Source organism: Profundibacterium mesophilum KAUST100406-0324 (assembly GCF_009835145.1).
Classification (GTDB): Bacteria; Pseudomonadota; Alphaproteobacteria; order Rhodobacterales; family Rhodobacteraceae; genus Profundibacterium; species Profundibacterium mesophilum.
In genome coordinates this window covers 1-110,136 of sequence record NZ_APKE01000020.1, presented here as the reverse complement: position 1 = coordinate 110,136, position 110,136 = coordinate 1, and the positions used below count along the sequence as shown (strand labels likewise).

The 110,136-nt window shown below is 67.9% G+C and carries 105 protein-coding genes and 2 tRNA genes; 50 read left to right on the top strand and 57 right to left on the bottom strand.

Annotated features, from left to right (window positions below; translation table 11 throughout):
* The first annotated feature begins 86 nt into the window (after nt 1–86).
* A complete protein-coding gene (locus tag PMES_RS08735; RefSeq protein ID WP_159965326.1) occupies nt 87–926 on the top strand; it encodes an endonuclease/exonuclease/phosphatase family protein in 840 nt (279 codons plus the stop codon).
* Here the strand turns inward: PMES_RS08735 and PMES_RS08730 are convergent.
* A complete protein-coding gene (locus tag PMES_RS08730; RefSeq protein WP_159965325.1) occupies nt 896–1,435 on the bottom strand; it encodes a peroxiredoxin-like family protein in 540 nt (179 codons plus the stop codon). The genes PMES_RS08735 and PMES_RS08730 overlap by 31 nt on opposite strands.
* Nucleotides 1,436–1,603: 168 nt before the next feature.
* Between PMES_RS08730 and leuB the strand changes: the two genes are divergently transcribed.
* Nucleotides 1,604–2,707 (top strand): 3-isopropylmalate dehydrogenase, encoded by a 1,104-nt coding sequence (gene leuB / locus PMES_RS08725; RefSeq protein ID WP_159965324.1) that lies wholly within the window; start codon nt 1,604–1,606, stop codon nt 2,705–2,707.
* 295 nt (nt 2,708–3,002) lie between these two features.
* The gene (locus PMES_RS08720) at nt 3,003–3,473 is read left to right on the top strand and encodes a hypothetical protein (RefSeq protein ID WP_159965323.1); all 471 of its coding nucleotides are present in this window, start codon (nt 3,003–3,005) and stop codon (nt 3,471–3,473) included.
* A gap of 184 nt (nt 3,474–3,657) precedes the next feature.
* Here PMES_RS08720 and PMES_RS08715 read toward each other — a convergent pair whose 3' ends face one another.
* Complete coding sequence (locus PMES_RS08715) at nt 3,658–4,152, bottom strand: DUF421 domain-containing protein (RefSeq protein ID WP_159965322.1); 495 nt, start codon at nt 4,150–4,152, stop codon at nt 3,658–3,660.
* Nucleotides 4,153–4,292: 140 nt separating this feature from the next.
* On the opposite strand from PMES_RS08715, the gene PMES_RS08710 reads away from it, so the two are divergent.
* Entirely contained in the window at nt 4,293–5,297 is a 1,005-nt protein-coding gene (locus PMES_RS08710; RefSeq protein WP_159965321.1) for a DMT family transporter, read from the top strand.
* Nucleotides 5,298–5,312: 15 nt separating this feature from the next.
* Nucleotides 5,313–5,389: transfer RNA gene (locus PMES_RS08705), tRNA-Pro, on the top strand.
* A gap of 129 nt (nt 5,390–5,518) precedes the next feature.
* Here PMES_RS08705 and PMES_RS08700 read toward each other — a convergent pair.
* Nucleotides 5,519–6,139, bottom strand: a complete 621-nt coding sequence (locus tag PMES_RS08700) for a class I SAM-dependent methyltransferase (protein ID WP_159965320.1) — start codon at nt 6,137–6,139, stop codon at nt 5,519–5,521.
* Nucleotides 6,140–6,287: 148 nt separating this feature from the next.
* Nucleotides 6,288–7,415, bottom strand: coding sequence for a THUMP domain-containing class I SAM-dependent RNA methyltransferase (locus PMES_RS08695; RefSeq protein ID WP_159965319.1), 1,128 nt, complete (start codon nt 7,413–7,415; stop codon nt 6,288–6,290).
* A gap of 133 nt (nt 7,416–7,548) precedes the next feature.
* Between PMES_RS08695 and PMES_RS08690 the strand changes: the two genes are divergently transcribed.
* From PMES_RS08690 to PMES_RS08675, 4 genes are all read left to right on the top strand, one after another.
* Nucleotides 7,549–8,850, top strand: a complete 1,302-nt coding sequence (locus PMES_RS08690) for an NAD(P)H-dependent oxidoreductase (RefSeq protein WP_159965318.1) — start codon at nt 7,549–7,551, stop codon at nt 8,848–8,850.
* Between the two features lie 103 nt (nt 8,851–8,953).
* Nucleotides 8,954–9,991 carry a TRAP transporter substrate-binding protein gene (locus PMES_RS08685; RefSeq protein ID WP_159965317.1) on the top strand — a complete coding sequence of 346 codons (1,038 nt, stop codon included), beginning with the start codon at nt 8,954–8,956 and terminating at the stop codon, nt 9,989–9,991.
* Complete coding sequence (locus PMES_RS08680; RefSeq protein WP_159965316.1) at nt 9,992–10,501, top strand: TRAP transporter small permease; 510 nt, start codon at nt 9,992–9,994, stop codon at nt 10,499–10,501.
* An 18-nt stretch (nt 10,502–10,519) separates the two neighbouring features.
* Nucleotides 10,520–11,878, top strand: a complete 1,359-nt coding sequence (locus PMES_RS08675) for a TRAP transporter large permease (protein ID WP_159965315.1) — start codon at nt 10,520–10,522, stop codon at nt 11,876–11,878.
* On the opposite strand, the gene PMES_RS08670 is transcribed toward PMES_RS08675, so the two are convergent.
* Nucleotides 11,875–12,762, bottom strand: a complete 888-nt coding sequence (locus PMES_RS08670; protein WP_159965314.1) for a hypothetical protein — start codon at nt 12,760–12,762, stop codon at nt 11,875–11,877. The genes PMES_RS08675 and PMES_RS08670 overlap by 4 nt on opposite strands.
* Nucleotides 12,763–12,902: 140 nt before the next feature.
* On the opposite strand from PMES_RS08670, the gene PMES_RS08665 reads away from it, so the two are divergent.
* The 10 genes from PMES_RS08665 to PMES_RS08625 all read left to right on the top strand — a co-directional run bounded on the left by PMES_RS08665 (nt 12,903) and on the right by PMES_RS08625 (nt 21,049).
* On the top strand, nt 12,903–13,829 hold the full coding sequence (locus PMES_RS08665; RefSeq protein WP_159965313.1) for an ABC transporter ATP-binding protein: 927 nt from the start codon (nt 12,903–12,905) through the stop codon (nt 13,827–13,829).
* On the top strand, nt 13,829–14,590 hold the full coding sequence (locus tag PMES_RS08660) for an ABC transporter permease (protein ID WP_159965312.1): 762 nt from the start codon (nt 13,829–13,831) through the stop codon (nt 14,588–14,590). Before PMES_RS08665 ends, PMES_RS08660 begins: the two co-directional genes overlap by 1 nt.
* A gap of 60 nt (nt 14,591–14,650) precedes the next feature.
* The gene (locus PMES_RS08655) at nt 14,651–15,448 is read left to right on the top strand and encodes a S49 family peptidase (protein WP_159965311.1); all 798 of its coding nucleotides are present in this window, start codon (nt 14,651–14,653) and stop codon (nt 15,446–15,448) included.
* Between the two features lie 4 nt (nt 15,449–15,452).
* On the top strand, nt 15,453–15,617 hold the full coding sequence (locus PMES_RS16580; RefSeq protein WP_201288978.1) for a hypothetical protein: 165 nt from the start codon (nt 15,453–15,455) through the stop codon (nt 15,615–15,617).
* A gap of 1 nt (nt 15,618) precedes the next feature.
* Entirely contained in the window at nt 15,619–16,560 is a 942-nt protein-coding gene (locus tag PMES_RS08650; protein WP_159965310.1) for a calcium/sodium antiporter, read from the top strand.
* Nucleotides 16,561–16,624: 64 nt separating this feature from the next.
* Complete coding sequence (locus tag PMES_RS08645; protein ID WP_159965309.1) at nt 16,625–17,407, top strand: SDR family oxidoreductase; 783 nt, start codon at nt 16,625–16,627, stop codon at nt 17,405–17,407.
* 363 nt (nt 17,408–17,770) lie between these two features.
* Nucleotides 17,771–19,636 (top strand): excinuclease ABC subunit UvrC, encoded by a 1,866-nt coding sequence (gene uvrC / locus PMES_RS08640; protein WP_159965308.1) that lies wholly within the window; start codon nt 17,771–17,773, stop codon nt 19,634–19,636.
* 47 nt (nt 19,637–19,683) lie between these two features.
* Entirely contained in the window at nt 19,684–20,352 is a 669-nt protein-coding gene (gene pgsA / locus PMES_RS08635) for a CDP-diacylglycerol--glycerol-3-phosphate 3-phosphatidyltransferase (RefSeq protein ID WP_159965307.1), read from the top strand.
* Nucleotides 20,349–20,597, top strand: a complete 249-nt coding sequence (gene moaD / locus PMES_RS08630) for a molybdopterin converting factor subunit 1 (RefSeq protein WP_159965306.1) — start codon at nt 20,349–20,351, stop codon at nt 20,595–20,597. Before pgsA ends, moaD begins: the two co-directional genes overlap by 4 nt.
* A 2-nt stretch (nt 20,598–20,599) precedes the next feature.
* Nucleotides 20,600–21,049: a molybdenum cofactor biosynthesis protein MoaE gene (locus PMES_RS08625; protein ID WP_159965305.1), complete on the top strand. Its 450-nt coding sequence runs from the start codon at nt 20,600–20,602 to the stop codon at nt 21,047–21,049.
* Between the two features lie 100 nt (nt 21,050–21,149).
* Here PMES_RS08625 and PMES_RS08620 read toward each other — a convergent pair whose 3' ends face one another.
* The 3 genes from PMES_RS08620 to ubiA all read right to left on the bottom strand — a co-directional run bounded on the left by PMES_RS08620 (nt 21,150) and on the right by ubiA (nt 24,428).
* Complete coding sequence (locus PMES_RS08620; RefSeq protein ID WP_159965304.1) at nt 21,150–21,479, bottom strand: hypothetical protein; 330 nt, start codon at nt 21,477–21,479, stop codon at nt 21,150–21,152.
* Complete coding sequence (locus PMES_RS08615) at nt 21,476–23,404, bottom strand: OmpA family protein (protein ID WP_159965303.1); 1,929 nt, start codon at nt 23,402–23,404, stop codon at nt 21,476–21,478. The genes PMES_RS08620 and PMES_RS08615 overlap by 4 nt, the downstream gene beginning before the upstream one ends.
* A 61-nt stretch (nt 23,405–23,465) precedes the next feature.
* A complete protein-coding gene (ubiA, locus tag PMES_RS08610; protein WP_159965302.1) occupies nt 23,466–24,428 on the bottom strand; it encodes a 4-hydroxybenzoate octaprenyltransferase in 963 nt (320 codons plus the stop codon).
* A 10-nt stretch (nt 24,429–24,438) separates the two neighbouring features.
* On the opposite strand from ubiA, the gene PMES_RS08605 reads away from it, so the two are divergent.
* From PMES_RS08605 to PMES_RS08595, 3 genes are all read left to right on the top strand, one after another.
* Entirely contained in the window at nt 24,439–25,161 is a 723-nt protein-coding gene (locus tag PMES_RS08605) for a 16S rRNA (uracil(1498)-N(3))-methyltransferase (RefSeq protein WP_159965301.1), read from the top strand.
* Nucleotides 25,158–25,703, top strand: coding sequence for a hypothetical protein (locus tag PMES_RS08600; RefSeq protein ID WP_159965300.1), 546 nt, complete (start codon nt 25,158–25,160; stop codon nt 25,701–25,703). Before PMES_RS08605 ends, PMES_RS08600 begins: the two co-directional genes overlap by 4 nt.
* Nucleotides 25,704–25,774: 71 nt before the next feature.
* The gene (locus PMES_RS08595; protein ID WP_159965299.1) at nt 25,775–27,145 is read left to right on the top strand and encodes a glutamate--cysteine ligase; all 1,371 of its coding nucleotides are present in this window, start codon (nt 25,775–25,777) and stop codon (nt 27,143–27,145) included.
* On the opposite strand, the gene PMES_RS08590 is transcribed toward PMES_RS08595, so the two are convergent.
* The 5 genes from PMES_RS08590 to PMES_RS08570 all read right to left on the bottom strand — a co-directional run bounded on the left by PMES_RS08590 (nt 27,139) and on the right by PMES_RS08570 (nt 30,871).
* Entirely contained in the window at nt 27,139–27,399 is a 261-nt protein-coding gene (locus tag PMES_RS08590) for a hypothetical protein (protein ID WP_159965298.1), read from the bottom strand. The two genes, PMES_RS08595 and PMES_RS08590, sit on opposite strands and share 7 nt — an antisense overlap.
* Nucleotides 27,399–27,980 carry a glycerol-3-phosphate 1-O-acyltransferase PlsY gene (plsY, locus tag PMES_RS08585; protein WP_159965297.1) on the bottom strand — a complete coding sequence of 194 codons (582 nt, stop codon included), beginning with the start codon at nt 27,978–27,980 and terminating at the stop codon, nt 27,399–27,401. The genes PMES_RS08590 and plsY overlap by 1 nt, the downstream gene beginning before the upstream one ends.
* An 88-nt stretch (nt 27,981–28,068) precedes the next feature.
* Nucleotides 28,069–29,364 (bottom strand): dihydroorotase, encoded by a 1,296-nt coding sequence (gene pyrC, locus PMES_RS08580; RefSeq protein ID WP_159965296.1) that lies wholly within the window; start codon nt 29,362–29,364, stop codon nt 28,069–28,071.
* Nucleotides 29,361–29,918 (bottom strand): hypothetical protein, encoded by a 558-nt coding sequence (locus PMES_RS08575; protein WP_159965295.1) that lies wholly within the window; start codon nt 29,916–29,918, stop codon nt 29,361–29,363. The genes pyrC and PMES_RS08575 overlap by 4 nt, the downstream gene beginning before the upstream one ends.
* Before the next feature lie 2 nt (nt 29,919–29,920).
* Nucleotides 29,921–30,871 carry an aspartate carbamoyltransferase catalytic subunit gene (locus PMES_RS08570; RefSeq protein WP_159965294.1) on the bottom strand — a complete coding sequence of 317 codons (951 nt, stop codon included), beginning with the start codon at nt 30,869–30,871 and terminating at the stop codon, nt 29,921–29,923.
* Between the two features lie 97 nt (nt 30,872–30,968).
* Between PMES_RS08570 and PMES_RS08565 the strand changes: the two genes are divergently transcribed.
* From PMES_RS08565 to PMES_RS08550, 4 genes are all read left to right on the top strand, one after another.
* On the top strand, nt 30,969–31,808 hold the full coding sequence (locus PMES_RS08565; RefSeq protein ID WP_159965293.1) for a uracil-DNA glycosylase: 840 nt from the start codon (nt 30,969–30,971) through the stop codon (nt 31,806–31,808).
* Nucleotides 31,805–32,338: a molybdenum cofactor biosynthesis protein B gene (gene moaB / locus PMES_RS08560; RefSeq protein WP_159965292.1), complete on the top strand. Its 534-nt coding sequence runs from the start codon at nt 31,805–31,807 to the stop codon at nt 32,336–32,338. The genes PMES_RS08565 and moaB overlap by 4 nt, the downstream gene beginning before the upstream one ends.
* Nucleotides 32,339–32,467: 129 nt before the next feature.
* Entirely contained in the window at nt 32,468–34,036 is a 1,569-nt protein-coding gene (locus PMES_RS08555; RefSeq protein ID WP_159965291.1) for an efflux RND transporter periplasmic adaptor subunit, read from the top strand.
* Nucleotides 34,033–37,395: an efflux RND transporter permease subunit gene (locus tag PMES_RS08550; protein WP_159965290.1), complete on the top strand. Its 3,363-nt coding sequence runs from the start codon at nt 34,033–34,035 to the stop codon at nt 37,393–37,395. The genes PMES_RS08555 and PMES_RS08550 overlap by 4 nt, the downstream gene beginning before the upstream one ends.
* Nucleotides 37,396–37,399: 4 nt before the next feature.
* Here PMES_RS08550 and PMES_RS08545 read toward each other — a convergent pair whose 3' ends face one another.
* The gene (locus PMES_RS08545) at nt 37,400–38,269 is read right to left on the bottom strand and encodes a protein-disulfide reductase DsbD domain-containing protein (RefSeq protein ID WP_159965289.1); all 870 of its coding nucleotides are present in this window, start codon (nt 38,267–38,269) and stop codon (nt 37,400–37,402) included.
* A gap of 105 nt (nt 38,270–38,374) precedes the next feature.
* On the opposite strand from PMES_RS08545, the gene PMES_RS08540 reads away from it, so the two are divergent.
* A complete protein-coding gene (locus PMES_RS08540) occupies nt 38,375–38,950 on the top strand; it encodes a YqgE/AlgH family protein (RefSeq protein ID WP_159965288.1) in 576 nt (191 codons plus the stop codon).
* Nucleotides 38,951–38,959: 9 nt separating this feature from the next.
* Here PMES_RS08540 and PMES_RS08535 read toward each other — a convergent pair whose 3' ends face one another.
* A complete protein-coding gene (locus PMES_RS08535; RefSeq protein WP_438943233.1) occupies nt 38,960–39,937 on the bottom strand; it encodes an L-threonylcarbamoyladenylate synthase in 978 nt (325 codons plus the stop codon).
* Between the two features lie 129 nt (nt 39,938–40,066).
* Here PMES_RS08535 and PMES_RS08530 point away from each other — a divergent pair, with 129 nt between their 5' ends.
* Both PMES_RS08530 and PMES_RS08525 read left to right on the top strand, forming a co-directional pair.
* The gene (locus tag PMES_RS08530) at nt 40,067–41,770 is read left to right on the top strand and encodes an acyl-CoA dehydrogenase family protein (protein ID WP_159965286.1); all 1,704 of its coding nucleotides are present in this window, start codon (nt 40,067–40,069) and stop codon (nt 41,768–41,770) included.
* Between the two features lie 29 nt (nt 41,771–41,799).
* The gene (locus PMES_RS08525) at nt 41,800–42,846 is read left to right on the top strand and encodes an MBL fold metallo-hydrolase (RefSeq protein WP_159965332.1); all 1,047 of its coding nucleotides are present in this window, start codon (nt 41,800–41,802) and stop codon (nt 42,844–42,846) included.
* Nucleotides 42,847–42,981: 135 nt separating this feature from the next.
* Here PMES_RS08525 and PMES_RS08520 read toward each other — a convergent pair whose 3' ends face one another.
* Nucleotides 42,982–44,175, bottom strand: a complete 1,194-nt coding sequence (locus PMES_RS08520) for an amidohydrolase (protein ID WP_159965285.1) — start codon at nt 44,173–44,175, stop codon at nt 42,982–42,984.
* A gap of 58 nt (nt 44,176–44,233) precedes the next feature.
* A complete protein-coding gene (locus PMES_RS08515; protein WP_201288977.1) occupies nt 44,234–45,184 on the bottom strand; it encodes a DMT family transporter in 951 nt (316 codons plus the stop codon).
* A 390-nt stretch (nt 45,185–45,574) separates the two neighbouring features.
* Here PMES_RS08515 and PMES_RS08510 point away from each other — a divergent pair, with 390 nt between their 5' ends.
* Both PMES_RS08510 and PMES_RS08505 read left to right on the top strand, forming a co-directional pair.
* Nucleotides 45,575–46,615, top strand: a complete 1,041-nt coding sequence (locus PMES_RS08510; protein ID WP_236549750.1) for a zinc-binding alcohol dehydrogenase family protein — start codon at nt 45,575–45,577, stop codon at nt 46,613–46,615.
* Between the two features lie 149 nt (nt 46,616–46,764).
* Nucleotides 46,765–47,580: an SDR family NAD(P)-dependent oxidoreductase gene (locus PMES_RS08505; protein WP_159965284.1), complete on the top strand. Its 816-nt coding sequence runs from the start codon at nt 46,765–46,767 to the stop codon at nt 47,578–47,580.
* A 257-nt stretch (nt 47,581–47,837) separates the two neighbouring features.
* Here PMES_RS08505 and PMES_RS08500 read toward each other — a convergent pair whose 3' ends face one another.
* A complete protein-coding gene (locus PMES_RS08500; protein WP_159965283.1) occupies nt 47,838–48,785 on the bottom strand; it encodes an SDR family oxidoreductase in 948 nt (315 codons plus the stop codon).
* 54 nt (nt 48,786–48,839) lie between these two features.
* Nucleotides 48,840–49,865: an aldo/keto reductase gene (locus PMES_RS08495; protein WP_159965282.1), complete on the bottom strand. Its 1,026-nt coding sequence runs from the start codon at nt 49,863–49,865 to the stop codon at nt 48,840–48,842.
* Nucleotides 49,866–49,985: 120 nt separating this feature from the next.
* On the opposite strand from PMES_RS08495, the gene PMES_RS08490 reads away from it, so the two are divergent.
* A complete protein-coding gene (locus tag PMES_RS08490; RefSeq protein ID WP_159965281.1) occupies nt 49,986–50,582 on the top strand; it encodes a TetR/AcrR family transcriptional regulator in 597 nt (198 codons plus the stop codon).
* An 86-nt stretch (nt 50,583–50,668) separates the two neighbouring features.
* On the opposite strand, the gene PMES_RS08485 is transcribed toward PMES_RS08490, so the two are convergent.
* Nucleotides 50,669–51,739: an alcohol dehydrogenase family protein gene (locus PMES_RS08485; RefSeq protein WP_159965280.1), complete on the bottom strand. Its 1,071-nt coding sequence runs from the start codon at nt 51,737–51,739 to the stop codon at nt 50,669–50,671.
* Between the two features lie 81 nt (nt 51,740–51,820).
* Here PMES_RS08485 and PMES_RS08480 point away from each other — a divergent pair, with 81 nt between their 5' ends.
* Nucleotides 51,821–52,336, top strand: a complete 516-nt coding sequence (locus PMES_RS08480; RefSeq protein ID WP_236549749.1) for a TetR/AcrR family transcriptional regulator — start codon at nt 51,821–51,823, stop codon at nt 52,334–52,336.
* Between the two features lie 330 nt (nt 52,337–52,666).
* Here the strand turns inward: PMES_RS08480 and PMES_RS08475 are convergent, their stop codons facing one another.
* From PMES_RS08475 to mutM, 10 genes are all read right to left on the bottom strand, one after another.
* The gene (locus PMES_RS08475; protein ID WP_159965278.1) at nt 52,667–53,830 is read right to left on the bottom strand and encodes a YHYH protein; all 1,164 of its coding nucleotides are present in this window, start codon (nt 53,828–53,830) and stop codon (nt 52,667–52,669) included.
* A 428-nt stretch (nt 53,831–54,258) separates the two neighbouring features.
* Nucleotides 54,259–56,676: a DNA topoisomerase (ATP-hydrolyzing) subunit B gene (gyrB, locus tag PMES_RS08470; protein ID WP_159965277.1), complete on the bottom strand. Its 2,418-nt coding sequence runs from the start codon at nt 56,674–56,676 to the stop codon at nt 54,259–54,261.
* Between the two features lie 120 nt (nt 56,677–56,796).
* Nucleotides 56,797–57,618, bottom strand: a complete 822-nt coding sequence (locus PMES_RS08465) for a pentapeptide repeat-containing protein (protein ID WP_201288976.1) — start codon at nt 57,616–57,618, stop codon at nt 56,797–56,799.
* A gap of 70 nt (nt 57,619–57,688) precedes the next feature.
* Nucleotides 57,689–58,309, bottom strand: a complete 621-nt coding sequence (locus PMES_RS08460; RefSeq protein WP_159965276.1) for a LysE family translocator — start codon at nt 58,307–58,309, stop codon at nt 57,689–57,691.
* 13 nt (nt 58,310–58,322) lie between these two features.
* Nucleotides 58,323–59,411: a DNA replication/repair protein RecF gene (recF, locus tag PMES_RS08455; protein ID WP_159965275.1), complete on the bottom strand. Its 1,089-nt coding sequence runs from the start codon at nt 59,409–59,411 to the stop codon at nt 58,323–58,325.
* Nucleotides 59,412–59,495: 84 nt separating this feature from the next.
* Nucleotides 59,496–60,614: a DNA polymerase III subunit beta gene (gene dnaN / locus PMES_RS08450; protein ID WP_159965274.1), complete on the bottom strand. Its 1,119-nt coding sequence runs from the start codon at nt 60,612–60,614 to the stop codon at nt 59,496–59,498.
* Between the two features lie 127 nt (nt 60,615–60,741).
* On the bottom strand, nt 60,742–62,160 hold the full coding sequence (dnaA, locus tag PMES_RS08445) for a chromosomal replication initiator protein DnaA (RefSeq protein WP_236549748.1): 1,419 nt from the start codon (nt 62,158–62,160) through the stop codon (nt 60,742–60,744).
* A gap of 648 nt (nt 62,161–62,808) precedes the next feature.
* Nucleotides 62,809–63,072, bottom strand: a complete 264-nt coding sequence (gene rpsT / locus PMES_RS08440) for a 30S ribosomal protein S20 (RefSeq protein ID WP_159965272.1) — start codon at nt 63,070–63,072, stop codon at nt 62,809–62,811.
* A gap of 213 nt (nt 63,073–63,285) precedes the next feature.
* Nucleotides 63,286–64,062, bottom strand: coding sequence for an enoyl-CoA hydratase (locus tag PMES_RS08435; RefSeq protein ID WP_159965271.1), 777 nt, complete (start codon nt 64,060–64,062; stop codon nt 63,286–63,288).
* A gap of 64 nt (nt 64,063–64,126) precedes the next feature.
* A complete protein-coding gene (gene mutM / locus PMES_RS08430; RefSeq protein WP_159965270.1) occupies nt 64,127–65,017 on the bottom strand; it encodes a bifunctional DNA-formamidopyrimidine glycosylase/DNA-(apurinic or apyrimidinic site) lyase in 891 nt (296 codons plus the stop codon).
* A 112-nt stretch (nt 65,018–65,129) separates the two neighbouring features.
* On the opposite strand from mutM, the gene ubiE reads away from it, so the two are divergent.
* The 3 genes from ubiE to PMES_RS08415 are packed head-to-tail and all read left to right on the top strand — an operon-like array spanning nt 65,130 to nt 67,960.
* Nucleotides 65,130–65,882 carry a bifunctional demethylmenaquinone methyltransferase/2-methoxy-6-polyprenyl-1,4-benzoquinol methylase UbiE gene (gene ubiE / locus PMES_RS08425; RefSeq protein ID WP_159965269.1) on the top strand — a complete coding sequence of 251 codons (753 nt, stop codon included), beginning with the start codon at nt 65,130–65,132 and terminating at the stop codon, nt 65,880–65,882.
* Nucleotides 65,883–67,415 carry a 2-polyprenylphenol 6-hydroxylase gene (gene ubiB / locus PMES_RS08420; protein WP_159965268.1) on the top strand — a complete coding sequence of 511 codons (1,533 nt, stop codon included), beginning with the start codon at nt 65,883–65,885 and terminating at the stop codon, nt 67,413–67,415. It abuts the gene before it with no gap.
* Nucleotides 67,412–67,960 (top strand): isopentenyl-diphosphate Delta-isomerase, encoded by a 549-nt coding sequence (locus PMES_RS08415; RefSeq protein WP_159965267.1) that lies wholly within the window; start codon nt 67,412–67,414, stop codon nt 67,958–67,960. Before ubiB ends, PMES_RS08415 begins: the two co-directional genes overlap by 4 nt.
* On the opposite strand, the gene PMES_RS08410 is transcribed toward PMES_RS08415, so the two are convergent.
* The 4 genes from PMES_RS08410 to PMES_RS08395 all read right to left on the bottom strand — a co-directional run bounded on the left by PMES_RS08410 (nt 67,933) and on the right by PMES_RS08395 (nt 72,252).
* The gene (locus PMES_RS08410; protein WP_159965266.1) at nt 67,933–68,853 is read right to left on the bottom strand and encodes a phosphotransferase enzyme family protein; all 921 of its coding nucleotides are present in this window, start codon (nt 68,851–68,853) and stop codon (nt 67,933–67,935) included. The genes PMES_RS08415 and PMES_RS08410 overlap by 28 nt on opposite strands.
* Nucleotides 68,850–70,172 (bottom strand): aspartate aminotransferase family protein, encoded by a 1,323-nt coding sequence (locus PMES_RS08405; RefSeq protein ID WP_236549747.1) that lies wholly within the window; start codon nt 70,170–70,172, stop codon nt 68,850–68,852. The genes PMES_RS08410 and PMES_RS08405 overlap by 4 nt, the downstream gene beginning before the upstream one ends.
* Before the next feature lie 7 nt (nt 70,173–70,179).
* Nucleotides 70,180–70,470, bottom strand: coding sequence for an HU family DNA-binding protein (locus tag PMES_RS08400; RefSeq protein ID WP_159965265.1), 291 nt, complete (start codon nt 70,468–70,470; stop codon nt 70,180–70,182).
* A gap of 300 nt (nt 70,471–70,770) precedes the next feature.
* On the bottom strand, nt 70,771–72,252 hold the full coding sequence (locus tag PMES_RS08395) for an AMP nucleosidase (protein WP_159965264.1): 1,482 nt from the start codon (nt 72,250–72,252) through the stop codon (nt 70,771–70,773).
* A 190-nt stretch (nt 72,253–72,442) separates the two neighbouring features.
* Between PMES_RS08395 and PMES_RS08390 the strand changes: the two genes are divergently transcribed.
* The 4 genes from PMES_RS08390 to PMES_RS08375 all read left to right on the top strand — a co-directional run bounded on the left by PMES_RS08390 (nt 72,443) and on the right by PMES_RS08375 (nt 75,648).
* Nucleotides 72,443–73,465, top strand: a complete 1,023-nt coding sequence (locus PMES_RS08390; RefSeq protein WP_159965263.1) for a DNA topoisomerase IB — start codon at nt 72,443–72,445, stop codon at nt 73,463–73,465.
* 79 nt (nt 73,466–73,544) lie between these two features.
* Entirely contained in the window at nt 73,545–74,327 is a 783-nt protein-coding gene (locus PMES_RS08385) for a class II aldolase/adducin family protein (protein ID WP_159965262.1), read from the top strand.
* On the top strand, nt 74,324–74,746 hold the full coding sequence (locus tag PMES_RS08380) for a DUF1810 domain-containing protein (protein ID WP_159965261.1): 423 nt from the start codon (nt 74,324–74,326) through the stop codon (nt 74,744–74,746). Before PMES_RS08385 ends, PMES_RS08380 begins: the two co-directional genes overlap by 4 nt.
* Nucleotides 74,743–75,648: an SDR family oxidoreductase gene (locus PMES_RS08375; RefSeq protein ID WP_159965260.1), complete on the top strand. Its 906-nt coding sequence runs from the start codon at nt 74,743–74,745 to the stop codon at nt 75,646–75,648. The genes PMES_RS08380 and PMES_RS08375 overlap by 4 nt, the downstream gene beginning before the upstream one ends.
* Here the strand turns inward: PMES_RS08375 and PMES_RS08370 are convergent.
* The 7 genes from PMES_RS08370 to PMES_RS08340 form a co-directional block, all read right to left on the bottom strand.
* Nucleotides 75,645–76,301 (bottom strand): androgen-induced gene 1 family protein, encoded by a 657-nt coding sequence (locus PMES_RS08370; protein ID WP_159965259.1) that lies wholly within the window; start codon nt 76,299–76,301, stop codon nt 75,645–75,647. The genes PMES_RS08375 and PMES_RS08370 overlap by 4 nt on opposite strands.
* Before the next feature lie 108 nt (nt 76,302–76,409).
* A complete protein-coding gene (gene dxs / locus PMES_RS08365; protein ID WP_159965258.1) occupies nt 76,410–78,335 on the bottom strand; it encodes a 1-deoxy-D-xylulose-5-phosphate synthase in 1,926 nt (641 codons plus the stop codon).
* Between the two features lie 63 nt (nt 78,336–78,398).
* A complete protein-coding gene (locus PMES_RS08360) occupies nt 78,399–79,268 on the bottom strand; it encodes a polyprenyl synthetase family protein (RefSeq protein WP_159965257.1) in 870 nt (289 codons plus the stop codon).
* Entirely contained in the window at nt 79,265–79,507 is a 243-nt protein-coding gene (locus tag PMES_RS08355) for an exodeoxyribonuclease VII small subunit (RefSeq protein WP_159965256.1), read from the bottom strand. The genes PMES_RS08360 and PMES_RS08355 overlap by 4 nt, the downstream gene beginning before the upstream one ends.
* Complete coding sequence (locus PMES_RS08350) at nt 79,504–80,424, bottom strand: histone deacetylase family protein (protein ID WP_159965255.1); 921 nt, start codon at nt 80,422–80,424, stop codon at nt 79,504–79,506. The genes PMES_RS08355 and PMES_RS08350 overlap by 4 nt, the downstream gene beginning before the upstream one ends.
* A gap of 109 nt (nt 80,425–80,533) precedes the next feature.
* Complete coding sequence (locus PMES_RS08345; protein ID WP_159965254.1) at nt 80,534–81,250, bottom strand: response regulator; 717 nt, start codon at nt 81,248–81,250, stop codon at nt 80,534–80,536.
* Complete coding sequence (locus tag PMES_RS08340) at nt 81,247–81,753, bottom strand: MarR family winged helix-turn-helix transcriptional regulator (RefSeq protein ID WP_159965253.1); 507 nt, start codon at nt 81,751–81,753, stop codon at nt 81,247–81,249. The genes PMES_RS08345 and PMES_RS08340 overlap by 4 nt, the downstream gene beginning before the upstream one ends.
* A 168-nt stretch (nt 81,754–81,921) precedes the next feature.
* Here PMES_RS08340 and PMES_RS08335 point away from each other — a divergent pair, with 168 nt between their 5' ends.
* Complete coding sequence (locus tag PMES_RS08335; protein ID WP_159965252.1) at nt 81,922–82,791, top strand: branched-chain amino acid aminotransferase; 870 nt, start codon at nt 81,922–81,924, stop codon at nt 82,789–82,791.
* 4 nt (nt 82,792–82,795) lie between these two features.
* Here the strand turns inward: PMES_RS08335 and PMES_RS08330 are convergent, their stop codons facing one another.
* Nucleotides 82,796–83,017, bottom strand: a complete 222-nt coding sequence (locus PMES_RS08330; protein WP_159965251.1) for a hypothetical protein — start codon at nt 83,015–83,017, stop codon at nt 82,796–82,798.
* A gap of 26 nt (nt 83,018–83,043) precedes the next feature.
* On the opposite strand from PMES_RS08330, the gene PMES_RS08325 reads away from it, so the two are divergent.
* Together PMES_RS08325 and PMES_RS08320 are read left to right on the top strand one after the other, a co-directional pair.
* Nucleotides 83,044–84,375 (top strand): AMP-binding protein, encoded by a 1,332-nt coding sequence (locus PMES_RS08325; RefSeq protein ID WP_159965250.1) that lies wholly within the window; start codon nt 83,044–83,046, stop codon nt 84,373–84,375.
* Nucleotides 84,372–85,508, top strand: coding sequence for an acetyl-CoA C-acyltransferase (locus PMES_RS08320; protein WP_159965249.1), 1,137 nt, complete (start codon nt 84,372–84,374; stop codon nt 85,506–85,508). The genes PMES_RS08325 and PMES_RS08320 overlap by 4 nt, the downstream gene beginning before the upstream one ends.
* On the opposite strand, the gene PMES_RS08315 is transcribed toward PMES_RS08320, so the two are convergent.
* The 9 genes from PMES_RS08315 to mtgA form a co-directional block, all read right to left on the bottom strand.
* Nucleotides 85,486–86,154, bottom strand: a complete 669-nt coding sequence (locus PMES_RS08315) for a nitroreductase (RefSeq protein ID WP_159965248.1) — start codon at nt 86,152–86,154, stop codon at nt 85,486–85,488. The genes PMES_RS08320 and PMES_RS08315 overlap by 23 nt on opposite strands.
* The gene (locus tag PMES_RS08310) at nt 86,151–86,699 is read right to left on the bottom strand and encodes a biotin transporter BioY (protein WP_159965247.1); all 549 of its coding nucleotides are present in this window, start codon (nt 86,697–86,699) and stop codon (nt 86,151–86,153) included. The genes PMES_RS08315 and PMES_RS08310 overlap by 4 nt, the downstream gene beginning before the upstream one ends.
* 3 nt (nt 86,700–86,702) lie before the next feature.
* Nucleotides 86,703–87,323, bottom strand: coding sequence for an energy-coupling factor transporter transmembrane component T family protein (locus tag PMES_RS08305; protein WP_159965246.1), 621 nt, complete (start codon nt 87,321–87,323; stop codon nt 86,703–86,705).
* Complete coding sequence (locus tag PMES_RS08300; protein WP_159965245.1) at nt 87,311–88,027, bottom strand: energy-coupling factor ABC transporter ATP-binding protein; 717 nt, start codon at nt 88,025–88,027, stop codon at nt 87,311–87,313. The genes PMES_RS08305 and PMES_RS08300 overlap by 13 nt, the downstream gene beginning before the upstream one ends.
* A 106-nt stretch (nt 88,028–88,133) precedes the next feature.
* Nucleotides 88,134–89,057: a DMT family transporter gene (locus PMES_RS08295; RefSeq protein WP_159965244.1), complete on the bottom strand. Its 924-nt coding sequence runs from the start codon at nt 89,055–89,057 to the stop codon at nt 88,134–88,136.
* The gene (locus tag PMES_RS08290; protein WP_236549746.1) at nt 89,054–90,085 is read right to left on the bottom strand and encodes an App1 family protein phosphatidate phosphatase; all 1,032 of its coding nucleotides are present in this window, start codon (nt 90,083–90,085) and stop codon (nt 89,054–89,056) included. The genes PMES_RS08295 and PMES_RS08290 overlap by 4 nt, the downstream gene beginning before the upstream one ends.
* A 40-nt stretch (nt 90,086–90,125) precedes the next feature.
* A complete protein-coding gene (gene queG, locus PMES_RS08285) occupies nt 90,126–91,190 on the bottom strand; it encodes a tRNA epoxyqueuosine(34) reductase QueG (RefSeq protein ID WP_159965243.1) in 1,065 nt (354 codons plus the stop codon).
* Nucleotides 91,191–91,307: 117 nt separating this feature from the next.
* The gene (gene fzlA / locus PMES_RS08280; RefSeq protein WP_159965242.1) at nt 91,308–91,973 is read right to left on the bottom strand and encodes an FtsZ-binding protein FzlA; all 666 of its coding nucleotides are present in this window, start codon (nt 91,971–91,973) and stop codon (nt 91,308–91,310) included.
* Nucleotides 91,974–92,030: 57 nt separating this feature from the next.
* Nucleotides 92,031–92,759 carry a monofunctional biosynthetic peptidoglycan transglycosylase gene (gene mtgA / locus PMES_RS08275; protein ID WP_159965241.1) on the bottom strand — a complete coding sequence of 243 codons (729 nt, stop codon included), beginning with the start codon at nt 92,757–92,759 and terminating at the stop codon, nt 92,031–92,033.
* Between the two features lie 192 nt (nt 92,760–92,951).
* Between mtgA and PMES_RS08270 the strand changes: the two genes are divergently transcribed.
* Complete coding sequence (locus tag PMES_RS08270; RefSeq protein ID WP_159965240.1) at nt 92,952–93,275, top strand: hypothetical protein; 324 nt, start codon at nt 92,952–92,954, stop codon at nt 93,273–93,275.
* Nucleotides 93,276–93,470: 195 nt separating this feature from the next.
* Here PMES_RS08270 and gltB read toward each other — a convergent pair whose 3' ends face one another.
* Together gltB and PMES_RS08260 are read right to left on the bottom strand one after the other, a co-directional pair.
* Nucleotides 93,471–98,009: a glutamate synthase large subunit gene (gene gltB, locus PMES_RS08265; protein WP_159965239.1), complete on the bottom strand. Its 4,539-nt coding sequence runs from the start codon at nt 98,007–98,009 to the stop codon at nt 93,471–93,473.
* Between the two features lie 122 nt (nt 98,010–98,131).
* Nucleotides 98,132–99,568 carry an NAD(P)-dependent oxidoreductase gene (locus PMES_RS08260; RefSeq protein WP_159965238.1) on the bottom strand — a complete coding sequence of 479 codons (1,437 nt, stop codon included), beginning with the start codon at nt 99,566–99,568 and terminating at the stop codon, nt 98,132–98,134.
* Nucleotides 99,569–99,783: 215 nt separating this feature from the next.
* Here PMES_RS08260 and PMES_RS08255 point away from each other — a divergent pair, with 215 nt between their 5' ends.
* On the top strand, nt 99,784–100,587 hold the full coding sequence (locus PMES_RS08255; RefSeq protein ID WP_159965237.1) for an undecaprenyl-diphosphate phosphatase: 804 nt from the start codon (nt 99,784–99,786) through the stop codon (nt 100,585–100,587).
* Nucleotides 100,588–100,632: 45 nt separating this feature from the next.
* Here PMES_RS08255 and PMES_RS08250 read toward each other — a convergent pair whose 3' ends face one another.
* Nucleotides 100,633–101,616 (bottom strand): complex I NDUFA9 subunit family protein, encoded by a 984-nt coding sequence (locus tag PMES_RS08250; protein ID WP_159965236.1) that lies wholly within the window; start codon nt 101,614–101,616, stop codon nt 100,633–100,635.
* Nucleotides 101,617–101,831: 215 nt separating this feature from the next.
* Here PMES_RS08250 and PMES_RS08245 point away from each other — a divergent pair.
* A tRNA-Leu gene (locus PMES_RS08245) sits at nt 101,832–101,917 on the top strand.
* Nucleotides 101,918–102,127: 210 nt separating this feature from the next.
* Complete coding sequence (locus PMES_RS08240; protein ID WP_159965235.1) at nt 102,128–102,301, top strand: hypothetical protein; 174 nt, start codon at nt 102,128–102,130, stop codon at nt 102,299–102,301.
* 248 nt (nt 102,302–102,549) lie between these two features.
* Here the strand turns inward: PMES_RS08240 and PMES_RS08235 are convergent, their stop codons facing one another.
* On the bottom strand, nt 102,550–103,788 hold the full coding sequence (locus PMES_RS08235; protein ID WP_159965234.1) for a DNA cytosine methyltransferase: 1,239 nt from the start codon (nt 103,786–103,788) through the stop codon (nt 102,550–102,552).
* Nucleotides 103,789–103,908: 120 nt separating this feature from the next.
* Between PMES_RS08235 and PMES_RS08230 the strand changes: the two genes are divergently transcribed.
* Both PMES_RS08230 and PMES_RS08225 read left to right on the top strand, forming a co-directional pair.
* Entirely contained in the window at nt 103,909–104,940 is a 1,032-nt protein-coding gene (locus PMES_RS08230) for a Cfr10I/Bse634I family restriction endonuclease (RefSeq protein WP_159965233.1), read from the top strand.
* Nucleotides 104,937–105,407 carry a very short patch repair endonuclease gene (locus PMES_RS08225; RefSeq protein WP_268892415.1) on the top strand — a complete coding sequence of 157 codons (471 nt, stop codon included), beginning with the start codon at nt 104,937–104,939 and terminating at the stop codon, nt 105,405–105,407. The genes PMES_RS08230 and PMES_RS08225 overlap by 4 nt, the downstream gene beginning before the upstream one ends.
* Before the next feature lie 624 nt (nt 105,408–106,031).
* On the opposite strand, the gene PMES_RS08220 is transcribed toward PMES_RS08225, so the two are convergent.
* Nucleotides 106,032–107,714, bottom strand: a complete 1,683-nt coding sequence (locus tag PMES_RS08220; RefSeq protein WP_159965231.1) for a primase-helicase family protein — start codon at nt 107,712–107,714, stop codon at nt 106,032–106,034.
* A gap of 500 nt (nt 107,715–108,214) precedes the next feature.
* Here PMES_RS08220 and PMES_RS08215 point away from each other — a divergent pair, with 500 nt between their 5' ends.
* Complete coding sequence (locus PMES_RS08215) at nt 108,215–108,358, top strand: hypothetical protein (RefSeq protein ID WP_159965230.1); 144 nt, start codon at nt 108,215–108,217, stop codon at nt 108,356–108,358.
* Here PMES_RS08215 and PMES_RS08210 read toward each other — a convergent pair whose 3' ends face one another.
* Nucleotides 108,359–109,564 (bottom strand): DUF3644 domain-containing protein, encoded by a 1,206-nt coding sequence (locus PMES_RS08210; protein WP_159965229.1) that lies wholly within the window; start codon nt 109,562–109,564, stop codon nt 108,359–108,361. It lies immediately after the preceding gene.
* Nucleotides 109,565–110,136: the final 572 nt, after the last annotated feature.

Here is a 110,136-nt window from a genome sequence, read left to right as displayed (position 1 = left end):
CGCAAAGCCGCCTCGACGACCTGCTGCCGTGGAACTTCAAGCCGTCAAGCTGAACCGCTGGTGCTGTTCAGCTAACGCTTACCGGCATGTCCACCGGGCTCGACCTCGATGGCGACGGCCGGCTGGGCACGCCGCGCGATGCGCAGGGCTATGGCCCCTTCGCCGGCGCGGGCGGGATGGCCGTGCTTTCGCGCCATGCGCTCGCCCCCGAAGGCGACTTTGTCGATCACGGAGGATTGCTCTGGGCGGATCTGCCCGGCGCGCTCCTGCCGACGAGCCCGGCGCCCCCTTTCACCAAGCCCATGCGCGCCGTGCAGAGATTGTCGAGCCAAGGGCATTGGCAACTGCCCGCGCTTTTGCCGGGTGGACGCCGGCTGACCCTGCTGACCTGGCACGCGACGCCGCCGGTCTTCGACGGGCCGGCGGATCGCAACGGCCGTCGCAACCATGACGAGGCGGCCTTCTGGTCCCGCCTTCTCGACGGCGCGCTGGGGCATCCACCGCCCGCGCCGCCCTATGTCCTCTTGGGTGATGCCAATATCGACCCGCATGACGGCGCGGGGCGCAAGGGGGCGATCCGCGCGCTGCTGGCCGATCCGCGCCTCGTCGATACGCGTCCGCGCGCGGTGCCGGGACGCTGCCTTCCGCCGGAGGGGCCGGCAAATGCGCCGCATCTCGGCGATCCCTGCCTCGATACGGCCGATTGGGCGGATGGAGAGGAAGGGCCGGGCAATCTCAGGACCGATTATGTGCTGCTGTCGGCGGACCTGCGTCACCTCGCATCCGGGCTCGCCTGGCCACCCGCCGATGCGCCGGCGGGGCGGGAAGGCCCGCCCCGTCACGCGATCGTCTGGGCCGACATCGCCCTGGGGGGCGATGCGGCCAGACGCGCCGGTCAGGCGGCGGCGTCGAGCGCGCCGCGATAGGTGCCGCGCGGCGGATAGCCCTTGTCCTGGGCGAACGCGATCGCCGACAGCACGTCATCGAGCGAGGGCCGCGCGAAGGGCGCCGTCTGCACCCAGCCGAACTGGAGCTTCTGGTCGTTGCTCACGTAAAAGAGCCCCGGCTCGTTGAAGAGCGCCGGCTCCTCGCTGCCTTCACGTGCGGAGGACAGGAAAAGACCCCAATCATCGCGCGCGGCGGCAAGGTCCAGCGAATGGGCAATGGTCACCTCGCTGACGCCGGCCTTCTCGGCCATCTGGCGTGCCTTGTCCTCGGGATCGGCGCTGATCGCCACGAGACGGACGCCGCGCTCGGCGAACTTGGCAGCGTGGCTTTCCATCTCGCCGAGCTGCTTGGCGCAGATCGGGCAATGCAGCCCCCTGTAGAACACCAGGAGCGTACCCTTCTCACCGCCATCCTTCGACAGATCGAACGTTTCCCCCGAAAGGGTCGGCAGACGAAGCTCGGGAGTTTTTTCTGCGGGAAAGATCATGTTGCATCCTTTCTTTCGGCCCACCCCGCGCCGCGGGATAGGACGGTGATTGCGTGTCAGGCGGGCAAACGCGGGCCGCTCGCGCGATGTTCCGTCTTCTTGACCGGGCGTGAGGCGCGCGATACCCATCGCCAAGCCGCACCCCCCTTGATCCGAACGGAGATTTCCATGGCCAACCCTTCCCTGCTCATCCTGCCCGGCGACGGCATCGGACCCGAGGTCATGTCCGAGGTGCGCAAGGTCATCGACTGGTTCGCGCAAAACCGCGGGCGGGCCTTCGATGTCAGCGAGGATCTGGTGGGCGGCGCGGCCTATGACAAGCATGGCACGCCGCTGACCGACGAGACGATGGCCGCGGCGCAAGCCGCCGACGCGGTGCTCCTTGGTGCCGTCGGGGGCCCGAAATACGACGATCTCGACTTTTCGGTAAAGCCCGAGCGCGGCCTTCTGCGCCTGCGCAAGGAGATGGACCTCTTTGCCAACCTGCGCCCTGCGCAATGTTTCGATGCGCTGTCCGACTTCTCCTCGCTCAAGCCCGAGATCGTGGCCGGGCTCGATATCATGATCGTGCGCGAGCTGACATCCGGCATCTATTTCGGTGAGCCGCGCGGCATCGTGCAGGAGGGCAACGAGCGCGTCGGGATCAACACCCAGCGCTACACCGAGAGCGAGATCGCCCGCGTGGCGCGCGCCGCCTTCGAGCTGGCCCGCCGCCGTGGCAACCGTGTCTGCTCCATGGAGAAGGCCAACGTGATGGAATCGGGCGTGCTGTGGCGCCAGGTCGTCACCGAGGTGCACCAGGCCGATTACGCCGATGTCGAGCTGAGCCACATGTATGCCGACGCAGGCGCGATGCAGCTGGTGCGCGCGCCCAAGCAGTTCGACGTGATCGTGACCGACAACCTCTTTGGCGACCTTCTGTCGGACGCGGCCGCGATGCTCACCGGCTCGCTCGGCATGCTGCCTTCCGCCAGCCTCGGGGCGGTGATGGAGAACGGCCGCCCCAAGGCGCTCTACGAGCCGGTGCACGGCTCGGCCCCCGACATTGCCGGCCAGGGCAAGGCCAACCCGATTGCCTGCATCCTCAGCTTCGCCATGGCCCTGCGCTACAGCTTCGATGCCGGCGAGGATGCCGCGCTTCTGGAGAAGGCCGTCGAGACGGTCCTGGCCGACGGCGTGCGCACCGGCGATCTGATGCAAGGCGGCGACGGCACGCCCGTCAGCACCGCGCAGATGGGCGACGCGATCGTCGCCGCCCTCTCGCGCGGCTGACACTTCCGGCCACTTCCGGCCCCTTCCGGGGGGCGCGCGCATGATCTGCGGCGCCCCCCCGTTCGGCCCTGTCTCGGCCCTGCGACATGTCCGGCCCATGCGGTGCAGCATCGGCCGTCCCGGGGCGCCTGCCCCGCGCCCAAGCCTCCCCATCTCCAAGCCGCGCGCCCCCAGGCCGCCCGCCGGCGGAATTCCGCACCCCTCCGAAAGTCGGGGAAACCATTCGGCTGCTTGCTCGTTTTGCTTGCAATCAGGCGCAGAAGCCGCGCCAGAACATTGATCAGGAGCCAGTAACATGAAACGCATTCTCATTGCGGCAATCGCGGCCAGCTCGATGGCCACCAGCGCATTCGCCTATACCGACGCGAGCGAAACCATGGTCAATGCCGTGGCAGAAATCCTCGACTCGCTCGAGATCGACAGCGTGAATGTCGAAGATCTCTCCGATACGCAGATCGCTTCGATCTACATCGCGGGCACCAGCAGCTCGGACCAGTCCGAAAAGGAAAAGGAAGTGCGCAGCTTCCTGACCGACAAGCAACTCGAGCAGGAAGCCGATGCCGGCCCGACGCTCGAAACCGGTGTCGATATTGATGGCGGCTCGGCCACCATGATGGAAATGGTGCAGAACCTGCTCGACGAGAATGACATCGATGCCGATGTGAGCACGCTCACCGACGCCCAGATCGCCGGCATCTACATCGCCGGCACCAGCAGCGGCGAAGAAGGCCGTCAGAAGGACCGCATCGAAGCGATCCTCAAGTAATCCCGATACCCCGGTGGTGCCAGAGGCATCGCCGGGGGGCGTGACGAGTGCCGCCGGCGGACGAGTGCCGACCGTGACGATGATCCCGGCATGACCAGTTCCCGAAGGCCGCCCCGAGGGGCGGCCTTCGAACGTTTCATCCCGCTTGCTCCCCTCCTGTGGAAAACACGCGGCGGCCGCGCTCCTAGCGGCGCACGTCGCTCAGCAGGGCGTCATCCATGGGATCGTCGGGGGATCCGTAGAGCACGCTGACATTGCCCGTCGTCTCGAAGACCACGGCGCGCACCAGCGACATGTCGAGCGCGTTCGCCTCGCGCAGCTTCGAGAGCAGATCGGCCCGCGTGATCTGCGCCTTCGCCATGTTGTGAAGGAGCATCTCGCCATTCTCCATCAACAGCAGCGGCGTGTTGTCGACCGCCTGTTCCACCGGCGCGGCCATGGACCGCAGCCGCGATGTCAGGCTTTGCACGATCCAGATCGCGACCAGCCCCGCCAGAGCGGCGTAGAACTTGGTGCCCGTATTGGTGATCGCCGCGGCGAAGACCGAACCGGAGGCGACCGTCAGGATGAAATCGAACCCCGACATCTTGGAAAAGCTGCGCAGGCCGTTGAGCCGTGCCAGCACGATCACCAGCACCAAGGCCGCGAGAGCGCGCGGGACGGTTTCGAGAAGCTCCATGGGTTTTCTCCTTTACCGGGGGGGACAGCTCTTGTTCGCGACGCCGCTCATGTCATAGAGCCGAGGGCGACGCTACGTCGTGGAACATCCCCCCGGAAGAAAATTACCGGGTTTTTTCGGAATTGCCGAGAGGGGTCAGCATGTCACCCAATGCCAAAGCCAACCTGCGCGGCGCGCTGCTCGCGCTTTGCGCCTTCGCGATCTTCGCGCTGCACGATGTCGCCGTGAAGGTGCTGGGGGCACGCTATGCCCCGTTCCAGATCATTTTCTTCAGCGTGCTGATGGGCTTCCCGCTCGCGACGATCATGCTGATGCGCGATGCGACCGCCGGCCACCTGCGGCCCGTCCATCCCTGGTGGACCGCCCTGCGCACCCTTGCCGCGGTGACCACCGGGTTTTGTGCCTTCTACGCCTTCTCGGTGCTTCCCATGGCGCAAACCTACGCGATCATCTTCGCCGCGCCGCTCCTGATTACCGTGCTCTCGATCCCGGTGCTGGGGGAGCGGGTCGGGGCCCATCGCTGGGTCGCGGTGCTGGTGGGGCTGGCGGGGGTCTTCACTGTGCTGCGACCCGGCACGGAGAGCCTGCAGCTCGGGCATCTCGCCGCGCTCGGGGCGGCGATCGGAAGCGCCACCACCTCGGTCGTGGTGCGCAAGATCGGCAAGGACGAGCGCAGCGCCGTTCTCATGCTCTATCCGATGGTCGCCAATTTCCTCGTGATGGCCGCCATCCTGCCCTTCGTCTACGTGCCGATGCCGTTGGTCGACCTGGGCCTTGCCGGCGTCATCGCCTCTTTCGGATTCGCCGCGTCCCTGCTGATCATCCTCGCCTACCGGCACAGCGACGCGGCCATCGTCGCGCCGATGCAATACTCGCAGATCATCTGGGCGGCCGTGTTCGGCGCCGCCTTCTTCGACGAGCGTCCCGACACCATGACCTGGATCGGGGCCGGCATCATCATCACCAGCGGCCTTTACATCGTCGCGCGCGAAAGCCTGTCCGGCCGGTCGGACAACACCCCGGTCCTCTCCACGCGCTCGCGCCCCGAAACCGGCACCATCCCCCGCATCAGCGCGCTGCTGCGGCTGCGCACCGAGCGTTCCGCCCACAGACAGGCCCTTGCCAAGCGCCCGGAGAATGGATAGGGCACGTCACACGGTCGGGCTGTAGCGCAGCCTGGTAGCGCACCTGCTTCGGGAGCAGGGGGTCGGAGGTTCGAATCCTCTCAGCCCGACCAGTAAGACATCCCCGACCAGTTAGACGACCTTGACCGGTGACACGACATGGAGGGCCCCGTGCGGGCCCTTTTGCGTTCGGTATTGCCGCATGCCGCTTCCACTATATGTCCCCGTGCGCCCATCGTGGATCAGGACGGGCCGGCGAGCGCCACGCCCTCATGCATGTAGACCATCGGCCTGGGCCCCCTGGCATATCCCGCGTCATGCGAGGCCAGTGCGAAGCCCGCCGCATCGAAGAGGCCGGGCACGGGCCGGTCGAGATGGCAATTCCCAGCGCAGCGCCTCCAGATGGGTGTCAGACGCTTCTGCCAGAGCCGCACCTTGTGCTCCGCCGAAAGGCCATGCTCGGCGAATCGCACCGTCCCGCCGGGGCGCAGGACGCGGCGCAGCTCGGCGAGCACGGCATCCGGAGCGCCGACGCTGCACAATGTCCAGGTGACCGTCACGCAGTCGATGCTGCCGCTCTCGACCGGCAGCGCCTCCGCATGACCCTGCATCAGGGTGACGCCGCAGGACGCCGCATCGGCACGCGGCCGCGCGCGCTCCAGCAGCTCGGCCGAAGGGTCGATCGCCAGCACCGATCGCGCCCCTGGACCGTAGAACGGGAAGTTATGTCCCGCCCCTGCCCCGATCTCGAGGATGCGCCCGGCCGCCGGCGCGATGCAGCGCTGCCGGTACGGGGTCAGGATCTCCTGCCCCATGACCAGGTCCGTCAGGCAAGGCAGGATCGCGCGGTCGTAGAAGCTCATCGGTTCATCCTCTCGAAGCTGCGTTTCGCCGCCGGTCCGCCCGGCGGCCTCCCGGTCCGGACCCGCGCCCGGCGGCGCAAGCGGGCGCCGGGGCGGGATCGCGCGGTTCCGGGACGTGCCCGCATCGCAGACGCGCGAGCGGCCTGACCTAGCGCAGGGGACCGGTCCGGTGCAAACGCACCTTCAAGCCCCCGAAGGAGACAGGCGCCTCGAGCGGGGCGAAGGGAAGGCCCGTGGCCTTGGCCAGACCCGGCTCGCTCGTCACGAGACCCACGCGCCAGCCGGCGAAACGTTCGGCAAGAACCGCGCCGAGCTTGCCGTAAAGGGCATAGAGCAGCTTCTTGTTGCCGATGCGCGCGCCATAAGGCGGATTGACCATGACAAGCCCCGGGGGGCCGTCCGGACGCTCGAGGGCGCTGATCGGGCCCTGGGCGATCGCGACCATGCCGCCGACCCCGGCCCGCTCGGCATTCGAAAGGCTGGCCCGCACCGCCCCCGCATCGCGGTCGAAGCCGAGGAAGCGGGGCGGTCCCGCCGGCGCGGCGGCCGATCGGGATAGGAGCCCGGCGCGCAGCGCGGCGTAGCGTTCGGCATCGAAGCTGGCGAGGCGCTCGAAGGCGAAGCTGCGCGAGCGGCCGGGCACGAGGCCCGCCGCGATCTCGGCGGCCTCGATCACGAAAGTGCCCGAGCCGCACATCGGGTCGATCACCGGCTCGGTGCCGTCGAAGCCGCAGCGGCGCAGGAAGAGCGCGGCCAGGGTCTCGCGCATCGGGGCCTTGCCGACCGCCTCCTTGTGACCGCGCTTGTGGAGGGGCTCACCGGAGGCATCGACGCTGATCGTCACCTTGTTGTCCTCGATGCGCACCTTCAGCACGAGCGCGGCCTGCGGGCTGACGGTGGCGCCGAAACTCTCGCGCAGGGCGGTTTCGATCCGCTCCGCCGCGGCGCCGGCATGGTAGATCTTCGAGCCGTGGCAACTCACCTCCACCCGCACGGGCAGGCCGGCGGGCAGAACCTCGCCCCAGGGGAACTTGCGCGCCCGCCTGTCGAGCTGCGCGAGATGGAAGGCCATGAAGCTTCCGATGCGCACCAGCACCCGGCCGGCGCCGCGCAAGGCGAGATTGGCCCGCCAGACCTGTGTCCAGTCCCCGGTGACGATGACACCGCCGGGCACGGCCCGGGGATCGGCAAAGCCCAGGACGGCGGCTTCCTGCGCGAGTTGCGGCTCGAGCCCTGGCGGGGCGGCGAGGAATATTTCGAGCGGCGGCGTGTTCATCGCGCCTGCATAAGGCCATTGGCGCGCCGCATCGACCGCTTTCTGCGCCGCGAGGTGACGCAGCGTCTGGATCTTCGCGGCGCGATGGGCTCATCTGGGCGCCGATGACGTGGCCGGCACAAAGGATAACGCCATGAACCTTGCAAGACTCTGCGCCGAGCGCGCCGCCGCGGGGCGCCCGATCCGGGCCGGCCTGATCGGCGCGGGCAAGTTCGGCTCGATGTTCCTGTCGCAGGTGCCCGGCATCGAGGGGCTGGAGGTTCAGGCGATCGCCGATCTGAGTCCGGACCGGGCGCGGCAAGCCTGTGCCCAGGTAGGCTGGGACGAGGCGCGGATCGCGGCCACCCGCTTCACCGACAGCGGCGTCGAGCTGGCCGGCATGGACGGGATCGAGGTGGTGATCGAGGCCACCGGAAACCCGCGGGCGGGCATCGCCCATGCCGGCGCCGCCATCGCGGCGGGGCGCCATGTCGTCATGGTCAATGTCGAGGCCGACGTGCTTGCCGGGGCCGCATTGGCCGAGCGGGCGCGCAGCGCCGGCGTCGTCTATTCCATGGCTTACGGCGATCAGCCTGCCCTGGTCAGCGAAATGGTCGACTGGGGCCGCGCGGCGGGGTTCCGGATCGCGGCCGCCGGCAAGGGAACGAAATATCTGCCCGCCTATCACACCGTCACCCCCGACGCGGTCTGGAGCCATTACGGGCTGACACCGGAGGAGGCCGAGGCGGCCGGGATGAACCCGCAGATGTTCAACTCCTTCCTCGACGGCACCAAGAGCGCCATCGAGGGGGCCGCGATCGCCAACGCAACCGGCCTTTCAGTGCCTCAGGAGGGCCTTGCCTTCCCGCCATGCGGTGTCGACGACCTGGCCCATGTGCTGCGTCCGCGCGATGTCGGGGGCCAGCTCGAAGGCCCCGGCATGGTGGAGGTGGTCTCCAGCCTCGAGCGCGATGGCCGGCCCGTCTTCCGTGATCTGCGCTGGGGCGTCTACGTGGTGCTGGAGGCGCCCAATGACTACGCGGCCGCCTGTTTCGGCCAGTATGGCCTGCCGACTGACGAGACGGGGCGCTATGCCGCGATGTACAAGCCCTTCCACATGATCGGGCTGGAGCTGTCGATCTCGGTCCTGTCGGCGGCCCTGCGCGGCGAGCCCACGGGCAGCACCCGCAGCTTCTCGGGCACCGTCGCCTCTGTCGCCAAGCGCGATCTGCGGGCCGGCGAGATGCTCGACGGCGAGGGCGGTTACACGGTCTATGGCCGTCTCGCGCCCGCCGCGGCCGGAGCCGCACGCGATGTCCTGCCGATCGGCCTGGCCCACAAGGTGAAGCTGCTGCGCGATGTCGCGGCTGGCCGGGAGGTCACCTTCGCCGATGTCGAGATCGCCGAGGACGAGGCCGTCCAGCTCTACCGCACCTCGCTTGCGACGGCGCGCTGACCGAACGCGCCGGCAGAACCGCCTTGCCAAACCGGCGGCGGGGCTGTCATCACTTGCCCCGACCGCCCCGGATCGGGGCCTTCGCATCCAGATGGGACTCCAGATGATCGCCAAGACCTTCCTGGCCGCTGCTGCGGCGACACTTGCCCTCGCCGCATCCGGGGCCATGGCGCAGGAATACACCTTCAAGCTGCATCACTTCCTGAGCGCCAATTCACCCACCCATACCGACACGGTGGCCCCCTGGGCCCGCGCCGTCGAGGAGGCCTCCGGCGGCCGGGTGAAGATCGAGATCTTCCCCTCGATGACGCTCGGCGGCCGCCCGCCCGAACTGGTCCAGCAGGCCCGCGACGGGGTGGTGGACATCATCTGGACCGTCAATGGCTACACACCGGGGCAGTTTCCGCGCACCGAGGTGATCGAGCTGCCGAGCGTCTTCGTCAACGACGTCACCGCCGCCAACCTCGCCCTGTCCGAAATGTTCGAGAGCGACCTGGCGGAGGAGTACAAGGGACTGGAGGTCATGTTCCTGCATGTCCATGCGGGCCAGGCGATCCAGATGCGCGACACCGAGGTGCGCCGCCCCGGCGATCTCGCCGGCAAGAAGCTCCGCATCCCCACCCGCACGGGCGCCTGGGTGATCGAGGCGCTCGGCGCCTCCCCGGTTGCCATGCCGGTGCCCGAGCTTCCGCCCGCGCTTCAGAAGGGCGTCGTCGACGGCGCGCTGATCCCGTGGGAAATCATCGCCCCCCTGCGGCTCGAGCAGCAGACCGATTACGATATCGAGGGCGCCGACAAGGAGCGCCTCGGCACGACCGCCTTCCAGATGTCGATGAACGCCGCGCGCTGGGCCGAGCTGCCCGATGACATCAAACAGGCCTTCCGCGACGCCTCGGGCCCCGAATGGCTGACCGAGATGGGCCGCGTCTGGCGGGAAAACGACGACAAGGGCATCGAGATGGCGGTCGCGGCGGGCAACACCCATATCACCCTGACCGAAGAAGAGACGCAGGCCTTCCGCGACGCGGTTGCCCCGGTTGTCGATCGCTGGATCGAGGAGGTCTCGGGCGCCGGGATCGACGGCGCGGCGCTGGTCGAGAAGGCCCGCGCCCTCGTGAAAGAGCACGCGAGCGCGCAGTAGATGTCCGCGTCCGCCAGCCGCACGGGCCTGCCCCTGGCCGTCGAACGGGCGGCCACCCTCTGGGCGATGGCGGGCGGCGCGCTGCTTCTGCTCGTCGTCGCCATCAATGTCGCCTCGGTCATCGGCGGGCTTTTCGGCAAACCCTTCGCGGGGGATTTCGAATTGACCGAGGTCGGCACGGCGGTGGCGGTATTCGCCTTCCTCCCCTTCGTGCAGATCACGGATGCCAATGTTTCGGCGGACATCTTCACGCAGCGCGCCCCGGTGCGGCTGGTCGCGGCCTTCGGCCTGCTGGCCGCGCTGGTGGCCATGGCCTTCGCGCTGCTGCTGGGCTGGCGGATGTATCTCGGCATGCTCGATCAGAAGAGCTATGACTATACCACCGCCATCGTGCAGTTCCCGCACTGGATCGCCTTCCTGCCGATCCTTGCCTCGATCGCGCTTCTCGCGCTCTGCGCGGCCGTCACCGCTGCCGAGCGGCTGGCCCGCATCGCCGCACCGGGCCATTAGGACGCAGCGGAGCCTTTCATGATCGACGATCCCATTCTCTTCGGCTCGGCCGCGCTGGGCCTGCTGGTGCTGCTCATCGCGATCCGCATGCCGATCGCCTACGCGATGATCCTGGTGGGCGGCATCGGGGTGATGCTGGTCAATGGCAGCGCGCTGGTGCTCAACCAGCTGAAGACCCTCGCCTACGGGCAGTTCTCGATCTACGACCTGAGCGTCGTGCCGATGTTCGTGCTGATGGGCGCGCTCGCCTCGCATGCGGGAATGAGCACCGCGCTTTTCCGCGCCGCGAATGCCTGGCTGGGGCGCCTTCCGGGCGGCACCGCGATGGCGGCGATCGCGGGATGCGCCGGCTTCGGCGCGGTTTGCGGCTCGTCGCTGGCCACCGCATCGACCATGGGCAAGGTGGCGCTGCCCGAGCTGCAGCGCGCGGGCTATGACGGGGCCCTGGCAACCGGCACGCTCGCCGCGGGCGGGGTCCTCGGCATCCTGATCCCGCCCTCGGTCGTGCTGATCCTCTACGCGATCATCGTCGAGGCGAATGTCGTGACCATGTTCGCGGCGGCGATGCTTCCGGGGCTGCTGGCGGTTCTGCTTTTTCTGGGCGTGGTCGCGCTCTATGCCACGCTGCGCCCCGCCGCGGCCCCGCGTGGCGGCGCCTTGCCCGCCGGCGAGCTGCGCGAAGCCAGCCTCGGGGTGCTGCCGGTGCTCGCCATCTTCGGGATCGTCCTCGGGGGCATTTATGGCGGGCTCTACAACCCCACACCGGCGGCCGCTGTCGGGGTCGCGCTGGTCTGGCTCTACGGCGCGCTGCGCCGCCGGATCGGATGGGCCGAGTTGGGCGCGGCACTGCGCGAGACGGCCGGCACGGCGGGGATGATCTACCTCATCCTGCTGGGCGCCGAGCTGATGAAGATCTTCATGAGCCGGATCGGCCTGCCGCAGGCGACGGCCGACTGGATCCTTGCCTCCGGCATGGCGCCGATGACGGTGATGCTGCTCCTGCTGGCCGCGCTGATCGTGCTGGGCTGCCTGATGGACAGCCTGTCGATGATCCTGCTGGTGATCCCGTTCTTCTGGCCCGTTCTGACCGAGCTGAACGGCGGGCTCTATACCGGCCCCGAGGGCGCTTTCGGGATGAGCACCGAGGAGCTGAAAATCTGGTTCGGCATCCTCGCGCTGATCGTGGTCGAGCTTGGCCTCATCACCCCGCCGGTGGGGATGAACGTCTTCGTCATCTCCTCGCTGGCGCCGGGCGTGCCGATGGGGCGGACCTTCAGGGGCGTGCTGCCCTTCTTCGGCGCCGAGCTGCTGCGCGTGGCGATCCTCCTTGCGCTGCCGGGACTGACGCTGTGGCTGCCACGGCTGCTGGCGGGCTAGCGCGTTTCCTCGGAGACGGGCATCACCCCGTCGATCACCCGCCGCCAATAGGCGCTGATCCGCGGATAGCGCCAGATCGTCTTGTGATGCTTGAAGACCACCCGCTCGCCATCGGTCTTGTCCACGAGATGCTCGGGCTTGAGCGGCTCGCCATGATAGGTCAGCGCAACCTGCCGCGCCCGCCGCGCCTTCACATGCGGCAGGCGGTTGCGCATCTCGGCCAGACCGAAGCTCGGCGCCATGTATTCCTGGGTGAACTTGATGGCCATGTCGCGCGGAAAGACCCGCGTGATGTCACGGGCCATGGCCGAGACGAGAAGCTCGTTGCCGCCCTTGAAGAGCTTGGCCTCGCGCGCGCTGACGCCGGGCTCCCCTGCGGCCCATGCGGGGTATTTCTCGAGGAAGAGATCGGCGATCTGGTAGGTGTCCTCGGGGTAGAAGGCCATGACCGCGGTATTGCCAAGGTAATACCGCTCGGGCGCGATCCGGTCCACGAGCCCCTTCGCGCGCCAGTAGGGCACGGCATGGCGCTGCAGGAAATAGACCGCCCGCCGCCGCTCCAGGCACTCGGCGAGCCGCGCGACATCTCCCAGGATGGAGGTATCGAGATCGATGTAGATGGTCGGCACGCCCTCCTCGAGCTGACCGCGCATGAACATCGACATCTTCGGAAGCGAGCCGTTGCGCCCGGTCAGCGCCTTCAGCGGTATGCCGAACTCGGGAAAGGGACGCACCTCCACCCCCGGCGCGATGCCCGTCCCGTCATCGGTGTAGCAGATGAAGCGCGTTGCGGCCTGCGTGCGCACCCGGGTCTCGGCGGCGATCCCGTTGACGTAGTTCGCGGAATACTTGCTGCCCCATTTCACCATAACGATCTGGATCATGTTCCACTCCCCGGCCCTGCCTTTGCGAACAAGCCCTCTGCATAGGCGCAGGGCTGCAGGCTGGCAAGCGAGGGCCTTCGCCCTTTCGTCCGATCCGTGGCCGCTGTAGCTTGGCCCCGCGATCCAGCCGCGAGGGAATGATGCCCGCAATCGTCGAAATCCGCGACCTGCAGAAGACCTATGACAGCGGCTTCACCGCCCTGAAATCGATCGATCTGGATATTCGCGAGGGCGAGATCCTCGCCCTGCTCGGCCCCAACGGCGCCGGCAAGACAACCTTGATCTCCGCCATTTGCGGCATCGTCAGGCAGACCGCCGGCCATGTCACCGTCGGGGGTCACGACACGATCGCGCAATATCGCGGCGCCCGCCGCCTGATCGGCCTCGTGCCGCAGGAAATCAATCTCGAGCCCTTCGAGAAGGTGATGAACACGGTGCGCTTCTCGCGCGGGCTCTTCGGGCGCCCAAGGGACGATGCGCATATCGAGAAAGTCCTGCGCCAGCTGTCGCTGTGGGACAAGCGAGATGCCAAGGTGATCGAGCTTTCGGGGGGGATGAAGCGGCGCGTGCTCATCGCCAAGGCGCTCAGCCACGAGCCGCGGGTGCTCTTTCTCGACGAGCCGACGGCTGGCGTCGACGTGGAGCTGCGCCGCGACATGTGGGAGACGGTGCGCAAGCTCCAGGCCGACGGGGTCACCATCATCCTGACCACCCATTACATCGAGGAGGCGGAAGCGATCGCCGACCGCATCGGGATCATCGCGCAAGGCGAGATCCTCCTCGTGGAGAAGAAGGCCGAACTGATGCGCCGTCTCGGCGCCAAGCAGATGGTGATCGAGCTGCAGCATCCCACCGAGCGGATCCCCGAGCAGCTCGCGGGCTACGATCTCACGCTCGGCAAGGATGGCGGCAGCCTCGTCTATACCTATGACACGCAAGGAGAGCGCACCGGGATCACTAAGCTGCTCTCCGACATCTCGGCGGCGGGACTGCAACTGCGCGACGTGCAGACGCGGCAAAGCTCGCTCGAGGACATCTTCACCGACATCGTTCGGAAGGACAGCTGATGAATCTCGAAGCGGTCCGCGCCATCTACGTCTTCGAGATGGCCCGCACCTTCCGCACCCTGCTCCAGAGCATCGTCTCGCCGGTGCTCTCCACCTCGCTCTATTTCGTGGTTTTCGGCGCCGCTATCGGCAGCCGCATCGACGAGGTGGAAGGCATCTCCTACGGCGCCTTCATCGTGCCGGGGCTGATCATGCTCAGCGTGCTCGTTCAGTCGGTCAGCAATGCCAGCTTCGGGATCTACTTCCCCAAGTTCATCGGCACGATCTACGAGCTGCTCTCGGCGCCGGCTTCCTTCCTCGAGATCACCGCCGGCTACGTGCTGGCGGCGGCCACCAAATCGCTGATGATCGGCCTGATCATCCTCGGCACCGCCTTCTTCTTCGTCGACCTGCAGATCGCGCACCCGGTCTGGATGATCACCTTCCTGGTGCTGACCTGCCTGAGTTTCAGCCTGTTCGGCTTCATCATCGGCATCTGGGCGCAGAACTTCGAGCAGCTGCAGCTCGTGCCGCTGCTCGTCGTCACGCCGCTCGTCTTCCTGGGGGGCTCGTTTTACTCGATCACCATGCTGCCCCCGGTCTGGCAGACGGTGACCCTGTTCAATCCGGTCGTCTATCTGGTCTCGGGTTTCCGCTGGTCCTTCTTCGGCATGTCGGATGTCGCGCTCGGGTGGAGCCTCGCGGCGATCGTGCTCTTCACCGCGCTGTGCATCGGGGTGATCTGGTGGATCTTCCGCACCGGCTACCGCATCAGGGGTTGAACGGCCGATGCGGTGCCGCGCGCCTTGTTGCCCGCCCCGGCAGGCTCTACATGGGAGAGAATGAAACGCTTCATCCCCTTCCTCAAATCCGGTCCGCTGGTCTCGGTGATCCGCCTTCAGGGCATGATCGCATCGAGCGGTCCGAACCGCCTGAACGACGCCACGCTCGCGCCGGTGATCGAGAAGGCCTTTCGGCGCGGCAAGCCCAGCGGCGTCGCCCTCGTGCTGAACTCGCCGGGAGGCAGCCCCGCGCAGAGTGCCCTGATCGCCGCGCGCATCCGGCGCCTTGGCGAGGAGAAGGGCGTACCGGTGCTCGCATTCGTCGAGGATGTCGCCGCATCCGGGGGCTACTGGCTGGCCACGGCGGCGGACGAGATCTACGCGGACGAGACCTCGATCGTCGGCTCCATCGGGGTGATCTCGGCGGGATTCGGCTTTGACGAGCTGATCCGCCGTCACGGAATCGAGCGCCGCGTCTACACCGCCGGCAATTCCAAGAGCACGCTCGATCCCTTCGCGCCGGAAAAGACCGAGGACGTGGCTCGCCTTCGCCGTTTGCAAGAGCAGATCCACGGCGCCTTCATCGACCAGGTGAAGCGGCGCCGGGGCGGAAAACTGACTTCCGAGATTGATCTTTTCAACGGCGAGTTCTGGATCGGGCAGACCGCGGTCGAGCTGGGCCTGATCGACGGGATCGGCCATATGGTCCCGGTGCTCAAGAAGCGTTTCGGGCCCGATCTGCGGCTGGCAAACTACCAGCAGCGACGCCCCTTCCTCAGCCGGTTCGGCGCGGGCTTGGCGGACAGCGCGCTCTCTACCATCGAAACGCGCATCGCCGCCGCCAGGTACGGGCTTTGATACGATGATCAAGGTGGTCACACTCTTTCTCATCGGCATGGTCATCATGGCCATGTTCGGCAAGCTCCGCTTTCCCGGCCAGCAGAAGCTGCGCAGCATGAAATGCCCCGGTTGCGGGCGCTACGCGATCGGCAAGGGCCCTTGCGCTTGCGGTGCCGGAAAGGGTTGACATGGAATTCCTGGTGGCCGCGCTCGGCCTAATCATTCTGGTCTTCGCCGGAGACGCCCTTGTACGGGGCGCGGTGAACATCGCGCTCAGGCTCGGGATCCCGGCACTGGTCGTCAGCCTCACCGTGGTCGCCTTCGGGACCTCGGCGCCGGAGATGCTCGTCTCGATCCGCGCCACCCTCGACGGCGCGCCCGGCCTCGCGCTCGGCAATGTGGTGGGCTCGAACATCGCGAACATCCTGCTCGTGCTGGGGGTGCCCGCGCTGATCTCGGGGCTCGACATGTCGGGCAGCGACACGCGGCGCAGCTACGCGGTGATGCTCGGGGTGACCGCCATCTTCATCGCCGTCTCCGCCTTCGGCCCGATCGGCCTGCCGCACGCGCTGCTTCTGCTGGCTGTCTTGGCGCTCGTTCTGGGGGACCAGTTCCGCGACGCCCTCGCCCATCGGCGCGCCGGCGAGGCAGCCCCCGAGGAGGTCGAGGAGGCCGACCCGGAGATGCCGTGGTGGAAGATCGGGGCTTTCACGCTCGGGGGGTTGATCGGCCTGCCGCTCGGCGCCAACCTGCTGGTCACCTCGGCGACCGAGATCGCCAGCCGTTACGGGGTCAGCGATTCGGTTATCGGGCTGACCCTCGTGGCGGTCGGTACCTCCCTGCCGGAGCTGGCGACGACGGTGATGGCCGCGATCCGCCGGCAGGCCGATGTCGCCTTGGGGAATGTCATCGGCTCCAACGTCTTCAACCTCCTCGCGATCCTCGGTGTCACCGGCCTGATCGCGCCGATCCCGGTCGATCCGCAGTTCCTGCGCTTCGATCTGTGGGTGATGGCGGCTGCCTCGCTGCTCATCTTCCCCTTCGTCATCTGGCAGTGGTCGATGACGAAGCGCTGGGGCATCCTCTTCACCGCCCTCTTCGCCTCCTACATCTACGCAACCATCATGTGACCGGCGGGCGGGCCGCCGCGCGGGACACCGGACCCTCCCCGGGTCACAGAAAGGATCCCTGACCATGCACAAGCGCGCACTCGTCACCGGCGCCGGATCGCGGCTCGGCCGCGCAATGGCTCTCCATCTCGCCGGGCGCGGCTTCGATGTGGCGGTGCATTACAACAGTTCCGAAGCACCCGCGCGTGCAGTCTGCAAGGAGATCGCGCATGCCGGGCGCCGCGCCGTGCCGTTGCGGGCCGACCTGCTCGACGCGGATGACGTGGAGACGCTGGTGCCCCGCGCGGCCGAGGCGCTTGGCGGGCCGCTCGGCGTCCTGGTGAACAACGCCTCGATCTTCGAGCATGACACGGTCCAGACCGCGACCGCGCGAAGCTGGGACCGTCATATGGATTCGAACCTGCGCGCGCCCTTCATGCTCACCCAGGCCTTCGCGGCGCAGGTGCCCGAAGCCGCGCACGATGCGGCCGGTGAGCCCGTCGCATCGGGGCTGGTGGTCAACATGGTCGACCAGAGAGTGCGCAAGCCGACCCCCGAATTCATGACCTACACCCTCGCCAAGATGGGACTCTGGGCCTTCACGCGCACCGCGGCGCAGGGGCTCGCCCCGCGTATCAGGGTCAACGCGATCGGGCCCGGCCCCACCTTGCGCGGCGCGCGCCAGTCGCAGGCGCATTTCGATGCGCAGCGCGCCGCCACAGTGCTTGGGCGCGGCGCCGATCCGCAGGACATCACCGCGGCGCTCGGCTACCTGCTCGATGCGCGCGCGGTCACCGGACAGTTGCTCTGCATCGATGGCGGGCAGCATCTGTGTTGGCAGACGCCGGACGTGCTCGGGGTCGAATGAGACGGCACGGCGCAGCCGCCTGGCGTCCTGCCGCGCGGGCGTGCGCAGCCTCGCGGCAGGGCAGGCCTCCGGCGCGCCTGGCTCGCGCGCGCGGCGCGCAGTTGTGCACGCCGCGCGCGAAACACATCCGCGATGGGATTTATCCAGCAAGAACAACGGCGCATCCTGGGCATGAATCAAAATCACGCATGGTTTCAATGGCTTGCAATAGTGCCTATTATTTGGGCGAATCCGCGAAACCCCAAGGGAACAAGGGAAAAATTCGCCTACACAAAAGCGCCCCCCAGACTTATCCCCAGAAAGCGGGGGTTTCTTTTCCCTTGAACAAGACCTGTGGATGCTCGGTGCGGAGCAGAATCGACCATGGCTGAACAGTCTGACAAGAACCTGACCGGATTCGCCCGGATCCAGGAATACGTGAAGACGCTCGACAACTCCCCGGGCGTCTACAGGATGCTCGATGCGCAAGGCGCCGTGCTCTATGTCGGCAAGGCCCGCAGCCTGCGCAAACGGGTGTCGAACTATGCCAATCCGAACGGGCATAGCGGGCGGATCTCGCGGATGATCCGCGAGACCTGTTCGATGATGTTCCTGACGACGCGGACCGAGACCGAGGCACTGCTGCTCGAGCAGAACCTGATCAAGCAGCTCAAGCCGCGCTACAACGTCCTGCTGCGCGACGACAAGAGCTTTCCCAACATCCTCGTGACCAAGGATCACGGCTATCCGCAGATCCGCAAGCATCGCGGCGCCAAGAAGGAAAAGGGCAGCTATTACGGACCTTTCGCCAGCGCGGGCTCGGTCAACCGGACGCTCAACCAGCTGCAGAAGGTCTTCTTGCTGCGCAACTGCTCGGATTCGATGTTCGAGACCCGCACCCGGCCTTGCCTTCTCTACCAGATCAAGCGCTGCAGCGGGCCTTGCGTCGGAAGGATAAGCCAGGAGGAATATTGCGGGCTGGTGGCGGATGCCGAACGCTTCCTGCAGGGCAAGTCCACGAATGTGCAGGCCGATCTCGGCCGGCAGATGGAGGAGGCGAGCGCCAACATGGAATTCGAGCGCGCGGCCGCGCTGCGCGACCGGATCAAGGCACTCACGCAGGTGCAGGCCGGGCAGCACATCAATCCGCAAGGGGTGGCCGAGGCGGATGTGATCGCGTTGCACATGGAGGGGGGACAGGCCTGCGTGCAGGTCTTCTTCATCAGGGCCAACCAGAACTGGGGCAACCGCGATTTCTATCCGCGCACCGGCAGCGGGGCGGATGCGGCTGAGGTGCTGCGCGGTTTCATCGGACAGTTCTACGAGACGCATGAGCCGCCGAGGATGCTGCTTCTGTCAGACGAGATCGAGGAGGCCGAACTGATGGCCGAGGCGCTCGGCGAGAAGGCGAACCGCAAGGTCGGCATCCTCGTCCCGCAGCGCGGCGAGAAGAAGGATCTCGTGGCCGGGGCGCTGCGCAACGCGCGCGAGAGCCTGGCGCGCAAGATGGCCGAGACGGCGACGCAGGCGAAACTGCTCGAAGGGCTCGCCGAGGCCTTCGATCTCGATGCCCCCCCGAAACGCATCGAGATCTACGACAACAGTCACATCCAGGGCACCAACGCGGTCGGTGCCATGGTGGTGGCCGGCCCCGAGGGCATGCTCAAGAACCAGTATCGCAAGTTCAACATCCGCGGCGACAGCCTGACGCCGGGCGACGATTTCGGCATGATGAAGGAGGTGCTCACGCGCCGCTTCAAGCGCCTGCTGAAGGAGGATCCGGACCGCAGCGAGGGGCACTGGCCCGACCTGCTTCTGATCGACGGTGGCGCCGGCCAGGTCAGCGCCGTCGCCTCGATCATGCGCGAGATGGGGGTCGAGGACATCGCCATGGTCGGCGTGGCCAAGGGCGTGGACCGCGATGCGGGCAAGGAGGAGTTCCACCGCGCCGGGCAGCGTCCCTTCGCGCTGCGCCACAACGACCCTGTCCTCTATTTCGTCCAGAGGATGCGCGACGAGGCGCACCGCTTCGCCATCGGGGCGCACCGCGCCAAGCGTGCCAAGCAGGTCGGCGCCACCCCGCTCGACGAGGTTCCCGGCGTCGGCGCGACCCGCAAGCGCGCCCTGCTGACCCATTTCGGCAGCGCCAAGGCGGTCAGCCGTGCGGGCCTCGAAGATCTCAAGGCGGTCGAGGGCATCTCCGACAGTCTTGCCGAGACGATCTATGGCCATTTTCACGAAAGGGGCTGAGCGCGTCTGATCTGGAATATCGCCGCGATCCGCGCTAGATGCGTTTCATGAGCTGGACCTTGCCCAATATCCTGACCGTGCTGCGGCTGCTTGCTGCTCCCGGTGTCGCCATCATGTTCCTCTATTTCGCCCGGCCCTGGGCGGACTGGTTCGCGCTTGTGCTCTTTGTCGGGGCCGCGATCACCGACTGGTTCGATGGCTACCTGGCGCGTGCCTGGAAGCAGGAGAGCCGCTTCGGCGCGATGCTCGACCCGATCGCCGACAAGGCGATGGTGGTGATCGCGCTGCTCGTCGTGACCGGTTTCTCCGGCATGAACCCGTGGATCTTGCTGCCGGCGACCGTCATCCTCTTCCGCGAGGTGTTCGTCTCCGGCCTGCGCGAGTTCCTCGGGACCACGGCCGGCCTGCTCAAGGTCACGAAACTGGCCAAGTGGAAGACCACGGCGCAGATGGTCGCCCTCGCGGTGCTCTTCGCCACCGGCATCTTCACCCATAACCTCGTGGACCGGACCACCGGGATGGACGAGCTGATGGTCGAGCAGATCATGGCCGGCGAGATAGAGGATGTCGTGGGGCTGCGCTGGAACATGCTGGCGGCGACCGTGACCTGGTGGGCGGGCGTCGTGCTCCTGTGGATCGCGGCGGTGCTGACACTGATCACGGGATACGACTACTTCCGCAAATCCCTGCCCTACCTGAAGGAGGAGGACGCATGATCGACATCGTCTACTTCGCCTGGCTGCGCGAGCGGATCGGCCTGCCGCGCGAGCGGATCGAGACGGATGCGACCACCGTGGGCGCCCTGGTCGAGGAGCTGCGCGGGCGCGAGGAGCGCTACGCGCTGGCCTTCTCCGATCTGTCGGCCATCCGGGTCGCGCTCGATCAGGAGCTTTCGGATTTCGACGCCCCGATCGCCACGGTGCGCGAGATCGCCTTCTTCCCCCCGATGACGGGCGGCTGACCATGACCGAGGTCAGGGTCCAGGAAGCGCCCTTTGACGCGGGCGCCGAGCTCAACCGCTTCAGCGCGGGGCGCTCCGATCTTGGCGCCGTGGTCAGCTTCACCGGCCTCGTTCGCGGCGGGCCCGATGGCGCGTTGATCCGCATGGAGATCGAGCATTACCCCGCGATGACCGGCCCGGCGATCGAGGCGATCGTCTCGGAGGCCATGCAGCGCTGGTCGCTGGGAGACGCGCTCGTCATCCACCGCTTCGGCCCGCTCGAGCCGGGCACCCAGATCATGATGGTCGCGACCGCCGCGCGCCACCGCGCCGATGCCTTCGCCGCCGCCGAATTCCTGATGGATTACCTCAAGTCCCGCGCGCCCTTCTGGAAGAAGGAGATCACGCGCGAGGGTGCGGCCTGGGTCGAGGCGCGCGCGGAGGACGAGGACGCCCTGTCGCGCTGGCGCTGATCCGCCACCCCCACGGGCCGGATACGCGGCGGGGGGGCCGGGCCGGGGCAAGGCACCGCGCGGCATCACCGGGGCCGGACCGGCCACCGCGCAGGAGCGTTCAGCGCCCGCCGTTCATCCGCTCGACATAGGCGCGCATTTCCTCGGCCTCGTGGCGCGCATCGCGCAGGCCTTCCATCGCCGCACGCAACTCCGCCTCCGTCTGGCTGAGCTGGTTGGACATCTCCGCCTCCCGGCGCTTGAGCGTGGCGAGGGCGCGGTCGCGCTCCTCTTCGGCCTCGTGCATGGATTGCGCCATCGCGTCGAGCTCGCCCAGATCGGATTGCGTCACCCGGCTCAGCCGGTGCACCAGCCAGCTTGCGAACCAGCCCAGGATGAAAGCGACGAAGAGGACCAGCGCGGTGGCGATGATGAATTCACTGCGGTTCATTGATTGTCTTCCGTTTCCTGCCCATCGTTCGCGGCCTCCTCGTCGGTACCGTCGCCCGCGCCCTCGTCATCCGCGGCCTGCGCCTCGGCGGCCGCGCGCTCCTCATCGGACAGGATCCGCTTGAATTCAATACGCCGGTTCGCCTCGCGCCCCTCCGCGGTGCCGTTATCGGCGACCGGCTGGGCCTCGCCATAGCCCTTCGCGCTCAGGTTCCCGATCAGGACGCGCCGTGCCGCGAGGGCCGCGAGCACCGCTTCCGCGCGGCTACGGCTCAGCTCGAGGTTCATCGTCTCCCGGCCCTGGCTGTCGGTATGCCCGCCGATCTCCATCGGCACGCTGTCGCAGCTCTTCATCAGCTCGGCGATCTGCTCGAGCGTACCGCGCGCCTCGGCGTCGATCGTGTCCGAGCCGGGGGCGAAGGTGATCTGCCGCGCATCGAGGACCGCGTTGATGCTCGCCGCACATTCTTCGGGGCTGGGAAGGGAGGCGACCGGATCGAGGGCCTCGTCGTAGCTGACTGCGATGGTGTAGTTGCCGTTCTCGCCCAGCTGCGCCGTGAGAATGCGGGCGATCTCGGCCCGCGCATCCTTCTGGCCGGTCACGCCGCCGATCTCGATCACGTCGGGACGCACGACGACCCGCCCCTCGCCGAGAAGCGACATCGCGTCGAGCGCGGCGAGCAGGCGCGGCGACCAGCCGGTCGGAAGTCCCGCATCCCCGCGCGTGGCGTCGGTCACCGCCTCGATGCCGAACAGCGACTTGGCAAAGCTGCGCACCACCCCGCGCGATCGGTCGTCGCCGACGCGCCCGCGCAGGACGACCGTGCCATCGGCGGCGCGCACCGCCTCGAACTGCGGCACCCCGGCATCGCGCGGCTCGGCATTCTCGACCTCCGGCAGAACCGCGTCGAGCGAGAATTCCTCGGGCAGCGCCCCGTCGAGACGCCCCGCAGCCCGCTCGAACGTCTCGGCATCGCTTCCTTCGGCGGCGATGAGGGAGATGTCGACATCGGACATGGTCACGGTCCCGGCGCCGATGGCGGCAAGCGCCTCGATCGACTGGACGGCCGCCGCGGGCCATTCCGGGCTGGGCGCGCCGATCCCGATGCGGCAATCCTCCGCCCCCGCCTCGCCCATGCCCGCCGCCGTGGCGGCCGCGACGATCCGGCGGCGTCCCTCGGCGCTGTCTGCCGAGCAGGCATCGAAGCGCGCGCCCGCCTCGTCGATCACGAAGCGCAGCGTGAAGGGGGTGATCACCGGCCGGGGCGCGCCGATCCGCAGCACGGTCTCGAACCCGTCGGGCGCCATCCGGCGCAGCTCGGCCTCGATCCGGCGCTGGTCCTCGGCGCTTTCGGCCATCGAGAGCACGCCGATCCGCTCATCCGTCACAGACACCTTCACGCGCGGCAGACGGCTCGTGGCGGCGACCCCGAACTCGACCGCCTTGCGCCAGCCCTTGGGCTCCGGGAAATCGGCGATCTCGAGCAGGTCGGTGATCTGCGGCGTGCCCTCGATCCGGCCGAGCGCTGCCAGAAGACCGGCCCTGTCGGTGCGTGCGGGGGCAAGGCCGATCAGGGATATCCCCTCGTCGCCGCGCAGGATCTCGATGGAGAAATCCGGCGGGACGACAGGCTCGGCCTCGCTGACCTGCATCGAATCGATCACCCGCGCGGGATCGACGATCGTCCCGGCGAGCGACAGCGCGCGGAAGCGCGTGGCCTCGTCCGCCGCCGTGCCGAGGAGTGCCAGCTGCAGCCCGTCCGCCGTCACCTCCACCCAGTCCTGCCCGTCTTCCTGCAAGGCGAGGCGCACATCCTCGGCCGATTGCGCCTCGATCTGGGTGACGGCGAGCCTCGCGGCGAGGACCGAAAGCCCGCCCGCCGCGGCGAATGCGAGGAGAGCTGCGATAAGGGGGGTGGGTTTCATCGGGTATTCCGTGTGCTGGGCATCGCCACCAGCGGATACGCCGCCCGGCCGGGACGCACAATCACGGCAGTTGCGCCATGGCGAGAAACAGCGCGGCCAGAAGGCCCGCGTCCCGGTTCGAGCGGAAAAGGCGCAGGCAGAGCCCCTCATTCTCGATATCGAGCCGCCCGAGCTGCCATGCCATGTGCCAGCCCATCGCCCAGGGCGCGGCGAGGGCGAGGGCCATGGCCAGCGCGTTTCCGGCCGGGATCAGCGCCAGGATGATCGCAAGGCTCATCAGCAGCACGGTCGCCACCATGAAGCTGCGCAGCCAGGCCGGCGAGCGGGTCCCGAAGAGCCGTGCGGTGGATTTCACCCCGATCAGGGCATCATCCTCGGCATCCTGATGGGCATAGATCGTATCGTAGAAAAGCGTCCACGCGATCCCCGCGAGATAGAGGATGACGGCAGGCCAGCCCAGCGCGCCGTCATGCGCCGTCCACGCCAGGAGCGCGCCCCAGTTGAAGGCCAGCCCGAGAAAGACCTGCGGCCACCAGGTGAAGCGCTTGGCGAAGGGGTAGACCGCGACCGGCAGCAGCGCCAGGACCCCCAGCGCGATGGCCGCGCCGTTGAAGGTCAGCAGGATACCGAGCGCCAGGAGCGCCTGCAGCACCATCCAGACCGACGCGCGGCGCGCCGTGACCTGCCCCGAGGGGATGGGGCGCGAGCGTGTCCGCGCCACCTGCCCGTCGATATGGCGGTCGGTGATGTCGTTCCACGTGCAACCCGCGCCGCGCATCAGGAAGGCACCCAGCGCGCATCCCACCGCGATCCACGCGTCGTAAAGCCCGAAGCGCCCGCTCGCCGCCGAGGCCAGGAGCAGCCCCCACCAGCAAGGCAGAAGCAGCAGCCAGGTGCCCACGGGGCGGTCGGCGCGGCTGAGCCGCAGGTAGGGCCGCAGGGCCGCAGGGGCGAGCCGGTCGACCCAGTTGCCCTTGACGGCATCGGCGACCTGCCCTTCTGTCGGGCTGGCATCAACAGGCATCAGGCATCCCATGGTAGCGAAGGTCCGGCTCTTTGTAGAACATCCCCTGGCACAGGGGCAAACCGTTCCTCTGGAGCGCGACCAGGCGCATTACCTCTTCGGCGTGATGCGCCTTGGCACAGGCGACGAGATCGCCCTCTTCAACGGCCGCGACGGCGAGTGGCAGGCGGTGGTGGAGGCCGCGTCGAAGCGCGGGGGCGTGCTCAGGGCCACCGCGCAGAGTGCGCCCCTGCACATGCCGCCCGACCTGTGGCTGCTTTTCGCGCCCATCAAGAAGGCGCGCACCGACTTCATCGTCGAGAAGGCCGCCGAGCTGGGCGCCGCGCGCATCTGTCCCATCGGCACCGACTTCACCAATTCCGAGCGCATCCGCCAGGACCGGCTGCAGGCCCATGCCACGGAAGCCGCCGAGCAATGCGGCGGAACCTACGTGCCCGAGGTCGCGCCCCTCGCCAAGCTGGACAAGGTCCTGGCGGAATGGCCCTCAGGGCGCCACCTGCTTTTTTGCGACGAGACCGCACGGGGCGCGGCGAGCGATTTCACGGCCTTGCCGCGCGGTCCCTGGGCGATCGTCATCGGGCCGGAGGGAGGCTTCTCCCCGGCGGAGCGCGACCGGCTGCGCGCCCATCCCGCCGCCCATGCCGTCAGCCTCGGCCCGCGTATCCTGCGCGCCGACACGGCCGCGGTCGCGGCGCTCACCTTGTGGCAGGCCGCGCTGGGGGACTGGTCATGAGCTTCTTGCGCCCCGAAGCCCGCGCGGCGCTGTGGCGCTGGCGCGAGGCGCTGTGCGGCGGCGCCGTCACCGCGCTGGGGATCTACTGGATGGTGGGACCGGGGCGGCTTCTCTTCTGGGTCGGCGGCACGGCGACGGTGATCGGCGCGGCGCTGATCGGTGCCGGCATCCAGCGGGGGCGTTTCCGCCCGGCGGGGGGCGGGCCGGGGGTGGTGCGCGTGGTCGAAGGCGAGCTGGCCTATTTCGGACCCTTCGACGGCGGCACGCTGATCATCGAGGACCTGACCTATGTCGATCGGCAGGGCGATCTTTGGATCCTGCGCGCGGCGGGGGGCGGCACGCTCGAGATCCCGGTGGATGCCGAGGGCGCCGAGGCCCTCTTCGACGTCTTCAACCGCCTGCCGGGCTTCTCGATGGCGCGGCTTCTGGCGGAGCGGGAAGCGCCGCAGGGGGCACCGGCGGCGATCGGCGGGCCGAATGCGCATCCCGGCACGGAGCCTGTGCGCCCGATCTGGCAAAGGCGGGCCCCTCGTCTACATTGACTTCCCGGGCGCCGCGCTTCACCACTCGGGGCCAAACCCTGCGCCAGCCGCGACAATACCGGAGAGCCTACATGTCCATTCCCCAGTCCGGCGGCGGGCCGATCGACCATCACGACCAGTTGGCGCAATACCTCGCCGATGGCTGCAAGCCCAAGGCCGATTGGCGCATCGGGACCGAGCACGAGAAGTTCGGCTATCACAAGGACACGCTGGCTCCCCTGCCCTATCGCGGCGAGCGCTCGGTCGAGGCGATGCTGACCGGGCTGCGCGACCGCTTCGGCTGGACCCCGGTGACCGAGGCCGGCAACCTGATCGGCCTCGAGAAGAACGGCGCCAATGTCAGCCTCGAGCCGGGCGGCCAGCTGGAGCTGTCGGGCGCCCCGCTCGAGACCATCCATGGCACCTGCGACGAGGTCAACGACCACCTGCGCGAGGTCAAGACGGTCGCCGACGAGATCGGGGTCGGCTTCATCGGCCTGGGCGCCGCGCCGCATTGGACCCATGAGCAGATGGAGATGATGCCCAAGGGGCGCTACCGCCTGATGACCGACTACATGGACCGGGTCGGCACCCATGGCACGCAGATGATGTACCGGACCTGCACCGTGCAGGTGAACCTCGATTTCGGCTCCGAGGCGGACATGGTGCAAAAGCTTCGCGTGGCGCTCGCGTTGCAGCCCGTCGCCACCGCGCTCTTCGCCAATTCGCCCTTCTTCGAGGGGCGCCCGAACGGGCACAAGAGCTGGCGCAGCCGGATCTGGCGCGACCTGGACGGCGCGCGCACGGGCATGCTCCCCTTCGTCTTCGAGGAGGGCATGGGCTTCGAGCGCTGGGTGGATTACGCGCTCGATGTGCCGATGTATTTCGTCTACCGCGACGGCGTCTATATCGATGCGCTGGGGCAGTCCTTCCGCGATTTCCTCAAGGGCGAGCTTCCGGCCCTTCCCGGCGAGAAGCCGACGCTGAGCGATTGGGCGGACCACCTGACGACCGCTTTTCCCGAGGCGCGGATCAAGAAGTTCATCGAGATGCGCGGCGCCGATGGCGGGCCGTGGCGCCGGCTTTGCGCGCTGCCGGCGCTCTGGGTCGGGCTGATGTACGATCAGGGCGCGCTCGACGCGGCATGGGATCTGGCACGCGGCTGGAGCGCCGAGACGCGCGAGGCGCTGCGCGTGGCCGCCTCCGTCGACGGGCTGCAGGCGAAGGTGGATGGCATCTCGATGCACGCGCTGGCCGGCGAGGTCGTCGCCATCGCTGAGGCCGGGCTGAAGGCGCGGGCGCGTCCCGGCTCTGGCGGGCTGGTGCCCGACGAGACGCATTTCCTCAATGCGCTGAAGGAATCGGTGGAGACGGGACGCACCCCGGCCGACGAACTGCTCGAGCGCTACGAGGGGCCTTGGAACGGCGATGTCACGCGCGTCTTCGGCGAATACAGCTACTGATCCCGCACGAGGCCGAGGACGAAATCGCACACCTTGCGCTCCGGCATCTCGCAGGGGCGCAGGAGCGCGCGCCCGCCGCGCAACCTGTAGAGGTTGAGGCTGATGTAATCGGTGCCGTCCACGGCGCGGGCGACGAGCTTCTGGCTCGCGCCGCCGGCATGAAGGCTCTTGCTCAGGATGTAGCGGCGGCCCTCGAACCTGCCGTCTGACGCCCCTTCCGGCAGGGCGTCGAAGGCGGTCAGGAACGCCTCCATCAGCCCTTGGCGCCGATCTTCGGCTCCTCGCCCCGAATGAGGCGCCTGATATTGGTGTGATGGCGCAGGAAGATCAGGACCGCCATTCCCGCCAGCACCCCCGCAAGAGCCCCCTGCCCGCCCAGCAGGGCGTAGAGGGGCGCGAGAGCCGCCGCCACCAGTGCCGCGAGCGAGGAAATCCGCATCAATCCCGCGATGACCGCCCAGGTCACGCAGACGGCAAGCCCCACGGGCCAGGACAGCGCGAGGGCGGTGCCGAGGAAGGTCGCCACCCCCTTGCCGCCGCGAAACAGCAGGTAGACGGGGAAGCAATGGCCGAGGAAGGCGCCCAGGCCCGCGATCATCGCCGCGCCCTCGCCGATCAGCAGCCGCGCCAGAAGCACCGCGAAGGCGCCCTTGCCCACGTCGAGAACCAGCGTCAGCAGCGCCGCGAGGCGGTTGCCTGTGCGCAGCACGTTGGTCGCGCCGATATTGCCGGAGCCGATCTTGCGCAGATCGCCCAAGCCGAAAAGGCGCGCGACGACGATGCCGAAGGGCACCGCCCCGAGGAGATAGGCCAAAACGAAGATCAGTCCGGTCATGGCGGCGCGATCCTTTCAGGTGGCGATGCCCCGGCCGGAGAGCCGGGCGGGGGCACCGGGGAAAGAGAAGGGTTGCGGGCGGGCGGGGTCAAGCGGCCGGGCTGCCGGGATCGGCCGCGAAGACCTGCCGGCCCGCGACCCATGTTCCCAGCACCCGCCCCTCCATCCGTTGTCCGTCGAAGGGGGTGTTCTTGGATTTCGAGTTCAGTGCGAAGCGATCGAGGACGAAGGGCGCGTCGGGGTCGAAGAGCACCAGGTCGGCCGGCGCGCCCGCCGTGAGGCGCCCGCTATCGAGCCCGAGCCGGCGCGCCGGGTTCAGCGACATCGCCCGCCACAGGCCCGGCAGATCGATCATCCCGGCGTGATAGAGCCGCATCGCCGCCGGCAGGAGGGTCTCGAGCGCCACGGCGCCGCTCGCGGCCTGCTCGAAGGGCAGGCGCTTGCTCTCCTCGTCCTGCGGCGTGTGCATCGAGCTGATGATGTCGATGAGGCCGCTGGCCACGGCCTCGACCATGGCGATGCGGTCGGTCTCGGCGCGCAGCGGCGGCTTGACCTTGAAGAAGGTCCTGTAGTCGCCGATGTCGAGCTCGTTCAGGGTCAGGTGATGGATCGACACGCCGGCCGTCACGTCGAGCCCGTTATCCTTGGCCCTGCGCAGCGCGGGAAGGCTGCGGGCGCTGGTGACCTGGTCGGCGTGATAGCGCGCGCCGGTCATCTCGACCAGCACGAGATCGCGGTCGAGCCCCATGCGCTCGGCCATCGGCGAGACCGCCGGGAGCCCGCGCAGGGAGGCGAACTTGCCGGAGGTGACCGCCGCGCCCTCACTCAGTCCCGGCTCCTGTGGATGGCAGATGACGAGCGCCCCGAGGCTGCGGGCGTAGCTCATGCAGCGCGACAGCACCTTGGTCGAGACGATGGCCCGGTCGCAATCTGTGAAGGCGACGGCGCCTGCATCGAGCAGGAAGCCGATCTCGACCATCTCCGCGCCCGCGCGCCCCTTGGTGAGCGCGGCCATCGGAAGCACCCTGACGGCACTGTCGAGATTGGCGCGGCGATTGACGAATTCTAGCACCTCCGGCGTGTCGATCGCGGGCTCGGTATCGGGCCGGGTGACGATCGTGGTCACGCCCCCCGCCGCGGCCGCGCGGCCGGCGGAGCGGAAGGATTCCTTGTGCCGCTCGCCCGGCTCGGAAACCTTGACGCCGATATCGACGATGCCGGGCGCCAGGCAGTGCCCGCCGCAATCGATCCAATCGCCCTGCCCGCGCGGCGGGAGCCGATCCAGGATCACGCCATCCTCGACCGCGAGTGCACCCAAGCTGTCGGTCCCCGCCTCGGGATCGATCAGCCTGGCATTCTCGAACACCTGGAGGGTCTGGCTCATCCCGCCGTGCCGATGAGCAGCCAGAGCCCCAAAAGCAGGATTGCCGTCACGGCGACCCACATCCAGGTCCGCCCGCCGCGCCGCCGGGGCGGCACCGCCTCGCCCTGCGGCACGCCTTCCGCGGTGCCTCGCGCGCCCGCCACCGGCGCCTGCGCGGCCGGCGGCACGGTGCCCGATTCGCGGTAGCTTGCCACCGGCAGGAGGGGCTCGCGCGGCGCAAGCTCCCTCTCGCGGCCACTGAAGGCGCTCGATGGCACCACCAGCACCGTGCCCGTCAGCCCGGACAGCCGCGCGCTGTCCGCGGCAACCTCCTCGGCATCCGCGCCGAGCCCGTCGATGAGGTAGTTGGACAGGCCCACCCCGGACAAATCGGCCGGGTCGATCAGTTCGAGCCGGCTCTTGTCGATGCCGCTGATTCCGAGGAGAGCGGGCAGTCCCGGCGCGCCGTTGCCGCGCCCATCGACGAGACTGCGCGCCTGTGCGATCGGCATGTCGAGCGAGAAGACACGGATGACGCCATGCTCTCCCTGTGCCACGTGCGTTTCCATATCCATCGTCAGGACCTCGCTGTTTGCATCGGTTTGCCAAGGTTGCGTGCCAGAAGGTCCATGACGGCCATGCGGACCGCAACGCCCATCTCGACCTGCTCCTGGATCACGCTGCGATTGATGTCATCGGCCAATGTGCCATCGATTTCCACGCCCCGGTTCATCGGTCCCGGATGCATCACGATCGCATCGCTCCGGGCATAACCGAGCTTCTCGGCATCAAGGCCGAACCGATGATAATATTCACGTTCCGAGGGGATGAAACCGCCATCCATCCGCTCCTTCTGAAGACGCAGCATCATCACCACGTCAGCGCCCTCGAGCCCGGCGCGCATGTCGTCGAAAACCTCCACCCCCCAGTCGGCGACGCCGGCGGGCATCAGGGTGGGCGGACCGATCAGGCGGATGCGACTTTCCATCTTGCCCAGCAGCAGGATGTTGGAACGGGCGACGCGGCTATGGGCGATATCGCCGCAGATCGCGACCGTCAGCCGGTGCAGCCGGCCCTTCGAGCGGCGAATCGTCAGCGCGTCCAGAAGCGCCTGCGTGGGATGCTCATGGCGCCCGTCGCCGGCATTGAGCACCGCGCAATTCACCTTCTCGGCCAGCAGGTTGACCGCTCCCGAATGGGGATGGCGCACCACCAGCAGGTCGGGATGCATCGCATTAAGCGTCATCGCCGTGTCGATCAGCGTCTCGCCCTTCTTGATCGAGCTGGCCTGCATCGACATGTTCATCACGTCCGCCCCGAGGCGAAGGCCCGCCAGCTCGAAGCTGGCCTGGGTCCGGGTCGAGTTCTCGAAGAACATGTTGACCTGCGTGCGGCCGGCCAGCGCGTCGCCATGCTTGTCGCTGGCACGGTTTAGCGTGACGTAGCGGTCGGCCAGATCGAGGATGGTCGTGATGTCAGACGGCGCGAGCGGCTCGATGCCGAGCAGATGCCTGTGCCGATAAGTCATCCGGTATCCTCTTTTTCCAACAGCCTTATAGAAAAGCTCCCGGCGAGCGGCAAGCCGCCCATTGTGAAGCCCCCCCGGCGCGCATAATCTTGCCGCCATGGATCCCGATCTCGATCATCATGCCGCGCGTGCCCTTCTCGAATGGCAGATCGAGCTGGGCGCCAGCGAGGCGATCTGCGAGCAGCCAATCGACCGCTACGCACTCGATCCCGCGCCGCCGCGCGCCGATCGCGCCCCCGCCGATCACGCCCCCGCCGAGCAGACCGGCCCCGCGCAAGCCGGGCGGACCGGTCCCGCGCAAGCCGAGACGCGCGATCCGAAGGCCGAGGCCTGCGCGGCCGCCGAGGACGCGGCGCGCCTTGCCGATGATCTCGACGGGCTGCGCGCGGCCATGGCGGCCTTCGAGGGCTGCGAGCTGAAACGCGGGGCGCGCAATCTCGTCTTCGCCGACGGCCGGCCCGGCGCGCGGGTGATGATCGTGGGCGAGGCGCCGGGGCGCGAGGAGGATCAGGCCGGGCGTCCCTTCGTGGGCAAGGCCGGGCAGCTCCTCGACCGCATGTTCGCGCAGATCGGCCTCTCGCGCGGAGCGCAGCAGGCGCATGATGCGCTCTATATCACCAACGTGCTGCCATGGCGCCCGCCGCAAAACCGCGACCCCAACGCCGACGAGATCGCGATGATGCTGCCCTTCCTGCGCCGCCACGTGGCCCTCGCCGATCCGGAGGTGCTCATCCTGATGGGCAATGTGAGTTGCCAGGCGCTCCTGGGCCGCAAGGGCATCTTGCGCTTGCGCGGCGGCTGGACGCAGGCGCTGGAGCGTCCGGCCTTGCCCATGACGCATCCGGCCTATCTGCTGCGCATGCCCGCGGCCAAGCGCGAAGCCTGGAGCGACCTGCTGGCCCTGCGCGCCCATCTCGAAGGAACACCCGAACCATGAGCGACACCCGCGACTTCCTGCCCGCCCGCATCGCGGTGCTGACCGTCTCGGACAGCCGCGCGCTTGCCGATGACCGCTCCGGCGCGGTGCTGGTCGACCGGCTCACCGGGGCGGGGCACCAGCTCGCGGATCGCCGCATCCTGCGCGACGAGCGCGAAGAGATTGCCGCACAGCTGCGCGCCTGGATCGCCGATCCCGAGATCGACGTGGTCCTGAGCACCGGCGGCACCGGCCTCACGGGCAGGGACGTGACGGTCGAGGCGCATCGCGACGTCTACGAGAAGGAGATCGACGCCTTCGGCACCGTCTTCACCATCGTGTCGATGAAGAAGATCGGAACCAGCGCCGTGCAGAGCCGCGCCTGCGCCGGGGTTGCGGGCGGCACCTATCTCTTCGCGCTGCCCGGCAGTCCGGGCGCCTGCAAGGACGCGTGGGACGAGATCCTCGCCCTGCAACTCGACTACCGGCACAAGCCCTGCAACTTCATCGAGATCATGCCGCGCCTCGACGAGCATCTGCGGCGCAAGTAGACTGGTGGCGCATGCGCCCGGGCGCGCGGTCTTGCGCGATCGAGACGGTGGGCACGGCGTCACATCACGCTCTTGTGGCTCGGCCGGGCGCGCCATGCCCCTAGCTTGTAGCGCGGCGAAAGGCGGATCATGCGGTTTCTCGGACGCTCCCTGACAGGGCTCATCCTGCTCAGCGCGACACTCGGGCTCCTGGCGCTTGCCGGCGGCACGATCCTCGGCGCCATGGGGGACCGATCCGGCGGTGGCGGCGGCGCGGGCCGTGCCGCGCGCGAGCAGATCTTCACCGCGCGGGTGGTGACGGCCCTGCCAGAGCGGATCACGCCGAGGATCGTCACCTATGGCGAGGTGCGCAGCCGTCGCCGGCTCGAGCTGCGCGCGGCCGCTCCCGGCGCCGTCTCGCAGATCGGGCCCGGCGTGGTGGAGGGCGGCAGCGTCGCGCAGGGTGAGCTGCTCTTCCGCATCGACCCCGCGGCGGCGCAGACCGCGCTTGACCTGGCGCAGGCCGACCTGTCCGATGCGCAGGCCGAGCTGCGCGAGGCGCGGGGCGCCGTGGAGCTGGCGCGCGGCGAGCTGGCTTCCGCCGAGGCGCAGGAAGCCCTGCGCAGCCGGGCCTCGGCGCGCCAGGAAGACCTGCGCGGGCGCGGCGTGGGCACCGAGGCCGCGGTCGAGGCGGCCGATCTTGCCGCCGCCGCCGCCCGCCAGGCGGTCCTTGCAAGGCGCCAGGCGCTCGCCCAGGCAGAGGCGCGGATCGACCAGGCCAGCGGCCTCGTCGCCCGCCGGACCATCACCGTGCGCGAGACCGAGCGCAGCCTTGCCGAAACCGAGATCCGGGCCGCCTTCGACGGTGTTCTGACGGAGGTCGATCCGGTGGTGGGCCGCCTCGTGAGCGCCAACGAGCGCCTTGCCGAACTCATCGATCCCGAGGCGCTCGAGATCGCCTTCACCGTCTCCACCTTGCAATATACCCGCCTTCTGGGGCCGGGCGGCACCCTGCCCTCGGCCCCGGTGACCGCGCGGATCGAACTTGGCGACGGCGAGCTGACGGCCCGTGGACGCATCGACCGCGAGAGCGCGGCGGTCGGCGCCGGACAGACGGGACGCCGGCTCTTCGCGCGCCTCGGGGCGGCGCCGGGCTTCCGGCCGGGCGATTTCGTCACGGTCATCATCGAGGAGCCCGCCCTCGCGGGCGCGATGCGCCTGCCTGCCGCCGCTCTCGACAGCAACGGCGCGGTGCTGGTGCTGGGCGCCGGCGACCGCCTCGAGGCGCAGGATGTGACGGTCCTGCGCCGCGAGGGCGAGCAGGTCATCATCGACGCCGAACCGATCACCGGCCGTGAGATCGTCGGCACCCGCACTCCGATGCTCGGCGCCGGGATCGCCATCCGCCCGCAACGCGCGGGAGGTGATGCGGAACAGGGCGAGGCCGGCGCCGCCGGTGATGCGCGGCCGGGGGCGCAAGCCCGCGACGCGGAGGAGGACAGGCCCGAGGGCGCGCGCGGCACACCAAGGGAGAAGAACGCTCCGGTGGCCCCTGCCCCCTCCGGGGGCGCCGCCGTGGCACCGCCTCGGATGCCGGGGAAAGATACGGCTCGGCTGGGTCCGTCTCCGCTCCTTTTCGCGCCTTCGTTCACGACCACGGCCACGCGCATTGGCTCCGCGCCCGGTGGCGCGCGATTCGCGGCGAGAATGGGCGGATGAGGGCGCGCGCCGCGCCGCCGCGGCTCCTGAGCTATTTCACCAGGCACCGCACGGCGGCCAATCTGCTGCTGCTCGTCCTGCTGGCGCTTGGGGCGGCGGCCTTGCCGCGGATGCGCGCGCAATTCTTCCCCGATGTCGTGCTCGACAGCCTGTCTGTCACGGTCGCCTGGCCCGGGGCGGGCGCCGAGGATGTCGATCTGGCGCTCGTGGGCGCGCTCGAGCCCGCGCTGCTGGCGGTGCGGGGCGTCACGGATGTCTCGTCACGCGCCAGCGAGGGGAGCGCCTCGATCTCCCTCGAATTCGAGCCCGGGCGGGACATGTCCGCCGCCACGGAGGACGTGCAGGCCGCCGTCGACGCGGTGCGCGACCTGCCCGATGCGGCGCAGGAGCCGGTGGTGCGCCGCAGCGCCTGGAGCGACAGGGTCACCGATACCGTCATCCACGGCCCGATCGCCCCGCAACAGCTCGCGCGTCTCGCCGACGCGTTCACCGCGCGGCTCTTCGCCGCCGGGGTCACGCAGGTGACGATCGAGGGCATCGCGGCGGCCGAGATACGGGTGGAGGTCCCCTCCATCTCGCTCATCCGGCACGGGCTCAGCCTGTCGCAGATCGCCGCCGCCATCGCCGAGGAGGCCGAGGCCGATCCCGCGGGCGACATCGCCGGCGCCGCGCGGGTGCGCACCGGGGTCGCCAAGCGCAGCGCCGAGCAGATCGCCGGCATCGCGCTGCGCTCCGGGATGGATGGCACGCGGCTCGAACTGGGGGACGTGGCGCGGATCACCCAACCGGGCATCGACCGCGACCGTGCCTCCTTCGTGGGTCCGGATCCCGCCCTCACGCTGCGTGTCGAGCGCAGTGCCGAAGGGGACGCGATAGAGCTTCAGCGAAGGGTCGAGGCGGTCGCCGCGCAGATGCGCCCCACCCTGCCCGAAGGGGTGGAGATCACCCTCGTGCGCACCCGCGCGGAGGCGATCACCGGGCGGCTCGACACGCTGATGGAGAATGGCCTGATGGGGCTCGGACTGGTGGTGGGCCTGCTGTTCTTCTTTCTCAACGCACGCACCGCCTTCTGGGTGGCGGCCGGCATCCCCGTCGCGATGACGGCTGCGATCGCGCTGATGTATGCCGCCGGGCTGACCTTCAACATGATCTCCCTCTTCGCGCTGATCATCACGCTGGGGATCGTGGTCGATGACGCGATCGTGGTCGGTGAGCATGCCGATTTCAGGGCGAGGCAGCTTGGCGAGGATGCCAAGACGGCCGCCGAGAATGCCGCCGGCCGGATGTTCGCGCCGGTCTTCTCGGCCACGCTGACCACGGTGATCGCCTTCTTCGGCCTGGTGGCGGTCGGGGGGCGCTTCGGCGATCTCATCTCGGACATTCCCTTCACCGTGATCGTGGTGCTGATCGCCTCGCTCGCCGAATGCTTCCTGATCCTGCCGAACCACATGGCCCACGCGCTCTCGCATGTCGGGCGCGGCCATTGGTACGACTGGCCCTCGCGCACCGTGAACAAGGGGTTCGGCGTGCTGCGCGACAAGGGGTTCCGCCCGCTGATGCGGCTGGTCGTCAAGGCCCGCTACCCGGTTCTGGCGGCCGTGATCGCGATCCTGGCAAGCCAGGTCGCGGTCTTCATGCGCGGCGACGTGCAATGGCGTTTCTTCAACGCGCCGGAGCGCAGCACGATCACCGGCAATTTCGTCATGCGCGACGGCGCCACGCGGGCGGACACGCTCGAGATGATGCGCGCGTTGCAGCGAAGCGTCGCCGAGACGGGCGCGGCCTACGAGGCCGAGCATGGGCGCGATCCGGTCGATTTCGCCATCGCGCAGATCGGCGGCACCGCCGGGCGCGGCCTTGCCGGAACGGAGGAGACCGAGCCCGAACGCCTCGGCGCGATCTCCATCGAACTCATCCCCGCCGATGCGCGCCCCTATTCGAGCTTCGCCTTCCTGGCCGCGCTGCAGGAGGCCGTGCCCGAACATCCCCTGCTCGAGACGGTAAGCTATCGCGGCGGGCGGAGCGGCCCGGGCGGGGATGCGCTCGACATCCGGATATCGGGCGCCGCGAGCCAGACGCTCAAGGCGGCGGCCGAAGACCTCAAAGCGCGGCTCGGCACCTTCCCGGAGGTTTCCGCGCTCGAGGATTCGCTGCCCTATGACAAGGAGGAGATCATTCTCGAGCTGACCGCGCGCGGCAGGGCCCTCGGATTCACGATCGACGCGCTGGGCGACGTGCTGCGCGACAGGCTTTCGGGGATCGAGGCTGCGAGCTTTCCGGACGGGCCGCGGGCGGCGACGATCCGGGTCGAGCTGGCGCCGCGGGATCTGACGCCCGACCTGCTGGACCGGATGCTGCTGCCGACGGCGGAGGGGCAGCAGGTCCCCCTCGCCGATATCGTCACGCTGCGCCGCGCGGCGGGCTTCTCGAGCATCCGCCGCGAGAACGGGGTGCGGCTGGCGCGGGTCACGGGCGATCTGTCCGAGGACGACCCGGCCCGCGCCAGCGAGATCATGCAGGCGCTCGAAACGGTCATCCTGCCCCGGCTCGAGGAGGATTTCGGGGTCAGCACCGCCTTGTCCGGCCTCTCCGAGCAGGAGGACGCCTTTCTCGCGGATGCCGCTCTCGGCCTCGCCTTCTGCCTGACCGGGATCTACCTGACGCTCGCCTGGGTCTTCTCGAGCTGGCTGCGCCCGTTCGTGGTGATGGCGATCATTCCCTTCGGCCTGGTCGGCACGATCTGGGGCCATGCGGCCTGGGACGTGCCGCTGAGCCTTTTCACCGTGGTCGGATTGCTGGGAATGACGGGCATCATCATCAACGATTCCATCGTTCTGGTGACCACGATCGACGAACATGCGCACGATCGCGGCCTCGTTCCCGCGATCGTGGACGGCGCGGCGGACCGGCTGCGCCCGGTGCTGCTGACCACCCTGACGACCGTTCTGGGCCTCGCGCCGCTGCTCTACGAGACCTCGGCCGATGCGCAGTTTCTCAAACCCACGGTGATCACCCTCGTCTACGGGCTGGGCTTCGGAATGCTCCTGGTGCTCCTGGTGGTGCCGGCGCTGATCGGGATGCAGCATGACGCGCGCCGCAGCCTCGACGCGGTGCGCCGCAGCCTGCGGGGCGGCCGGCGTCACCGTGCGGTGCGCCGCGCGGTGAGCCTGACCGGCATGGCGGCGCTCGCGGGGTTCGCCCTCGTCCTGCTGCCGGCCATCTTGTGGGAACGGTTGCCGATGGCGCTCGGCGGGGCCGCGCTCGGCCCGGCAGCAGGCTTTGCGCTCTATATGGGCCTGACGGTCGGGACCGCGCTTCTGGCCCTTATCGGCACGGCCCTCTCGCGCCGGCGCCGCTGAGCCATCACCCCCCGGTGCAGCCTTGCATGTCCACCGCACCGCGCGGGCCCAGCACCGTGAGGCGCACCTGCGATCGGTCGAGCATGAAGGGCGCGCCGCGCGGCGGCACGACATCCACCTGCGAGGAGAGCCTGTCGCCGTCCCGGACCAGCTCGGCCTCCGAGACCCATGCCCCGGCGCGCCCCAGCTCGACCACCGCATGCTCCCCCGCGCCGCGCGGCGCGAGCGTCACCTCGACATTCAGGCGCAGACCGCCCTCGGTCGGGGTGACGGCGCAGGTGAGCGGTCCCGCCCCGGCCTGTGCGCCGGACGAAGGGCGCGCGTCCATCGCGGCCACGATGCGCGGATCGGCGGAGCGCGCCCCCGGCTCGAGCGCGGCCGAGACCTTCATGGAGACCGGCACGCAGATATTCTCGCAGACACCGAGATCGACGCGGCCCTCCAGCCTGATGGGACGGTCCGGGTCGCGCGGCGTGAAAACGATCGGAAGGATTACGTCCGAGACGTAGCCCACGGAGGTCAGCCCGTTCGAGGTGAAGACCTCGGGCGCGGGCCAGAGCACCTCGGCCCCGGCGATGTTGCGCGATCCACTCCAGTCGAAATGCGGCGGAATGCCCGCATCCCCCGGCGCCCGCCAATAGGTCTTCCACCCCGGATCGAGCGAGATGCGCAGCCCGGCGACATGGCGGCCGGAGCCGTCGCGCCAGCCCGGCAGGATCTCGAGTTCGGCCATGCTCGGCATGGGTTGCGCGGCGGCTGGCGCGGCGAGGCGCAGCTCGCCATCGGACCCCGGATGGGGAGCGGCGAGCAGCAGGGCCGCGGCGCCGAGAATGGCGGCGGCACGGCGCGGGCGATGGGTGGAGATGCATGTCATCGGCCATACAGTAAGCACGCCTCGCCGGGATGGAAATCACGACTTGGCGAGAGCCCGCTCCCACGCCCCCTTGCAACGTGGCAGGCCTGCTGCATTATCCATGGAATGAATCAATCCGATCCAGCCCAGACGCTCGCCGGCAAGCTGCTCGTGGCCATGCCGGGCATGGGCGATCCACGCTTCGACAAGAGCGTCATCCTGCTTTGCGCGCATGGCGAGGACGGCGCGATGGGCCTGATTGTCAACAAGACGGCGCAGCAGATCACCTTTCTCGACCTGCTCGATCAGCTTGGCATCGGGGCGCGTCCGGGGCTGCCGGCCCATGCCGTCCATGTCGGCGGGCCGGTGGAGACCGGACGGGGCTTCGTCTTGCACCGCGCCACCGAGTTCGAAGACGAGGCGAGCCTGCGAATCGGCGCCGATTTCGAGATGACCGCGACACTCGATGCGCTGCGCCGTCTTGCCGAAGGGAAGGAATCGGGCGATTTTCTGCTCGCGTTGGGCTATGCCGGCTGGCAGGCCGGGCAGCTCGAGCAGGAGATCGCGCGCAACGGCTGGCTGATCGCCGATGCCACGCCGCAGATCGTCTTCGGCACGCCCGACAGGCTCAAGTGGAGCGCTGCGCTCGAGGGGATCGGGGTCGATCCGATGCTTCTGTCGGGCGCCGCGGGCCGGGCGTGAGCGCGCCCCTCAGCGCGGCGCCGCCGCCCGCGCCAGCCGGTCGTTGATCGCGCGCCCGAGTCCGATGCGCGGCACCGGCGAGACGGCGATGCGTGGCACGCCGGCACGGTCGAGGGCCTGCAGATGTCCGAAGAGATTGGCCGCCGCCTCGACCAGGTCGCCCGCGGACGACAGATTGTAGGCAGCCTCCACCGGACCGAAACCGAGGAGCACCTCGCCGGGCTCGGCGGCATCCGCGTCGAGACGGATGCGGCCGGCGGGCGCGTAATGCGAGGCCAGCTGTCCCGGCGCGGTCACCGCCGGCGTCTCGCCATCCGTGCCCCCCGGCGCGGGCGGCGGCAGGAGCGGCGCGCCAAGGCAGGCCTCGACGGCCTCGGCGGCCAGCCCGCCGGGTCGCAACAGGCGCACACCGCCACCCTCGCATGCGGACCGCGGCTGCAGGATGGTCGATTCGAGGCCGACGGCGCAGGGGCCGCCATCAAGCACCGCGTCGATCCGCCCCGACAGCCCCCTCAGGACATGCGCGGCCCGCGTCGGCGAGACGCGCCCGGACGGGTTCGCCGAGGGCGCGGCAACGGGAATGCCCGCCTGCGTCAGAAGCGAGCGGGCGAGCGCGCCCGAAGGCACCCTGACCGCGATGCTCGGCAGACCGGCGCTGACGAGCGGCGACAGGCCCGCCGCCTCCCGCCGCGGCAGAACGAGCGTCATCGGGCCGGGCCAGAAAGCCTCCGCCAGCCGGGCCGCGTCGGGGGACAGCTCCGCCACGGCCTCCACGGATGCCATATCCGGCAGGTGGACGATCAGGGGGTTGAACTGCGGTCGGCCCTTGGCCTCGAAGATCCGCGCGACCGCGATATCGTCGCGCGCATCGGCGCCCAGCCCGTAGACCGTCTCGGTGGGGAAGGCGACCAGCCGTCCCTCGCGCAGCAGGCGCGCCGCCTCTCCGACCTCGCCCGCTTCGAGCTCCAGGGTCCGCATGTTTCGCACCTTCCCTCGTGACGCTGCGTCCCGGTTGCCGGTGCAACAGGCCTCGCCCATCCTCTGGCGCAACCGAACAAGTGCATATGCGTTGCGCCGCGCTCTGCCAAGATGTCGCCGCAGCCAGGAGATGACCCCATGACCTATACCGCGCCCACGGGCGAGTTCACATTCATTCTCGAACATCTGGTGGGGCTCAACCGGGTGACCGAGACCGAGCGTTTCGCCGATGCCACACCCGACATGGCCGCCGCGATCCTGTCCGAGGCCGGGAAGATGTGCGAGGACAAGCTCGCGCCCCTGCAGCGGTCCGGCGATCTGCATCCCGCGCGGCTTGAGAACGGCGTCGTGCGCACCTCGCCGGGCTTCGCCGAGGGCTACCGCGCGGTGGCCGAGGGCGGCTGGGTGGGAATGGCCGCCGATCCCGAATATGGCGGTCTCGGCCTGCCCATGGCGCTTGCCACCGGGGTGAACGAGATGATGGCCAGCGCCTGCCTGTCGCTGCAGCTTGCTCCGCTCATGAGCCAGGGCCAGATCGAGGCGCTCGAGCATCATGCCAGCGACGCGATCAAGTCCATCTACCTGCCCAAGCTGATCTCGGGCGAATGGAACGGCACGATGAACCTGACCGAGCCGCAGGCGGGCTCGGATGTCGGCGCGCTGCGCAGCCGGGCGGAGCCGGTGGGCGACGGCACCTACAAGATCACCGGCCAGAAGATCTACATCTCCTGGGGCGACAACGACTTCACCGACAACACCTGCCATCTCGTCCTGGCCCGCCTCGCGGACGGGGCGCCCGGCACCAAGGGGATCAGCCTCTTTCTCGTGCCCAAATACATCCCCGACGCGGCGCGCAATCCCGGCCGGGCCAACGCGCTGCGCGTCATCTCGCTCGAGCACAAGCTCGGGCTGCACGGCTCGCCGACGGCCGTCATGGAATATGACGGCGCCATCGGCTGGCTCGTGGGCCAGGAGCATGGCGGAATGGCGGCGATGTTCACGATGATGAACAACGCCCGCCTCGGCGTCGGGGTGCAGGGGATAGGCGTGGCCGAGGGCGCCTACCAGCATGCGCTCGCCTATGCCCGCGATCGCGTCCAGGGCCGCAACAACGAGCCCGGCGGAAGCATCCTCGGCCATCCCGACGTGCGCCGGATGCTGCTCGAGATGAAGGCCGACATCTTCGCCGCCCGGTCGATCGCTCTGGGCTGTTCGGTATCGGCCGACATGGCGAGCGCGACCGGCGAGCAATTCTGGAAGGACCGTGCCGCCTTCCTCACCCCGATCGCCAAGGCCTTCGGGACCGATGTGGGGATCTCCGCGGCGCAGACCGGCATCCAGGTCCATGGGGGCATGGGTGTCATCGAGGAGACGGGCGCCGCGCAATTCGTCCGCGATGGGCGGGTGCTCGCGATCTACGAGGGCACGAACGGCATCCAGGCGATGGACCTCGTCGGGCGCAAGCTGATGGATGGCGGGCGGACCGCCGGCAAGATCCTCGACGACATCGAAACCGGCGCCGAAACCGCCCGCGCCACCAATCCCCGCCTCGCAAAGCGGGTCTGGAACGCCGCCGAGACCCTGCGCGAGACGACCGAGTGGATGGTCGCGCAAGAGCGGATGGACGACCGTTTCGCCGGGGCGGTTCCCTATCTGCGGGCCTTCGCACGCGTGCTCGGGGCCCATTTCCACCTGCGCGCGGCGACCAGCGCGGGACCGGGGCCGCGCACCGAGCTGGCGCGGTTCTACATCCGCCGGATGCTGCCGGAATATTCCTGGCTGCTGACCCAGGCGCGCGAGGGTGCCGGCGGGCTTTATGCGAATCGCACAGAGGACCTGTGACCGCCGCGCGCTCCGGCGCGGCGATCCGCATGCCCTGGGCGGAGCCGCCCGCCTTCGGCCGCCCCTTGCGGGTCGCCGAGGCGATCCACTGGGTCCGCCTGCCCCTGCCGATGGCCCTCGATCACGTCAATGCCTACATCCTCGAGGACGAGGAGGGGCTGACGCTCGTTGATCCGGGCCTGTGCGATCCGGCCACGCGGTCGATCTGGACCGCGCTTCTGGATGGTCCCTTCGCCGGGCGGCGCGTGCGGCGGGTGATCGTGACCCATCACCACCCCGATCACGTGGGCCTTGCCGGCTGGTTCGTGAGCGATCACGGCGCCGAGCTGATGATGTCGCGCACGGCCTGGCTGCTCGCGCGGATGATGATCCTCGATGTCCAGGAGCGCCCGGCACGGGAAACGGTGCGCCACTGGCGCAGGGGCGGCATGGCGCCCGATATCCTCGAGCGCCGCCGCAACGAGCGGCCCTTCAACTTCGCCGATGTCTCGGCGCCCCTGCCCCTCGGCTTCACCCGGCTTGGCGAGGGCGACACGCTGACCGCCGCGGGGCAGCAATGGCAAGTGAGAATGGGCGCGGGACACGCGCCGGCGCATGTCACGCTCTGGTCGAGCGATGCGCCGCTGGTGATCGGGGGGGATCAGCTTCTCGCCTCGATCTCGCCCAATCTGGGGCTCTACGCCACCGAGCCCGAGGCCGATCCCGTGGAGGACTGGATCACCGCCTGCACGCGGCTGCTGGACTGCGCGCGCGACGATCAGCTCGTGCTGCCGGGGCACAAGCTTCCCTTCACCGGCCTGCCCTACAGGCTGCGCAACCTGATCGACAACCATCATGCGGCGCTTGGCAGGCTGACCGATTTCCTCGCCACGGCGCATAGTGCCGCGGAATGCTTCGACCTGCTCTACAGGCGGCCCATCAGGGGGGGCGAATACGGGCTCGCCCTCGTCGAGGCGATGGCACATTGCCAGCATCTGCACCATCGCGGCATCGCCTGGCGCCGCGAGCGTGCGGACGGGGCCTGGATATTCGGCACCGGTCCGGCACCGCAGGGATCACCCGGCCCTTCCGGGTAGGGCCGCAGGCCCGGTCAGACCGGCCTCGCCGAACGCGGGCCCGAACGGACCCGGCGCGATTGGGCCCAGCGCTTCCATGATTGCCGCTTCAAGCGGGGCGCGCGCTCGCCGATCGCCGGGCCGTCCCGCGCGCGGTCAGGCTTCGGGCGCGAGCGGCCTGTCTCCGGCGGGCGGCGCGTCGGCATGCCCCAGGAGATCGCGCATGATACGCTCGAATATGGCGCTTCCCACCGGGAGCAGCGCATCGGGAAAGTCATAATCGGGATTGTGCAGCGCGGGATGATCCTCGCCGGGGCCAAGGCACAGCATGGCCGCCTTGGCGCCCCAACCGAACACGCCGAAATCCTCCGAGGCGCGCATCGGAAGACCGGCTTCGCCATGCGTGATCCCGGCCGCCCCCATCGCCGCGGCGGCAACCGCGACGGCCTCGGGGTCGTTGATCGAGGCGGCGAACCTGTCGCAGGTCTCGAAGCGCAGGCCGAGCCCCGCATCGCGCGCCGCCGCGGCGGCAAGGCCGCGCGCCGCGGTCTCGAGATCATCGAGCTGTGCATCGCTGGCGCTGCGCAGGGTTGCATAGAGTTCCGCCTCTCCCGGGGCCACCCCGAAAGACGGCTCGCCTATCCTGGCATGGGTGATCGTGACCAGGCGGAACCCCTCATCGACCGGCCCGTCACGTCCGAGCGCCTCGAGGTCCGGGATCAAGGAGGCCACGGTTCGCGCGGGGGAGAGCCCGGCCCCCGGATCGGCGGCATGGGCGGTCTTGCCCGAAAGCGCGATCCGCAACCCCATGGAGGCGCAATTGATCAGCCCGGCGCGGGCCGCGACATGGCCGAACGGGTGACCGGGCAGGACATGGATGGCAAAGGCCCAGTCCGGCCTTATCGCCGCGAAGGCGGGATCGCGGATCACGGCCAGCGCGCCGCTGCCATCCTCCTCGGCCGGCTGGAACAGCAGCACGGCCCGCCCGCGCGCCACGGGCCGGCGCGCCGCCATGCGCCCCAGCGCCAGCAGCATCGCCATATGGCCGTCATGGCCGCAGACATGGCTCTTGCCGGCATGGAGCGAGGCCCAGGCGATGTCGTTGCGCTCCTCGATCGGCAGGCCATCGAGCTCGGCGCGGAAGAGGACGGTCGGCCCCTCCCGGCCACTGTCGAAGACGGCGGCCACGCCATGCCCCCCGAGCCCCGTGAGGATCCGGCTCGGGGACAGGTCCCGCAATGCGGCGGCGATCATGGAGGCCGTCCCGACCTCCTGCCCCGAAAGCTCCGGATGACGGTGAAGCTCCCGGCGGAACGCGGTCAGCTCGTCAAGGTCCGTTCCAGTCAGCATGCAGCCCTCGTCATAGCGGTGCGGACCCGATCCCAGGGCCCGTGCATGGATTTGGCCATCAGCGCCGGAGGGCGGATAGGCGGGTGCGGGTGCGGCGGGTGCGGCGGCGGGGCAACGGCGCCTCATTCCAGAAAAGACAGGCGATGATCAGCCCGACGCCGAGCCACCCGAGGGGCGGAAGCCGCTCGCCCACGACGGCGATGGCCAGCAGCGCGGCGACGACCGGCTCGAAGAGCGTGAGGGTCGTCACCTGGCTGCTCGGCAGGCGCGACAGCGCGATACCGAAGGCGACATAGCCCAGGAACATCGGCACGGTTGCCATGTAGATCCCGACCATCAGGTTACTCGCGCTGTCGAGGAACGGATCGCCCGCCGCGAAGAGAACCGGCATCAGCAAGAGCCCGCCCAGACCGAATGTCGCCCCCATCGCGGCGCGTGCCTCGATGCCATGCTGCATCAGTCGCCGCGCGCACCAGGCGTAGAGCGCGTATGTCATGCCCGCCAGCAGGCCGAGCGCCACGCCCAGCGGCACGTTCGGCGCGAGCGCCTCGTGATTGCCCTCCATGGCCCCCAGAAGCGCCATGCCCCCGATGCCCAGCGCGGCCCCGATGCCCCAGCGCAGGGTGAGCCGCGTCCCCTCGACGCGGTTCTCGATCAATGCCGAGATCAGCGGAGCGGACCCGATGGAGATGACGGTTCCGATGGTAACGCCGGCCAGACGCATCGAGGCGTAGAAGGCCAGCGGATAGATCGCGACGCAGATCGCCCCCACCAGAAGCGGGCGGCGGTGGCGCAGGAGGGCACCGCGCTCCGAGCGGATCCCGCGAATGGCGATGAGCGCCTGCAGCATCCCGCCGATACCCATCGCCGCGGCGCCGATCGCCACTGCCGGAACCTCCGGCGCGAAGGTGGCCGCGGTTCCGGTGGTGCCCCATGCGGTGGCGGCCAGAAGACCGAAGAGGACACCGATCATGCGGGCCGGCGCGGCGGGGGCGGGGCGCGTTGTCATCACCGGTCCGGCCGGTCCCGGCACGGGCCGCGCGCCACAGGGGGCGGGGTGTTCGGCTTTGCCATCACGGGCGCCCCTCTCATCTGCATGGACCCCTGCGCGTGGGCGGGGCCGCACGTGCTTGACCGCACGGGCCTGTTCGCACGGGTCTGTTCGCGCGCGCCCATCTACCTGCTATCCCGCGCGCCTGTCCAGAAGGGGCGATCACGGGGGCGCAAGATCGCGCGCGTCTTTCCGGCAAGCCGACGGCACCCGCAGCCCCGGACCGATACCGCGCCGTTCGGCGGCCATCCCGGGAGGAGGCGGGCCGTCCTGTCCGGGGATTATATCCGGAAGGCGAATTCTGAACTCCAGAGTTTGCCTTTTCTGTCTTTCCCGCAAGGCTTACCCATGACGGCAAGTGAACATGATCTGGAGACGAAACGGATGAAAGCCATTGGATACGATACAGCCGGCCCGATCGACGCCCCCGGCGCATTGGTCGAAGTCACGGCTGCGCGCCCCGAGATCGGCCCGCATGACCTGCTGGTCGAGGTGCGCGGTGTGTCGGTCAATCCGGTCGACACGAAACTGCGCGCGGCCGCAGCGCCCGAGGCCGGCCACCGGATCCTTGGATTCGACGCGGCCGGCATCGTGCGCGAGACCGGCGACGCGGTCACGGTCTACAAGCCCGGCGACACGGTGTTTTATGCCGGCGACGTGACCCGCCCCGGCACCAATGCCGAGCTGCATGCCGTCGACGAGCGCATCGTTGGCCGCAAGCCCGAGAGCCTCGATTTCGAGGAGGCCGCCGGTCTGCCGCTGACCGCGATCACCGCCTGGGAGATGCTCTTCGACAGTTTCCGCATTCCCGAGGGCGGCGGCGACGGCGAGGCGATCCTGGTGATCGGCGGCGCCGGCGGGGTCGGCTCGATCCTGATACAGCTGGCGAAGGCGCTGACCGGGCTGACGGTGATCGCCACCGCCTCGCGCGACGAGACGCGCGCATGGGTGCGCAAGATGGGCGCCGATCACGTGATCGACCACCGCGAACCGCTTGCCGCGCAGGTGAGCGCGCTCGGTCTCGCGCCGCGCTATGTCGCGGCCCTGACGGCCACCGGGCAGCACTGGGAGCAGATCGTCGCGCTGATCGCCCCGCGCGGGCATGTCACGCTGATCGACGATCCGAAGGATTTCGACATCAAGCCGGGCAAGCCCAAGGCGCTGACCATCTCCTGGGAATTCATGTTCACCCGCTCGATGTTCGGCACCGAGGACATCGCCGCGCAGCGCGATCTGCTGAACCGGGTATCGCAGATGATCGACGACGGCACCCTGCTCTCGACCGTCACCCAGCGGCTCGGGCCGCTGGAGGCCGGGAGGCTGCGCGCCGCCCATGAACGCCAGGAGAGCGGCCGGGTGATCGGCAAGCAGGTGCTCGGCGGATTCTAGGCCGCCCTGCCCCGCGGCGGCCCCGCCGCACCAGGCGCGCCGCCCGAGCGCGACGATGACCCCCCGGGGCCGGCCACGATCGGCCCGCGCCGGGGGGCGAAATCCCCCCTTGCGGCCTTCGCCGCGCCCCGCCTGCCGAGGAGACCGACATGAAGACCATCCTGATCACCGGAGCGAGCGACGGCATCGGCCGCGAGACGGCCCGCCGCCTCGCCACCGAGGGCCATCACCTGCTCTTGCATGGCCGCGATCCGGGCAAGCTCGATGCGGCGGCCTCGGAGCTGCGCGCAATCGCCGGCGCCGGCCCGGTCGAGACCTATCGCGCCGAGATGTCGCAGCTTGGCGAAGTGGCCGGCCTGGCCGAGAAGGTTGCCGCGCGTCATGACCGCCTCGACGTGCTGATCAACAATGCCGGCGTGCTCAAGAGCGCGGATGCGCGCCTGCCGGGCGGGCTCGATCTGCGTTTTGCGGTCAACACCCTTGCCCCCGCCCTTCTGACCCGCCGCCTGCTGCCGTCGATCCCCGCCGGCGGACGCATCATCCATCTTTCATCGGCCGCGCAGGCGCCGGTCGATCTCGGCGCGCTGACGGATGGGCGCCCCCTCGCCGCGATGGACGCCTATGCGCAGAGCAAGCTCGCCCTGACGATCTGGTCGCAGGCCCTTGCCGCCGAGCTCGGCCCCGACGGTCCGGTCACCGTGGCCGTGAACCCCGGCTCGCTCCTTGCGACCCGCATGGTCAAGGAGGGCTTCGGCGTTGCCGGAAACGATATCGGCATCGGCGCCGATATCCTTGTGCGCGCGGCCCTGTCGGACGCCTTCGCCGGCGCCTCGGGCCGGTATTTCGACAATGACGCCGGGCGTTTCGCACAACCCCAGGCGGAGGCCGGGGATCGCGAGCGGGTACGCGTCATCGTCGAGGCGATCGAGGGGCTCATCGCCGATCACCTGCCGCCGCGGCGATAGGAAACCACGGCGCTCCGGCAACCCAAGGCGCATTCGCCGGCGGGCGGAGCCTTGGGGCGGCCGTCACGGCGAATGGCACGGATCTGCCCGAAAGATCGCGGCCCGCCCGCGCCGGGTTCTGCCGGGCCGGGCCGGGCGGGAGCAGCCCCGCGCCCGGTCGCCGGCGGCCGCCGCGCCGTCCATGGCCAGCCTCCCCTGCCGCCACGGGGGCGACGAGGGGCTGCCCCCGTGGGGACGGCAAGAAGGCGGAGGCGGGGTCACAGCGACCAGGTGAAGCCTGTGTCCCGCTCCGAGCGCTCCCAGAGCCGGACCATGACCGGCTTGTCATGGGCGTGGGGCTCCAGCGTGCCGCGCCCGACCGGACCCACCCATTCCATCCGCCCGGTGGGCCCGTAGAGCGCACGCTCCGCAAGCCCGTCCTGCGTGGCGCACATGACTTCCGGGTAGGCGCCCTTCTCGGCCGACTGCACCATGGGCGAGAGCGACATCAGCTTGAACATGATCCGGGTGCCCCAACCGCCGCTGGTGGTGATGAGCGAGGTGCGCGAGGAACCGGGATGGCAGACACGGATCTCGACGGCGCGGCCCGCGGCGCTCACCCGGTCCTGAAGCTCGTAGGCGAACATCATCTGTGCCAGCTTGCTCTGGCTGTAGGCGGGGTTCGCGCTGTAGCCCTTCTCCCAGTTCATGTCGTCGAAACGGATGGTGCGCAGGCCCATCTTGTACCCGAGGCTCGCCACGACCACGATCCGGCCCCGCGTCTCCTCGATGCGGTCGAAGAGCATCCCGCACAGGGTGAAATGACCGTAATGGTTGGTGCCGAGCTGACTCTCGAAGCCGTCCGGCGTGAGCTTGCGCGTCGGCACCTGCGCAATGGCCGCGTTGCAGATCAGCGCGTCGATGCGCGGCACGGTCCTCAGCACCTCTCGGGCGGCGGCGCGCACCGAGGCCTGTTCAGCCAGGTCCATCCGGACGAAGCCAATCTCGGCATCCGTGCCGAATTCCTGTTTGAGCTCCTGAACGGCCGCGGCGGATTTCTCGGCGCTTCGGTTGAGCATCACGACCCGGGCGCCCTTGCCCAGCAGGATGCGCGCGGCCTGAAAGCCCGCCCCGGCATTGGCGCCGGTAATGACATAGGTCTTGCCGGAAAGGGTGCCGAGGCGGCCCGGCGTCCAACCCTCGGGTCCGAATTGGGTCTGTTCCATCGTCTTGATCCTTCGATGCGGTGGCGGCCGGATGCCGGTTGTCCTTGAGCGTGCTCAGCCGGCGCGGCGGGCGAAGAGGCTGTCGCCGCGCCGCATCCGTGGCAGGTAGCCGGGATATTCGGGCCTCAGCGCGCTGACCGCGTCGAGCCGCGCCATCTCCTCGTCGCCCAGCGCGATATCGGCAGCCCCGAGATTATCGACCAACTGCTCTTGCTTGCGCGCGCCGACGATCACGCTGGTCACGCCCGGCTTGTGCAGCAGCCAAGCCAGGGCGACCTGCGCGACCGAGGCGTTCTTCGCCTCGGCGATCCCGGCCAGCACATCGAGGATGCCGAAGCCCTGATCCTTGTCGACCGGGGGAAAGTCGAAGCCCGAGCGCCGGCCCGCGGCTTCGCCGTCACGGGCGTACTTGCCGCTCAGAAAGCCGCTTGCGAGCGGGCTGTAGATAAAGGTGCCGAGCCCGAGATCGCGCACCGCCGGGAGGATCTCCCGTTCCAGCTCGCGTCCCACGAGGCTGTAATAGGATTGCGCGGAGACGAAGCGTTCGCAGCCCAGCTGCCGCGCCAGCCCGTCTGCCTTGGCGATCTGCCAGCCGGCGAAGTTCGACAGGCCGATATAGCGCACCTTGCCCTGCCGCACGAGGTCATCCAGCGCGCGCAGCGTCTCTTCGAGCGGGGTGGTATAATCGAAGGTATGGACCTGATAGAGGTCGATGTAATCGGTGCCGAGCCGCTTCAGACTTGCCTCGACCTCGCGCATGATGGCGAGCCGGCTGCTGCCCAGATCGTTCGGCCCGGTGCTCAGGGTGCTGGCAAGCTTGGTGGCGATCAGCATGTCCTTGCGCCGGGCACCCAGCGCGCGGCCGAGCATCTCCTCGGAGACGCCCGAGCTGTAGACGTTGGCCGTGTCGAAGATGTTGATCCCCGCCTCGATCGACAGATCGACCATGCGCGTGGCCAGCTCCTGCCCCGTGGCGCCCATGATGCCCGCATAGCTGCCGCCCTCGTTGTCGAAGGTCATGGTGCCGAGCGTCAGCTCCGACACGTAAAGGCCAGACTGCCCAAGTTGCCTGTATTTCATCACGATACCCTTTCGCGCCGCGGCGCTTGCGTTTGTAAACCGTGGTGTTTACATAGGAGAGAGCGGCGCAAAATGTAAACCCTAGTGTTTACAAAGATGCAGTTCGGCGGAACGGAATCGATGAAACTGATTGAAAAGAAGAGAAAAGATATTCTGGATGCGGCGATCCGCGAATTCCGCGAGCAGGGTTTTCCCGCCGCGCGCGTGAACCGCATCGCGGAACTGGCCGAGGTGTCCAAGCGAACGCTCTACAAGCATTTCGAAAGCAAGGAGGTGCTGTTCCAGGCGATCACCGACATCCTGCTCGAAGAGATCGCGGCCACGCCGAAGCTGCGCTACCTGCCCGGCGCGCCCCTGCGAGGCCAGCTGTTCTCGGCAGTGCAGGACTACGTTGGCCATCTGACCGGCGAGGAATACATGGGTCTGAACCGGCTGGTCATGTCGGAGCTTCTGCGCGATCAGGATCTGGCGCAGGCCTTCTTCGCCAGGGCCGCGATGCAGGATGGCCCGATCCAGGCCCTGATCGCGGAGGCCATGCAGGCCGGCGCGCTGCGGCAAGGCGACCCCGGTTTCGCGGCAGGCCAGCTCCTGTCGATGGTGAAGCACTTCCTTGTCTGGCCGCAATTCCTAATGGGTGCGAAGGCGGGGGTGGATGCCGATGCCGTCATCGCCGACTGCATCGACATGGTCCTTGCCCATTACGGCCCGCCGGACTGATCGCGCGTCCGGCCCGCGGGAATGGGCGGGGCGGCATCATGGCGCGATGTGACCCGGCGAGGCCAGGAGAGGGCCGGGATCCCGCGTCAGCCTGCGACCGCGATCCCGATCTTGCCTATATGCGCCTTCTCGAGAAACGCCTCCTGCGCCGCGCGCAGCTCGTGCAGGGGATAGGTTTCGGCGAGGACGGGCCGGATCTCGCCGCGCTCGATATAGCCTACCAGATCGGTGAAGACGCTCGGCGCCTGCCGGGTGCTGCCGGTCAGCGTCAGGTCCTTCAGATAGAGCGTGCGCAGGTCGAGCTCGACGATCGGCCCGGCGATCGCACCGGAGGTCACGTAACGCCCGCGCACCGCCAGCGCCTCGAGCAACATGGGCCAGCGCGCACCGCCCACCAGATCGAGCACCACGTCGAAAGCATCCTCGGGCACCGTGTCGTCGCGGCGCAGGATCGCGTCGGCGCCGAGGCCGCGGAGCGCATCCGCCTTGGCCGGACCGGTCACCGCCGTGACATGCGCGCCGCGCCGCTTTGCCAGCTGCACCGCCGCCGAGCCGACACCGCCAGAAGCCCCGGTGATCAGCACCCGCTCGGCCCCGAGGCCCGCGCGCTGGATCATCCCCTCGGCGGTCGAGAAGGCGCAGGGAAAGGTGGCGAGTTCCACGTCCGAAAGCACGCTGTCGACCCGGATCGCATTCTCGGCGCCGATTGCCGCGTATTCGGCAAAGCCACCGTCGCGCTCCGAGCCAAAGGTGACGAGCGCGTCGGCGTCGCCGCCCTCGGGCCGGTGCATGGGCCGCACCAGCACCCGCTCGCCGATGCGGGCCGGGTCCACCCCCTCGCCCACCGCGGCGATCTCGCCGCAGCAATCGGCGCCCTGGATGCGCGGAAAGCTCAGCGCGCCGGACCAGCCCCCATCGCCGTCGGAGGCGCCATCATAGCCCCGGGCCGCCGCCGACCCGGTATCCCCGCGCACCGCCTTGGAATACCAGCCTGTGCGGGTGTTCACATCGGTATTGTTCACCGCCCCGGCGCCGACCCGGATCAGCACCTCGCCCGCCTGCGCATGCGGCACCGGCACATCCTCGCGCCATTCCAGCCGATCGAGGCCGCCATGCCCGGTCAGGACCATGGCCTTCATCATATCGGGGAGGATCATCGGATTGCTCCTTTGGTAGAAGGGTTGCTCTACTTGCGTAGGTAGAGGGACCACTCTACATCGTCAAGCATGACCGATACGATGATCAGAATTGCCGCCGGACTGGAGCGGGCCTTCGCCGCCCGCGGCTTCGCCGAGCCCAGCGTCGAGGATCTGCGCGATGCGGCCGGCGTCAGCCTGCGCACGCTCTACAAATACATGCCCTCGCGCGCCGACATGGTGCTGGCGGCGCTGGAGCATCGGCACGCGCGCTACCTGGCGCATCTTTTCGACCGGCTGCCGGACGGGCCGGAGGCCGCGCTCGACGCGCTGCTCGAACGTGTCGGGACATGGTTGGCGACAGAGACCGCGCATGGCTGTCTGTTCCACGGTGCGGTGGCGGCCGATCCGGGAAGCGTGCCGCTGCGCGAGGTGCTCTCGCGGCACAAGGCCGAGGTGGCCCATCGCGCGGGAGAGGCCACCGGGCTTGCCGGGCGCGAGATCGAGCTTCTGGTGCTCATGGAAGGCCTCACGCAGGCATGGTCGCTGCACACCGATGCCGCGGTGATCAGCGCCAAGCGCCTCGGGCATGGTTTGCGAAGCCGCGAGGCGGGATAACGGCGATACCCGCCATACCCAAGGGCCGGCGGGGACATCCCTCGAGGTGGGGCCATCCCCCCGGTTGCGTGCCGCGGCTACCGTGACCGGCATGGCCCGCGACGGGCGGATCGAAGCGAGCCGGAGAAATGGCGTGCACCGCGTAGCGGCTGCGCATTCGCGCGGCACGGGTTTCGGCCCTCTTGGCAGCCGCTGGCAAACCTACCGCCGGGAAATTCCGTCGCAGCGCGTTTGGGCCGCGCCTCGCCGATCCGGTCTCTCCGCGAGCTCGGTCTCCTCGCTCCGGGAACAGGCGAGCCCGGATCGCGGACGCTTCGGGAGAGCCGATCGTTATCGACCGGGCCCTGGCAGGGCCGCCTGCAGGGCTTCGACGGCAACACCGAGCCGGTCCGCAACCACCCTCAGATCCGCGTTCCGGCCACCGGCCTCTTCCATGGCCTGCCTCAACAAGGCGGGATCCACGCCCAGGGTCTCGGCCATCGCGCCGAAGTCGGGACCCGCACCGGGCCCCCCGCCGCCATTGGCGGACCCCAGACCGCCCGCCGCGTTTGTCGAGAAGTTGTCTTGCGCAACCACGCCCATCAGGCAGGCCGGCAAGTTGGGGAACGTGTCTCCCGAATGGTAATGGTAGACGGGATCTCCGCCATCCTCGGCAAGGCCGATATGGCCACCGCATTGATCCAGATCGCCGGGCACCGACCCATCGTGGTTCAGCGGGCCGAACATCGCGAACCCGTCGAAGGCATAGCCGAACTGTGCCGTCTGATCCTGCTCGACATTCACGCATTCCGCATCGACGCCTTCGATCTCGAAGATCGCGTTCACATCCGTGGCCGTCGCGTGCCAGTGATACCAACCGCCGGGATCGACATGCCCGCCGCAGGTGTCGAGCGCCGGCATATGCCCGGTATCGAGGACGGAGGGCGCATCGCCGAAGATCGGAACACCGTCCAGCCCGATCCCGACCTGCGCGACGGTCTCAAGGCTGGTCGGCTCATCCGCCATGACGGGGTTCGCGGGGATAAGGACTGTCATCTCGACCTGCGGATCATCCGAGCCCTGGATGCACTCGTTCGTCTCGGTCGGCGCTTCAAGGCGGATGTCGAAGGAATGGACCTCTCCGGCCTCGTTGAAGAAGGTGTAGCCCTGCTCGTCCAGCAGCCGCAGGAAATCACCGTCGATCCGGTAGAGCCCGGCCTCCGCGCCGTCCCAGTGCCAGATGCCCCCCTCCTCATCCAGGGTCGCGGGACAGAAGGGACCGATCTCGAGATCGTCGGGCAGATATTTCACCACGTAGCGCGCGCATTGCGAGCCTTCACCGTTCGCGAGGGTGCAATCCACGATCTCGCTCGGGGAAACCAGCGCGCCATCCGCCACCGATTGCGTGTCGGCATGCGCGTGGGCGCCGGTCGCCATCAGCAAGCCGCCAAGCGCGCTCAGCACGAGCCGGGTGCGCTGATCCGGCTGTCGGCGCGGTTTCGGGGTGATCGGCATCCTCAAGTCTCCTTTTTCGCGGTCTGGCGATTGCATCGATGCTCGGTCGCGCCCACCCCATGCGAAAGCGGGCAGTGGCAAGGACCTTGACCCCCCGCATGGAAGCTGCGGCTGAAACGATTTCGCAAAAATTAGTTAGCATGCTAACTTCATGCTGACGAAGAAACAAGGTGCCGGATTTTACCTGGTGCTTCGCAGCGCGCATCTGCTGGAGGATCGTCCGCGCGGGCGGCTCAAGCCTCCGGCCTTCATGCCGGCCGGGCGCGGTGCATCCCTGCGCGGGAGCGTGCCCGAGAGGCATCCTGGCGGCGGCTTTCACCCAAGTTCAACGTGACCCCGCGGTTACCGGCCCATGCATGGATCCCGCGCTTCCGCGGCGCAGGAAGACCGGCGCGCCGCGGAAGAATACCCGCCTCCCGGCGAAAGGCTCAGAAGTCGAGGTTTTCCACGTTCAGCGCGTTGGAGCGGATGAAATCGCGGCGCGGCTCGACCACGTCGCCCATCAGCTTGGTAAATATGTCGTCGGCTTCCGCGACATCCTCGATCTTCACCTGCAACAGGGTCCGCGCCTCGGGATCGAGCGTCGTCTCCCAGAGCTGATCCGGGTTCATTTCGCCCAAGCCCTTGTAGCGCTGAAGCGACAGTCCCTTCTCGCCCTCGGCGAGGATCGCGTCGAGCAGGTCGAGCGGGCCGTGGATCTCGACATGGCGGTCCTTGCGCACGAGACGCGCCGGGGCCGAGTAGACATCTTGCAACTGCTGGGTCATCGACCCCAGATGCCGCGCCTCGCTGGAGCGCAGCACCGGCCCGTCCAGCGTGCGGACCTCCTCGACGCCCCGCACCTGCCGGGTCAGGCGGAATCCCTGATCCTGCGTCGGGCGCCCTTGCCAGCCGCGCTCGTATTCCACCGCCACCTGGTCGAGGCGGCGCGCCACCGTGTCGGCCGTGCCCTGGAGGTCGGCGTCGATCTGTCCCGGCGCGAAGGCCCCGGCGATCGCGGCCTGCTCGAGGATGGCATGGGGGTAGTGGGTCGGGAAGGCCTGGAGCACCCGCCTGACGCTGCGCGCCTCGTCGACGATGCGCGCGAGATCCTGACCGATGATCTCCTCGCCGGAGCCGAGCCGCAGGATCGCCCCCTCGACACCCTGCTGGATGAGGTAATCCTCGAGCGAGGCCTGGTCCTTGAGGTAGACCTCCGACTTGCCGCGCGCCACCTTGTAGAGCGGCGGCTGCGCGATATAGAGATAGCCGTGCTCGATGATCTCCGGCATCTGCCGAAAGAAGAAGGTCAGCAACAGCGTGCGGATATGCGCGCCGTCCACGTCGGCATCCGTCATGATGATGATCTTGTGGTAGCGCAGCTTGGAGATGTCGAACTCATCGCGGCCGATGCCGGTGCCGAAGGCGGTGATCAGCGTGCCGATCTCCTGGCTGCCGAGCATCCGGTCGAAGCGCGCACGCTCGACGTTGAGGATCTTGCCCCGAAGCGGCAGCACCGCCTGGTTGAAGCGCGCGCGCCCCTGCTTGGCCGAGCCGCCGGCGCTGTCACCCTCGACGAGGAAAACCTCGCGCTGCGCGGGGTCCTTGACCTGGCAATCGGCGAGCTTGCCTGGCAGGTTCGCCACGTCCAGCGTCGACTTCTTGCGCGTCATCTCGCGTGCCTTGCGCGCCGCCTCGCGGGCCAATGCGGCCTCGACGACCTTGGTGATGATCATCTTGGCGTCGGCGGGGTTCTCCTCGAACCACTCTGCGAGCTTCTCGTTCATCAGCCCTTCGACGGCGGGGCGCACTTCCGAGGAAACCAGCTTGTCCTTGGTCTGCGAGCTGAACTTGGGATCGGGTACCTTGACCGACAGGACGCAGGTCAGACCCTCGCGGGCATCGTCGCCGGTGAAGTTGACCTTCTCCTTCTTGGCGATGCCGCTGGAGCCGGCATAGAGGTTCATCGTGCGCGTCAGCGCCCCGCGAAAGCCGGCCATATGCGTGCCGCCGTCACGCTGCGGGATGTTGTTGGTAAAGGGCAGCACCATCTCGTTGTAGCTGTCGTTCCACCACATCGCGACCTCGACGGTGATCCCGTCCTTCTCGCCGGTGATGTAGATCGGCTCGGAGATCATCGGGTGCTTGTTGCGGTCGAGATACTTGACGAATTCGCGCACGCCGCCGTCGTAATAGAGCTCGGAGCGCAGATGCTCGGCATGACGCTCATCCGCGAGGATGATCCTGACGCCGGAGTTCAGGAAGGCCAGCTCGCGCAGGCGCGCCTCGAGGATCTTGAAGCTGTAATCGAGGTTGCTGAATGTGTCGGTGGAGGCGAGGAAGCGCACCTCGGTGCCCTTGCGCCCCCCGGCATCGCCGACCACCTCCAGGTGCTTGACCGTGTCGCCGCGCTCGAAGCGGGCGACATGCTCCTTGCCATCGCGCCAGATCCGCAGCTCCAGCCAGTCCGAAAGCGCGTTGACCACCGAGACGCCGACGCCATGCAGGCCGCCCGACACCTTGTAGGAGTTCTGGTCGAACTTCCCGCCGGCATGCAGCTGGGTCATGATGACCTCCGCCGCCGAGACGCCCTCCTCCTCATGGATCCCGACCGGGATGCCGCGGCCGTTGTCGCTCACCGAAACCGAGCCATCGGCATGCAGGGTGACGTTGACGGCGTCGGCATGCCCCGCAAGCGCCTCGTCGATGCCGTTATCCACGACCTCGTAGACCATGTGGTGCAGGCCGGAGCCGTCATCGGTATCGCCGATATACATGCCCGGCCTCTTGCGGACCGCCTCCAGCCCCTTGAGAACCTTGATGGAATCGGCGCCGTATTCTTCGACGTTGCTCTGTGCCTCGGCCATGGAAACCTTCCCGGTGAATTCGGGCGCAATATATAGGCGTATCGGGGCATTGTCACGCGACACACACACCAGATTTCGCGGATCCGCCCCGGCATGCGGATCCCCGTGCCGCGCGCCGGCTCACTCGCGCCTGGCACGGTCCATGTTGAGCGCGCCGCCCATCCGGGCATCGGCAAGACCGCGCAGATCGACGAGCCTGGCGCCGGTCATGTCGGCACCTTCGAACGTCGCGCCCGCAACGCTCGCCCGGCTCAGATCCGCGCCGGCGAGCAGGGCGGTGTCGAGATTGGCCCCGTCCAGCCGGGCCTCGCTCAGATCGGCGAATTCGAACACCACGCGCAGCATCTGCGCATCGGTGAAATCCGCCCCGCGCGCATCGGCGCCGCGCAGCACGCCGCGCATGAGCCCCATCGACTGGTTGGTGGTATCCGCGCCCAGATCGGCGGCCGTGAAGATCGCCCCGCGCAGGTCGGCCTTGGTGAAATCGGCAGGCGCGCGCGCGCCCGAAAGGTCAGCCCCCCTGAGCGAGGCGCCGGTGAGCTGCGTCTGGAACAGGCTTGCCCCGCGCAGCCCGGCCCCGTCGAGCACCGCGTCCAGAAGCCAGGCCTGGTCGAGCGTCGCGCCGTCGAGATCGGCCCCGGCGAGATCGGTGCCATTGAGCCGTGCCGAGCGCAGGATCGCCCCTCCGAAATCGAGACCCGAGAGATCGAGACCGTTCAGCCGCAGACCCGTGAAATCCGCGGGCGCGCCCGGCACGGCCGCGGCGAGGCGCGCCTCGACCTCGCCGCGGGTAAGCTCGGCCTGCGTCATCGCCGGCCCGTCCACCGCGATCCCGGACATCATCGACTGGGCCGCGGCGCCGGGCCCGAGCGGGGCGAAGGCGCCAAGGAACGCTCCGGCCGCAAGCAGCGGGCCCAGGTGGCGGGATGGCATGAAGGTCATCGGCGGGCTCCTCTTGTGCCCGCCAAGCCTAGCATCCCGGCGCGGGCGCGCCCGCAACTTTTCGTGAGCCTCAGACGAAGGGAAGCAGCAGACCCACCCCGATCAGGAGCACGCCGCTTGCGCGTGTGACGCGGCGCATGACATGCGGTGCGGTCAGGTATCGCCGCGCACGGTCGATCGACAGCCCCGTCAGCAGGTTGCCGGCAAGCGGCACCGCGAAGCTCGCGGCGCAGATCGCCGCGATGTCGCCCGCCGTCAGGCGCTGCAGATCGAAGAAGCCCGGCAGCACCCCCATGTAGAAGAGCACCGCCTTGGGATTGCCGAGGATCACGGCGAGCCCGGTCGCAAAGCCCGCCCATGCGCCCGGCCGGGTCAGGCGGCCATCGCGCCCCGGCACGCCGCCCTCGCCGCGCAGCAGCGCGATGCCCATGAAGATGAAGACAGCCGTCGCCACCCAGCGCAGAACCGCAAGGAAGCCGCCGTAGAGCGATACGGCCCAGGACAGCCCCAGGATCGCCAGCAGCGGCCAGAGCACATCCCCCACCGCCACGCCCAGCGCCAACGGCCAAGCCGCCCGGAAACCGCCCGACAAGGTGCGCGCGACCAGGCCGACCCAGACCGGGCCGGGGGTCGCGAAGAGCGCGAGGAGCGCCGCGCAGTAGAGGGCCATCTCGCCCCATCCGATGGTCATTTCCGCCGCCCCCTCAGCCTTCCTGGCGCATGCCGCCATCCGCGTCCATGGTCACATGCTGCCCGCGCGCGCCGAGCCCCTCGAAGAGATCGGGCTCGGTTCCCGTCATCCAGGCCTGCGATCCCAGCGCGCAGATCTCGTCGTAGAGGGCGGCGCGGCGGCGGGCATCCAGATGGGCCGCCACCTCGTCGAGCAGCAGGATGGGTGCGGCACCCAGATCGGCGCGCAGGGCCCTTGCATTGGCGAGGATGAGCGAGATCAGCAGCGCCTTCTGCTCGCCGGTCGAGCTTTGGGCGGCGGGCATGTCCTTGCTGCCGTAGATCGCCACGAGGTCGGCCCGGTGCGGGCCCCGCAGGCTGCGTCCGGCCGCCATGTCGCGGCCCCGCTCGCGCTCGAGCAGGACCCCCAGCCCCTCCTCGCCCAGATCCTCCTGGCTCATCGACAGGAGCGCGACGGGAAACTGCGTGGCCGCCCCCTCCTGCGCGCGGCCGATCCGCTCCAGCGCGTCGCGGCGCCGACGCTCGATCAGGGCGCCGCTGCGCGCCATCTGCCCCTCGAGCGCGCGATACCATGCCGGGTCGCGTTGCTGATCGCGCAGCAGGCGGTTGCGCTCGCGCATCGCCTTCTCGTAGCCGAGCACCGCCTCTCCATGGGCCGGCTCGAAGCTGAGTGCGAGGCGGTCGAGAAAGCGCCGCCGCCCCTCGGCCGCCTCGGTCCAGAGGCGATCCATGCTGGGCACCAGCCACAGGATGCGCGCCAACCGGCCGAGCGCGAGCTGCGGCGCGGCCTTGTCGTCGATCCTGACCGTCCGGCTCTGTCCGGGCTCGGCGCGCAGCTCGATCTCGTGGTGGCGCGCCCCGGCGCGGAGGGTCGCGGCGATGCGCCAGCCAAGCGCCTCGGGAAGGCGGGCGAGATCCTCGGCCGCCGCGCGGCGCAGGCCGCGGCCCGGCGAAAGCAGCGAGACCGCTTCGAGCAGGTTCGTCTTGCCCGCGCCGTTCGGGCCGTGGATGGCCACAGGGCGCCCATCCAGCATCACCTGCGCGGCGCGGTGCGATCGGAAATGCGACAATCTCAGCTCGGTGAGTGCAAGCCCGCCGCTCATCACCCCGTCCTTTCACCCCGTCTTTTCGCCCTGTCCCTTCACCCCGACCTTTCGCCGCAAGGTCTTATCAGGGGTGCCGGCCGCTCAGACCCGCATCGGCATGACGACATAGACCGCCGAGGTGTCGTTGCCCTCGCGCATCAAGGTCGGATCGCCAGAGGAGTTGAAGAGGAAGACAGCGTTCTCGCGGTCCACCTGGCTGGCGATCTCGAGGAGATACTTGGCATTGAAGCCGATCTCGAGCCGCTCGTCGGCATAGGCGACGGCGAGCTCTTCCTCGGCATTGCCGCTGTCGGGCGCGTTCACCGACAGGATCAGCCGATCCTCGTCGAGCTGCATCTTGACCGCCCGGCTGCGCTCGGAGCTGACCGTTGCCACCCGGTCCACGGCGCGGGCGAAATCCTTGGCATCGACCTCGAGACGGCGGGTATTGCCTTTCGGGATGACGCGGGTGTAGTCCGGGAAGGTGCCGTCGATCACCTTGGAGGTCAGGGTGATGTCGGTCGTGGCGAAGCGGATCTTGGTCTCGCTCACCGACACGCCGATCTCCGCCTCGTCATCGTCGAGAAGCTTGCGCAGCTCGCCCACCGTCTTGCGCGGCACGATAATGCCCGGCATCGCTTCGGCGCCCGCCGGAAGGGCCGCGTCGATCCGCGCCAGGCGGTGCCCGTCGGTGGCCACGCAGCGCAGCATCCGCCCATCCTCGCCGTCGGCGACATGCATGTAGACGCCGTTGAGGTAATACCGGGTCTCCTCGGTGGAGATGGCGAATTTCGACTTGTCGAAGAGCCGGCGCAGAACGCCCGACTTGGCGGTGAACTCGGCGCTGTATTCGGCGCTCGCCATCACCGGGAAATCCTCGCGCGGCAGGGTCGCGAGCGAGAAGTTCGACCGCCCCGCCTCGACCGTCAGCCGCCCCGAGACACCGTCATCGGTCAGGCTGACCAGGGCGCCATCGGGCAATTTGCGCACGATCTCGTGCAGCGTCACGGCGCCCACCGTCGTCGCGCCCGCGCGCTCGACCTTGGCCGGGGCACGGTCGACCACCTCGATGTCGAGATCGGTGGCGCGGAAGCTGGCCGTGTCGCCCTCCGCCTCGATCAGGACGTTGGCAAGGATCGGTATCGTATTGCGGCGCTCAACGACCGATTGCGCCTGGGCGACGGCGCGCAGCAGGGTGGCGCGCTCGATGCTGATCTTCATGTCACTCTCCACACGGGATGGCAGGAAGGCAAACCTATCGGTTCGCCGCTCCGGCGCAACAGTCTTCGTTGATTTGCCGGATGTTTTGCGCCTCGATCGCGCGTTCCGGGGGCGTCTGCCCCCGATTTCAGTCCGCGCTCAGCGCCCGGCGCAGCATTTCGAGATCCTCGGCGATCTGGCTGTCGGTCGATTTCAGCGCCTCGATCCGCTTGATCCCGTGCAGGATCGTCGTGTGGTCCCGCCCTCCGAAATGGCGCCCGATCTCGGGCAGGCTGCGCTGTGTCATCTGCTTGCACAGGAACATCGCGATCTGGCGGGGCCGCGCGTAGATCCGAAGGCGCTTCGGCCCGATCAGGTCCGCGAGGCGGATATTGTAGTGGTCCGAGACCTTGCGCTGGATCTCGTCGATCGTGGTCTTGCGGTCGGAGCTGCGCAGGATGTCGGTCAGGCATTCCTGGGTCGCGGCCACGTCGATCTCCCGCCCGATCAGCGATCCGAAGGCGAAGAGCCGGGTGAGCGCCCCCTCGAGCACGCGCACGTTGGAGGTGATGCGATGGGCGAGGAACTCGAGCACCCCGGAGGCGAGGCGCACATCCGAGAACTGGGTGCTGTATTGCTCGACCTTCTGCTGCAGGATGCCGAGGCGCAGCTCGTAGTTGGTGGGATGCACATCGACCACGAGACCCGATTGCAGGCGGCTGGCGATCCGGCCCTCCAGCCCCTCGATCTCCTGCGGCGCGCGGTCGGCGGAGATGATGATCTGCTTACGCTGGTCCACCAGGGCATTGAACGTGTGGAAGAACTCTTCCTGCGTGCTGTCCTTGCCAGCGATGAACTGCACGTCATCCACCATCAGCACGTCGACCGAGCGGAAGAGCTGCTTGAAATCCATCATCTGCTTGTCGCGCAGCGCCTGGACGAAGCGGTACATGAACTGCTCGGCCGACAGATAGAGCACCCGCGTGCCGCGCTCGCGCGCCTGCAGTTCCCAGGCGATCGCATGCATCAGGTGGGTCTTGCCCAGGCCCACGCCGCCATAAAGAAACAGCGGGTTGAAGGTGACGGGGCCGCCCTCGGCGACGCGTCGGGCGGCGGCATGGGCCAGTTCGTTGGGCTTGCCGACGACGAAACTGTCGAAGGTGTAATTGCGGTCGAGCGATGCGCCCTGGATCTCCATGCCGCCGGGGCGGGCGGGCTTGGCAGGGGCGGGCGCGCGTGCGTCGCCGGGGGCGGCATCGGAAGCCTTGGCAGTGGGCTGGGCCGGGGCGCCGGGGTCGGCGGCAACGGGCGGCGCCGATGCCGCCGGGCGCTCGACACGGAAGTCGATGCGGCGGGCGGATGCCCCCGAGGCGGCGATCTCGCGGATGATCTGCTCGCCGTAATTGCGCGACACCCAGTTGCCCACGAATTGCGATGGCACGACGAAGGTGGCGATCCCGTCGGTGAGATCGGCGAATTCGAGAGGCTCGATCCAGGTCTTGTAGTTGTTCTGCCCGACCGCGTTGCGCAGACCTTGCCGAATGTCGCTCCAGATATCGTTCGTCATCGCTTCCACTGCCCCTTGTCGCCCCATGGCAGCCCGGACCCCCGCCCGGACTGCAAACCTGTTTTCTCGATGCGCACTTCGGCAAGGCAACCGGACAGATCCCGGGCGGCCGGTCCGCACGGGGGCGGATCGGGCACACAGGCCTGGCGGCGCTGCTTTGACCACGGCAAAGGACGGCCCGGCGATCCACCGGGCATTGCTGCCCAGTCGCCTGGCGCCGCTCGCGGCGGACGTTACAATACGGACATGTCCGGAGCGCAGCGCCCCGGAAAAGCAAGGCAGTCGGCACCCCCCATAGGTGCCTCGGGCCAGCTTCGATACAATTGATCCGGCGCCTAGCGGTGGCCGGGCATGCTGTGCCCTTGGCTCCGATCTGCGCCGCGATCTGGCAGCATCTTCGTCATGTCCCCCCAACGAAGTGAATCGCAGGGCCAAGGTAGCAACGCCGCTTGGATTGCCGCAATAGATCAATCACCTTGACTCAGGCCTTGGCCGAGTCGAATCCGGGGCCCGCACAAATCTGTGCTTTTCATGTCATCGGGGATCGCGCCGAACGCGAAAAAGCACGCTTCGACGAAGCGTGCTTTCACATCGGGTCATCCATGGACCGCCGAATGCCGGGCGCCGCGACGGGCGGCGCCGGACGGATCAGGCCAGCGCCTTGACCCGCGAGGACAGGCGCGAGATCTTCCGCGATGCGGTGTTCTTGTGGACGATGCCCTTGGAGACGCCGCGCATCAGCTCGGGCTGTGCCGCCTGCAGCGCGCTCTTGGCCTTCTCCTGGTCGCCGGAGGCGATGGCCTCCTCGACATTGCGCAGGAAGGTACGGATGCGCGACCGGCGGGCCTTGTTGATCGCGGCGCGGCGATCGTTCTGGCGGGCGCGTTTCTTGGACTGGGGCGTATTGGCCATGTGCAGCTCTCTTTCGCAGAATCTTCGAATGTCGTCTGCGTGCGAAGCCGCGCCCGGACAAAGGGCCGGGACAGTCCGGCCAGAGCGGGCCTCACGCGCATGTATCGGGGGCCTATAGACCGAAATCCGTGCGCTGTGAAGCGGCAATTTCTCTCGCCGCTTGCCGCACGCCCCGCTCCGTGACCGGCGCGAGCAGCCAGGCCGCGCGGGCGTTCACTTGTCGCGGAACTGCGCCTCGCGCTTTTCGAGGAAGGCGGACATGCCCTCCTTCTGATCCTCGGTCGCGAAAAGCGCATGGAAGAGGCGGCGCTCATGCAGCAGGCCCTCGGAGAGCGTCGTCTCGTAGCTGCGGTTGATCGCCTCCTTTGCCGACATCGTCGCCAGCATGGATTTCTCGGTGATCTTCTGGGCCGCGGCCATCGCCTCGTCCATCAGCTTCTTGGCCGGCACGACACGGCTCACGAGGCCCGAGCGCTCGGCTTCCTCCGCATCCATGAACCGCCCCGTCAAGTGCATCTCCATGCTCTTGGACTTGCCCACGAGACGGGTCAGGCGCTGCGTGCCGCCGATCCCGGCGATGACGCCCAGATTGATCTCGGGCTGCCCGAACTTGGCGGTATCGGCGGCGATGATGAAATCGCACATCATCGCAAGCTCGCACCCGCCGCCGAGCGCGTAGCCCGCGACGGCCGCGATGATCGGCTTGCGGCAGCGTTCGATCACCTCGGTCTGCGGGCCGAAAAAGTCGGAAGAGAAGGCGTCGACGAAGGTCTTCTCCGCCATCTCCTTGATGTCGGCGCCCGCGGCGAAGGCCTTCTCCGAGCCGGTCAGGACGATGCAACGCACCTTCTCGTTCCGGTCGGCCTCGGTGATCGCGCGCGCCAGCTCGTCGAGCAGCGCCTGGTTGAGCGCGTTGAGCGCCTCGGGCCGGTTCAGCTTGATGAGGGCGACGTGATCGTCGATCTCCACGATTATGGTCTTGAAGGCCATGATTACGGGCTTTCGATTGTTCCGTCAGGTGAGCAGCCTTACCACTCTGTTGCGCCCGATCAAGCTATCTTTGACACTGCGGACAGTAGAAGCTGGAGCGTCCGGACTGGACGATGCGGCGGATCGTGCCCGCACAGCCCTCGCGCGGACAGGGCGCCCCGGCCCGGTCGTAGACGGCGAAGCGGTGCTGGAAATACCCAAGATCGCCATCCGCCTGCCTGTAGTCGCGCAGCGACGAGCCCCCTGCCTCGATCGCCTCGCCCAGGACCTGCCGGATCAGCGGGACAAGCCCCTCGATACGGGCCGCCGCGATCCGCCCCGCCTTGCGCAGCGGCGAGATGCCCGCCCGGTGCAGCACCTCGCAGACATAGATGTTGCCAAGGCCCGCCACGACGCGCTGATCGAGCAGCGCCGACTTGATCGGGGCGGCCCGCCCCGCAAGGGCGCGCGCCAGGTAGGGACCGTCGAAGGTGTTGCCGAGCGGTTCGGGCCCGATCTTCGCGAGCAGCCAATGGGCCTCCAGCCGGTCGCTCGCGATCAGGTCCATCGCCCCGAAACGGCGCGCGTCGTTGAAGGTGATCCGCGTGCCCCCCTCCAGATCGAGCACCACGTGGTCATGCTTGGCCGGGGCCGGATGCGCGTGGACGAAGCGCCCCGGCGCCGCACCGCGCGACACCGCGTCATTCCCCGCCCCGGCCGCCGGCGGGGCGATCAGCATCCGGCCGGTCATCCCCAGGTGCACGAGGAGCGTCTCGCCGCCGGAGAGCGCGATCAGCAGGTATTTCGAGCGCCGGCGCAGCGCCGTGATCCTCTGCCCTTCGAGCCGCCCGGCCATATCCGGCGGAAAAGGCCAGCGCAGATCCGGCCGGCGCACCTGCGCGGCCTCGATCACGCGCCCTTCCATGACCGGGGCGAGCCCCCTTCGGACGGTTTCCACCTCTGGCAGTTCGGGCACGGGCATCTCCTTGGCTGCGCGGCCCGGTCGCGGACCTTCCTCGCCGGCTGCGCATTGTCACGCCCCCCCGGCGCCCTATAAGAAAGCCCCAGCAGCAAGGACCGCAAGACCCATGCAGGACAACGATCCCAAGACCACGCATTTCGGCTTCGAGACGGTGCGCGAGGAGGAGAAGGCCGGCCGCGTGCACGGTGTCTTCACCAACGTCGCGTCGCGTTATGACATCATGAACGACGTGATGTCGGTCGGCATCCACCGGCTGTGGAAGGACGCGATGATGGATTGGCTGGCGCCGCGCGCGGGCCAGAGGCTGCTGGATGTGGCGGGCGGCACCGGCGATATCGCCTTCCGCTTCCTCGGACGCGCGCCGCAGGCCAGCGCCGTCGTCTGCGACATGACCGAATCGATGCTTGTCGAGGGCAGGAAGCGGGCCGAGGCCGAGCGTCTGGCGGGGCACCTGGACTGGGTGGCCGGGGATGCCATGGCCCTGCCCTTCGAGGATGCCAGCTTCGACGTCTACACCATCAGCTTCGGGATCAGGAACGTGACCCGCATCCCCGATGCCCTGTCCGAGGCGTTCCGCGTGCTGCGTCCGGGCGGCCGCCTCGTGGTGCTGGAGTTCAGCCAGCTTCCCGTGCCGCTGATGCAGAAGGCCTATGACCTCTACTCGTTCAACGTGATCCCGCGCATGGGTGAGGCGATCGCGGGGGATCGCGACAGCTACCAGTATCTGGTGGAATCGATTCGCCGCTTCCCCGATCAGGAGACCTTCGCCGCAATGATCCGGGCGGCCGGCTTCGAGCAGGTGAAATACCGCAACCTGTCGATGGGCATCGCCGCGCTTCATTCCGGCTGGAAGCTCTAGGTGAGGGGCCCGCACAACATCTGGCGCCTGGTGCGCACCGGCGCCACGCTCGAGCGCACGGGGGCGATGAATGTCGTGCTCGATGCCTTCCGCGCGCCGCGATCGCTGCGCATCGCCGCCCGCCTGATCGGCTGGCCGTTCAAATGGCTGGGCTATGCCGGCGATCCGGCCCTGCCGCCCGCGACGCGGGCGCTCACCGCGCTCGGCCCGGCCTATATCAAGTTCGGGCAGGTCCTCTCGACCCGTCCCGACGTGGTCGGCGAGGAGCTCGCCGCGCAGCTCAAGGTGCTGCAGGACAAGCTGCCGCCCTTCCCGCGCGCCGTCGCGCTCGAGACGGTCGCGCGCGAGCTCGAAGCCGATCCGATGAGCATCTTCGAGGAGTTTTCCGAGCCGGTCGCCGCCGCCTCCATCGCGCAGGTCCACCGCGCCCGCCTGAAGGAGAATGGCCGCGATGTCGCGGTGAAGGTCCTGCGCCCCGGCATCGAGAAGGCCTTCCGCCGCGATGTCGATGCCTTCTATCTCGCCGCCCGCATGGTCGATCTGCTGGCACCCTCGGCGCGCCGCCTGCGCCCGATGGAGGTGATCGCGCATTTCGAGGGCGTGGTGCTGGGCGAGCTCGACCTGCGGATGGAGACCGCCTCGAGCGCCGAATTCGCCGCCAATACCGCCAGCGATCCGGGCTTTCGCGTTCCGGCCGCCGAATGGTTCCTCTCCACGCGCCGGATGATGACGCTGGGCTGGGCCGAGGGCATTCCGGCCAACGACATCGCCGCCATCGAGGCGGCCGGGCATGACCGCGCCGCGCTTGGCGAACGGGTGCTGACGCTCTTCTTGCAGCATGCGCTGCGCGACGGGTTCTTCCATGCCGACATGCATCACGGCAATCTCAAGATCGCGCCGGACGGCGACATCATCGCGCTCGATTTCGGCATCATGGGGCGGCTCGACGAATATACCCGCCGCGCCTATGCCGAGATCCTCTTCGGTTTCATCCGCAAGGATTACCGCCGCGTGGCGGAGGTCCATTTCGAGGCTGGCTACGTACCCGCCGACCGCGACATCGACGAGTTCGCCCGCGCCCTGCGCTCGGTCGGCGAGCCGATCTTCGGAATGGACGCGACCCGGATCTCGATGGGACGCCTGCTCAACTACCTTTTCGAGGTGACGGAGCGCTTCGGGATGGAGACGCGGACCGAACTGATCCTGCTCCAGCGCACCATGGTCGTGGTCGAGGGGGTGGCCCGCTCGCTGCATCCGCAGATCAACATCTGGCAGGTCGCCCAGCCGATCGTCGAGGAGTATATCCGCGACAATGTCGGGCCCAAGGCGCTGCTGCGCGATTTGACACGCACCGCGCAGGTGCTCTCGCGCTTCGGGCCGAAGCTGCCGCATCTTGCCGAGGAGGCCCTGATGCGCGCCTCCCAGCGCCGCGAACCCGAACGCCGCCGCCCCCGCTGGCAGGCGGCCGGGCTCGTCGGTCTCGGGGCGGCCGGCGCCGCGGTGCTGATCCTGATCGGGCAAGGGCTCGCATGAGCCGCCAGGCGGTTCCGGTCGACGCGGCGCATGGACGGATCCCCGCATGGGAGGACGATGTGCTGCGTCCCGTGGACAAGCTCGAGGTGCATCTGCGCGGCCTGAGGCACAAGGCCGTCTCCGTCTTCGTCAACCATGGCGGCGAGACACTGCTGCAACGGCGCGCGGCGGGCAAGTATCACACGCCCGGCCTCTGGGCCAATGCCTGCTGCACCCATCCCGCCTGGGGCGAGACGGATGCCGATTGCGCCCGGCGGCGCCTCGGCGAGGAGCTCGGCCTGTGGCATCTCCACCCGTGCCCGCGTGCGCCGATCGAATACCGCGCCGATGTCGGCGGCGGCATGACGGAACACGAGGTCGTGGCGCTCTTTGTCGCCGAACCGCGGGAGCGCCCCCTGCCCCGCCCGGACCCGTCCGAGGTCGCGGACACGCGGTGGATCGGGCTCGACGCGCTGCGCGCCGAGATCGCCGAGGCGCCGGAGCGCTTCACCCCGTGGCTGCGGATTTATCTCGACCGTCATGCCGGGGAGTTCGACCCCGCATAAGCGCGCGCGCAGACGAGTGCGCGCAGCGCGTAGGCCCTCTGGCGCGGATCGCCCCGGCGGGTGCGCGACATCACCCAGCCCGCCGAGGCCAGGGCCCTGAGCAGGACGAAGAGGGACAGCCGGCGCGCATCACCCAGCCCGTAGCCTTCGGCGATCGCATCGCGCCGTTCGCTGAAATCGGCGGCACCGACCGATTCGATCAGGGCGGTCCCCAGGTCGTAGAGGCGCCAGCCCCAACCGCCATCGTCGAAATCGATGATGACGGGCCCCCGCTCCCCGTGCAGCAGGTTGCCGCTCAGCAGGTCGCCGTGGATGAGACCCCAATCGGCATCCATGCCCCGCAGCGCATGGCGCAGTTCCGGCCGCAGCGCGCCGAGCAGCGCCGCCTCGCCGGGATCGAGGGCGGGGTTCTCCCAGAAGCGGCCCCAGAGAGGCTCCTCGCCAAGAAGCCCCTCGGCGGACCAGGCGGGGCGCTCGAACCCCTCGGGCAGCGCGATCGCGTCGCTGGCCCGGTGCAGCGCCGCGATGCGCGCCCCGAGCGCGTGGAAATCGGGCGGCGCGGCGGGCGCGAAGGGCGCGGCGTCGATCCACCCGGTCACAGAAGCGCGCGTGCCGCAGGGCAGGCATTCGAGGAGGGCGTTCGACAGGCTGCGGATCGGCGCGGGACAGGGGAAACCGGCCCCCGCGATCGCCTCGGTCCAGGCCAGCTCCGAGCGGATATGCGCATCACCCTGGTAGCCGCCGCGATGGAGCCTGAGCGCGCCGCGCCGGCCATCACCGAGTGCCAGCAGGAAGACCGCGTTCTCGCGATGCGCGATCAGCCGGGGCGGTGCCGGCGCCTGCGTCCAGTGGGCCGCCGCGCGCAGCGCCGTCAGCGCGAGCCCCGCGCTCATGCCCCCCGATCCCCCAGCTCTCCCAGCACCTCTTGCAGCATGTCGCAGGCGAAGTCGATCTCGGCGAGGGTGATCGGCAGCGGCGGCCTGATCTTGAGGATGTTCATCTCGCGCCCGATCCGCCCGATCAGCACCCCGCGCCGGCGCATCGCCTCCACCGCCCGCTGCGCGATGTCGGTTGCCGGCACCCCGTTCCGCTCGAGCACCAGGGCGAGCATCAGGCCCGCGCCGCGATGCTCGGCGATCAGGGGGCTTCGCAGCGCGGCGAGCCGCTCGCGCGCATGGGCGCCGGCCCGCGCCGCATGGGCCACGAGCCCCTCGCGCTCGATCACGTCGAGCACCGCCATTCCCGCCGCCGCCGCGACGGGCGTTCCGCCGAAGGTGTTGAAATAGCCGAAAGCGCCACGAAAGGCGGCCATGACATCGGGCCGCGTGACCACCCCGGCCACCGGGTAGCCGTTGCCCATGGGTTTCCCCAGCGTCACGACATCCGGCACGATGCCGAGACGCTCATGGCCCCACATCGTGCCGCAGCGCCCGAAGCCCGACTGCACCTCGTCGCAGATGACGAGGCCGCCCGCCGCGCGGATCGCGGCCTGTGCGGGGGCGAAAAAGCCGGGCGCGACCCGCGGCACCCCTTCATTGGCAAAGACCGGACACAGGATCATTCCGGCGAAGCCGTGCCCGGCCGCCTCGAGCGCGTCGATGGCGCGGGCGACCTGCCGGCCGAACGCCTCGGCCAGCTCTTTCGGAGCGGTTCCGGCGGGGGCCGGGCTTTCGGGTGCCGGGACGAGCCTGACATGATCGGGGAAGCCGCCGATGGGCGGCCGCCGCGTCCCCAGCTGCGAGGTGGCGCTCGTGTTGCCGTGATAGGTGTTGTCCGTCGCGATCAATCCGGTGTGGCCCGTGACGGCGCGTGCCATGCGCAGCGCGACATCGTTGGCCTCCGAGCCGGTGCAGGCAAGAAGCGCCTGCGTCAGGTCGTGGCCCATGGTGGCCGTCAGCCGCTCGATGTAGTCGAGCACCCCCTCATGCAGGTAGCGATTGTGGATGTTGAGGCGGGCAAGCTGACCGGCGATCGCGGCCACGACATGCGGATGGCCGTGACCCACATGCGGCACGTTGTTGTAGCAGTCGAGATAGCGCCGCCCCGACGCATCGCGGAGCCAGACGCCCTGCCCCTCGACCAGGTGCAGCGGGGGATCGTGAAAGGTGGGCACGCCCGGCCCCATCAGACGGGTGCGGCGCGCCCCGAGGGACGCGCCGTCATCCGTATCGCCATTCACGTGCATTCCCGGCCGCACCATGGATGCCGTCATGCGCCGGTCAGCCGTTGACGCTGTCCTTGAGTGCCTTGGCGATGGTCATCTTGACCACCTTGTCGGCGTCCTTCTTGATCTGCTCGCCAGTGGCCGGGTTGCGGACCATGCGCTCGGGACGCTCGCGGCAGTAGATCTTGCCGACGCCGGGCAGGGTGACGGCACCGCCGCCGGAAACCTCTTCGGTGATGACGGCGATGATCGCGTCCAGAGCCTCGTTGGCGGTCTTCTTGTCGCTGTCCATCTTTTCGGACAGGGCAGCAACGAGCTGCGTCTTTGTCATCGGTTTGGTCGCCATGGTCTTCTCCTCGCTGCCCCTGAATAGGGAATATCGCCGGGATTTAACGTCATATAGCGTTTTAACACAACGATTAGTGGGCGGCCGAGCACTAAAAACTAGGACTATCGCGGCCCCGCAAGAGGATTCCCGCCGACCAATCACCCCAAAGCGGGCCTCGGTGCGGCGAGAACATGGCGCGAATGTGGCAGCAGGGCCACGGGGGCAGGGCCACGGGGGCATGGCCACGGGGGCAGGGCCACGGGGGCATGGCCACGGAGGCACGGCCACGGGGGCGGGGCGATGGACGCTGCACGGCGATCAGAGGAACGCCGTCTCCTCGAAGCTGCGCAGCTTGCGCGAATGGATCTTCTCGAGCGGCATCTCGCGGATCGCCTCCATCGCCCTGATCCCGATCAGCAGGTGCCGCGCCACTTGGGTCGTGTAGAAATCGGTGGCCATTCCGGGCAGTTTCAGCTCGCCATGCAACGGCTTGTCCGACACGCACAGCAACGTGCCATAGGGCACGCGGAAGCGGAAGCCGTTGGCCGCGATCGTCGCGCTTTCCATGTCGAGCGCGATCGACCGGCTCTGGCTGAGCCGTTGCACCGGGCCCGAATGGTCGCGCAGCTCCCAGTTGCGGTTGTCGATCGTCGCCACCGTGCCGGTGCGCATGATGCGCTTGAGCTCGAACCCCTCGAGCGCGGTGACCTCGGCCACCGCCTGCTCGAGCGCGATCTGGATCTCGGCGAGCGGCGGGATCGGCACCCAGACCGGAAGATCGTCGTCGAGCACGTGATCCTCGCGCAGATAGGCATGAGCGAGGACAAAATCGCCCAGCCGCTGCGAATTGCGCAGGCCCGCGCAATGCCCGACCATCAACCAGGCATGCGGGCGGAGCACCGCGATATGATCGGTCGCGGTCTTGGCGTTGGAGGGGCCGACGCCGATATTGACCAGCGTGATGCCGCCACCGCCCGCGCGCTTGAGGTGATAGCTTGGCATCTGCGGCATCTTGGCAAGCTGCCGCAGCGGCGCGTCGCGCGTCTCGATCACCACGTTGCCGGGTCCCACGAAGGCGGTATAGCCGCTTTGCGGATCGGCGAGGGCGGCGCGGGCGAAGGCCTCGAACTCCTCCACGTAGAACTGGTAGTTGGTGAAGAGGACGTGGTTCTGGAAATGCTCGGCCGCGGTCGCGGTGTAATGCGCGAGCCGCGCGAGCGAGTAGTCGATGCGCTGTGCGGTGAAGGGCGCGAGCGGGTCCGACCCGTCGGCATGGGTGAAGCCGAAGCCGTTGACGATGTCGTCATGGGTGGTCGCGAGATCGGGCACGTCGAAGACATCGCGCAGGGTGAAATCCATCACCCCCTCATGCGGGACCGTGACATTGGCGTCGTTGGCCACGGCGAAATGCACGGGCATCGGGGTCGCCGAGGCCCCCACGATCACCGGGGTCTTCTGGTTCTCGATCAGCAGGCCGATCTGCTGCGTGAGATAGTTGGAAAAGAGGTCGGGCCGGGTGATCGTCGTGGAATAGGTGCCCGGCTCGGCGACATGACCGAAGCTCATGCGGTTGTCGGCGCTGGCATAGCTCGTGGTCGTCAGGCGCACTTCGGGATAATAGGCACGGTAGCGCGCCTGCGGGCGGCCGCCCCGCGCGGCATCCGCGAATTTCTCGGACAGGAACGTCGCGGCACCCTCGTAGAGCTCCTTCAGCCGCTCCACGGCGGCGGCCGCATCGGTGAATGCCTCCGGCTCGGGCACCGGTGGGGTCACGAGGGGCAGGCTGGTCTCTGGGGTCATGACGGCTCCTTCACGCGTTTTGACCGGCATAGGCCAAAGCGGGGCGGCGCGACAAGCTGTCGCTGCGCGCCCGGCCGGCGTATCACCGGCCGCCGTGCCGCAACGTATCCCGCATGGCCGGGGATGCAGATGGCCGCGGGCCGGGCGCGGGCGCCGGGAACCGCGTGCGTGCCTTGCCCGTTTGCCGATCATGCCGACAGCACCGCGCAGCCTCGTCTACTATCCCGATGCCAGACCCGGCATCAGCCGCCGCCGGGCGGGGCGGGGCTTTTCCTACCGCGCGCCGGACGGCACGCGGATCGAGGACAAGCTCGAACGGCGCCGGATCGACGGGCTCGGCGTGCCGCCCGCCTACGAGGACGTGTGGATCTGCCCCCTGCATAACGGGCATCTGCAGGCGACGGGGCGCGATGGCCGGGCGCGCAAGCAATATCGCTACCATGCCGAATGGACCGCCTTCAGGTCGATGGACAAGTTCGGCGATCTCGCCGGCTTCGGGGCCGCCCTGCCCTCGATCCGCCGCCATATCCGCCGCGATCTCAACGGCGAGGCGGGTGAGCGCGACTATGCCGTCGCCGCCATCCTCGCGATGATCGACAGGATGGCGATGCGGATCGGCCATGCCAGCTACAGCGAGGAGAACGGAAGCTACGGCGCGACGACGCTGCGCCGCAAGCATCTCGATCTCGGCGATGACGGGCTCAGCCTCGATTACGTCGGCAAGGGCGGCAAGCGCATCCGCAAGCACCTGCGCGACAAGCGCCTCGCGCGGGTGCTGCACGATCTGGGAGAGCTGCCGGGCGCCGGCCTCGTCAGCTGGACTGATGAGCGGGGCGAGCCGCACGAGGTCACGTCCTGCCAGGTGAACGAGCGGCTCGCCGAGATCACCGGCGAGGCCGGGTTCACCGCCAAGACCTTCCGCACCTGGGCCGGGACCGTCGCCGCGCTCGACCTTGCGCTGAAGGATGCGCGCGGTGATGATGACGGGAACGAGGAAGCCGCTGCGGGGCCGAGCATCGCCGAGATGTCGCGCGCCGCCTCCGCGCGCCTCGGCAACACCCCCGCCATCGCGCGCAAGAGCTACATCCACCCTGATGTCATCGCGCTGAGCACGGCGGCCCGCGCCGAACGCCGCGCGATCATCCGCGCCGCGCCCGCGATCCGGGGCCTGCGCGCCTCCGAGCGGGCGCTTCTGGGGCTGCTCGAGGGCTGAGCGGGCCCGGGGGCCGTTTCCCCGCTGGCACAGTGCGTCCGGCACGGTCTATGATCGTGGCGCATCGGAGGAGGACCAGATGACCGCGAGCGACGAGCGCCATGACATGACCGGCCGGCACCGGCGCGCCGATCTCGCGGCGGCCTTCCGCTGGGCGGCCAGGCTCGACATGCACGAGGGTGTCGCCAATCATTTCTCCCTGATGACGGGGCGGGGGCGGTTCGTGATCAATCCGGCCAACCGCCATTTCTCGCGCATCAGGGCAAGCGACCTGCTGGAGCTTGACCTCGCCGCACCGCCCGCCTCCGACCAGTCTTCGGCCAGCCAACCTTCCGCCGGCCAGCCTTCCGATCTGCCCGATCCGACCGCATGGGGCCTTCATGCGGGGTTGCACCGCGCCTGCCCGCACGCGGTCTGCGCGATGCATGTCCATTCGCCCTATGCCACCGTGCTCGCCTGCCTGGCCGATCCCGTCCTGCCGCCCATCGACCAGAACAGCGCCGCCTTCTTCCGCCGGGTGGCCGTCGACACGCATTATGGCGGCCTGGCCCTCGAGCAGGAGGGCGCGCGCTGCGCGCGGCTTCTGGACGATCCGGCCATCAAGGTCCTCCTTCTGGGCAATCACGGGGTGCTCGTGATCGGCGCCGATCCGGCGGAGACATTCGACAGGCTCTATCACTTCGAACGCGCCGCGCGGACCTATATCCTGGCGCTTCAGACCGGGCGCCCCCTCGCCATCCTGAGCGACGAGGTCGCCGAGAGGACGGCCCGGCAGATCGAGGCATATCCCGAACAGGGCGCCGGCCATCTTGCCGAGCTTCGCGCCATGCTCGACGCAGAAGGGTCGGATTACGCCACATGAATCTCGAGCGTTTCACACGGGCCCAATCGGGCGTCTATGCCAATGCCGTCGCCGAGCTGCGCGAGGGACAGAAGCGCGGCCATTGGATGTGGTTCATCTTTCCGCAGCTTCTCGGCCTCGGCAAATCGACAACCGCGCGCCATTTCGGGCTGGCCGGCCTGGCCGAGGCGGAAGCCTATCTCGCCCATCCCGTTCTCGGCCCGCGTCTCATGGATTGCGCCAGGACGATGATGCGTCATTCCGAGCGCGATGCGCAGGACATCCTCGGGCCGGTCGACGCGCTCAAGCTGCGCAGCTGCGCGACGCTCTTCGCGGCCGTTCCCGGCGCCGATCCGGTCTTCGCCGCCCTGCTCGACACGTTCTTCGCGGAGCCCTGCCCGGGCACGCGGCTGGCGCTTTTCCCGCGGAGCGGATCATGAGCGGCACGCTCCTGTCCATCGGCCACGGCTACAGCGCGCGGGCGCTCGCGGCGCGCCTGCGCGCCGAAGGCTGGCGCATCATCGGCACCACCCGCGATCCGGGCAAGGCCGGCACCCTCGCCGGCGAGGGGATCGAGCCTCTGATCTGGTCCGCGCCGAGCGGCGGGGATCCCGGCACGGGCGCGGCGGAACTCGGCGCGGCCCTTGGCGAGGCGGACCATGTCCTCGTCTCCGCCGGACCCGACGAGGAGGGCGATCCGGTGCTGCGCAGCGTCGCGGGCCCCCTTGCCCGGCGCGCGGCGCAACTGGGCTGGCTCGGCTATCTGTCGACCACGGGCGTCTACGGCGATCACGGCGGCGGCTGGGTGGACGAGGACACGCCGCCCGGCCCGGCCACCCGGCGCGGCGCGCTCAGGGTCGCGGCGGAGCGGCAATGGCGCGACATGCAGGACCGGCACGGATTGCCGCTGCATGTCTTTCGCCTGGCGGGCATCTACGGACCGGGCCGCGGCCCCTTCGCCAAGCTGCGTTCCGGCAGCGCGCGCCGGATCATCAAGCCCGGACAGGTCTTCAGCCGCATCCATGTCGATGACATCGCCCAGGCGCTCGCCGCCTCCATGGCCGCCCCGGCTCCGGGCGCCATCTACAACCTGTGCGACGACGATCCGGCGCCGCCGCAGGACGTGATCGCCCATGCGGCCGAATTGCTCGGTCTGCCCCTGCCGCCCGAGGTCCCCTTCGAGACGGCCGAGCTGTCGCCGATGGCGCGCAGCTTCTATGCCGAGAGCAAGCGCGTCTCCAACGCCCGGATCAAGCGCGATCTGGGCCTGCGCCTGCTCTTTCCCGACTATCGCAGCGGGCTTGCCGACCTGCTGGAGCGCGAGCGGCCGGCGGAGGGCTAGACCGGCGCCGCCCTGCCGCGCAGCATCCGGCCCCGCGCCCAGGTCACGATGGTGCCGAGCGCGATGAAGACGAGCCCGGTCACCGTCGTCGTCGCGTAGAACTCGAACCGCCCGCCAAGGGCCAGGTCGTTGAGGAAAGGATAGGGCAGCCCGCTTGTCACCAGGCCCGCGGGCTCGGCGTTGCGCGGCCCCACGAGAAGCTCGATCCAGCCGACATAAAGGACGATCCCCGCCAGCGTCGCGGCGACGGTCGCCAAGGGCCGCCGGAACGCGCCGAAAAGCAGCAATGCGTCGATGATCTGGAGCACCGGCCCCGCGCCGTGAAGGTAGTATTCGCGCCAGGCGACGATCTCTCCCGAGCCGTTCACCAGGGCGGGATCGGTGAAATAGAGCCGCCAGTAGAGCAGGAGCACCAGCGCGTTGAAGATCGCCGTCGTCGCGGCCAGCACGTAAGGCGGCGACCCGCCGCGCATGTGGCGCAGCATCATCGCCGCGGAGACCACGCTCAGGCTCAGCGCCCATATGGTGAGGTAGCGGAACTGCCAGCCGAACGTCTCGGGTTCGATACGCCTGAACAGCTCCAGCCAATAGAACGCGGCCAGGATCAGGACGCCCCAGCGAAATATGCGCAGCCCGTCGGTTTTCTCGTGCATGTCGGCACCTCCCCGCATCAGAGGGTGCCGGCCAGGCATGCCCCTGTCCAACCGGACCCCGCGTCAGCTCCTTTCGAGTGACGCAGGGTTGCGCCGGCCGCGCGGCGATCAGGCGCGGCGGTCGAGCCGGTCGATGCCAAGGACGTCCAGCACCTTCGCCTCGATATCCTCGGCGTTGAGGGCTGCAACCGCGTACATGTCGCGCGGGCTGGCCTGGTCGATGAACGTGTCGGGCAGCACCATCGAGCGGAACTTGAGCCCGTGATCGAAGATACCCTCCTCGGCCAGAAGCTGCGCCACATGGCTGGCGAAACCGCCGATCGCGCCCTCCTCGATGGTGATCAGCGCCTCGTGGTCGCGGGCCAGCTTCAAGATCATGTCCCGGTCGAGCGGCTTTGCGAAACGCGCATCGGCAATCGTGGGGGTGATGCCGCGGGAGCGCAGCGATTCGGCGGCCTTCTCGACCTCGGCAAGGCGGGTGCCGAAGGACAGGATCGCAACGCCCTTGCCCTCGGCGATCATCCGGCCCTTGCCGATCTCGAGAACCTCGCCGCGCTCCGGCAGGGTGACGCCGGTCCCCTCGCCGCGCGGGAAGCGGAACGCGATCGGCCCGTCGTCATGGGCGGCGGCGGTGGCGACCATGTGCTTGAGTTCCGCCTCGTCGGCGGCGGCCATCACCACCATGCCCGGCAGGTTCGCCATGAAGGCCGTGTCGAAGGCGCCGGCATGGGTGGCGCCGTCGGCTCCCACGAGCCCGGCGCGGTCGATGGCAAAGCGCACGGGAAGCCGCTGGATCGCGACATCATGCACGACCTGGTCATAACCGCGCTGCAGGAAGGTCGAGTAGAGCGCGCAGAAGGGCTTGAGCCCTCCCGCCGCCATGCCGGCGCTGAACGTCACGCCATGCTGCTCGGCGATGCCCACGTCGAAGCAGCGCGAGGGATACCGCTCGGCGAAAAGGTCGAGCCCGGTCCCGTCCGGCATCGCCGCGGTCACCGCGGTGATCCGCGCATCGCGCGCGGCCTCCTCGATCAGCGTCTCGGCAAAGACGCGGGTATAGCTCGGCGCATTGGACTTCGCCTTGGACTGCTCGCCGGTCAGCACGTTGAAGCGGGCGGTGGCATGCCCCCTGTCGCGGGCCGCCTCGGCGGGTGCGTATCCCTTGCCCTTGCGGGTGATCGCATGGATCAGGATCGGCCCGGTGGCGCGGTCCTTGACGGTGCGCAGCACCGGCAGGAGCTGGTCCATGTCATGCCCGTCGATCGGGCCGAGATAGGAAAAGCCGAGCTCCTCGAAGAGCGTGCCGCCGACGGCCATGTGCTTGAGCATGTCCTTGGCCCGGCGCGCGCCCTCCTGGAAGGGCGGCGGCAGGAAGCTGACGGCGCCCTTGGCGATCGCCTTGAATTCCTGGAACGGAGCGCCGGCGTAAAGCCGCGACAGGTAGGAGGACATCGCGCCCACCGGCGGGGCGATGCTCATCTCGTTGTCGTTGAGGATCACGATCAGACGCTTGCCCAGATGGCCCGCATTGTTCATCGCCTCATAGGCCATGCCGGCGCTCATCGCCCCGTCGCCGATCACCGCGATCGCATCGCCCAGGGCGGGATCGGGCGCGCCGCCGAGATCGCGCGCCACGGCAAAGCCCAGCGCCGCGCTGATCGAGGTCGAGCTATGGGCCGCACCGAAGGGATCGAAGGGCGATTCGGAGCGCTTGGTGAAGCCCGAAAGGCCGTCCTTCTGGCGCAGCGTGCGAATGCGGTCGCGCCGGCCAGTCAGGATCTTGTGCGGATAGCACTGGTGGCTCACATCCCAGATCAGCCGGTCGCGCGGGGTGTCGAAGACCGAGTGGATCGCGACCGTGAGCTCGACCACGCCGAGACCCGCACCAAGATGCCCGCCCGTCTCGCTGACGGCTGAGATCGTCTCCGCGCGCAATTCGCCGCAGAGCGCCTTGAGTTCCGGATCGCTCAACCCCTTGAGGTCGGACGGGCTCGCCACGCGGTCGAGCAATGGGGTGGCCGGCTTGTCAGTCATCTCTCGCCCTTTCGCACAACGCGCTTCACATACAAGGCCAATCGGCCCAGCGCAAACGGCGTCTCAGCGGTCGCGTCCCACGACATAGCGCGCCAGTTCCCTGAGCGGATCGGCAGCCGCGCCGTAGGAGGCGAGCGCGTCGCAGGCCGCCTCGTGCAACCCCTCCGCCCGGCGGCGCGCGCCCCCGAGCCCCAGCAGCGAGACGAAAGTCGCCTTGCCGGCGGCCCCGTCCTTGCCGACCCGCTTGCCGACCGCCGCCTCATCCCCGGTCACGTCGAGGATGTCGTCGGTGATCTGGAAGGCGAGACCGAGCGCCGCGGCATAGGCGTCGAGCGGCGCGGGATCGGCGCCGCCCAGGATCGCCCCGGCGCGCCCCGCCCAGCGGATGAGCGCCCCGGTCTTGCCATCCTGCAGGGCGGTGATCTGCTCCAGATCGAGCGGCATGGCGCTCGTCTCCGCCGCGATGTCGCGCGCCTGGCCCAGCACCATGCCGCCGCCGCCCGCCGCCCGTGCCAACTCCAGCGCCAGTTGCGCGCGGACCGCCGGGCCCGGATGGCAGCGCGGATCGCAGAGCAGCTCGAAGGCAAGGCTCTGCAACGCGTCGCCCACCAGGATCGCCGTCGCCTCGTCCCATTCGACATGGACGGTGGGACGGCCCCGGCGCAGGTCGTCGTCATCCATCGCGGGCAGGTCGTCATGCACCAGGCTATAGGCATGGAGCGCCTCGATCGCCGCCGCCGCCTCGAGCGATCGCGGCAGGTCGAGCCCATGCAGCGCGGCCCCCTGGACGGTCAGGAAACCGCGCAGCCGCTTGCCGCCCTGCAACGCGTAGCGCATGGCGGCATGGAGAGGCTCGCCGCCGCTCGGGATGGCCTCGTGTAGGCGCGCCTCGATCGCCGCGGCGCTTGCCGCGCGCGCCGTCTCGAAACTCATGCCGGGTCGAGCGGCTGGACACCCTTGGGCTGGCCCTGCTCGTCGAGCGTGATCGCCGCCACCTTCTCCTCGGCGCGGCGCAGCTCGTCCGCGCAGCGTTTGCGCAGTTCGGCGCCGCGCTCGTAGAGGCGGATCGAATCGTCGAGGCTCGCATCGCCCGATTCAAGCGTGCCCACGACACGCTCGAGCTCGGCCATCGCATCCTCGAAACTCATCTCGCTCACGGGGGTGTCGGTCATGTGCTCGGCTCCTGCAAAATGGCGACATGCGCCGCTACGCAGCGCTCCAGGGCGGCAAGATCATAGCCGCCCTCCAAAGTCGAGACCAGCCGGCCGTTGCAGGTCTCGTCGGCAAGCGCGCAGAGCTTCCGGGCGATCCATGCGAAATCCTCGTCCTGCCAGTTCAACTGCGCCAGCGGATCGTCGGCATGGGCATCGAAGCCCGCCGAGACGAGAATCAGGTCCGGATCGAACCTGCGCAGCGCCGGGAAGACCTCCGCCTCGTAGAGCTGCCGCATCCGCGCGCCGCCGCTCCCCGCCTCGAGCGGCAGGTTCACGATCTGCCCATGCGCACCGGTCTCCGAGCGCGCTCCGCTGCCCGGGTAGAGTGGCATCTGGTGCGAGGAGATGAAAAGAACCCGCTCTTCGTCCCAAAGGAGATCCTGCGTGCCGTTGCCATGGTGCACGTCGAAATCGACGATGGCCACGCGCTCCAAGCCGTGGTGATCGAGTGCGCGCCTTGCCGCGATCGCCACGTTGCCAAAAAGGCAGAACCCCATCGCCTGCTCGCGCTCGGCGTGATGTCCGGGCGGGCGGCAACCGCTGAAGCCGCGACGCGCCTCGCCCGACAGGACCGCGTCGACCGCCGCCGCGCAACCGCCGACCCCGCGCAGCGCCGCCTCCAGCGTGCCGGGCGACATATGCGTATCGGCATCGAGCACCACCGTGCCTTCGCGCGGCGCGGCCTCGCGCAGCCTCTGCAGGTAACGGGCGGGATGACAGCGCAGCACCTCGGCGTCATCGGCGCGGGGGGCCCGGCGCCTTGGCATATCCCCCAGCGCGGCCTCGACCGCATCGAGCCGGGCCACCTGTTCGGGATGGCCATGCGGGGTCACGTGGGCGCGCCCGCCCTCGTCGGTGAACACAGCGAGCGTCATTGCCCCTCTCCTTCATCTTCGTTCAAAATACCTTCGCCGAAGGCACGGCCGCCGCCGGCGCCCCCGGTTGCATGTCTTCCCCGCCCCGTGCGGCCCTTTTCCGGCACGATCAGTCGGGCGCCAGCATGTACCCCGCCCCCCGGACGGTCTGGAGATAGCGCGGCTGGCGCGGATCGGCCTCGATCTTGCGGCGCAGCCTGGTGATCTGCACGTCGACCGCCCGGTCCTGGGCGCCGCCGCCCTCGGGGCCGCCGCCGCGTCCCAGGTCCTCGACCAGTTGCGAGCGGCTCACGACCTCCCCGGGCACCCCCGCGAAGATCCGCATCAACTGCGCCTCCGTCGATGTCAGGCGCACCAACTCCGTGCCGTTCCACAGCTCACCGCGCTCGGCATCGTAGCGCACCGCGCCCAGATGCAGGACCTTGGGCAGGTTGTCGGCCGGCGCCTCCTGCGGAATGCGCCTCAGGATCGCATTGACCCTGAGCAGAAGCTCCTTGGGCTCGAACGGCTTGGGAAGGTAGTCGTCCGCCCCGGCCTCCAACCCGGTGATCCGGTCGCCCGCCGCGCTCTTGGCCGTCAGCAGTAGGATCGGAACCTGGCTTTGATCGCGCAGCGCCCGGGTGAGGGAGATCCCGTCCTCCCCGGGCATCATCACGTCCACCACGAGCAGATCGAATTCCAGCCCGGCCAGAAGCCGGCGCGCATGGGACGCATCGCGTGCCGCGGTCACGAGGAAGCCGTGACGCTTGAGGAACCTGCTGAGCAACGTCCTGATGCGTTCGTCGTCATCGACGATCAACAGGTGCTGGTCGCTCGCCTGGCTCATCGCACCCGCTCGCAACTGCCCTCGAACTGGCGCTGCATCTCGGGGTCCATCATCGCCTCGAGAACCTGGCGGAAGCCGGCGACGGCCTCGGGCCCCGCCCGGCGATAGGCCGCGCGCATCCGGCTGCGCTGCGCGTCGCTGAGCGCCTGTTCGAGCGCGCTTCCCCGCTCGGTCAGGAAGAGGTGACGCTCGCGCTTGTCGCGATGCCCCACCCGGCTCTCTACAAGGCCGTCCTCGATCAGGGTCCTGAGCACCCTGTTGAGCGATTGCTTGGTCACGCCGAGGATCCCGAGCAGGTTGTTCACCGTGGTTCCCGGCCAGCGGTTGATGAAATGCACCGCGCGGTGATGGGCCCGCCCATAGCCGTGGCGCGACAGGATGCGGTCCGGATCGGCGGTGAAGCCGCGATAGGCATAGAACATCGCCTCGATGCCCTTGCGCAGCTGCACATCGGTCAGGAACAGAAGATTTTCGCCGCCAGGGCCGCTCACGCGTTCGGACATTGCCCCCTCCTTCAGCACCGTGCCACTTTCGCAGGCAGCAGTCTAGGTCAGCCTTATTGACATTCCAACCCTTCACTGTTAGCGATTGCCCATATTCGGCGCAACATTATGTCCGTTTCGGGCCTTGTTTTGAAACTTGCGGGAAATCCGACTTCAGGGAGACGACTCATGTCTGGTGGTTACGATGACAAGGATGGCAAGATCTGGATGGACGGAGAGCTGGTCGACTGGCGCGGCGCCAACGTCCACCTGCTGACCCATGCGCTCCACTACGCCTCGTCGGTCTTCGAGGGCGAGCGCTGCTACGACGGCAGGATCTTCGAATCGCGCAAGCATTCCGAACGCCTGCATCGCTCCGCCGAGCTGATCGATTTCGAGATCCCCTGGAGCGTCGATCAGATCGAGGAGGCAAAGGCCAAGGTGCTTGCCGCAAACGGGCTCGAGAATGCCTATGTGCGCGCTCTTGCCTGGCGCGGGGCGGGCCCCGACATGGGCGTCGCCAGCGCGCGCAACCCCGTCCGCCTCGCGATCGCCGCCTGGGAATGGGGCGCCTATTACGGGGATGCCAAGATGAAGGGCGCCAAGCTTGACATCTCGAAATGGAAGCGCCCCTCGCCCGAGACCGCGCCGAGCCAGGCGAAGGCCGCCGGCCTTTACATGATCTGCACCATGTCCAAGCACGCGGCCGAGGCGAAGGGCTGCTCGGATGCGATGATGCTCGATTACCGCGGCTACGTGGCGGAGGCCACGGGCGCCAACATGTTCTTCGTCAAGGACGGCGAGGTGCACACCCCCGATCCCGACTGTTTCCTGAACGGGATCACCCGGCAGACGGTCATCGGGATGCTCAGGGAGCGCCAGGTCAAGGTGCATGAGCGGCATATCATGCCCGAGGAACTCGAGAGCTTCGAACAGTGCTGGCTCACCGGCACCGCCGCCGAGGTCACCCCCGTCGGCAGCATCGGCGATTTCAGGTTCGAGGTCGGCGCGCTGGCGCAGGGCATCGCGGCCGATTACGAGAAGCTCGTCCGGGCGTGACGCCTCAGCCCGGCGGCTCCCTGCGCGACGCCGCGGGCGTCACGGCGCGCGCATGCGCGGCGAAGGCCCGCAGCCTGCCGCCCTGCCCGGCGCGCGGCAGGCGGCTAAGGAACCTGATCGCCGCATGCGGCCCGTGATGGCGCTCCCGGCGCTCCAGGCCGAGGTAATGGCCCAGCCTGGCGCCGGCGCCGTGACGGCTTTGCGGATCGAGTGGATGTCTGGTCATGGGATCACCTCTCCAATGTCTCCCCCGTGGACGAGCATAGCACGAATCGCGCCGCCGATCCTCCCGCGCCATCCGGGGCCGCCGTGAAGGCGCGGCATTTCCGGCGCCATCCCGCCGCCCTCCTGCACATGCCGGGCGCCGATACCGCGCCCATAGAGCAGCTCCTGCGCGCGGCCCCCGATGGCGATGTCGGCCTGCGCGAGGATGGGGGGCGGCTTTCGCTGATCCACCGTCCGGGCCCCGAACCGCGCCTGCTGGCCGCCACCTCCGGCTCCACGGGGCCCGCCAAGTGGTTCCATCGCGGCCAGGAAAGCTGGATCGCCAGTTTCCATGTCAATGCGGACCATTTCGGCATCGGGCCGGCGCGCCGGGTGGCCACGCTGGGCGGGCCCGGCGCGACGCTGCCGCTCTACGGTGCCCTCGAGGCGCTGCATCTCGGCGCCCGCCTGTGGATGCTGCATGCGCTGCGTCCGGACCGCCAGATGCGAACGCTTGCCTCCGAGCGGGTCGATCTGCTCTGGGCGACCCCGGTGCAACTGCGGCAGCTTTCCCATGCCGCCGCGCGCCGCGCCCTGCCCCCGGCGCCCTGTCTGCGCGATCTGCTGATCGGCGGCGCGGCGCTCGACGATGCGACGCGCACAATGGCACGCACCCTTTTCCCGAACGCGGCGCTGCATCAGTTCTACGGCGCCTCCGAGACAAGCTTCATCGCCCTGTCGGGCCCCGATACCCCGCCGGGCGCCGTCGGCGCGGCCTATGCGGGGGTCGAGATCGTGATCCGCTCGCCGGAGGGCGAGACGCTGGGCCCGGGGCGGGAGGGGGTGATCTGGGTTCGCAGCCCCTATCTTTTCGGCGGTTACGAGGGGGGCGATGCGGCGGGAAACCCCGACCTGCGGCGCGAGGACGGATACCTGAGCATCGGCGAGCGCGGCATCCTCGATCCGGCGACCCCAGGGGCCGCGCCGGTGCTCAGGCTGACCGGCCGGAGCGGGCGGGTGGTGCAGGTCAATGACCGTGTTTTGCGTCTCGACATGGCCGAATCGGATCTGCGCCGCATTCCCGGCGTCGAGGAGGCCGCCATCGTGCCGCTGGCCGATGCGCGGCGCGGCACCGTGATCGAGGCCCATCTCCTGCTCGCGCCGGAGGCCGGGTATCGCCCCTGGGGCGCGCTGCGCGCCTGCCGCGCGGCACTCGGACCCCGCTGCGGGCTGCGCCGTGCCGTGTTGCATCGCGACTGGCCGCGCCTGGCATCCGGCAAGACGGATTACGCCGCCCTCGCGGCGGATTCCGGCGGAGATACGGATGCCGGCGGGCATGCGGATGGAGCGCGAAAGATGCCCGGCGAGGCCCGCGGATGAGCCGCGCCTACATCATCGCGGCAAGACGCAGCCCCGTCGCCCCGCGCGGCGGCGCCCTGTCGGGCATCGCGCTGCACGACCTGGGAGCTGCCGCGGCGCGGGCCTGTCTCGCGCAGGTGGGCGCCGCGGCCGGCATGGTCGACGATCTGCTCGCAGGCAACGCGCTTGGCGCGGGCGGCAATCCGGCGCGCGCCATCGCGCTCGCCGCCGGCCTGCCGCTCGGCGCGGGCGCGATGAGCATCGACCGGCAATGCTGCGGCGGGCTCGATGCGATCGGGATCGCGGCGATGATGATCGAGACGGGACAGGCCGATCTCGTCCTTGCCGGCGGGGCCGAGAGCTACTCCCGCCGCCCCCTGCGCGCCGAGCAGGATCCCGATGGCGGCCCGCCCCGCTTCTACGACCAGGCCCGCTTCACACCCTGGCCCGATCGCGATCCGGCCATGGCCGATGCCGCCGCGGCGCTGGCCGAGACATGCGGTATTTCCCGCGGCCAGCAGGAGCAATGGGCAAGGCGCAGCCATGAGGCGGCGCTGGGCGCGGCGGCGCGCCTGGTCCGGGAGATCGCTCCCGTGCCGCCCACTGCCCTGCGGCATGACCCTTTCGCCCGCCACCTGGGGGAGCGCCTCCTGTCCCGCGCGCCGGTCCTGTCGGGCAACATCACCGCCGCCACCGCTGCCGTCGCGGCGGACGGGGCGGCCTTCTGTCTCGTGGCAAGCGCGCGGGCGGCCGAGCGGCTCGCGCATGCGCCGGGCGCGATGCGCATCGCGGTAGGGCCTTGGGCCGCGCTGGGCGGCAATCCGGAGCTGCCGGGGTTGGCCCCCGTGGCCGCGATCGAACGCGTGCTCGGGCGGGCGCGGATCGCGGCGGCCGATCTCGCGGTTGCCGAGATCATGGAGGCCTACGCGGCGCAGGCCATCGCCTGCGCGCAAGGAGCGGGGCTGCCGGCCGGCATCGTCAATCGCGGCGGCGGGGCATTGGCGCGGGGGCATCCCGTGGGCGCGTCGGGCGCCATCCTGGCCGTGCGCCTGTGTGCCGAACTCGCGGCATCTCCCGCCGGGGCGTCGGGGCTCGCGGCGATCGCGGCGGCGGGAGGGCTGGGATCGGCACTTATCCTGACGCGGGATCGGTAAAGCCGCGCAGCACGGCGTAATCGTCGAGCGGCGCGCGCTCGGTCCGCACGCCGTTGACCGGATGCGCCATGTCGCCATGGCCAAGGGCGATGCCGCAGACCACGATCTCCTCCGCGCCGAGGCCGATCTCGCTGGCCACCAGGTCGCCGTAATGGGCCAGCGCACCGATGCCGCAACTGTGCAGCCCGGCCCGGTGTGCAGCATCAAGCAGCGCATGGATCGCCATGCCCAGATCCATGAAGCCGCCCTTCCCGTGACGCCGGTCGATGCTGACGACGATGCCCACGGGGGCGCCGAAGAAGTCGTAGTTCCGGTCGAACTGCGCCCGCCGCCCGGCCAGATCGCGCCGTGCGATGCCCAGCGCGGCATAGAGCGCGTAACCGGCCGCGCGCTGGCGCGCCTTCAGCTCCGGCGGCATCGGCTCGGGGAAGTAGGAATATTGCGACACCTGCGGGCGCCCATCCGCGATCGCCCGGCGCAGCGCCGCGGACAGATCCGCGAGCGCAGCGCCCGCAAGGGCATGGAAGCGCCCCGGTTGCAGGTTCCCCCCGCTCGGCGCGCGCCGCGCCTCCTCCAGCAGACCGGCCACCGTGGCGCGCGGCACGGGCGTGGGCAGGAAGGCCCTGACCGAGCGGCGGGGGGTCACGAACGCGACAGGACGGCGCCCGGTCGCGCACGGGCGAGCGCCGCCGTGACCAGTCCGGCCAGCACCGCCTTCACCAGATCACCGGGGATGAAGGGAAGCGCGAGCAGGGACGCCTGCGGGAGCGTCTTGTCGAGCATCGCCGCCATGCCGATGATCCCCGGAACGTAGAGCACCACGATGCCGCCGATCACGGAGGCGATCCCGGCCGTCAGCGCCAGGGGCTTGCCCGCGCCGAAACGCTCGGTGATCCAGCCCGTCGCATAAGCCGCGATCGGCCAGCCGATCAGGTAGCCGACGCTGGGGGTGAAAAAGACACCGATCCCGCCGCGTCCGCCCGCCAGCAGCGGCAGGCCCAGCGCCACGAGGCCGAGAAAGAGCAGGACGGCGAGCGCGCCGCGGCGTGCGCCCAGAACGGTGCCGCAGAGCATGATCCCGAGGGATTGGGCGGTGATCGGCACGCCGGACATCAACGTGATCTTGGGGATCAGGCCGAGCACGGCGATCAGGGCCGCGAAGAGGGCGACATAGGCGAGGTTGCGTTCCATTGTTTATCCTTTCGATGAGGCGGGGGGGCGGACGCCGCCGCGCGCGCGCAGGGCATCGGAAACATGTTCGGCATCGTCGATCGCGAGAAGCGCGAGCGGGGTCACGAGGCGCCAGCCGGGGCGGCGGCGCGAGCGGGCCCGCCAGGCTTCGCCCAGGGCGGCCGCGCGCTGCAACTGCACAGGCACGAAGCGCATCACCAGGGCAAGGCTCAGCGCCGGGAGGCGGGGCTCGATCCCCAGCCGCGCGAGCGGCGCGGCCACGCGCTCGACCAGGGCGATCATGTCGTCGAGACGGGTCGTCATGGTCACGAGATTGGCCAGGCCGAAGGCGGCGGCGAGCTTGCCGATCACCAGCGCGCCCTCGGCCCATTCGCCCAGGATCCCGTGCCACAGGGCCACGATGGCGACGAAGAAGACCAGCGGGCGCAGCATCCGCAGACCGGCCGCCGCGAAACGCAGCCCGCCTGCGAGGTAGAGCCCCGCCACCAGCGCGGCCGCGCCCCAGACCGCGCGCGGATCGCCGCTCAGGGTCACGGCGAGGGTGAAGACGCAAAGTGCCAGTAGCTTCGTCGAGGCGCGAAGCGCATGGTAGGGCGTGCGAATTGGCGAGGTCAGAGAGAGCATTCATCCGCCCCCGCCCGTGCCATCCGCTCGGCGTATTCCGCGAGCACCGCACCAGGGTCTCCATCGCGCAGGATGCGGCCCGCCTCGATCCAGATCACCCTGTCGTAATCGGCGAGCGCCGCGAGATCGTGACTGGCATGCAGCAGGTTCTGCTCGACCGCGCCCAGGCGCCGGGTCAGCTGCGCGATCGTGGGCGCGTCGAGACCGGCGAAGGGCTCATCGAGGATCACGAGGCGCGGGGCCATGGCCAGCACCGCCATCAGGCAGACCAGGTGACGCTGCCCCTGCGACAGGGTGGCGATCGGGCGCTCGGCCCAGTCGGCCTTGCCGAAGGCCGCGAGCGTCTCGGTCGCACCGGCGCGGGCGGCCCGGCGCCCCAGGCCCTGCTGCGTCAGCCCGAAGGCCAGCTCCTCCTCGACGGTGGGGAAGATGATCTGGTGGTCGGGGTTCTGGAAAAGGATGCCGACGAGCCGGATCGCCTCCGCGCGGTCGCGGAAGATGTCCGCCCCCTCGATCCGCACCTTGCCGTGATCCGGCGCGACGAGCCCGGCGGCAAGGCGCGCGAGCATCGACTTGCCCGACCCGTTGCGCCCGACGAGGCCGACACGGCGCTCGCGCAGCTCCAGATCGAAGCCGTCGAAAATCCGCCTGCCGTCAAGCGTCAGCGTCACATCCTCGAAGCTCGTATGCACCGGGTTCACCATGCCCCTTCTATGGCGCAGTGATGGGACGGAAACCAGAGCTTACGCATGGGTCATCCGGGGTGCCCGCCGGTGGTGGTGGCGGGGACGGAAGGGGGGGGCGCCGGCTTCAGCCCTGCGGCGTCATGCCGGGACGGGCCTTGCCGCGCGCCAGCCCGAGCTGGCGCTCGCGCCAGATGATCAGCACGCCGGCGGCGATGACCAGCAGCGCGCCGCCGATCACCCGGCTGCCCGGGATCTCGTCGAAGGCCCAGTAACCGATCGCGATGGCGAAGAAGATCGAGGCGTAGTCGAAAGGCGCGACCACGGCGGCATCGGCATGGCGGTAGGCCGAGGTGAGGAAAATCTGTCCCAGCCCGCCAAGCAGGCCCGCGATCACCAGCATTCCCGCCGCCACCGGACCGGGCATCCGCCAGCCAAGGGGCAAGGTCAGCAGCGAGAGCACCGTCGCGCTGACCGAGAACCAGAAGACGATGGCCGCGGTGCTTTCGCGCGCGACGAGGCGGCGCACGAAGACCTGCGCGAGCGCGGCGCAGGTTGCCGCCGCGAGAACCAGGAGCGCGCCGAGCTGCTGGCTCCTGTCGAGCCCGTCCTCCCCGAGCGCCGTGAGGCGCGGCGACAGGATGACCACCACGCCCGCCAGTCCCAGCCCGACCGCTGCCAGCCTGAAGAGGCGGACCTGCTCGCCAAGAAACATCGCGGCGAAGATCACGACGAGGAGCGGCGAGGCATAGCCGATCGCCTTGACCTCGGCGAAGGGCAGCAGCGCGAGACCGGCGAAGCTCGCCCCCATCGCCATCGAGCCCACGAGCCCGCGCATCAGGTGCCCGACCGGATCGCGGGTACGCAGCCCATGGGACAGATCGCCCCGCCAGAGCAGCCATGCGAGGATGACCGGGATCGCGAAGAGGGAGCGGAAGAACACTGCCTCGCCGGGGGGCACCGCGTCCGAGCTGGCCTTGATGAGGGCGGACATGGCGACGAAGAGGGCGACCGAGACGAGTTTCAGCCCGATGGCCCTGAGCGGGTTCATGATCTTCCCGGCCCGATCCCGCTGCGCTCGAGCGCCTCTGCAAGGCCGTAGAAGTCGCTGCCATGCTCGACCCTGAGGCCAAGGCGTTTCATCGAGGCCATGGCCACCCGGCTCGCCTCGTCGGGGCCGGGGCCGGGCTCGCGCAGGATCACCGCCGCGATGCGCCCGCCATGCCTGTGCGCGGCCTCCAGATAGACCTCCGCGTCATGCTGGCCCGTATCGCCGATCAGCACGAAGGGCAGGCCCGGATTGGCCTCGAGGATCAGGTCGATCGCGGCGCCCTTGTGATCGCCATGGGTGTTGGTGATGAACTGCCCCTCGCCCAGACCGTAATCGCGCAGGAACATCGGCCCCGCCGTCAGCCCCGCCTGCGCGAAGACGCGAACCAGGAAACTGTGCAGGTTCCATGGCGAGGAGCTGACATAGAAGACCGGGTTGCGGCCATGGCCCGAGAGGTGGTCGATCAGCACCACGCTGTCCTCGAAGACCTTCCGCGTCAGGGAGGAGCCGGTGAAGGTGGTCCAGAGGTTGAGCGCGAGGGAATAGGCCCCGGTCTGCATCATCGTATCGTCGATATCGGAGATCACGCCGATCTCTGCCCGGCTGTCCGTGACGAGCACCGGGCAGCCGACCCGCGAGGCGGGAACCCCGTCGACCTCGAGCGCGATCTCGTGCCAGCCGGGCAGATCGCCGGCCGCCGAGCGCGGCACGACGAGCGAGAAATATCCTTCCTCGTCGCTCACCGCGCGCACGTCATGCGCCGGGGCGCAAACGGTGATGCCGGGAAGCTCATCGGTCAGGAAGAGCCCGGCCATCTGCTTGAGATTGTCGAGCAGGCCGTGATCGGGATGCGGCGCGGTGCTCCGCAAGGAGGCCAGCACGCGGCCACGCAGAACCAGCCCCTCCGGCGTGCTGTAGCCCCTGTGGGGGTCGATCACGGGGGTGTCCGACTTGCGGGCCGGGCGAATTCTGTCGATCCCGCGTTCCGCCGCGAGCGCTGCACGGTGCAGCCAGCTTCCCTGCGCCACGGCGCCTCCGATCCTTGGCCGGCCGCTTGCGCGGCGGCGTTCAGCTCTCCCCCGCCCTGCCGGGGGTCAGTCGCATCCTAGCCCAGTGGGCGGCATCGGCAACCGCCGGATCGGGATCGTCCAGAAGCGGGATGAGCGCGGGCAGGAGGTCGGGCCGGCCCGAATTGCCGATGGCGTAACAGACGTTGCGCACGAACCTGTCCCGCCCGATCCGCTTGATGGGAGAGCCCGAGAACTTCGCGCGGAATGCCGCATCGTCGAGCGCGGCAAGCTCGCGCAGCGGCGGTGCGTCGAGATCGGGGCGCATCGCATAGCGCGTCTCCGAGGCCTCGACCGCGAACTTGTTCCACGGGCAGATCGCGAGGCAATCGTCGCAACCGTAGATCCGGTTGCCCATCAGGGGCCGCAGCTCGGGATCGACCGGGCCGCGATGCTCGATTGTCAGATAGGAGATGCAGCGCCGCGCATCGAGCTGGAACGGCGCGGGAAACGCGTTCGTCGGGCAGATGTCGAGACATTTGCGGCAGCTTCCGCAACGCTCCTGCGCGGGGGCATCGAGGGGCAGCTCGAGCGTTGTGAAGATCGCGCCGAGAAAGACCCAGTTGCCGATCTCGCGGCCGAGCAGGTTGGTATGCTTGCCCTGCCATCCCAGACCCGCGGCCGCCGCGAGGGGCTTCTCCATGACGGGCGCGGTATCGACGAAGACCTTGATCTGCGCTTGCGGCGCCCGGGCGATCAGCCATCGGCCCACCCGCTTGAGCGCCTTCTTGACGATGTCGTGGTAATCCTTCTGGCCGGCATAGACCGAGATCGCGGCCCGGTCCCGCTGCGACAGGACCGCGAGCGGGTCGTGCTCGGGCGTGTAGCTCTGGGCCAGCATGATGACGGAGCGTGCCTGCGGCCAGAGGGCGGCGGGGTCGCCGCGCCAGCCCCTCCGCTCGGCCATCCATTCCATCTGGCCGTGGCGGCCCTCGCCGACGAAGCTGGCGAGCCTGCCGGCGGCCTCGGGGATCGCGTCGGGGCGGCAGATACCCATGAGGGTGAAACCGGCTTCCCTCGCCTCGCGGCCCAACGCGTCCTTCAAGGCGCCGGCATCACCGCTCATGGGAAAGGCCGGGGGCCGTCCGCCCCCGGACCCCCGGAAGGTATTTGCACGAAGATGAAGGGGCGCGCGGGATGCGAAGACATGCGGGGCGCCCCCGCCTCGGCGCGGGGCGGCGTCTCAGAAGTCGAGATTGGCATAATGCCTTGGCGGCAGGAAGCCGGGAAGCTGGTCGGCGAGGATGCCCCTGAAGGCCGGGCGCGACTTGATCTTGGCATACCAGTCCTTGACCGTGGCCGAACGGTTCCAGTCGACATCGCTGATATAGTCGAGGCAGCTCAGATGGGCAGCGGCGGCGAAATCGGCGATGCTCATCTGATCGCCCGCGAGCCAGCGGCGCTGATCCAGAAGCCAGCTCATGTAGTCGAGATGGAACTTGATCGCCTTGGCACCCTTCTTGACATTGGTGCTGTCCGGGTAGCCCTGTCCCATGACCTTCTTGTTCACCCGTTCGTAGAGCAGCTTCTTCGTGACCTCGTGAAAGAACTTGTCGTCGAACCAGGCGGTCAGGCGGCGCGCTTCGTAGCGGCCCTGCGCGGTGCTCGGCAGCAAAGGGGGATCGGGCTGGATCTCCTCGATATATTCGCAGATCGCCTGGCTCTCCGCCAGGACCATGCCGCCCATCTTGAGCACAGGGACCTTCCCGGCGGGATTTCGGCGAAGGAAGTCGGCGTCCTGCTCCCAGTAGCGCTCCTCGACCAGCTCGACCTCGATCCGTTTCTCGGCGAGCGAGAGCCTGACCTTGCGGCAGAAGGGCGACAGCGGGACGTGATAAAGGCGATTCATGTGAACTGCGATCGTTCTGTGGGACCTGCTCCTGCATGCCGGTTTACGGCCGGCAGTTCAACTCTCGAAGCAGGCGCTGCGCCCATCGCCGCGGATCGTCGCCGCCCCGTCGGCGATCTGCCTGCCGCGCTGGCGGACGAAGTCGCTCGGACGCGAGGCCGAGCGCCCCTTGGGATCGGGCAGGATCGCGGCGAGCCGCGAGGCCTCCGTCGCGCTCAGATCGGCGGGGCCCTTGCCGAAATAGTGCCGGGCGGCCGCTTCGATGCCGAAGACGCCGGCGTCGAACTCGGCGATGTTGAGATAGACCTCGAGGATGCGCCTCTTGCTCCAGACCGCCTCGACGGCCGGCGTGATGACCGCCTCCATCGCCTTGCGGAACCACGAGCGTCCCTGCCACAGGTAGACGTTCTTGACCGTCTGCTGGCTGATGGTCGAGGCGCCGCGATTGCCGCCGGCCGCGATCGCGGTGCGGATGGCGGCCATGTCGAAGCCCCAGTGAACGCAGAAATTCGCATCCTCCGCCGCGACGGCGGCACGGGCCATGACAGGCGCGACCTCTTCGAGCGGGACCCATTGGTGATCGATGCTGCCGAGACGCGCGCGTTCGGCCATCATGTATGGCGTGATCGGGGGGTCGAGCACCGTGTAGAGCGACACCGCGAGGGCCAGGATCGCGATGACGGCCAGCACGAGGCGCCTGATCCAGATCAGGGCCGTGATGGCGGGGCGCCGGCGTTTCGCGCGCTTGGCCCCTTTCGGGGCTTTCTTGACGGTCTTCTGGGCCATGCGCCCATGAACACGGATGCGGCGCGCCGGTCAAGCGCACGGCGGGGCGGGGGGTCTGGGCGGCGGGGTGCCGAGCCTTCGGTGCCGTTTGAGCGCCTGGCCGCCGAGCCATCTTTCGGGCGGCCCCATGGATGAACCTGTTCGCGGGGGACGACGTTTGCTCCCTGTCAGTAACCAGAACGGAGACGTATCATGATCCGGAATTACATCGCACCCGCCCTCGTCGGTCTCGCGCTCAGCAGCGCGCCGCTCGCCGCGCAGGTCAATGCCAACAATCTCGTCAGCGTCAATCTGAGCAACAACGACATCGCCAATGACATCGCGCGCGATCTCGATGTCAATGTCAGCCAGATCCCGGTGACGGTGCAGGTTCCCGTCGGCATCGCGGCCACCGTCTGCGACGTGCAGGCCAACGTCCTTGCCCAGGGCAAGAAGGACGGGGACGCCGCTTGTGATGCGACCTCGTCGAGCCAGGCGCTGAACCAGGCTGTCCAGAAGCAGATGGTTGCGCAGTAACCACGCGCCCTCCCTCTCGGACGAAGCCAGGAGAACGGCGGCCCCTAGGGGTCGCCGTTTGCCGTTCGAGAGGGGCGTTCGGCGCGGCGCTGTTCGCGGCGCCATCCCCCCGCCGGCGCTGCCAGCCAGCCATGAAGAAGGGCGGCCCCCGCAAGGAGCCGCCCCTTTCGCCGTCCCGGTATCCGGGCGCCGCGCCTACTCGGCGGGAATCGCGGCTTCCTCGATGCCCAGGGGATGCTCGAGATGGGCAAGCATCTCCTTGGGGCAGATCTGCAGGAAGTTGCCCCGCTCCTCTTCCCAATGCTGCAGGATCTCCGCGGCCTTGCGGCTTCCGGTCTCGGCGGCGTGGCGCTCCACGAGGGTCTTGAGCCGGTTTTCCCAATGGGCCGCGCCGACCGGGTTGATGACCAGCGTCTCCTTGTTGATCAGCGCCGGCGCCCGGCCCTCCGGATCGTAGAGATAGGCCATGCCGCCGGTCATCCCCGCCCCGAAATTGGCACCGATGGGGCCGAGGATCACCGCCGTGCCCCCGGTCATGTATTCGCAGCCATTCGAGCCGCAGCCCTCGATCACCACCTCGGCCCCCGAGTTGCGCACCCCGAACCGCTCGCCCGCGCGGCCGGCCGCGAAGAGCATCCCGGCCGTCGCGCCGTAGAGGACCGTGTTGCCGATGATCGTGTTGTCGGCCGCGACGAGTGGGCTCGACATCGGCGGCCGCACCACGACGATGCCCCCCGAAAGCCCCTTGCCGACATAGTCGTTGGCATCGCCGGAGACCTCGATCTTAAGGCCGGGCGCGGCGAAGGCGCCGAGCGACTGGCCGGCGCTTCCGGTCAGCTTCACCGTCAGGTGATCGGGCTGAAGCTGGTTGCGCATGCCGAACTTCTTGACGATGTGGCTCGAGATGCGGGTCCCGATGGTGCGGTGCGTGTTGCGCACGGCGTATTGCAGCTGCATCTTCTCGCCATCCTCGAGGAAACGCGCGGCATCCTTGACGATTTCGGCGTCGAGCGTGTCGAGAACGGCGTTGCGCTCCTTGAGCCGGTCGTAGGTGATCCGGTTCGCGCCGTCGACGGTGATCAGCAGCGGGTTGAGATCGAGATCGTCGAGATGCGCGGAGCCCCGGCTGACCTGGCTGAGCAGATCGGCGCGCCCGATCACCTCGTCGAGGCTGCGCGCGCCGATCGAGGCGAGGATCTCGCGCACTTCCTGGGCATAGAAGGTGATGAGGTTCACGACCTTCTCGGCATTGCCGGTGAACTTGCCGCGCAGCGCCTCGTCCTGGGTGCACACGCCCACGGGGCAGGTGTTGGACTGACACTGGCGCACCATGATGCAACCCATCGCGATCAGCGCGGCGGTGCCGATGCCGTATTCCTCGGCCCCCATCATGGCGGCCATGACGATGTCGCGCCCGGTGCGAAGGCCCCCGTCGGTGCGCAGCGTGACGCGGCCCCGGAGGTTGTTCATCGCCAGCACCTGGTGCGCCTCGGTCAGGCCCATCTCCCACGGCAGGCCCGCATATTTGATCGAGGTTGCCGGCGAGGCGCCGGTGCCGCCGTTATGGCCGGAGATCAGGATCACGTCCGCCTTGGCCTTGGCGACGCCGGCGGCGATCGTGCCGACACCCGAGGAGGCCACAAGCTTCACCGTCACCTTGCAGCGCGGGTTGATCTGCTTGAGGTCGTAGATCAGCTGCGCGAGATCCTCGATCGAATAGATGTCGTGATGCGGCGGCGGCGAGATCAGGGTCACGCCGGGGGTGGAATGGCGCAGCCGCGCGATCAGCTTGGTCACCTTCATGCCCGGAAGCTGGCCGCCCTCGCCGGGCTTGGCGCCCTGGGCCACCTTGATCTCCAGCTCCTCGCACTGGTTGAGGTATTCGGCCGTGACGCCAAAGCGCCCCGAGGCCACCTGCTTGATCTTGGCGGAGGGGTTGTCACCGTTGCTCTCGGGCACGAAATGCGCCGGATCCTCGCCGCCCTCGCCCGAGTCGGACTTGGCGCCGATGCGGTTCATCGCGACGTTCAGCGTCTTGTGCGCCTCGGGGCTCAGCGCGCCGAGGGACATGCCGGGCGTCACGAAGCGCTTGCGGATCGAGGTGATGCTCTCGACCTCCTCGATCGGGATCGCCTCGCCCATCGGCTTGATCGCGAGCAGGTCGCGCAGGTGGATCGGCGGGGCGGACCGCATCTTGGCCGAGAACTGCGTCCACATCGCGTAGGACGCCTTGTTGCAGGCCATCTGGAGCATGTGCATCGCGGTGGCTTCCCAGGCATGGGTCTCGCCGGAGCGGCGGGCCTTGTAGAAACCGCCGATCGGCAACACGTCGAGACCGCCCTGCCATCCAAGCGCATGGACCCCCTCGAGCTTGTGCTGGATACCGTTGACGCCGATGCCGCTGATCCGGCTGTGCATGCCGGGGAAGTATTCCGCCGCCATGGCCCGGCTGAGCCCGACCGCCTCGAAGTTCAGCCCGCCCCTGTAGGAGGAGATGACGGAAATGCCCATCTTGGCCATGATCTTCAGCAGCCCCTGGTCGATGGCGTTGCGGTAGCGCGCGACCGCTTCCGTCAGGGAGCAGTCGAGCAATCCGCGCTCGATCCTGTCGGCAAGGCTGTCCTCGGCCAGATAGGCGTTCACCACCGTCGCGCCGCAACCGATCAGCACCGCGAAGTAATGCGGGTCGATGCATTCGGCGGAGCGTACGTTCAGCGAGCAGAAGGTCCGCAGGCCCTGCTTGGTAAGCCAGCTATGCACCGCGCTGGTGGCCAGGATCATCGGCATGCCGACCTTGTCCTCGCCGCTCCCGGCATCGCTGAGCACCAGGTGCCCGGCGCCCGAACGCACCGCGTCCTCGGCCTCTGCGCGGATGCGCTTGAGCGCCGCCGTCAGCGTGCCGAGGCCCTGGCCGGCGGGGAAGGTGCAGTCGATCAGAGCCATCGGCGCGTTGAAGGCCTGTGTGAGCCGCTCGAACTGCGCGTTGCCGACGAAGGGGCTGTCGAGCACGAGGATCTCGGTCTGGCTGCTATCCTCGTCGAGCACGTTCTTGAGGTTTCCGAACCGGGTCTTGAGGCTCATCACCCTGTATTCGCGCAGGCTGTCGATCGGCGGGTTCGTCACCTGGCTGAAGTTCTGCCGGAAGAAATGCGACAGGGGGCGGTATTTCTCGCTGAGCACGGCCGACGGGGTGTCGTCGCCCATGGAAGCGAGCACTTCCTTGCCGTCCTCGGCCATCGGGGCGAGGATTTGCTCCAGCTCCTCGATCGAGTATCCGGCCGCGATCTGGCGGCGGCGCAGCTCGCTGCCGGCATAGACGGGGGCTTCGTTCACGGCCGCGAGCGCGCTGTCGAGCTCGGTGATCTTGCCGACCCAGTCTCCGAAGGGCAGCGCCGCTGCGAGCTTGTCCTTCATCTCGGTGTCGTGGAAGAGAAGGCCCTTCTGCATGTCCACGGCGAGCATCTGGCCGGGGCCGAGCGCGCCCTTCTCGACGACGCTGGCCTCGTCGACCGGAACCATCCCCGCCTCGGAGCCCGCGATCACCAGCCCGTCGCCGGTCACCACGTAGCGCATGGGCCGCAAACCGTTGCGGTCGAGCCCGGCGCAGACCCAGCGCCCATCGGTCATCGCAAGCGCGGCCGGGCCGTCCCACGGCTCCATCACCGAGTTGCAGTAGGAATACATGTCGCGCCAGGCCGCGGGCAGCTCCTCGGCCTGCTTGGACCACGATTCGGGCACCAGGAGCGTCTTGGCCATCGGCGCCGAGCGGCCAGAGCGCACCAGCACCTCGAAGACCGCATCGAGCGCGGCGCTGTCGGAGGCCCCATGCGCGATGATCGGCTTGATGTCCTCCGCCAGGTCGCCAAAGGTCCCCGACGCCATGCGGATCTCGTGACTGCGCATCCAGTTCTTGTTGCCCTTGAGCGTGTTGATCTCGCCGTTATGGGCCAGCATCCGGAAGGGCTGCGCCAGCCACCATTGCGGGAAGGTGTTGGTGGAATAGCGCTGGTGATAGATCGCGAAGGCACTCTCGAACCGCTCATCCATCAGGTCGGGATAGAAATTGGCCACATCCTGCGCCAGCATCATGCCCTTGTAGATGATCGACCGGCAGGACAGCGAGGCAAGGTAGAGCTCGCGCACGCCGGCGGCCGCGGCGGCCTTCTCGATGCGACGGCGGATCACGTAAAGCTCCCGCTCGAAGGTTTCCTCGTCCACGCCCTTGGCATTGGAGATCAGGATCTGCTCGATCTCGGGGCGGGTCGCATTGGCCTTGTCTCCCAGAACGGAGACATCGACCGGCACGTGGCGCCAACCGTAGATGTAGTAGCCCATCCGCAGGACTTCCGATTCGACGATCGTGCGGCAGGTTTCCTGCGCGCCGAAATCGGTGCGCGGCAGGAAGACCTGCCCCACCGCCATCAGCTGATCCTTGCGCGGCGCATGGCCGGTGCGCTTGATCTGGTCATAGAAGAAGGCGGCGGGGATCTGCACGTGGATGCCGGCCCCGTCGCCGGTGCGCCCGTCCGCATCCACCGCGCCGCGGTGCCAGACCGCCTTGAGCGCGTCGATCCCGTTCTGCACCACCTGGCGCGAGCGGCTGCCATCGATCGAGACCACGAGGCCGACGCCGCATGATCCATGCTCGTCATCCTCGCGGTAGAGCGAGTTCTCGCTCATCCAGGCGCGGCGGTTCTCCTCGGCATTCGCCCAATCGGCATCGAACTTGGTCATCTTCATCTTCCACTTCGAAGGGGGCATTCCGTGCCGGTGCCCTGTCAAACGTGATCCGCCCCGCCGGCCATCCCCCGAAGGGTGCCGGCGCGCGGCGCTGGATGGTTGCGCGCCGGGCGCGCCTATTCGGCGGCCACCCCGGCGGAGGCCGTGTTGATCTGGGTGAGGATCGCATCGGCGGCCTCGCGGCCGTCGCGGATCGCCCAGACGACGAGGCTGGCGCCGCGCTGGATGTCGCCGCAGGCGTAAACCCCCGGCAGGCTCGTCTCATGCGTGCGGAAATCGGCCGTGACCGTGCCCCAGCGCGTCACCTCAAGCCCCTCGACGCCCCAGAGCTTGGGCAGGTCCTCGGGCTCGAAACCGAGCGCCTTGATCACCAGATCGGCCTCCTCGACGTAATCGGCCCCCTCGATCAGTTCGGGCATCCGGCGGCCCGTCGCATCGGGCGCGCCAAGGCGCATCTTGTGCACCATCACGCCCGAGACGCGCTCGCCGTGAAAGCCGCGCGGACCGGAGAGCCAGACGAACTCGACCCCCTCCTCCTCGGCATTGGCGACCTCGCGCTGGCTGCCGGGCATGTTGTCACGGTCCCGGCGATAGAGACATTTCACGCTGCTCGCGCCCTGCCGGATGGCGGTGCGCACGCAATCCATCGCCGTATCGCCGCCGCCGATCACGACGACCTTCTTGCCTTCGGCATTCAGCTCGCCATTGTCGAATTCGGGCACTTCGTCGCCGAAGCTCTTGCGGTTGGACGCCGTCAGGTAGTCGAGCGCCCGCACGATCCCCTGCGCACCGATCCCCGGCGCCTCCAGGTCGCGGCTCTTGTAGACGCCGGTGGCGATCAGGATGGCGTCATGCTTGGCACGCAGCTCGTCGAAGCTCACGTCGCGGCCGACATCGCAGCCGAGCACGAAGGTGACGCCGCCATCCTCGAGCTGGGCGATGCGCTTCATCACGACATCCTTCTCGAGCTTGAAGCCGGGAATGCCATAGGTCATCAGGCCGCCGGCGCGGTCCTGCCGCTCGTAGACGGTGACCTGCACCCCGGCGCGGCGCAGCATGTCGGCCGCCGAAAGCCCGCCGGGCCCCGAGCCGATCACGGCGACGCTTTCCTCGCGCTCGTAGGCGGGGCGGATCGGCTGCACCCAGCCCTCCTCCATCGCCGTGTCGTTGATGTATTTCTCGACCGCGCCGATGGTGACGGTGCCGTGGCCGGATTGCTCGATGACGCAATTGCCCTCGCAAAGCCGATCCTGCGGGCAGATGCGGCCGCAGATCTCGGGGAAGGTATTGGTCGCCTGGCTGATCTCGTAGGCCTCGCGCAGACGCCCCTCGGCGGTCAGGCGCAGCCAGTCGGGAATGTTGTTGTGCAGCGGGCAATGGCTCTGGCAATAGGGCACGCCGCACTGGCTGCAACGCGAGGATTGCTCGGCCGCCTTGGCATCCGCGAATTCGCGGTAGATCTCGCCGAAATCCTCGCGCCTGAGCTGCGGCGGCCGCTTTTCAGGCATGTCGCGGTCCACAGTCACGAATTTCAGCATGCGCTGCTCGGCCATCTCGTTTCTCCGAATGCAAGGTCCAAAGCCTTCTATACCGAAGCGCGGAACGATAAAAGGCAGCATTGCTTACCTATATAGCGAATTGTGGCAAGAAATGGCACAGGGCCGCGTGAATTTTCACTGTAATAGGTCCGATGTGGATCTTTTATTGTCCTTACCCCCGCATGGCAGTCTGTTAGGTTGGCCGGGATTCTCCCGGCTCGCATGGTGACATGACCCTCCTCCATCTGCTTCTCGTCGCCCTTATCCAGGGCCTGACCGAGTTTCTTCCCGTCTCCTCCTCCGGTCACCTGATCCTCCTCCCAATGCTCAGCGGGCTCGCCGACCAAGGGCAGACGATCGATGTCGCGGTGCATGTCGGCACCCTTGGGGCAGTGATCGTCTATTTCCGCCGCGAGGTCGCCGAGGCACTGGCGGGCATCGCGTCTCTGCTGCGCGGGCAACTCGATCGGCGCGAGGCGCGGCTTGCCGGGGGGCTCGTCGTGGCGACCATCCCGGTGATCCTCGCCGGGTTCGCGCTCCATGCGACCGGGCTCGACGACGCGATGCGCTCCGTCGCGGTGATCGGCTGGACCATGATCGTCTTCGGGATCGTTCTTTACTGGACCGACCAGAAGGGCCCCGAGCGGCGGGAAACCCGCGACTGGACGCTGCGCCATGCGCTCGTGATGGGCCTGTGGCAGGCGGTCGCCCTGATCCCCGGAACCTCGCGGTCGGGGATCACCATCTCCGCGGGACGCTACCTGGGATACGCGCGCGAGGACGCGGCACGGCTCTCGATGCTGATGTCGATCCCGACGATCATGGCATCTGGCGCGCTTCTCGGCCTCGATGTGCTCGGTGATCCCGCCCCGGGATTGCTGCGCGACGGAGCGATCGCGGCGCTTCTGGCCTTCGTCGCCGCGCTCCTCGCGCTGATCTTGATGATGCGCCTGCTGCGCAGCGTCAGCTTCACCCCTTACGTGGTCTACCGGCTGATCCTCGGGGCGGTGCTGCTCTGGGTCGCCTATGCCTGAACGGCCCGGCGGCACGCCATTCGCGGACGCGCCGTCCGGGACGCCTCACTCGCCGCGCAGGTTCTTGGCGCTCTTCATGATGTCGGCATACTGGCCGTCGCGCCGGAAACGCCACAGGTATTCGGGCAGGATCGCACCCATCGCCATCGGCGTGATGCCCAGGTCCTCAAGACCGCGCGCGCCGGGTGACACCACGTTGTCCCGGCGAAGGTTGCGCACCTGATCGCGGGTGATAGGGCCGGCGATCAGACCGCCACTGAGCGTCTTGAGAAGATCGAAACTCGCCCCCATGATCCCGCCGAGCCAGAAGGGCAGGCCGATCACCGCGCGGCGGCGTCCTGTCACTGCCAGCATGCGGCGCATCAATCCGCGGAACGTGTCGACCTCCGGCCCGCCAAGCTCGTAAACACCGCTGACCGACGAATCGCGCAGTGCGGTTTCCGCCGCTGCCGCCACATCGTCGACGAAAACGGGCTGGAACCGCGTCTGCGCGCCCACGAGGGGAATGATCGGCATCGTACGGGACATGGCGCCGAAGCGGTTGAAGAACGAATCTCCCGGCCCGAAGATGATCGAAGGCCGCAGGATCACCGCGTCCGGGAATGCCTCGAGGACCGCCTTTTCGCCCTGTGCCTTGCTGCGCGCATAGGCGCTGTCGCTCTGCTCATCGGCACCGATGGCCGAGATCTGAACCAGTCGTCCGATGCCAAGCTCGGCGGCAAGCTCGGCGACGCGCGCCGCGCCCTCCCTCTGCACCGCCTCGAAGCCCTGCTTGCCCCCTTCGGCGAGGATACCGACGCAGTTGACCACGGCATCGGCGCCGCGCATCGCGGCACGCACGCTCGCGGTGTCGCGGATGTTGCACAGGATCGGCTCGACCTGCCCGACCACGCCATAGGTCCGGACGAACTGCGCATCGTTGGGCCGCCGCACGGCAACCCGCACGCGCCAACCCGCCCGCGCCATCCGGCGTGCGATGTTGCGCCCCAGAAAGCCCGAGCCGCCGTAGATCGTGACGAGTTTCGACATGACAAACCCCTCTTGCGTGGTCCTTCACGGGTTTACGCATCGCCCCCCCGCCATACAAGCCTCAATCCCCGGAGGGGTCCCGCGCGCGCCCCGCCGGGCCTGCGCGTGCGGTCCGCAGCCCGGCGGCGGCCTTATCCGCGCGGGCTCTCTGAACTTCTTCGGATTGCGCGTTGACAGCCCCGCGCAGGCTCTGTAAATCGCCCCTCACGACACCTGCCCAGGTGGCGGAATGGTAGACGCGCTAGCTTCAGGTGCTAGTACTCGCAAGGGTGTGGAGGTTCGAGTCCTCTCCTGGGCACCATCGTCAAGCTCGAAAACCCAGCAATGCTGGGTTTTTTGCGTGTTTGCAGGTGTTTCCTTCGAAAACTGCCCCACAAGTTGCCCCACAGATCACCTCGAGCGCCTCGCTCGGCCCGCGGGAAGAACCTGCGAGTCCCGCCATCCCATCGTTTTCCGCACCGAGGTCATCAGACCGATCTTCCCTCCGACATCAATCTGGAAGGCGGAGCAGATGAACGAAGCATTGGAAAGGCTGGAGGCTGCGCGAAGCGTAATGGTGCGCGTCGTGCAGGCGAGAGAGGACCGGGTGAAGTATGTGGCAATCGTCCGTGAGCTCGAGCGACAGATTGCGGCGCAAGCAGACCTCGACGACGATCTCGCACGTATTATGGGGGAGGTGGCATAGCGCGTCGCTCAAGTTCGATCCGAGCATGGCGCATGGCCTCACGCGGGTTCTCGGTGATGCGCCAATAAGAGACAGCACCGCACCCGCGCCCAACACCACACTTGCCAGAACCCATGCGGCTCCAGCCAGCGTGCCCGCGATGGCACCCAGGACGGCGGCGATGTTGATCTTCGATCCGTATTCACGGTCTATCCCCCTGTTTTTTGGGATAGGCCCCGGCCGCGCGGCTCGGAAACTTCGCTGCGAGATTACTCGGCAGCGACCATTGCAGTTTGCGGCGAAGCCTCCGACTCGACGCCTTCATCGACCGGATACGAATTCTCGACCCTTTGAAGAATGCCGAGAGCCATTTGTCCGGCTGCTCTTCCGAGCAACGGAGGGACAGCATTTCCGATCTGTTTCAGCATCTGCCACTCAGATGTCCGAAAAACAAAACCATCATGAAATGACTGCAAGCGCGCGGCTTCTCTGACGGTTATCCAACGCTCCGATTTGGGATGGACCCATTCCGAAAGGTCACGATGCATCTGTGCGAGAATAGTGTATGATGGCAAGTCAGGATGCAGTCGACGCCATTTCTCCGGGCGGGCACCGTCCCAAATATGCTTCGGAAGACTATTAGCCTTTTGGCCTGGCTTCAGAAATGAAATTAGGTGGGCGCGGCGAGCTTGGATTTCCTTGGTATGATGATTGTGGAGCATGGGAACTCCGCTTTCATCGAAAGCAAGCTTCTTCGCTCTTTTCCTGCGGATCGAGAATGGTCCAGATCTCCCATCAAGGCGGACCTTCTTCATGAAGTCGGAGGGAGTTTCTGCCTCTGGATAACCAACGACCTCGCCGGAGTCGACGACGCCAGAAGGCAAGTCACCTATTGCCTCCCATACGGTAACCGGCCTTCTCACTTTCTGCTTTGCAAGAAGAGAACGCGCCACTTCTTCGAGACTTCCCTCAAACTTCAGATCGTCCCTCGTCCCAAAAAAGAAAACCCTCTCCCGCGTCTGCGGCACTCCAAAATCAGCAGCGCTGACTTTGATGAAAGCTGTGTTCGAGTAGCCAAGTCTCATGAAATGAGAGATGATTGCATGCTTGAAATGACCACGGTTCATCAGAATCATGTTTGGAACATTCTCCATGATGAACATTTTGGGCTTCAGAGTTTGGACTACGCGAGCATATTCCAAATACAGGTCGTTCCTCTCATCGCCGATGTCCCTTGGCCCAATTTGGCTGAAACCTTGGCAAGGAGGGCCTCCAAAAACAACTGAAACGTCATCACCACAGAATCTGTGATGATCCTCGTGCTTCAGAAAATCGTGGATGTCGATTTCGAGGAGCTTTGTCTCGGGAAAGTTCGCCCTGTATGTCTCGCAGGCGAACCGGTCGTTTTCCACGGCGACCCTCACGTCGAAGCCCGCCACTTCCATGCCCTCGCAGAAGCCACCACACCCTGCGAAGAGACTGACTGCAACCGGCTTCTTGCCCGCCATGCCCCGCTCCCTGCCCAATTTGTTCACCTTTTATCCTATCTTAGCCCACACCATCGTGTGGATCAACTCGGAACCACTATAACCTTGTGAGTTTCTTCCCTTTCAGGCAGTCTCTCGCGCATGCCGTTCACGTTCCCAGCAGCACCACATGCCGACTCGCAAGCAAGCGTCTGCGCCGCATGTCATGCGGCGGGCACTGGCTGCCTGCTTGATGTGCGCCAAGTAAAGAACAACCGAAGCACGAAGTTTCAGATAACGCAGCATCGTCTCCTCGCCTGCGCATTCGAATCGTTCACACCAGGTTCCATCGGAGACCCTGACCCTACGAGAACTTTCAAGGCTTACCGCGAGCAGGGCTACAAGAATTTAGAGGAAGCCGGTAAAATCATCTTTCCGAGCGATTTCGAACTGACGACCGCGCAGAAGGGCAAGGTCGACGGTGATGTTTTCGAGATGCTGGAAGCCGCCGCGCTGTGGAATGTCGCTGCCGCCTGGAACTCCTTCATGGATACTGGGGTTTGGTCGCACCCGACGCTTAAAAAGCCCCAAGGCGCCGTTCCGACTCCGAAACGCAAAGTAGCGATCATTAAGATGCCGCGTGGAGGCGACACAACGCAACTTCTGACACCGTCAGCTCGTGCGGAATATCAAGCTTTTGAGGCTTCGCTATCCGGCCGGGGAATGGAGTTGAGGCTGAGCACTCCGGACATTCTTGGTATGCGGATTCCCGACCCTGCGCCGCCCGGGTTCGAGATATTCGACCGACCCATCCCCAATCTGACGATTGCTTCTCAGCAAAGGATTGAGCGCGCGCTTGATACTGTCCGTGGAGCTTTCGAAGGGCGACATTTCCTTTTCGCGATAGCGGTCAAGACCAGCGTCAGAAGTGATCGACTGTATCAGGCTCTCTTTGAGGCGAATGTCCTCAAGTATATCCTGGGTTATGTTCTCCGAGGCCCTGCGATACGCTTCTACGCTCACATGGAAAGTTTGGAGGGCGCCGACGTTCGGGGTCGATACAGCGCGGCCTCCATGACCTCGCTTCTCACCGGTGGCACACCGACGCGCGCGATTGACGAAACCTATCAGGCTCTGAAGCCATTGGAGACGTCGCAGCGAGTTTTGGATGATCTGCCTACATACGTGCTTTGAGTAAACAAAAGCACCCACTCACCCGATCGGAGAACATGTCGCGAATCAGGTCCGTCGACACGAAGCCTGAGGTGTGGGTTAGACGTGAGCTTCACGCCAGGGGTTTCAGATTTCGAATTCATCGGCGAGACTTGCCAGGCCGGCCGGACATTCTTTTGCCGAAATACTCGGCCGCTATACAAATCCACGGCTGCTACTGGCATGGACACAGTTGCATTAAGAGATGGCCCAGAACGCGCACTGAGTATTGGGTCGACAAGATTGGCAGGAATATCTCCCGCGACGACAAAAACTTGGGCGCACTGATTGAAAAGAATTTTCGAGTCTTAGTCGTATGGGAGTGCGCCCTTGGTCGCAGCGGACAAGCAACCTCTGATGTCGTCGACAGTGTAGTTGCTTGGCTTCACGGCGACGGTGTAGTTGGAACGGTGGACACCAACGGGCTTCATCAAAGTTTTCTGCGTTAAGTCCGTCGCGTCAGCAAGTTGCCCGCAGCGTCCACCACCTCAGCCCGGGACCACGCTCCCGCGCAGGCGAACTGCCCGATCTCGCCGATGTCGAGCACCACGGCCGCGAACTCATCACCCCGTCTCAGGACCCGCTCGCCGAGGCGGGTGGTTTTCATGAGGGCGTGGCGTGGGGAATGTCGGCAAGCCCAGGTTATCAGTCTCCTACAGAAACCGCTTCACCTCGTCTCCGGCCTCTTCATCGACGCCATCGCGATATCGCTCGTGGCCTTCCCATTCGATGACAAGGTCTTAGACGCCAGTCTCAAGTCGCTCGATGAATACCGTGGGACGCTGATCATCTGCACTCGTGAGTAGATGAGATTGGCATTCGGCATGCCAATCTCATGGTCGAAGTCCGAGTAAGCGATCGTGCGAAGATCCTCCTCGCGATTTCCGAGGCGATCCAGAATCCACTGGCCGCGTAATTCCAGACCCGCTCCTCCGAGCTGGTGATACTCATGCCCAACCTCGTATGGTTGATTCTGTCGTGGCGGGTGGGCATGAAGAACCCCCGATCGGAGGACCGGGGGTAAGTTAACCTATCTGGATGGGACTTGGCCCAGTCGCCGGGGTCTCGTGGGATTACTCGGCGACAGTGGCCTTCGCCTTCTCGATCTGACTGTTGGTAAAGATGTTGCGGTTCCACCGCGGCTTCTGGATCTCCAGGGCGGCAGTCCTCCAAGACATGCCATTGAATGCGAGGCCGACAACTTCGTTCGGTGCTCTGCTGATCTCGTCAAAATCGCGCACCGCCCAGAGGCGAACCTGCTTGACCGCGCCGCTTACGTTGATCCGAGGCTTGCCGAGGTCACCGCCACCAATGCGCTCCTTCTTCAGGAAGGCCGTGATCGCTTGGACCGTCATCTGGCGAGGTGCGCCAGCATCCTGGGCAGCCTTCAGTGCCTCGCGCGTGTTGATCACGTCTTTTTCGAACGGCGCAGCGCCGGACTGCCACGCGTCCTCAAGCCAAGCCTCGACGCCGTTCTGGGTCGCGTTTCGCACGGTATCCTTGTGCTCGGTGTGCGGAGCGGGGGCTTTCGGGTTGAAGTGCGACAGGTCGCGGTTCATCAGGACATGCGCGAACGCAGCGATCTCGTCGCCCCAGATCTTGCCGTAGAAATCCTTAAAGTAGTCCGGCGACTTCGGCTTCTGGCGGCAGATGATCACCAAGTAGCGGCGATCCTCGTCTTCGATAAAGGCGGCGTTCTCATAGTTCGAGAGCATCATGAAGTTGGCCTGGTTCATGATCCTGTAGGGCTTCACGTTCTTCTCGTTGACCCGGATGACCTCCTGTGTGATCAGGGGCTTGAGCTTATTCGCCACCTCGCGGCGCTCGCCACACATGATCTCTGGAACGACGACAAGCGAGGTCGATTTCATGAAGTCGAAGCGGCCATCTGCAATGGCGCCGTCGTCGAGGAAGTAGGCATTGTCATACCCAATGATCCGCGCGAGGGCGATGCAGATCGTATCCTTGCCGACGCCCTGAGCCGGCGAGATCAGGAGAGGGGCGTAGTTGATCTTCACGCCGGGGTTCTGTGCGGTGAACGCCATCCAATCGAGGAGCTGGCCCGCGATAGTTTTGTCGCCATTGCAGAGGTAAAGGATGTGATCGAGCATCCATGCCGCATCACCCTTCACGGGTTTCACGTCCGAAGAACTGTAGGTGTTCAGCCAGTTCACGCCGTCTTGCTCAACAATCTCTTCACGCGCGCCGGGGATAAACCGCTCATTGTGGACGCGGTCGGCGACCGGATCTTCCCGCAGCACCTTGAAGGCGTCCAAGCGGTCGCCCCTCTCAGAGTTCGGGTCGATCGGCATGTTGTGCGCCTCGCTGTTCGAGAGCGCCTTCGTTGAGATCCAATCTTCAGCACGTCGGTCCCAGATTTCATCGCGGAACGCGGCATAGACATATCGCTGGCGGAGATAGTGGGCGACGTTGAAGCTTTCCCGCTTCTCTTTCTGCTCCTGCTCGCCGGTGCCGAGTTCGGCAGCCCTGCGCTCCTCTACCTCACGGGTCTCGAGGCACCACCAGACATGGGCGGGCTCGACCGAAGTCACCGATGCCAGGAACTCACGGGCAACACGCCTGTCGTCATCGTCATCTCCGCCGGAATCGCCGTCCTCATCATCGCCTGCTTCGACGATCTCTTTCACCGCGGTGGCCTTTACGCCGGCGCCTTTCTTCTGGATCGCCGCGACGTCGGACTTGGTGAGCGCGGAAGGCTTGCGGCCGAGCGCGGGGAATTTTACTGTTTTGCTCATGATAGGTATCCACTTGTTTTTGTTTGCCTGACCTCCTCCCGGGCCGCTCCCGGTGGCCAAACCGGGAGCTTCAGGTCCAAGTGGAGTGCGCGACTTCATCAGCCGCAGGAGGGATATGGTCCCCGCGCTGGGTGTTCGTGAAATGTTCTTAGAATAAAGTTGACGCCGGGCGGAATTTCTGGGGCGTGGGGCATTGGGACGGAGGATCAGCCCGTGGGACAGAGGCTGTGTTTAAGAGTATGTCTCTGAAAAGAAAAAGGAAAACAGCTTGGGACAGACTGGACAGAGGTCTCGCCACTCATCCTAATGCGCACACATACATAGTTGCGTCTATGTATGGCCAAATGATTATGTTTCATGCGCAAGAGTAGTATGGATTCCTCTGTCCCGTCTGTCCCAAAGAATAAAGTAGCAGTAAACAGAGGATGTTATCGTGGGACAGAGGGCGGATTGGGTCTCTGTCCCGTCTGTCCCAGCCGCGTTCATGTTCCAGATCGATCATGGGGATCGCGACGCCCGACCAGTTTCCCCATCGACCAGGAAATCCGCACCTCCTTCGCATGATCCGCATCCTGATCCCGCTCATACTCACCGCCGGCACCCTGGCGTTCAGCCATGGTCAGATTGGTGCCGCCATACCGTGATCACCGATACCGATCGCCTTCCTGCTTGCATTGCTCGATCACCCTCTCGATCCAGCGGTCATACCAAACCCAGGTGCCCTTGTAGTCGCCTTGGCATCCGTAGCCTTTGTCCGGGTTCTTCGCATCAAGCTCCTGCATGAGCTTCGTGTGATCGCCCTGGCCGAACCCCGGATAACCTGCCTTCGTCACCGCAGCGAGGACGTCCTTGCGGATATACCTCGTTCGGTTGACCTCCTTGAAAATCACGTCCCCGACTTTCTCGGCCTCCTCGCTGCCGGGCTTTACCGTGACAACCGCCATGTCGGCACCGGCGGCCTTCTTGGCGGCCACCGGGACGAACGCGACCTTCAGCCTGAATGCGGGGTCCTTCACCTGCTCGTCGGTCAGGCCGTTCTCGAACGCCTTGATGAAGGACGACACATGCGTCGGTAGAGACGACGCCCTCTTCATGGCGCTGCGCTGCTCGGGGCCGAAAGAGACAAACTGAAGCGCGATGGGTAGTCTTTTTTCAAGACCGAACTGCTTCCCGAACAGGTCCTTCAAAGCATCATTGAAATTGAGAGCACACGACTGGAGCTCGGCTCCGATCGCATCGTCAATCCGGCTCGTCGATTGATGCTCGATCTCATTGCGGAGTTCGATCAGGAACTTCAGGTTGTTCTTCGCGCCTTCTGAGACCGGGCATTTCCCAGTGCTGAGGCATTTGCTGAGGTCCCAGTATCGTTCGGCACCATGTGCGGTCTTCTTGTCGTTGTAGACGTAGGGGATGCCCTCGCGCTTGTAGTAGGCGTGGAGCAAGTAGGTCCATGCGATGACGGCTGTGGTGATGAACAGCTCGGCGCGGAACATGAGCCCTGCCGAGTTGAAGATATGGACTGCCGCGATCATCGCTTCCCTGGCCTTGATCAGGAGCTCATCGCCCCTGGCACTCAGTCCCGTTTCGTGGTCCACGTCCGGCCAGGCCGAAAGGAAGGCGTCGAGCTCTTCAGGATCGGCCGCCTTGGTCGCCTTGTGCTTCTTGCCGATGTGAATTTCGTGGATCGTCCGGCCATTCAGCGACCGTGTGGGGCGGGTGAAGTATGCCAGGATATCCTGATCGCTGTATTCGCCGCACCCGATCATCGCCTTCACCAGAGCGACCTCCCACCTTTCGAGGGTGTTGCCCCGGCGGCGCTTCCTTTTGGGCTTCTCTTTCTCAACTGCCATTCATCACCTCCTGGTAGAGCAATAGCTACGGGAAGGATTCGGGCAAAGTGCTGTTTTAGCTGGCAAGTAGTGATATACTGCTGGCGTGACAGAGGATGATGCACCCCGCGAGAACACGTCTGGTGAAGGTCCCCGCCGGTTCGCCACCGGTCGTGAGATGCATGAGCGCCTCGCCCGTAGCGGACCGCCGCATCCGGTGACCCTCGAGGCGACCGAGCGGGCCGCCCTCCGGCGCCGGCCTGGCCAGAACATCGAGCGCAAGGACGATTGAGCGTGGCGAAGTCGCGCTGTGCCCGTTCCTTGCGACCTCGCGAAGTCGCGCTCTGCCCGTGTCGCGCCACCTGGTTTTGGATCGGCCCCGGCGGTCACCTGTTCCTTGAAAGGCGGGGAGAGAGACAATGAGACGATTTACAGTCGCTGCTACCTATCAATAGAGCTTGCTGAAGGCCCCTTTTCGGCACCCCGATATCGAGAAGCAGCAGGTAATCGGTAAGCGTTTCCTGGCCCGCACCTTCCCAATTCTCACCTGACCTGAGATTTCGCACCTGACGGAGATTAGGGCAGGAGTTTCG

Bases quoted from the DNA above. Each gene is read 5' to 3' on its own strand.
- PMES_RS08735 (WP_159965326.1), top strand. From the start codon at position 87: ATGTCCACCGGGCTCGACCTCGATGGCGACGGCCGGCTGGGCACGCCG.
- PMES_RS08730 (WP_159965325.1), bottom strand. From the start codon at position 1,435: ATGATCTTTCCCGCAGAAAAAACTCCCGAGCTTCGTCTGCCGACCCTT.
- leuB (WP_159965324.1), top strand. From the start codon at position 1,604: ATGGCCAACCCTTCCCTGCTCATCCTGCCCGGCGACGGCATCGGACCC.
- PMES_RS08720 (WP_159965323.1), top strand. From the start codon at position 3,003: ATGAAACGCATTCTCATTGCGGCAATCGCGGCCAGCTCGATGGCCACC.
- PMES_RS08715 (WP_159965322.1), bottom strand. From the start codon at position 4,152: ATGGAGCTTCTCGAAACCGTCCCGCGCGCTCTCGCGGCCTTGGTGCTG.
- PMES_RS08710 (WP_159965321.1), top strand. From the start codon at position 4,293: ATGTCACCCAATGCCAAAGCCAACCTGCGCGGCGCGCTGCTCGCGCTT.
- PMES_RS08700 (WP_159965320.1), bottom strand. From the start codon at position 6,139: ATGAGCTTCTACGACCGCGCGATCCTGCCTTGCCTGACGGACCTGGTC.
- PMES_RS08695 (WP_159965319.1), bottom strand. From the start codon at position 7,415: ATGAACACGCCGCCGCTCGAAATATTCCTCGCCGCCCCGCCAGGGCTC.
- PMES_RS08690 (WP_159965318.1), top strand. From the start codon at position 7,549: ATGAACCTTGCAAGACTCTGCGCCGAGCGCGCCGCCGCGGGGCGCCCG.
- PMES_RS08685 (WP_159965317.1), top strand. From the start codon at position 8,954: ATGATCGCCAAGACCTTCCTGGCCGCTGCTGCGGCGACACTTGCCCTC.
- PMES_RS08680 (WP_159965316.1), top strand. From the start codon at position 9,992: ATGTCCGCGTCCGCCAGCCGCACGGGCCTGCCCCTGGCCGTCGAACGG.
- PMES_RS08675 (WP_159965315.1), top strand. From the start codon at position 10,520: ATGATCGACGATCCCATTCTCTTCGGCTCGGCCGCGCTGGGCCTGCTG.
- PMES_RS08670 (WP_159965314.1), bottom strand. From the start codon at position 12,762: ATGATCCAGATCGTTATGGTGAAATGGGGCAGCAAGTATTCCGCGAAC.
- PMES_RS08665 (WP_159965313.1), top strand. From the start codon at position 12,903: ATGCCCGCAATCGTCGAAATCCGCGACCTGCAGAAGACCTATGACAGC.
- PMES_RS08660 (WP_159965312.1), top strand. From the start codon at position 13,829: ATGAATCTCGAAGCGGTCCGCGCCATCTACGTCTTCGAGATGGCCCGC.
- PMES_RS08655 (WP_159965311.1), top strand. From the start codon at position 14,651: ATGAAACGCTTCATCCCCTTCCTCAAATCCGGTCCGCTGGTCTCGGTG.
- PMES_RS16580 (WP_201288978.1), top strand. From the start codon at position 15,453: ATGATCAAGGTGGTCACACTCTTTCTCATCGGCATGGTCATCATGGCC.
- PMES_RS08650 (WP_159965310.1), top strand. From the start codon at position 15,619: ATGGAATTCCTGGTGGCCGCGCTCGGCCTAATCATTCTGGTCTTCGCC.
- PMES_RS08645 (WP_159965309.1), top strand. From the start codon at position 16,625: ATGCACAAGCGCGCACTCGTCACCGGCGCCGGATCGCGGCTCGGCCGC.
- uvrC (WP_159965308.1), top strand. From the start codon at position 17,771: ATGGCTGAACAGTCTGACAAGAACCTGACCGGATTCGCCCGGATCCAG.
- pgsA (WP_159965307.1), top strand. From the start codon at position 19,684: ATGAGCTGGACCTTGCCCAATATCCTGACCGTGCTGCGGCTGCTTGCT.
- moaD (WP_159965306.1), top strand. From the start codon at position 20,349: ATGATCGACATCGTCTACTTCGCCTGGCTGCGCGAGCGGATCGGCCTG.
- PMES_RS08625 (WP_159965305.1), top strand. From the start codon at position 20,600: ATGACCGAGGTCAGGGTCCAGGAAGCGCCCTTTGACGCGGGCGCCGAG.
- PMES_RS08620 (WP_159965304.1), bottom strand. From the start codon at position 21,479: ATGAACCGCAGTGAATTCATCATCGCCACCGCGCTGGTCCTCTTCGTC.
- PMES_RS08615 (WP_159965303.1), bottom strand. From the start codon at position 23,404: ATGAAACCCACCCCCCTTATCGCAGCTCTCCTCGCATTCGCCGCGGCG.
- ubiA (WP_159965302.1), bottom strand. From the start codon at position 24,428: ATGCCTGTTGATGCCAGCCCGACAGAAGGGCAGGTCGCCGATGCCGTC.
- PMES_RS08605 (WP_159965301.1), top strand. From the start codon at position 24,439: ATGGTAGCGAAGGTCCGGCTCTTTGTAGAACATCCCCTGGCACAGGGG.
- PMES_RS08600 (WP_159965300.1), top strand. From the start codon at position 25,158: ATGAGCTTCTTGCGCCCCGAAGCCCGCGCGGCGCTGTGGCGCTGGCGC.
- PMES_RS08595 (WP_159965299.1), top strand. From the start codon at position 25,775: ATGTCCATTCCCCAGTCCGGCGGCGGGCCGATCGACCATCACGACCAG.
- PMES_RS08590 (WP_159965298.1), bottom strand. From the start codon at position 27,399: ATGGAGGCGTTCCTGACCGCCTTCGACGCCCTGCCGGAAGGGGCGTCA.
- plsY (WP_159965297.1), bottom strand. From the start codon at position 27,980: ATGACCGGACTGATCTTCGTTTTGGCCTATCTCCTCGGGGCGGTGCCC.
- pyrC (WP_159965296.1), bottom strand. From the start codon at position 29,364: ATGAGCCAGACCCTCCAGGTGTTCGAGAATGCCAGGCTGATCGATCCC.
- PMES_RS08575 (WP_159965295.1), bottom strand. From the start codon at position 29,918: ATGGATATGGAAACGCACGTGGCACAGGGAGAGCATGGCGTCATCCGT.
- PMES_RS08570 (WP_159965294.1), bottom strand. From the start codon at position 30,871: ATGACTTATCGGCACAGGCATCTGCTCGGCATCGAGCCGCTCGCGCCG.
- PMES_RS08565 (WP_159965293.1), top strand. From the start codon at position 30,969: ATGGATCCCGATCTCGATCATCATGCCGCGCGTGCCCTTCTCGAATGG.
- moaB (WP_159965292.1), top strand. From the start codon at position 31,805: ATGAGCGACACCCGCGACTTCCTGCCCGCCCGCATCGCGGTGCTGACC.
- PMES_RS08555 (WP_159965291.1), top strand. From the start codon at position 32,468: ATGCGGTTTCTCGGACGCTCCCTGACAGGGCTCATCCTGCTCAGCGCG.
- PMES_RS08550 (WP_159965290.1), top strand. From the start codon at position 34,033: ATGAGGGCGCGCGCCGCGCCGCCGCGGCTCCTGAGCTATTTCACCAGG.
- PMES_RS08545 (WP_159965289.1), bottom strand. From the start codon at position 38,269: ATGACATGCATCTCCACCCATCGCCCGCGCCGTGCCGCCGCCATTCTC.
- PMES_RS08540 (WP_159965288.1), top strand. From the start codon at position 38,375: ATGAATCAATCCGATCCAGCCCAGACGCTCGCCGGCAAGCTGCTCGTG.
- PMES_RS08530 (WP_159965286.1), top strand. From the start codon at position 40,067: ATGACCTATACCGCGCCCACGGGCGAGTTCACATTCATTCTCGAACAT.
- PMES_RS08525 (WP_159965332.1), top strand. From the start codon at position 41,800: ATGCCCTGGGCGGAGCCGCCCGCCTTCGGCCGCCCCTTGCGGGTCGCC.
- PMES_RS08520 (WP_159965285.1), bottom strand. From the start codon at position 44,175: ATGCTGACTGGAACGGACCTTGACGAGCTGACCGCGTTCCGCCGGGAG.
- PMES_RS08515 (WP_201288977.1), bottom strand. From the start codon at position 45,184: ATGACAACGCGCCCCGCCCCCGCCGCGCCGGCCCGCATGATCGGTGTC.
- PMES_RS08510 (WP_236549750.1), top strand. From the start codon at position 45,575: ATGACGGCAAGTGAACATGATCTGGAGACGAAACGGATGAAAGCCATT.
- PMES_RS08505 (WP_159965284.1), top strand. From the start codon at position 46,765: ATGAAGACCATCCTGATCACCGGAGCGAGCGACGGCATCGGCCGCGAG.
- PMES_RS08500 (WP_159965283.1), bottom strand. From the start codon at position 48,785: ATGGAACAGACCCAATTCGGACCCGAGGGTTGGACGCCGGGCCGCCTC.
- PMES_RS08495 (WP_159965282.1), bottom strand. From the start codon at position 49,865: ATGAAATACAGGCAACTTGGGCAGTCTGGCCTTTACGTGTCGGAGCTG.
- PMES_RS08490 (WP_159965281.1), top strand. From the start codon at position 49,986: ATGAAACTGATTGAAAAGAAGAGAAAAGATATTCTGGATGCGGCGATC.
- PMES_RS08485 (WP_159965280.1), bottom strand. From the start codon at position 51,739: ATGATCCTCCCCGATATGATGAAGGCCATGGTCCTGACCGGGCATGGC.
- PMES_RS08480 (WP_236549749.1), top strand. From the start codon at position 51,821: ATGATCAGAATTGCCGCCGGACTGGAGCGGGCCTTCGCCGCCCGCGGC.
- PMES_RS08475 (WP_159965278.1), bottom strand. From the start codon at position 53,830: ATGCCGATCACCCCGAAACCGCGCCGACAGCCGGATCAGCGCACCCGG.
- gyrB (WP_159965277.1), bottom strand. From the start codon at position 56,676: ATGGCCGAGGCACAGAGCAACGTCGAAGAATACGGCGCCGATTCCATC.
- PMES_RS08465 (WP_201288976.1), bottom strand. From the start codon at position 57,618: ATGACCTTCATGCCATCCCGCCACCTGGGCCCGCTGCTTGCGGCCGGA.
- PMES_RS08460 (WP_159965276.1), bottom strand. From the start codon at position 58,309: ATGACCATCGGATGGGGCGAGATGGCCCTCTACTGCGCGGCGCTCCTC.
- recF (WP_159965275.1), bottom strand. From the start codon at position 59,411: ATGAGCGGCGGGCTTGCACTCACCGAGCTGAGATTGTCGCATTTCCGA.
- dnaN (WP_159965274.1), bottom strand. From the start codon at position 60,614: ATGAAGATCAGCATCGAGCGCGCCACCCTGCTGCGCGCCGTCGCCCAG.
- dnaA (WP_236549748.1), bottom strand. From the start codon at position 62,160: ATGACGAACGATATCTGGAGCGACATTCGGCAAGGTCTGCGCAACGCG.
- rpsT (WP_159965272.1), bottom strand. From the start codon at position 63,072: ATGGCCAATACGCCCCAGTCCAAGAAACGCGCCCGCCAGAACGATCGC.
- PMES_RS08435 (WP_159965271.1), bottom strand. From the start codon at position 64,062: ATGGCCTTCAAGACCATAATCGTGGAGATCGACGATCACGTCGCCCTC.
- ubiE (WP_159965269.1), top strand. From the start codon at position 65,130: ATGCAGGACAACGATCCCAAGACCACGCATTTCGGCTTCGAGACGGTG.
- PMES_RS08415 (WP_159965267.1), top strand. From the start codon at position 67,412: ATGAGCCGCCAGGCGGTTCCGGTCGACGCGGCGCATGGACGGATCCCC.
- PMES_RS08410 (WP_159965266.1), bottom strand. From the start codon at position 68,853: ATGAGCGCGGGGCTCGCGCTGACGGCGCTGCGCGCGGCGGCCCACTGG.
- PMES_RS08405 (WP_236549747.1), bottom strand. From the start codon at position 70,172: ATGACGGCATCCATGGTGCGGCCGGGAATGCACGTGAATGGCGATACG.
- PMES_RS08400 (WP_159965265.1), bottom strand. From the start codon at position 70,470: ATGGCGACCAAACCGATGACAAAGACGCAGCTCGTTGCTGCCCTGTCC.
- PMES_RS08395 (WP_159965264.1), bottom strand. From the start codon at position 72,252: ATGACCCCAGAGACCAGCCTGCCCCTCGTGACCCCACCGGTGCCCGAG.
- PMES_RS08390 (WP_159965263.1), top strand. From the start codon at position 72,443: ATGCCGACAGCACCGCGCAGCCTCGTCTACTATCCCGATGCCAGACCC.
- PMES_RS08385 (WP_159965262.1), top strand. From the start codon at position 73,545: ATGACCGCGAGCGACGAGCGCCATGACATGACCGGCCGGCACCGGCGC.
- PMES_RS08380 (WP_159965261.1), top strand. From the start codon at position 74,324: ATGAATCTCGAGCGTTTCACACGGGCCCAATCGGGCGTCTATGCCAAT.
- PMES_RS08375 (WP_159965260.1), top strand. From the start codon at position 74,743: ATGAGCGGCACGCTCCTGTCCATCGGCCACGGCTACAGCGCGCGGGCG.
- PMES_RS08370 (WP_159965259.1), bottom strand. From the start codon at position 76,301: ATGCACGAGAAAACCGACGGGCTGCGCATATTTCGCTGGGGCGTCCTG.
- dxs (WP_159965258.1), bottom strand. From the start codon at position 78,335: ATGACTGACAAGCCGGCCACCCCATTGCTCGACCGCGTGGCGAGCCCG.
- PMES_RS08360 (WP_159965257.1), bottom strand. From the start codon at position 79,268: ATGAGTTTCGAGACGGCGCGCGCGGCAAGCGCCGCGGCGATCGAGGCG.
- PMES_RS08355 (WP_159965256.1), bottom strand. From the start codon at position 79,507: ATGACCGACACCCCCGTGAGCGAGATGAGTTTCGAGGATGCGATGGCC.
- PMES_RS08350 (WP_159965255.1), bottom strand. From the start codon at position 80,424: ATGACGCTCGCTGTGTTCACCGACGAGGGCGGGCGCGCCCACGTGACC.
- PMES_RS08345 (WP_159965254.1), bottom strand. From the start codon at position 81,250: ATGAGCCAGGCGAGCGACCAGCACCTGTTGATCGTCGATGACGACGAA.
- PMES_RS08340 (WP_159965253.1), bottom strand. From the start codon at position 81,753: ATGTCCGAACGCGTGAGCGGCCCTGGCGGCGAAAATCTTCTGTTCCTG.
- PMES_RS08335 (WP_159965252.1), top strand. From the start codon at position 81,922: ATGTCTGGTGGTTACGATGACAAGGATGGCAAGATCTGGATGGACGGA.
- PMES_RS08330 (WP_159965251.1), bottom strand. From the start codon at position 83,017: ATGACCAGACATCCACTCGATCCGCAAAGCCGTCACGGCGCCGGCGCC.
- PMES_RS08320 (WP_159965249.1), top strand. From the start codon at position 84,372: ATGAGCCGCGCCTACATCATCGCGGCAAGACGCAGCCCCGTCGCCCCG.
- PMES_RS08310 (WP_159965247.1), bottom strand. From the start codon at position 86,699: ATGGAACGCAACCTCGCCTATGTCGCCCTCTTCGCGGCCCTGATCGCC.
- PMES_RS08305 (WP_159965246.1), bottom strand. From the start codon at position 87,323: ATGCTCTCTCTGACCTCGCCAATTCGCACGCCCTACCATGCGCTTCGC.
- PMES_RS08300 (WP_159965245.1), bottom strand. From the start codon at position 88,027: ATGGTGAACCCGGTGCATACGAGCTTCGAGGATGTGACGCTGACGCTT.
- PMES_RS08295 (WP_159965244.1), bottom strand. From the start codon at position 89,057: ATGAACCCGCTCAGGGCCATCGGGCTGAAACTCGTCTCGGTCGCCCTC.
- queG (WP_159965243.1), bottom strand. From the start codon at position 91,190: ATGAGCGGTGATGCCGGCGCCTTGAAGGACGCGTTGGGCCGCGAGGCG.
- fzlA (WP_159965242.1), bottom strand. From the start codon at position 91,973: ATGAATCGCCTTTATCACGTCCCGCTGTCGCCCTTCTGCCGCAAGGTC.
- mtgA (WP_159965241.1), bottom strand. From the start codon at position 92,759: ATGGCCCAGAAGACCGTCAAGAAAGCCCCGAAAGGGGCCAAGCGCGCG.
- PMES_RS08270 (WP_159965240.1), top strand. From the start codon at position 92,952: ATGATCCGGAATTACATCGCACCCGCCCTCGTCGGTCTCGCGCTCAGC.
- gltB (WP_159965239.1), bottom strand. From the start codon at position 98,009: ATGACCAAGTTCGATGCCGATTGGGCGAATGCCGAGGAGAACCGCCGC.
- PMES_RS08260 (WP_159965238.1), bottom strand. From the start codon at position 99,568: ATGGCCGAGCAGCGCATGCTGAAATTCGTGACTGTGGACCGCGACATG.
- PMES_RS08255 (WP_159965237.1), top strand. From the start codon at position 99,784: ATGACCCTCCTCCATCTGCTTCTCGTCGCCCTTATCCAGGGCCTGACC.
- PMES_RS08250 (WP_159965236.1), bottom strand. From the start codon at position 101,616: ATGTCGAAACTCGTCACGATCTACGGCGGCTCGGGCTTTCTGGGGCGC.
- PMES_RS08240 (WP_159965235.1), top strand. From the start codon at position 102,128: ATGAACGAAGCATTGGAAAGGCTGGAGGCTGCGCGAAGCGTAATGGTG.
- PMES_RS08235 (WP_159965234.1), bottom strand. From the start codon at position 103,788: ATGGCGGGCAAGAAGCCGGTTGCAGTCAGTCTCTTCGCAGGGTGTGGT.
- PMES_RS08230 (WP_159965233.1), top strand. From the start codon at position 103,909: ATGCCGTTCACGTTCCCAGCAGCACCACATGCCGACTCGCAAGCAAGC.
- PMES_RS08220 (WP_159965231.1), bottom strand. From the start codon at position 107,714: ATGAGCAAAACAGTAAAATTCCCCGCGCTCGGCCGCAAGCCTTCCGCG.
- PMES_RS08215 (WP_159965230.1), top strand. From the start codon at position 108,215: ATGGGGATCGCGACGCCCGACCAGTTTCCCCATCGACCAGGAAATCCG.
- PMES_RS08210 (WP_159965229.1), bottom strand. From the start codon at position 109,564: ATGGCAGTTGAGAAAGAGAAGCCCAAAAGGAAGCGCCGCCGGGGCAAC.